At 58.9% G+C, this 115,343-nt stretch carries 90 protein-coding genes and 1 pseudogene (1 of these 91 running past the window's edge); 35 read left to right on the top strand and 56 right to left on the bottom strand.

The annotated features are described in order from the left end of the window. The 19 genes from LJ738_RS06240 to LJ738_RS06150 all read right to left on the bottom strand — a co-directional run. On the bottom strand, positions 1 to 1,040 hold the 5' portion of the coding sequence (locus LJ738_RS06240) for a DUF8818 domain-containing protein (protein ID WP_227785449.1). It extends 2,761 nt beyond the left edge of the window; 1,040 of the gene's 3,801 nt are visible here — the first part of the coding sequence; its start codon is at positions 1,038 to 1,040; the stop codon falls past the left edge of the window. Between the two features lie 79 nt (positions 1,041 to 1,119). Continuing rightward, positions 1,120 to 5,001, bottom strand: a complete 3,882-nt coding sequence (locus LJ738_RS06235) for an ATP-binding protein (RefSeq protein ID WP_227785448.1) — start codon at positions 4,999 to 5,001, stop codon at positions 1,120 to 1,122. Between the two features lie 243 nt (positions 5,002 to 5,244). Then, on the bottom strand, positions 5,245 to 5,634 hold the full coding sequence (locus LJ738_RS06230) for a DUF983 domain-containing protein (protein WP_227785447.1): 390 nt from the start codon (positions 5,632 to 5,634) through the stop codon (positions 5,245 to 5,247). After that, entirely contained in the window at positions 5,635 to 5,889 is a 255-nt protein-coding gene (locus LJ738_RS06225; protein ID WP_227785446.1) for a hypothetical protein, read from the bottom strand. It lies immediately after the preceding gene. A gap of 68 nt (positions 5,890 to 5,957) precedes the next feature. Beyond that, complete coding sequence (locus LJ738_RS06220) at positions 5,958 to 6,527, bottom strand: DUF420 domain-containing protein (RefSeq protein WP_227785445.1); 570 nt, start codon at positions 6,525 to 6,527, stop codon at positions 5,958 to 5,960. Then, entirely contained in the window at positions 6,511 to 7,185 is a 675-nt protein-coding gene (locus tag LJ738_RS06215) for a thioredoxin domain-containing protein (protein ID WP_227785444.1), read from the bottom strand. Before LJ738_RS06215 ends, LJ738_RS06220 begins: the two co-directional genes overlap by 17 nt. Positions 7,186 to 7,188: 3 nt before the next feature. Further along, positions 7,189 to 7,530 carry a cytochrome C oxidase subunit IV family protein gene (locus LJ738_RS06210; RefSeq protein WP_227785443.1) on the bottom strand — a complete coding sequence of 114 codons (342 nt, stop codon included), beginning with the start codon at positions 7,528 to 7,530 and terminating at the stop codon, positions 7,189 to 7,191. A 97-nt stretch (positions 7,531 to 7,627) separates the two neighbouring features. Continuing rightward, positions 7,628 to 8,401: a cytochrome c oxidase subunit 3 gene (locus LJ738_RS06205; protein WP_227785442.1), complete on the bottom strand. Its 774-nt coding sequence runs from the start codon at positions 8,399 to 8,401 to the stop codon at positions 7,628 to 7,630. A 22-nt stretch (positions 8,402 to 8,423) separates the two neighbouring features. Then, complete coding sequence (locus LJ738_RS06200; RefSeq protein ID WP_227785441.1) at positions 8,424 to 9,011, bottom strand: cytochrome c oxidase subunit 3; 588 nt, start codon at positions 9,009 to 9,011, stop codon at positions 8,424 to 8,426. A 93-nt stretch (positions 9,012 to 9,104) separates the two neighbouring features. After that, the gene (gene cyoE, locus LJ738_RS06195; RefSeq protein WP_227785440.1) at positions 9,105 to 9,956 is read right to left on the bottom strand and encodes a heme o synthase; all 852 of its coding nucleotides are present in this window, start codon (positions 9,954 to 9,956) and stop codon (positions 9,105 to 9,107) included. Between the two features lie 68 nt (positions 9,957 to 10,024). Further along, positions 10,025 to 11,170, bottom strand: coding sequence for a COX15/CtaA family protein (locus tag LJ738_RS06190; protein ID WP_227785439.1), 1,146 nt, complete (start codon positions 11,168 to 11,170; stop codon positions 10,025 to 10,027). A gap of 127 nt (positions 11,171 to 11,297) precedes the next feature. Continuing rightward, positions 11,298 to 13,175, bottom strand: coding sequence for a cytochrome c oxidase subunit I (locus LJ738_RS06185; protein ID WP_227785438.1), 1,878 nt, complete (start codon positions 13,173 to 13,175; stop codon positions 11,298 to 11,300). A gap of 35 nt (positions 13,176 to 13,210) precedes the next feature. Next, positions 13,211 to 14,284 carry a cytochrome c oxidase subunit II gene (locus LJ738_RS06180; RefSeq protein WP_227785437.1) on the bottom strand — a complete coding sequence of 358 codons (1,074 nt, stop codon included), beginning with the start codon at positions 14,282 to 14,284 and terminating at the stop codon, positions 13,211 to 13,213. 86 nt (positions 14,285 to 14,370) lie between these two features. Then, complete coding sequence (locus LJ738_RS06175) at positions 14,371 to 15,705, bottom strand: quinol:cytochrome C oxidoreductase (protein ID WP_227785436.1); 1,335 nt, start codon at positions 15,703 to 15,705, stop codon at positions 14,371 to 14,373. 3 nt (positions 15,706 to 15,708) lie between these two features. Next, positions 15,709 to 16,473 (bottom strand): c-type cytochrome, encoded by a 765-nt coding sequence (locus LJ738_RS06170; RefSeq protein WP_227785435.1) that lies wholly within the window; start codon positions 16,471 to 16,473, stop codon positions 15,709 to 15,711. Further along, positions 16,473 to 17,000, bottom strand: a complete 528-nt coding sequence (locus LJ738_RS06165; protein WP_227785434.1) for a DUF3341 domain-containing protein — start codon at positions 16,998 to 17,000, stop codon at positions 16,473 to 16,475. The genes LJ738_RS06170 and LJ738_RS06165 overlap by 1 nt, the downstream gene beginning before the upstream one ends. Continuing rightward, complete coding sequence (gene nrfD / locus LJ738_RS06160) at positions 16,993 to 18,447, bottom strand: NrfD/PsrC family molybdoenzyme membrane anchor subunit (RefSeq protein WP_227785433.1); 1,455 nt, start codon at positions 18,445 to 18,447, stop codon at positions 16,993 to 16,995. The genes LJ738_RS06165 and nrfD overlap by 8 nt, the downstream gene beginning before the upstream one ends. Before the next feature lie 21 nt (positions 18,448 to 18,468). Next, the gene (locus LJ738_RS06155; RefSeq protein WP_227785432.1) at positions 18,469 to 21,504 is read right to left on the bottom strand and encodes a TAT-variant-translocated molybdopterin oxidoreductase; all 3,036 of its coding nucleotides are present in this window, start codon (positions 21,502 to 21,504) and stop codon (positions 18,469 to 18,471) included. A gap of 164 nt (positions 21,505 to 21,668) precedes the next feature. Further along, positions 21,669 to 23,012, bottom strand: a complete 1,344-nt coding sequence (locus LJ738_RS06150) for a c-type cytochrome (RefSeq protein ID WP_227785431.1) — start codon at positions 23,010 to 23,012, stop codon at positions 21,669 to 21,671. Between the two features lie 521 nt (positions 23,013 to 23,533). Here LJ738_RS06150 and rpsF point away from each other — a divergent pair. The 6 genes from rpsF (at position 23,534) to priA (ending at position 32,119) form a co-directional block, all read left to right on the top strand. Beyond that, positions 23,534 to 23,911 (top strand): 30S ribosomal protein S6, encoded by a 378-nt coding sequence (gene rpsF, locus LJ738_RS06145; protein WP_227785430.1) that lies wholly within the window; start codon positions 23,534 to 23,536, stop codon positions 23,909 to 23,911. A gap of 54 nt (positions 23,912 to 23,965) precedes the next feature. Next, entirely contained in the window at positions 23,966 to 24,199 is a 234-nt protein-coding gene (gene rpsR, locus LJ738_RS06140; RefSeq protein WP_035561439.1) for a 30S ribosomal protein S18, read from the top strand. Positions 24,200 to 24,290: 91 nt separating this feature from the next. Then, on the top strand, positions 24,291 to 24,734 hold the full coding sequence (gene rplI / locus LJ738_RS06135) for a 50S ribosomal protein L9 (RefSeq protein ID WP_092677482.1): 444 nt from the start codon (positions 24,291 to 24,293) through the stop codon (positions 24,732 to 24,734). A 97-nt stretch (positions 24,735 to 24,831) separates the two neighbouring features. Continuing rightward, complete coding sequence (locus LJ738_RS06130; protein ID WP_227785429.1) at positions 24,832 to 27,339, top strand: GSCFA domain-containing protein; 2,508 nt, start codon at positions 24,832 to 24,834, stop codon at positions 27,337 to 27,339. Positions 27,340 to 27,409: 70 nt separating this feature from the next. Beyond that, complete coding sequence (locus LJ738_RS06125; RefSeq protein ID WP_227785428.1) at positions 27,410 to 29,509, top strand: thioredoxin domain-containing protein; 2,100 nt, start codon at positions 27,410 to 27,412, stop codon at positions 29,507 to 29,509. A gap of 66 nt (positions 29,510 to 29,575) precedes the next feature. Then, positions 29,576 to 32,119, top strand: a complete 2,544-nt coding sequence (gene priA, locus LJ738_RS06120; protein ID WP_227785427.1) for a replication restart helicase PriA — start codon at positions 29,576 to 29,578, stop codon at positions 32,117 to 32,119. A 77-nt stretch (positions 32,120 to 32,196) separates the two neighbouring features. On the opposite strand, the gene LJ738_RS06115 is transcribed toward priA, so the two are convergent. Next, a complete protein-coding gene (locus tag LJ738_RS06115; RefSeq protein WP_227785426.1) occupies positions 32,197 to 32,799 on the bottom strand; it encodes a hypothetical protein in 603 nt (200 codons plus the stop codon). Between the two features lie 206 nt (positions 32,800 to 33,005). Between LJ738_RS06115 and LJ738_RS06110 the strand changes: the two genes are divergently transcribed. The 3 genes from LJ738_RS06110 to LJ738_RS06100 all read left to right on the top strand — a co-directional run bounded on the left by LJ738_RS06110 (position 33,006) and on the right by LJ738_RS06100 (position 35,512). Beyond that, a complete protein-coding gene (locus LJ738_RS06110; protein WP_317206786.1) occupies positions 33,006 to 33,809 on the top strand; it encodes a class I SAM-dependent methyltransferase in 804 nt (267 codons plus the stop codon). A gap of 34 nt (positions 33,810 to 33,843) precedes the next feature. After that, positions 33,844 to 35,106, top strand: coding sequence for an S-adenosylmethionine:tRNA ribosyltransferase-isomerase (locus LJ738_RS06105; RefSeq protein WP_227785425.1), 1,263 nt, complete (start codon positions 33,844 to 33,846; stop codon positions 35,104 to 35,106). Positions 35,107 to 35,188: 82 nt separating this feature from the next. Continuing rightward, a complete protein-coding gene (locus LJ738_RS06100; protein WP_227785424.1) occupies positions 35,189 to 35,512 on the top strand; it encodes a hypothetical protein in 324 nt (107 codons plus the stop codon). Between the two features lie 64 nt (positions 35,513 to 35,576). Here LJ738_RS06100 and LJ738_RS06095 read toward each other — a convergent pair whose 3' ends face one another. Beyond that, positions 35,577 to 35,825 (bottom strand): hypothetical protein, encoded by a 249-nt coding sequence (locus LJ738_RS06095; protein WP_227785423.1) that lies wholly within the window; start codon positions 35,823 to 35,825, stop codon positions 35,577 to 35,579. A gap of 146 nt (positions 35,826 to 35,971) precedes the next feature. On the opposite strand from LJ738_RS06095, the gene LJ738_RS06090 reads away from it, so the two are divergent. After that, entirely contained in the window at positions 35,972 to 36,439 is a 468-nt protein-coding gene (locus tag LJ738_RS06090) for a hypothetical protein (protein WP_227785422.1), read from the top strand. 118 nt (positions 36,440 to 36,557) lie between these two features. Continuing rightward, a complete protein-coding gene (locus tag LJ738_RS06085) occupies positions 36,558 to 37,466 on the top strand; it encodes a prohibitin family protein (RefSeq protein WP_227785421.1) in 909 nt (302 codons plus the stop codon). 83 nt (positions 37,467 to 37,549) lie between these two features. On the opposite strand, the gene LJ738_RS06080 is transcribed toward LJ738_RS06085, so the two are convergent. Both LJ738_RS06080 and LJ738_RS06075 read right to left on the bottom strand, forming a co-directional pair. Continuing rightward, positions 37,550 to 38,911, bottom strand: a complete 1,362-nt coding sequence (locus tag LJ738_RS06080) for a RagB/SusD family nutrient uptake outer membrane protein (protein ID WP_227785420.1) — start codon at positions 38,909 to 38,911, stop codon at positions 37,550 to 37,552. 50 nt (positions 38,912 to 38,961) lie between these two features. Beyond that, positions 38,962 to 42,066: a SusC/RagA family TonB-linked outer membrane protein gene (locus LJ738_RS06075; protein ID WP_227785419.1), complete on the bottom strand. Its 3,105-nt coding sequence runs from the start codon at positions 42,064 to 42,066 to the stop codon at positions 38,962 to 38,964. A gap of 340 nt (positions 42,067 to 42,406) precedes the next feature. Between LJ738_RS06075 and LJ738_RS06070 the strand changes: the two genes are divergently transcribed. From LJ738_RS06070 to LJ738_RS06055, 4 genes are all read left to right on the top strand, one after another. After that, complete coding sequence (locus LJ738_RS06070; protein ID WP_227785418.1) at positions 42,407 to 43,573, top strand: ribonuclease D; 1,167 nt, start codon at positions 42,407 to 42,409, stop codon at positions 43,571 to 43,573. Positions 43,574 to 43,707: 134 nt separating this feature from the next. Continuing rightward, a complete protein-coding gene (gene mltG / locus LJ738_RS06065) occupies positions 43,708 to 44,745 on the top strand; it encodes an endolytic transglycosylase MltG (RefSeq protein ID WP_227785417.1) in 1,038 nt (345 codons plus the stop codon). A 209-nt stretch (positions 44,746 to 44,954) separates the two neighbouring features. After that, positions 44,955 to 46,157: an OmpP1/FadL family transporter gene (locus LJ738_RS06060; RefSeq protein WP_227785416.1), complete on the top strand. Its 1,203-nt coding sequence runs from the start codon at positions 44,955 to 44,957 to the stop codon at positions 46,155 to 46,157. A gap of 81 nt (positions 46,158 to 46,238) precedes the next feature. After that, a complete protein-coding gene (locus LJ738_RS06055) occupies positions 46,239 to 47,651 on the top strand; it encodes a hypothetical protein (protein WP_227785415.1) in 1,413 nt (470 codons plus the stop codon). A gap of 19 nt (positions 47,652 to 47,670) precedes the next feature. Here LJ738_RS06055 and LJ738_RS06050 read toward each other — a convergent pair whose 3' ends face one another. Next, on the bottom strand, positions 47,671 to 49,188 hold the full coding sequence (locus LJ738_RS06050; RefSeq protein ID WP_227785414.1) for a hypothetical protein: 1,518 nt from the start codon (positions 49,186 to 49,188) through the stop codon (positions 47,671 to 47,673). A gap of 90 nt (positions 49,189 to 49,278) precedes the next feature. Here LJ738_RS06050 and dtd point away from each other — a divergent pair, with 90 nt between their 5' ends. Both dtd and LJ738_RS06040 read left to right on the top strand, forming a co-directional pair. Continuing rightward, the gene (gene dtd, locus LJ738_RS06045; RefSeq protein ID WP_227785413.1) at positions 49,279 to 49,725 is read left to right on the top strand and encodes a D-aminoacyl-tRNA deacylase; all 447 of its coding nucleotides are present in this window, start codon (positions 49,279 to 49,281) and stop codon (positions 49,723 to 49,725) included. Between the two features lie 37 nt (positions 49,726 to 49,762). Continuing rightward, positions 49,763 to 50,104 (top strand): nucleotide pyrophosphohydrolase, encoded by a 342-nt coding sequence (locus tag LJ738_RS06040; RefSeq protein WP_227785412.1) that lies wholly within the window; start codon positions 49,763 to 49,765, stop codon positions 50,102 to 50,104. 33 nt (positions 50,105 to 50,137) lie between these two features. Here LJ738_RS06040 and LJ738_RS06035 read toward each other — a convergent pair whose 3' ends face one another. The 9 genes from LJ738_RS06035 to LJ738_RS05995 all read right to left on the bottom strand — a co-directional run bounded on the left by LJ738_RS06035 (position 50,138) and on the right by LJ738_RS05995 (position 59,420). Further along, positions 50,138 to 50,866 (bottom strand): 2-phosphosulfolactate phosphatase, encoded by a 729-nt coding sequence (locus tag LJ738_RS06035; protein ID WP_227785411.1) that lies wholly within the window; start codon positions 50,864 to 50,866, stop codon positions 50,138 to 50,140. Positions 50,867 to 50,969: 103 nt separating this feature from the next. Continuing rightward, complete coding sequence (gene gcvT / locus LJ738_RS06030; protein WP_227785410.1) at positions 50,970 to 52,070, bottom strand: glycine cleavage system aminomethyltransferase GcvT; 1,101 nt, start codon at positions 52,068 to 52,070, stop codon at positions 50,970 to 50,972. 154 nt (positions 52,071 to 52,224) lie between these two features. Then, entirely contained in the window at positions 52,225 to 53,289 is a 1,065-nt protein-coding gene (locus LJ738_RS06025) for a branched-chain amino acid aminotransferase (RefSeq protein WP_227785409.1), read from the bottom strand. 166 nt (positions 53,290 to 53,455) lie between these two features. After that, on the bottom strand, positions 53,456 to 54,004 hold the full coding sequence (locus LJ738_RS06020) for a cob(I)yrinic acid a,c-diamide adenosyltransferase (RefSeq protein ID WP_227785408.1): 549 nt from the start codon (positions 54,002 to 54,004) through the stop codon (positions 53,456 to 53,458). Positions 54,005 to 54,058: 54 nt separating this feature from the next. Further along, on the bottom strand, positions 54,059 to 54,778 hold the full coding sequence (locus LJ738_RS06015; RefSeq protein ID WP_227785407.1) for an ABC transporter ATP-binding protein: 720 nt from the start codon (positions 54,776 to 54,778) through the stop codon (positions 54,059 to 54,061). A gap of 12 nt (positions 54,779 to 54,790) precedes the next feature. Further along, positions 54,791 to 57,607, bottom strand: a complete 2,817-nt coding sequence (locus tag LJ738_RS06010; protein ID WP_227785406.1) for a tetratricopeptide repeat protein — start codon at positions 57,605 to 57,607, stop codon at positions 54,791 to 54,793. After that, entirely contained in the window at positions 57,608 to 57,895 is a 288-nt protein-coding gene (gene gatC / locus LJ738_RS06005; RefSeq protein ID WP_068192777.1) for an Asp-tRNA(Asn)/Glu-tRNA(Gln) amidotransferase subunit GatC, read from the bottom strand. Between the two features lie 27 nt (positions 57,896 to 57,922). Then, a complete protein-coding gene (locus tag LJ738_RS06000) occupies positions 57,923 to 58,747 on the bottom strand; it encodes a lysophospholipid acyltransferase family protein (protein WP_227785405.1) in 825 nt (274 codons plus the stop codon). A 106-nt stretch (positions 58,748 to 58,853) separates the two neighbouring features. Next, complete coding sequence (locus tag LJ738_RS05995; protein WP_317206785.1) at positions 58,854 to 59,420, bottom strand: NUDIX domain-containing protein; 567 nt, start codon at positions 59,418 to 59,420, stop codon at positions 58,854 to 58,856. 473 nt (positions 59,421 to 59,893) lie between these two features. On the opposite strand from LJ738_RS05995, the gene LJ738_RS05990 reads away from it, so the two are divergent. Together LJ738_RS05990 and rnhB are read left to right on the top strand one after the other, a co-directional pair. Further along, entirely contained in the window at positions 59,894 to 60,139 is a 246-nt protein-coding gene (locus LJ738_RS05990; RefSeq protein WP_227785404.1) for a hypothetical protein, read from the top strand. Positions 60,140 to 60,249: 110 nt separating this feature from the next. Then, positions 60,250 to 60,828 carry a ribonuclease HII gene (gene rnhB / locus LJ738_RS05985; RefSeq protein WP_227785403.1) on the top strand — a complete coding sequence of 193 codons (579 nt, stop codon included), beginning with the start codon at positions 60,250 to 60,252 and terminating at the stop codon, positions 60,826 to 60,828. 25 nt (positions 60,829 to 60,853) lie between these two features. Here the strand turns inward: rnhB and LJ738_RS05980 are convergent, their stop codons facing one another. The 3 genes from LJ738_RS05980 to LJ738_RS05970 are packed head-to-tail and all read right to left on the bottom strand — an operon-like array spanning position 60,854 to position 63,308. Next, a complete protein-coding gene (locus LJ738_RS05980) occupies positions 60,854 to 61,297 on the bottom strand; it encodes a response regulator (protein ID WP_227785402.1) in 444 nt (147 codons plus the stop codon). Between the two features lie 57 nt (positions 61,298 to 61,354). Then, positions 61,355 to 62,911 (bottom strand): sensor histidine kinase, encoded by a 1,557-nt coding sequence (locus tag LJ738_RS05975; RefSeq protein ID WP_227785401.1) that lies wholly within the window; start codon positions 62,909 to 62,911, stop codon positions 61,355 to 61,357. Positions 62,912 to 62,933: 22 nt separating this feature from the next. Then, complete coding sequence (locus LJ738_RS05970; protein WP_227785400.1) at positions 62,934 to 63,308, bottom strand: CZB domain-containing protein; 375 nt, start codon at positions 63,306 to 63,308, stop codon at positions 62,934 to 62,936. Between the two features lie 244 nt (positions 63,309 to 63,552). On the opposite strand from LJ738_RS05970, the gene prfB reads away from it, so the two are divergent. Then, positions 63,553 to 64,630 (top strand): peptide chain release factor 2 gene (prfB, locus tag LJ738_RS05965; protein WP_227785399.1). Its coding sequence is split into 2 segments (ribosomal slippage): positions 63,553 to 63,612 and positions 63,614 to 64,630, totalling 1,077 coding nucleotides; the frame shifts between segments, so codons are not numbered across the junction. 99 nt (positions 64,631 to 64,729) lie between these two features. Here the strand turns inward: prfB and LJ738_RS05960 are convergent. Together LJ738_RS05960 and LJ738_RS05955 are read right to left on the bottom strand one after the other, a co-directional pair. Beyond that, positions 64,730 to 66,439: a SusD/RagB family nutrient-binding outer membrane lipoprotein gene (locus LJ738_RS05960; protein WP_227785398.1), complete on the bottom strand. Its 1,710-nt coding sequence runs from the start codon at positions 66,437 to 66,439 to the stop codon at positions 64,730 to 64,732. Between the two features lie 12 nt (positions 66,440 to 66,451). Further along, positions 66,452 to 69,661, bottom strand: a complete 3,210-nt coding sequence (locus LJ738_RS05955) for a SusC/RagA family TonB-linked outer membrane protein (RefSeq protein WP_227785397.1) — start codon at positions 69,659 to 69,661, stop codon at positions 66,452 to 66,454. A gap of 1,131 nt (positions 69,662 to 70,792) precedes the next feature. On the opposite strand from LJ738_RS05955, the gene LJ738_RS05950 reads away from it, so the two are divergent. The 5 genes from LJ738_RS05950 to LJ738_RS05930 all read left to right on the top strand — a co-directional run bounded on the left by LJ738_RS05950 (position 70,793) and on the right by LJ738_RS05930 (position 81,773). Beyond that, entirely contained in the window at positions 70,793 to 74,038 is a 3,246-nt protein-coding gene (locus LJ738_RS05950) for a SusC/RagA family TonB-linked outer membrane protein (protein ID WP_227785396.1), read from the top strand. 22 nt (positions 74,039 to 74,060) lie between these two features. Beyond that, a complete protein-coding gene (locus tag LJ738_RS05945) occupies positions 74,061 to 75,863 on the top strand; it encodes a SusD/RagB family nutrient-binding outer membrane lipoprotein (RefSeq protein ID WP_227785395.1) in 1,803 nt (600 codons plus the stop codon). Positions 75,864 to 75,905: 42 nt separating this feature from the next. Further along, on the top strand, positions 75,906 to 76,550 hold the full coding sequence (locus LJ738_RS05940; protein ID WP_227785394.1) for a hypothetical protein: 645 nt from the start codon (positions 75,906 to 75,908) through the stop codon (positions 76,548 to 76,550). 552 nt (positions 76,551 to 77,102) lie between these two features. Beyond that, on the top strand, positions 77,103 to 80,336 hold the full coding sequence (locus LJ738_RS05935) for a SusC/RagA family TonB-linked outer membrane protein (protein WP_227785393.1): 3,234 nt from the start codon (positions 77,103 to 77,105) through the stop codon (positions 80,334 to 80,336). Positions 80,337 to 80,354: 18 nt separating this feature from the next. Beyond that, entirely contained in the window at positions 80,355 to 81,773 is a 1,419-nt protein-coding gene (locus tag LJ738_RS05930) for a RagB/SusD family nutrient uptake outer membrane protein (RefSeq protein WP_227785392.1), read from the top strand. A gap of 70 nt (positions 81,774 to 81,843) precedes the next feature. Here the strand turns inward: LJ738_RS05930 and hslU are convergent, their stop codons facing one another. The 3 genes from hslU to lon all read right to left on the bottom strand — a co-directional run bounded on the left by hslU (position 81,844) and on the right by lon (position 87,266). After that, a complete protein-coding gene (gene hslU / locus LJ738_RS05925) occupies positions 81,844 to 83,256 on the bottom strand; it encodes an ATP-dependent protease ATPase subunit HslU (RefSeq protein WP_227785391.1) in 1,413 nt (470 codons plus the stop codon). 120 nt (positions 83,257 to 83,376) lie between these two features. Beyond that, a complete protein-coding gene (gene porQ, locus LJ738_RS05920) occupies positions 83,377 to 84,438 on the bottom strand; it encodes a type IX secretion system protein PorQ (RefSeq protein ID WP_227785390.1) in 1,062 nt (353 codons plus the stop codon). 302 nt (positions 84,439 to 84,740) lie between these two features. Beyond that, the gene (gene lon, locus LJ738_RS05915; RefSeq protein ID WP_410779908.1) at positions 84,741 to 87,266 is read right to left on the bottom strand and encodes an endopeptidase La; all 2,526 of its coding nucleotides are present in this window, start codon (positions 87,264 to 87,266) and stop codon (positions 84,741 to 84,743) included. Positions 87,267 to 87,500: 234 nt separating this feature from the next. Between lon and LJ738_RS05910 the strand changes: the two genes are divergently transcribed. Beyond that, positions 87,501 to 89,651, top strand: coding sequence for an OmpA family protein (locus LJ738_RS05910; RefSeq protein ID WP_227785389.1), 2,151 nt, complete (start codon positions 87,501 to 87,503; stop codon positions 89,649 to 89,651). 11 nt (positions 89,652 to 89,662) lie between these two features. On the opposite strand, the gene LJ738_RS05905 is transcribed toward LJ738_RS05910, so the two are convergent. The 4 genes from LJ738_RS05905 to LJ738_RS05890 form a co-directional block, all read right to left on the bottom strand. Continuing rightward, the gene (locus LJ738_RS05905; RefSeq protein ID WP_227785388.1) at positions 89,663 to 90,775 is read right to left on the bottom strand and encodes an MBL fold metallo-hydrolase; all 1,113 of its coding nucleotides are present in this window, start codon (positions 90,773 to 90,775) and stop codon (positions 89,663 to 89,665) included. 19 nt (positions 90,776 to 90,794) lie between these two features. Beyond that, positions 90,795 to 91,244, bottom strand: a complete 450-nt coding sequence (locus LJ738_RS05900) for a 3-oxoacyl-ACP synthase (RefSeq protein WP_227785387.1) — start codon at positions 91,242 to 91,244, stop codon at positions 90,795 to 90,797. A 179-nt stretch (positions 91,245 to 91,423) separates the two neighbouring features. Next, on the bottom strand, positions 91,424 to 91,891 hold the full coding sequence (locus LJ738_RS05895; RefSeq protein WP_227785386.1) for a nucleotidyltransferase: 468 nt from the start codon (positions 91,889 to 91,891) through the stop codon (positions 91,424 to 91,426). Positions 91,892 to 92,069: 178 nt separating this feature from the next. Then, positions 92,070 to 93,566, bottom strand: a complete 1,497-nt coding sequence (locus tag LJ738_RS05890; RefSeq protein ID WP_227785385.1) for a GH3 family acyl-acid amido synthetase — start codon at positions 93,564 to 93,566, stop codon at positions 92,070 to 92,072. Positions 93,567 to 93,710: 144 nt separating this feature from the next. Between LJ738_RS05890 and LJ738_RS05885 the strand changes: the two genes are divergently transcribed. Together LJ738_RS05885 and LJ738_RS05880 are read left to right on the top strand one after the other, a co-directional pair. Then, positions 93,711 to 94,145, top strand: a complete 435-nt coding sequence (locus tag LJ738_RS05885) for an OsmC family peroxiredoxin (protein WP_227785384.1) — start codon at positions 93,711 to 93,713, stop codon at positions 94,143 to 94,145. A gap of 260 nt (positions 94,146 to 94,405) precedes the next feature. Further along, the gene (locus tag LJ738_RS05880; protein WP_227785383.1) at positions 94,406 to 94,900 is read left to right on the top strand and encodes a hypothetical protein; all 495 of its coding nucleotides are present in this window, start codon (positions 94,406 to 94,408) and stop codon (positions 94,898 to 94,900) included. Between the two features lie 12 nt (positions 94,901 to 94,912). Here LJ738_RS05880 and dnaA read toward each other — a convergent pair whose 3' ends face one another. The 4 genes from dnaA to LJ738_RS05860 all read right to left on the bottom strand — a co-directional run bounded on the left by dnaA (position 94,913) and on the right by LJ738_RS05860 (position 99,687). After that, positions 94,913 to 96,466: a chromosomal replication initiator protein DnaA gene (gene dnaA, locus LJ738_RS05875; RefSeq protein ID WP_227785382.1), complete on the bottom strand. Its 1,554-nt coding sequence runs from the start codon at positions 96,464 to 96,466 to the stop codon at positions 94,913 to 94,915. A 153-nt stretch (positions 96,467 to 96,619) separates the two neighbouring features. Continuing rightward, positions 96,620 to 97,561: a bifunctional metallophosphatase/5'-nucleotidase gene (locus tag LJ738_RS05870; protein ID WP_227785381.1), complete on the bottom strand. Its 942-nt coding sequence runs from the start codon at positions 97,559 to 97,561 to the stop codon at positions 96,620 to 96,622. Positions 97,562 to 97,591: 30 nt separating this feature from the next. Continuing rightward, entirely contained in the window at positions 97,592 to 98,353 is a 762-nt protein-coding gene (locus tag LJ738_RS05865) for a 5'-nucleotidase C-terminal domain-containing protein (RefSeq protein ID WP_227785380.1), read from the bottom strand. Between the two features lie 62 nt (positions 98,354 to 98,415). Next, on the bottom strand, positions 98,416 to 99,687 hold the full coding sequence (locus tag LJ738_RS05860; RefSeq protein ID WP_227785379.1) for an outer membrane beta-barrel protein: 1,272 nt from the start codon (positions 99,685 to 99,687) through the stop codon (positions 98,416 to 98,418). 360 nt (positions 99,688 to 100,047) lie between these two features. On the opposite strand from LJ738_RS05860, the gene LJ738_RS05855 reads away from it, so the two are divergent. From LJ738_RS05855 to LJ738_RS05830, 6 genes are all read left to right on the top strand, one after another. After that, the gene (locus tag LJ738_RS05855) at positions 100,048 to 101,829 is read left to right on the top strand and encodes a methylmalonyl-CoA mutase family protein (RefSeq protein WP_227785378.1); all 1,782 of its coding nucleotides are present in this window, start codon (positions 100,048 to 100,050) and stop codon (positions 101,827 to 101,829) included. Between the two features lie 141 nt (positions 101,830 to 101,970). Then, positions 101,971 to 104,100: a methylmalonyl-CoA mutase gene (gene scpA, locus LJ738_RS05850; RefSeq protein ID WP_227785377.1), complete on the top strand. Its 2,130-nt coding sequence runs from the start codon at positions 101,971 to 101,973 to the stop codon at positions 104,098 to 104,100. An 82-nt stretch (positions 104,101 to 104,182) separates the two neighbouring features. Continuing rightward, positions 104,183 to 105,667 (top strand): RNA/DNA-binding domain-containing protein, encoded by a 1,485-nt coding sequence (locus LJ738_RS05845; protein WP_227785376.1) that lies wholly within the window; start codon positions 104,183 to 104,185, stop codon positions 105,665 to 105,667. Between the two features lie 198 nt (positions 105,668 to 105,865). After that, the gene (locus tag LJ738_RS05840; RefSeq protein WP_227785375.1) at positions 105,866 to 106,273 is read left to right on the top strand and encodes a DUF1304 domain-containing protein; all 408 of its coding nucleotides are present in this window, start codon (positions 105,866 to 105,868) and stop codon (positions 106,271 to 106,273) included. A gap of 68 nt (positions 106,274 to 106,341) precedes the next feature. Then, entirely contained in the window at positions 106,342 to 107,133 is a 792-nt protein-coding gene (locus LJ738_RS05835) for an SDR family NAD(P)-dependent oxidoreductase (protein WP_227785374.1), read from the top strand. Between the two features lie 176 nt (positions 107,134 to 107,309). Beyond that, positions 107,310 to 107,852: a hypothetical protein gene (locus LJ738_RS05830; protein WP_227785373.1), complete on the top strand. Its 543-nt coding sequence runs from the start codon at positions 107,310 to 107,312 to the stop codon at positions 107,850 to 107,852. A gap of 205 nt (positions 107,853 to 108,057) precedes the next feature. On the opposite strand, the pseudogene LJ738_RS05825 reads toward LJ738_RS05830, so the two are convergent. Both LJ738_RS05825 and LJ738_RS05820 read right to left on the bottom strand, forming a co-directional pair. Continuing rightward, positions 108,058 to 108,579, bottom strand: a pseudogene (locus LJ738_RS05825) (ankyrin repeat domain-containing protein); the annotation flags it as partial. 72 nt (positions 108,580 to 108,651) lie between these two features. Next, the gene (locus tag LJ738_RS05820; protein WP_227785371.1) at positions 108,652 to 109,392 is read right to left on the bottom strand and encodes a J domain-containing protein; all 741 of its coding nucleotides are present in this window, start codon (positions 109,390 to 109,392) and stop codon (positions 108,652 to 108,654) included. 207 nt (positions 109,393 to 109,599) lie between these two features. Here LJ738_RS05820 and LJ738_RS05815 point away from each other — a divergent pair, with 207 nt between their 5' ends. Further along, the gene (locus LJ738_RS05815; RefSeq protein WP_227785370.1) at positions 109,600 to 110,487 is read left to right on the top strand and encodes an urease accessory protein UreD; all 888 of its coding nucleotides are present in this window, start codon (positions 109,600 to 109,602) and stop codon (positions 110,485 to 110,487) included. A 5-nt stretch (positions 110,488 to 110,492) separates the two neighbouring features. On the opposite strand, the gene ureG is transcribed toward LJ738_RS05815, so the two are convergent. From ureG to LJ738_RS05790, 5 genes are all read right to left on the bottom strand, one after another. Beyond that, complete coding sequence (gene ureG / locus LJ738_RS05810; RefSeq protein WP_227785369.1) at positions 110,493 to 111,245, bottom strand: urease accessory protein UreG; 753 nt, start codon at positions 111,243 to 111,245, stop codon at positions 110,493 to 110,495. Between the two features lie 199 nt (positions 111,246 to 111,444). Further along, a complete protein-coding gene (locus tag LJ738_RS05805) occupies positions 111,445 to 112,116 on the bottom strand; it encodes an urease accessory protein UreF (protein ID WP_227785368.1) in 672 nt (223 codons plus the stop codon). 70 nt (positions 112,117 to 112,186) lie between these two features. Then, positions 112,187 to 113,905, bottom strand: coding sequence for an urease subunit alpha (gene ureC, locus LJ738_RS05800; protein WP_227785367.1), 1,719 nt, complete (start codon positions 113,903 to 113,905; stop codon positions 112,187 to 112,189). Position 113,906: 1 nt separating this feature from the next. Further along, on the bottom strand, positions 113,907 to 114,461 hold the full coding sequence (locus LJ738_RS05795; protein ID WP_227785366.1) for a hypothetical protein: 555 nt from the start codon (positions 114,459 to 114,461) through the stop codon (positions 113,907 to 113,909). Positions 114,462 to 114,470: 9 nt separating this feature from the next. Next, positions 114,471 to 115,220, bottom strand: coding sequence for an urease subunit beta (locus LJ738_RS05790; protein ID WP_227785365.1), 750 nt, complete (start codon positions 115,218 to 115,220; stop codon positions 114,471 to 114,473). Between the last annotated feature and the right edge of the window lie 123 nt (positions 115,221 to 115,343).

Genomic DNA, 115,343 nt, shown 5'->3' with positions numbered 1-115,343 from the left:
CCCGAGCTGCTGACCGCAGCCCCCGTGGCAGGCGCCCGGTCGCCGAGCGGCAGCGGCGCACCAGCTCCACTCGGTTCCTGGCGGTTGGGGTCGGTGAGCTGGGGCTGGCTGATGGCCGGCGGGTTGAGGGTAGCCGGCGAGGGGCCGTTGAGCTGGCCACTGGGCACCTGCCCGGCCTGTCCGTTCAGATACACCGCATTGGCTACGCCCGGCGCGGCGCCCAGCCCAGCCAGCCCCACAATGGGCGGCCCAAAATTGGCCTCGGCCGCCGCGCCCTGAATGTTTTTGTAGTAGCGCAGAAAGTAGTCGGGCTTGTTGCGCAGCACCACATCGCCGGCCGTTAGGTTCCAGTTGGGGTTGGTGAGGGTGATGTAGATTTTGTCGAACTGCTGCAGCTGCTGGGTGTTGCCCTCGGGCTGAAACGGCACGTTCTGGTCCGAAATGGCCGCCGTGAGGTTGATGTTTTCGGCCAGCTTGCCTTCCAGCTGCAGGTTGAGGGCCGAGTTGACGAAGACGTTCTGGGTGTTGCCGAAGCTGATGCCGCGCGCCAGGTTGCCGGTTTTGTTGATGCCCGGCGTGCTCAGAATCTGCTCTTTCACCGAGAAATCCTCAAACCGCATGGCTTCCCGCCGAAAGCTGAGGGTGTCCATCAAGCTCAGGGGCCGGCGGAAACGGGCTGCCGAGAGCCGCAGCGGCAGCACCCGGTAGCAGACTAGCAGCGAGTCGGGTAGCGGCGCACCGCTGCTGTCGCGGGGCGCCGGCCGAATCCAGCGGTACTGGTCGCTGCGGGCATCGTAAGCCACTACCCGGCCACCAGCCACTACCGACGACGGCACCACCGTGAGCGTATCCGGAAGGGTAAAACTGGTGGTGTCGCGGCCCGGCGTGAGCGCCACGTAGCGGCAGCGGCGCGTGCTGGGCGGTGGAGCATCGCCGCCAGTAGCTGGCCGCACCTGCGCCTCGGCCCCGTAGCTCAACAATAACAGCACCGCCACGAGCAGGCCCGTAAAGGGGAAGCACAAGCGTAAACGGCGGTTCATGCAGTAAAGGTCGGGGTTGGCAGGTAACGACGGGGGCGGGTGGTTTCGTGCCGTTGCGCGGGCCGCCCGGCTAGTGGCCTTACCCGGCCAGCGGCAATTCAATATAAAACACGGTGCCCTCCCCCACTTTCGTTTCAAACCAGACGCGCCCCCCGGCGCTCTCAATCCCGCGCTTGGCCACCGCCAGCCCAATGCCCGACCCCGTTTCCTTGGTCGTGAAGTTCGGCACGAATACTTTTTCGCGAACGTCCTCGGGAATGCCCGCGCCGTTGTCGCAAATTGCCACGCGCACCGTCCCGGCCTCGGCCGCCGTGAGCGACACCCCAATGTGGGGCTCGCGGCCCTCGGGCACCGCCTGGCGGGCATTTATCAGCAGATTGTTGAAGGTGCGCACTAGCAGATTTTCATCGGCAAATACCACGTAGCGGCCGGTTCCGGCGTCCGGTGGCAGGTGCAGGTCCAGCGCGCCGTCGTTGGTATCGGGCTGGTGTAGGGCGGCGCAGCGGCGCAGCACGGCGGCCACATCGAGTCGCTCGGGGCGCATGGCGGGCAGGTTGGTAAAGGTGCTGAAGGACGTGGCAATGTCGCTCAGCACGTCAATCTGCGTGATGAGGGTTTGGGAAATGCGGCCAATCAGCTCCTCGGCGTTGGGCCGGCGCTCGGTAATGGCTTTTTGCAGAAACTGCAGGCTCAGCTTCATGGGCGTGAGCGGGTTCTTGATTTCGTGGGCTACCTGCCGGGCCATTTCGCGCCAGGCGGCTTCTTTTTCCTGGGCGGCCAGCTCTCGCTTGCTGGCTTCCAGCTTGGTGAGCATGGTGTTGTACTCGCGCACCAGCAGCCCAATTTCATCGTCGGAGCTGCGGTAGTCCAGAAACTCGTTTTGGCCGGTGAGGGTGGTTTGGGTCAGCTTTTCGGTGATGAGTTTGAGGGGCGCCGTGAGGTGGCGCGCGGCCACAAAAGCCAACCCCAAAAACAGCAGAAACATCAGTGTGAAGATGTTGAGAATAGTCGTGAACAGCTCCGTAAGCTTGGTATTCAGCTCTTTCTCGGAATCGAAAAACGGAATGCCGATGTAGCCCAGAATGGGGCCGGTGGGCAGGGCCGTATCGTCGGCCGCAGCTCCATCCAAATCACTCTGCAGCGGCGAAACCGCCCTGGCAGGCGCCGCGGGCTTGGGAGCCCGGCTCCGGCGCTGGGGGCCAATGACGTGGCCGCCTAAGTCAGCTACTACCTCCTCGCCCACCCCGGCCCGCACCGGCAGGTATAAGGCATTGAACGACAGCGAACCCGCTTTCTCGGTGAGCAGGGCCCGTGGGTGGTTCTGCTCGCGCAAGGACACCACGGCCTGCGGGTTGAGCAAGGGTCCCAGTAGGCCAGCCTCAAAAATCAAGGGCTGGCTGCTGGCTAGCAGCTCGCCGTGCACGTCATAGAGGTTGAGGTCGGTTTCGGTGAGCGCGGCCACGTTTTTGGCCAGCGCGGCCAGCGTGGGGCGGGCCGTGCTGTCCGAGAGCAGGTGGCGCTGGCGGCGCAGGCTTTCCAGAGCCAGTTGCCCACGCCGCTCGTAGGTGCGGGCCAGGTCGCGCTGGTAAGACGCAATGAGCTGGCTGGCTGTGGCGATGCTTACCACCAGCAGCGGCAACACAATGCCCACGTTCAGCAGCAGCTGGATGCGGGCACTGAAATTGAGCCGGAGCCGCATGGCCGCGCGCCCCCGCAGCAGCAGGACCAGGCTACCCACCAGCAGCCAGAAAAACGTGGAGAGCAGAAACTGGAAGGAGAAATTGGCCAGCCAGTCGCCCGGCGAATACGTGGCCGAGGTCACCACCACCGTGCGGTCCAGCGAGCCGTGCACGGCATAGTGGTGGAAGCCGTGGCGGGTCACGCCCCCTTGGTAGAGGCGCGGTTCGGCCAGCAAGCCCACGGGCAAGTGGTTGGCGTAATCGAAATCGCCCTCGCTGTACACCAGCCGCCCCCTGGTGTAGCCCGCGTAGCTCAGGTCGGTGGCCAAGCTGGGCTGAAAGAACTTTTGGTCCACCAGCAGTTCGGGCAGTACGCTGTAGGAGGTGAGCTTTTTAAGGGTGAGTTCCACCCGCACCGCGCCCAGGGCCGGGCCAAACCCGCTAACCCGTGTGCCGGGCACCATGATTTGGGCCACGTAGCGCCGTGTGCTGAAGGGGTTGCCCGAGTGCACCAGGTACACACCGCGCTGGTCGGTGGGCGTGGCAACGCGCTCCAGAGCCGCGCGTGCCTCGACAAAGCTGGGCGTGCCCGGGGGCATACCCAGCGGCTGCCCGGCCTCGTCGTAGAGAATGATGTTGCTCTCGTATTTGTCGAAATAGTCGCTCAGGTACTGGCGCGCAATGCGCTGGCGCACGGTTTCCGGCCGCCCGAACGCCGCCGTCAACGACCGCCGAACAAACGGGTCGCGGGCAATTTCCCGCATTCGCTCGCCCAGCAAGTACTCGCCCTGCAAATCATTATCAATCAGCAAATTATTAGCCAGGCGCTGCTTGTCTACCAATAGCTGGCTCTCGAAGTGTGCGTACAGCGCCAGCGCCCCGGTAGCCGAGGCCAGCGCCAGGAGCAGCACAATCAGCACCGAGGCCTGGTAGCTGCCGGTGGTGGGCTTGGCGCGCATCCCCACCGCGCGTACTAGGCAAGCAAACAGCAGCAATACCCCCACCAGCAACACCCACGGCAGCCCAAAAACCAGCCCCACGCCCAGCACGGGCACGGCCGCCAGGCCCGGCCCAAGTAGCAGTACCCGCCGGGGCACGTGCTGCAACAACGCCCCGGCCAGTTGCGTCAGCCCAAAAAAGCCCACTAGCCACGCCGCGGTATGCAGCGTTACCGAGAGGGCCAGCACCACCCAAAAGCCCGATATCTGCAGGTTACGGGTCACGTCCAGACTAAGCTGGGGGCTGCCAAACGCCGTGGTGTAATACTCAAACAGCAACACCAGCCATAAGGCGAATCCTGCGCCTACGAGAACCGCGGCTAATGCCTGCCCCTCAAGCGCACGCGGAGCGCGCACCCGCTCGATTACTCGTAGCTTAATCCACAGCACCATGCCCCCCGCGGCCACTAGCAGAGCCAGCAGCGCATCCAGCAGCAAGTCGCCCAACGACGGAGCCCACCACGACGCCGCGTACATCCGCGGGTCAAACAAGGGCAATTCAATAAATGAGTACGGAAGGCCCAAATTCAGCAAGGCGAAACGCAGCACCGCGAGCGGCAGCACCACAGCCGCGACAGCAGCCCCCAGCCGCCGGGCCCGCCACAAGCGCAGGGCCAGCAGCAGCCACCCCGCGGCGTACAGCAAGCTGCCCAGGCCCAGCAAAGCCAGCGGCACATACTGCCCCGTGAGCGGATTGGGCTGCAGCCGCTTGATGGAAAAGACATAGTGGCCGTCGGCCGCCCGGAACTGAGCGCCGTTATTAGCGGTGCTGTCGGCCACTACTTGCAGGTCGAGCCCCCGGAACAGCGCCTGCTCCCCCCCTTCCCGCAGGTAGCGGTTGCTGATGCCATAATGCCGCTCCAGCGGCAGATAAGTAAGTATCAGAAACCGACCCGCCATGCGCGGCAGCAGCAGGAAATGCCCCACCGGCGTCTCGATTAGCCGTTCGACCAGGCTGCTGACTTCGGCTTCGGGCCGCAGGGTGGCATCGGACCAGTAGCGCAGCTCGCCGTTTTCCAGCACACAGGTGGGGTAGGTGGTTTGTGCCAGCAGCTTTTGGAAGCTGTAGTTGCCTCGGGGCAGCTCTGCCGCCACCGAATCGGTCTCGCGGCGGGCCGTGAGCTCGGCCTGGAGCACCACCTGCTGCAAGCGCGCGATGTCGGTGCGCTGCACTACTCCCGGCGCCAGGGCATAGCGGCTGGCCAGGTAGCCTCCCACAAAACACAGCGCCGCCGCCAGCAGCAACAGCCAGGGCAAACGCCGCCACTCAGGAAGTTGAACCACAGATTTGCGAGGGTTGTGAGAAGAATGCAGAAAAAATTCAGCCCAACCAAAGTCTAGGGGTCATAAACCCCGGAAAGGCAGCAAAATAAAACCGAAGAAACGGCGGATTATTTCGCTTCCACAATAATTGAGCTAGCGAAGCATTACCTCCGCCTTAGCATGCCCCTACAAAATCCAAGCCCAACAAAAAATGCCACCCCGGGGCGGCATCACTTTCTTGGGCCAAGCCGCTGCCCGGGGGCTTTAGGCTTTGGCATAACGAGGGTCGAAGCTAGCCCCACCAAAAGCATAGAGCATGACCGCCCGAGCGTAGCGAAACATCAACGGCGTAAACGCCAGCACGGCAGCAGCCACGGCCACCACATACACCCACACATCCGGGTCATGGCCCAAAAAGTACAGCAGCACACCCACAATGGCCACTATAAAAGTTGAAAAGCCGTAGCTGATGTACATGGCTCCCCAATAAAACCCCACCTCCGGCTCAAATGCCTGACCGCAAACCGGGCATGCCTCCGGCATTTCATCGAACTTGGTAAGATTCAACGCCGAATGCGTAAACAACTTGCCTTGATGACAGCGCGGGCACCGCAATGCCAGCAGCGCCAGCAGTGAGGAAGGAGGCGTGGCCACTTACTTCTTGGCCGCCTTGGGGTGCGTGCGCCGGTACCAGAAATAGCCCACCGCACCCATGAGGATGTACGGCACCGACATCATGTACACGATGCCTTTGTTGAGGCCCGATACATCGTAGTCGTCACGCTCTTGCCGCGCCGATTCTACCTGCGACTTACACATCACGCACTGCGCACCAGCCGCCAATGGAGCCAGGCTCAGCAACATGCCCAGCAGCAAGGCGAAGGTCGAAGCGAAAAAGGTCTTTTTCATAATAAGAGAACACAAGGATTGAGGCAAAGTTTCCGATAAGTGGAAGGCGCTGCCGCTATGAAATAGGTTTAGGTATAATACGGCGAAATCATGAAATAAACGATGACGCCCGTCACGGATACATACAGCCAGATGGGGAAAGTCCAGCGCGCAATGGCCTTGTGCTTGGTGTATTGCCCGGTGAGGGCAAAATACAGCGTGAACAGCACCAAAGCTACCGTTACCACCGCTAGGCAGATATGCGTTAGCAGCAGGAAAAAGTAAGCGTAGCGCACAGCGCCCACGCCGCCAAAGTGCGTGCTAGCCACCTGCGAGTGGTAGGCCACGTACGACAGCAGGAACAAGCCACCCAAGGCAAAGGCAGTGCCCATCATGGCGCGGTGGCGCAGTACCTGCTTTTGGCGAATGAAATAATAGCCCGCCAGCAGGCAGATAGCCGTCAGCGAGTTCAGGACCGCATTTACCGCCGGCAGAAACTTTACCTCTGCTCCGGGAATGCGGAATAGGTCAGGGAAGGAAAACAGCACTGCAACCAAAAGCGGTACCACTACTCCCAGCGTACCGAGGATGATTTTGTAGCGCGTGTAGTCGCCAGGAGCCAGCACCGGAGGGTGCAATTGTTCAGTGGGGGTGTTCATAATCGTAAAGCTGCACGGTAACCTCCGTCAGTAATCGGTCTATTTCGCGGCCGTCGGTGCCATCGTAGATACCGCGCACCCGGCGCTGATTGTCAATCAATAACAGCCGGCCCACGGGGATGTTGGCAGTATACACGGCACCGGGCATGCGCTTGGGGTCAGCCGTGAGCCGAAACTCCTGCAGCGTGAGGCGCTTGAGCGTGTCGGGAGGGCCGGCCAGAAAAAACCACTTGCCGGCAATAGTGCCATATTGCTCCGCCAGCTTCGAGAGACTGGCCGTATTGGATGCGTCGCGGTTCAACACGAACGTAACCAGCTTCACTCGCGGCTCGTGCCGGAACTTCTCCTGCACGCGCAGCAGCTGGCGGGCCACTTGCCCACTGGCCGCGTCATCCGCAAAGAACTGGGCGATGTATAGCCCTTTGCCCAACTCCTGGCTGCTTACTACCCGGCCCGAAGAGGCTGGCAACTGAAACGGCTCAATTTGGTGGAAAACAGTATCGCGCTGCCACTTACCGCCAACCTGCGTGGAATCCACGCGGTCGGGCAAGTAAGTAGGCAGCGCGTAACGGTTTGTACCGAAGCGAAAAAGGAACAGGAAAGCCAGTACAGGCAACAGCAGCAGCAGCCCCAGCAACAAAGTTTGGCGGGGCCGCATGCGCTATTTGAACATGTTTTGCAGGACTTCGCCGATGAACGAGCCTTCTGTAATTAGGGCTACGAGCAGCCAAATCAGCAAGGCCACCGGTACGAGGATGGTCCAAATCAGGCCTTTCGTCTCGTGCTTCAAGTGCATAAATTCTCCAACAATGAAGAAAGCCTTGAAAATGGTAAGCACAATGAAAATGCTGTTGCGCAACGTGCTTGGGTGCATCAGGAACACAAACACGAACTCAACGGCCGTGATGCCAACCAGAATGCCAAAAACTCGCCAAATCCAAGCGGTGTTTGGCTTGGCAATTTCCCCGGTGTGGGTTTCTTCAGTAGTTGCGTGAGCAGCCATAATCTGTGAATAATGAAAGAGTGAATGAGTGAGATTGCAGAGAACAGGGGGCTGAGGATATTGCTATTCACTCAGCTGCCCGTTCGCCCATTCACTTTTAAACGAGGTAGAAGAACGTAAACACAAATACCCACACCAGGTCTACAAAGTGCCAGTACAAGCCGATTTTCTCAATCATCTCGTAGTGGCCACGCTTGTGGAAGGTGCCGTTGGTGGTAGCGATAAAGCACCAAATCAGGAGGCATACGCCTGAGAAAACGTGGGTGCCATGGAAACCGGTGATGAAGAAGAACAGGTCAGCAAAAAGCACCGGACCATACTGGTTTACCGACAAGTTTGCGCCGTGAAAGACCGTACCATCGGCCATGCGCGTGCCGGCCTCGGTGCCGTGAATGAAGTGGCTCCACTCCCACGCCTGGCTAAGCAGGAAGGTGCTACCAAAAAGGATGGTCCACAGCAACCACTTCTGCACATCACTCTTGTCCATGCGGTGGCCAGCCTCTACGGCCAGTACCATCGTCACGGAGCTCAGAATCAGAATCATCGTCATCAAGGCCACAAAGCCCAGGGGCACGTTGGCATGGCCCATGCCGGGGAAGGCATTGAACACGTGGTCCGGAATAGGCCACCAGCGCGAATTGAAGACAAAGTCCTTGGCCTCGCCGGTAAATACCTCGTGCTTATGGCGAATCATGCCATAGGTGGTGAGGAAAGCAGCAAAGGTGAATGCGTCAGAAAGCAGGAAGAACCACATCATCAGCTTGCCGTAGCTCGCCTTGAAAGGTTCGTTGCCGCCGTCCCAGTTGCCGGTGCGCGGGGCGTCTTGGGTAGCGGAAGCAGCGGGCGGCTGCAAAGTGGTCGGTTGGGCCATAGCGGACAGCGTAACGTCAGTTTTAGTGGTTCAAAAGTAAGAACAAATACAGGTACAGCCAAAGCCCGCCCAGGAAGTGCCAGTATAAGGTAGCATTGCCAATGGAGAGCATGGCACGCGAATGCACCTGATAATTAAGGACCCGCTTCAGCACGACGGCCAGAAAAATAAGGCCCGTCACTAGGTGAAAAGCGTGTACGCCCATCAAAACGTATACGAAAGAACCCGAAGGATTGGCATCGGCACCGCCAAAGTAGGTGTTGCCGGCCACCAAATCGCCGAAGCTGAAGTACTGTCCAACCAAGAAGGCCAGCCCCAACGCCAGGGTGATGCCCAGGCCGGTTTTCACTCGGCCAATTTCATCTTTGCGCGCCGAAAAGTAGGCCCACTGCATGCTGGCGCTGCTCAAGGCAATAATAATGGAGTTAAGCAGTAGTGAGGCCGGCAGGTCAAACTCGCGCCAGTTGCCCTCGTCGCGCCGCACAATGTAGCCGCTGGTAAAAGCTGCAAACATCATTACAATGCTAAAAATGAGCAGTACGAGCAGCACACGCTTGGGGTGCCAACCCAGCCCAACTTCTTTTTCTGATAAAGTTTCCGAAGGATTCATATTGAGAAAAACGCCCGCTCGCGCCGACGCAGATTATTGATAAAAATGGGTAATTACCCGCCGCGGCGAGCACTCATTTACAACAACGAACAGCTATATTTTGTCCAGCACTAGGGCGATTTGCACGATGGGCAAATACATAATAGAGGCAAACATGATGCGCAGCGCCGCCTTACGCGACTGCGTCCGCATGAGCTGCACCGTGAGCAGCAGGAATAACACGCCGCACACCACTGCAACCAGCGCAGAAATCCGTCCCGAGATATTGAATTCCAGCGGCAATAGGCTGAGCGGAATCAGCAGCAGCGTGTAAGTCATTATCTGGAACGCAGTCCGCATGTCCCGGTTGCCGGGAGCCGGCAGCATTTTAAAGCCCGCCCGTTTGTAGTCGTCGTCGGCGACCCAGGCAATGGCCCAGAAATGGGGAAACTGCCACATAAACTGAATACCAAACAGCACCCACGCCTCTACCCCGATATACCCAGTGGCGGCTACCCACCCAATCAAGGGAGGTAAACCACCGGGAATAGCGCCTACGGCCACACAAATGGGCGAAATCGTCTTGAGCGGTGTGTAGATGAAGCCGTACAGGATTAATGACAGCAGCGATAGGGCTGCGGTGAGCGGATTGAAGCAATACGCCAATAAGCCCAGCCCAGCAATTCCCAGCAGCACGCAGAAAACCCATGCCTCGGCCGGCGAAACGATGCCCAGAGGCAGCGGCCGTTTGGCGGTTCGCGTCATCAGCTTGTCAAGTTCCCGTTCGTGGATTTGGTTGATGATGTTGGCCGAACCCGTTACCAGCAGCCCTCCCAGCATCACGAGCAAGGCCCTACTCCAGCTCAACTCATGCGCCCCGAGCATGTACCCGATAGCGCTGGAAAACGCAACCGTGAGCGAAAGCCGGAACTTGAGCAGCTGAAAATAGGCGCGGGCCTTAACCATTAATACGGGTGATAATTTCGTCGTTTTGGGCCCAAGCAATGGAGCCATGCCCAAACGGGGCCGCAAAGTTACGCAACAACGTGCCGGGAGGCATCCGAGGGAGCAACTGTTTGCTGGGTTTTTCGCCCCCGAGCCACTGCTAATAGCGTCAAAAACTGAACGCCAAACAAAACCGTAGCCAGCGTGAGATGTACCGGCTGCACCGAAGCAGGCAGCGCATAAGACGCCAAAACGATACCGGCCAGAATTTCCAGCCCAATAATTCCCAAGGTTGCCATCACCAACTGCCGCAGGCGCAGCTGTCCCAATTGCCACAACTCATACCCAACGTAAACATTCAGGAGCAACACCAGCGCAGAAACCGTGCGGTGAGTGCTGAACACACTGCCCAACTTTTCCACCCAGCCCTCCCGGCCCAGGTACCCCGCCGCCGCCGAAACGATGTCCACCTGTTCCCGCACTTGCGTACCTAGCATAATCTGCCAGAACGTAAGCAGAAGCGCAGCCCATATACTCCGCTGCAGGCCGACGCTGGGCTTCTTCAGATAAGATTGAGCTGAATTATCTTCTACATGATTCGACGACAATTTAGCTCGGGTTTCGATGCGCGATTGGGCCCGGTCTACCGCATATAGCAGCAAAGCCACAATCACCAGCGCCAAGGCCATGTGAACGGTCACCATCACCGGCAGCAAGTTGGTAGAAACCACAAGGGAGCCCAAATAACCCTGCACGCCAGTCAGCAAAAACGAAGTAAAGGCCAACCAAAAAATGGTCCGCTCACGCCGCCAGTAGGGTAAGGCAAATACTACCGTTAGGAATACGAATACACCAATCAATGCTCCCAGCAATCGGTTCACGTACTCAATCCACGTTTTCACGGGGTTGAAGTCCGTTTCAATATATTGCGTGGGGTGGGCGAAGATGCTGCCAGCCACTTGGGCAAAACCCATTCGTTGAAGAGTTCGGGCCAGCTTCTGGTTCTTAGCTACCCGCTGCGCAGTGTATATCTCTTTGTAATTGGCAGGCAACTGGCTGGCCTCCGTAGGCGGAACCCAACTACCAAAGCACTTGGGCCAATCCGGACAGCCCATTCCGCTCCCGGTGCTGCGCACAATACCACCAACTAGAATCAGGAGGTATACGGCTATTACCGTCAAAATTCCCACAAAGCGGAAACGTCGCGCTGCAGGGCTTATTTGTAAACTATTCATTGCCATTTAAACACTCTTTTCCGCCTATTTGTCCCGGTCAGTCACTCTATTGTTCAGTTGAGTTTAACCAAACAAAAACGGGCCGCCGGTCAGGCGGCCCGTTTTCGGACGTTGTGAATCTATCAATCTACTCGGCCATGTCCTGCTCGTAGGGCAGGTTCGATGACTGCGTTTGCGAGTAAGGCACGTTCTGCGGGATGAAATCCAGCTCTGCACCAGGCTTGCTGTAGTCGTAGGGCCAGCGGTATACAGCTGGAATCTCACCAGGCCAGTTGCCGTGGCCGGGCTCGATAGGAGCCGTCCATTCCAGCGTGGTCGAGTTCCAGGGGTTCTGGGTGGCACGACGGCCGCGGAAGATGCTGTAGAAGAAGTTAAAAATGAAGATGAACTGACCTAAGAAGGCGATGATAGCTGCAATCGAGATGAACTTGTTCATATCAGCGAATTGCGAGAAAGCATCAAAACCAGTCCAAGCGTAGTAACGACGGGGGAAGCCAGCGATACCAACATAGTGCATCGGCATAAACACGAGGTATACACCCACGAACGTCAACCAGAAGTGGATGTAGCCTAACTTCTCGTCCATCATGCGACCAAACATCTTGGGGAACCAGTGGTACACGCCGGCAAACAAGCCAAAGAATGCCGAGCTCCCCATTACCAAGTGGAAGTGAGCTACCACGAAGTAGGTGTTGTGCATCTGAATGTCCAGCGTTGCGTTGCCGAGAATGATACCCGTCAAACCACCCGAGATAAACAGCGACACAAAGCCAATAGCGAACAGCATGGCCGCCGTGAAGCGGATGTTACCGCGCCAGAGCGTGGCCAGCCAGTTAAACACTTTCACGCCTGATGGAACGGCGATAATCAGCGTCAGGAACATGAAGACCGAACCAAGGAAGGGGTTCATGCCCGTTACGAACATGTGGTGAGCCCACACAACGAACGACAGCAACGAAATGCCAATCAGTGAGCCAATCATGGCGCGGTAACCGAAGATGGGCTTACGTGCATTCGTAGCCAGTACTTCCGATACCATGCCCATGGCTGGCATGATTACAATGTATACCTCGGGGTGGCCCAAGAACCAGAACAAGTGCTGGAACAATACCGGCGAACCGCCTTGGTTGCTCAACGCCTGCCCAGCAATGTAGATGTCAGAAAGGAAGAACGAGGTACCAAACGAGCGGTCAAAAATCAACAGCAAAGCTGCCGAGAACAGCACCGGGAACGACAGGATACCTAGAATAGCCGTCAGGAAGAAAGCCCAGATGGTGAGCGGCAGCTTGCTCATGCTCATGCCACGCGTACGCATGTTGATTACCGTAGTCACGTAGTTTACACCGCCCAAAAGCTGCGAAACAATGAAGAAGGCCATGCTCACCAACCAAAGGGTCATACCAGCTCCTGAGCCGGGAATTGCCTGGGGCAATGCGCTTAGTGGTGGATAAATTGTCCAACCAGCCGAAGCCGGACCAGTCTCAATAAATAGAGACGAGAACATGATAACACTCGACAGGAAGAAAAACCAGTACGAGAGCATGTTCATGAAGCCCGACGCCATGTCACGGGCACCAACCTGCAGCGGAATCAGGAAGTTGGAGAACGTGCCGCTTAGGCCAGCGGTGAGGACGAAGAACACCATGATGGTGCCGTGCATCGTCACCAGAGCCAGATAGAACTCCGGATTTAGTTTACCCGCTTGAATCCACTTGCCCAGGAAAGGCGTCAGCCACTCCATTGAGCCTTCTGGCCAGCCCAACTGCAAACGGAACAAGCTTGACAAAGTGCCACCTAAGATGGCCCAGAACATACCCGTAATCAGGAACTGCTTAGCAATCTGCTTGTGGTCTTGGCTGAACACGTATTTCCACAGCCAGTGTTGGTCATGGTGCTCGTGGTCATCGTGGTGCAGGTGGTCGCCATGCTCCGTGGCGGGCACCGGTGCGGTACCAATACCGCCTTGCGCTTGCACGCTTGGCGAAAAATTGGGTTTGGCTGCCATGTCTGACATATAGGGATACCGTTAGTGTAGAGTGATTAGTAAGAAGCAGCCAAGGGTGCAGGTGCTACTTCTTTGGCTTCGGTAGGGTCAACTGTTTGGGAAACCAGTGATTTCGGTTTCTGTTTCAAAGCCGCCAGCACTTCGGGGTTTTTCTGCGAGAAAGATTGTTGCGCAGCGTACCAGTTTTGGTAATCGTCCGGCTCATCCACAATGATGGTAGCTTTCATTGCGAAGTGGCTACCGCCACATACCTGATTGCAGGCCAACTCATAGTTGAATTTGGGGTTACCCAAACGGGCGCGCATCTCGTCGGTAGTAGTAGTAGGCGTAAACCAGAAACGAGTAGGCATGCCTGGTACCGCATACATCTGCACGCGGAACTGCGGCATATACACAGCGTGCAGTACATCGCGCGACCGAATCTTAATTAGAACGGGTACGCCCTTAGGCACGTGAATTTCATTCGTAGTGAAGTCATCCAAAGCTGACTTATCGCTCAGGTCGAAGCCAAATTCGTTCACGGCGTCAATCATGCGGTAATTCACTACGCCCAGCTTCATATCGCGGCCGGGGTAACGAACCAACCAGTTAAACTGCTTGCCCATTACTTCAACGACCACCGAATTCTTAGGAGCAGGACCAGTAATGCGAGTCCAAGCTTTCCAGCCAGCGAAAATCAGCGCTGCCATTACAATGGCAGGAATCACCGTCCAGATTACCTCAATTTTGTTGTTGTGCGCAAAGAAGTAAGCACGGCGACCTTCTTTATGCTGGTACTTATAAGAGTAAACGAAGAGCAGTGTTTGCGTGATAGCAAAGGCTACTCCGATTACCGCCATTGTAATCCAAAACATCCGCTCCATCTGGTGGCCATGCACCGAGGCAATGGGCGGGTTCATCTTGTTGAAATTTTCAACAAATGAATAGGCAAACCAAGCACCACCCACCACTAAGAATACCAACATCAAAATAGCGTTAACGCTATTGCTCATGCCAATATCCCGGGTAAAAGTGCCCGAAAAAATAGAAGTCAGAATCTGTAAGCGAAACAACAGGCCGAATACGACCAGCAGCAACACCAACACCAACAAAATAGTAAGAGCCGTCATTGAGTTTTTAGTATTAAGTACTAAGTATTGAGTATTGAGAAATAGTCTAATGATAGACTTAATACTCAATACTTCATACTAAAATCTTAGGTAGTGTGGTGGATGCTCTCGTCCAGGAAAGGATGATTAACCGGGACAAGCGAGGCAGATGCCAGACGACGCGTGAAAAGAATCAGGAAAGCGCCAAGGAAAATAGCAGCAACGCCAATCTCAATCAGGAACCCGTTTTCACCCTTCAAAGTGCCCGGCATTAACATCAAATAAAAGTCTGACCAATGCCCAATTAGGATGGCAATGCAAACGATTTTCATGATAATCATTTGGCGCTTTGCATCCCGTGTCATCAAGCCCAAGAAAGGGAACACAAAGTTGATGACGAGGTTGAAGAAGAACATTCCAGTGTAGCGACCTTCAAAGCCTCCAAGACGCTGGTTATAGTACACTGCTTCCTCGGGCAAGTTGGCGTACCATATCAGCATGAACTGTGCAAACCATACGTAGGTCCAGAAAATGCTGAAGCCGAACATCAGTTTGCCCAAGTCGTGCAAATGGTTTGATGTTAAAGCCCTCAAGTAGCCTGCTTGTTTCAAGTAAATTGCGGTTAGAGCAATGGCAGCGATGCCCGATACCCACCACGATGCAAATACATACCAGCCAAACATTGTGCTGAACCAGTGCGTGTCAACCGACATTACCCAGTCCCAAGCCGACATAGAAGATGTTACAGCGTACAGGACCAAGAACAACGCCGAAGCATTGATGCTCTTGTGAAACCAAACGGTGCCGCCCAACTGGTCTTCGGCCAGCGAAAGCTGACGCAGCTTGTAGCTGAAATAAGCCCAGATGGCGAGGTAGATGATGGTACGGATGAGGTAGAATGGCAGATTAAGGAATCCACTTTTACCAGCAATTATCGCATCATAGTTGGGGTTACCCTTATCCATGATACCCTCGTGGGTCCAGTGGAAGATGTCGTGACGCCCCAGGAGGAACACGATGAGCATAATAGCAGCACCGGGAATAACCCAGGCGCTCAATGCTTCTGAGATTCGCTTAATCAGAACCGACCAACCTGCATAGGCAACGTAGTTGATTGCCATGAACACGGTACCGATAGTCGATACGCCTAGGAAGAAAACATTGCTGTGCCACAGGCTCACCAGCAAACGCTTCAGCCAAACCGGGCTACCTTCATGATGGACAGATGCGCCGGCACCGTGGCCGGCTGAGGCACCAAGGTGACCAGCTGCTTCTCCGGCAGCTGCGTGATGCTCCTCACCCCAGCCCAAAAGCGAGGCCAGGATGCCAATGATAAGCACCACCACGCCAGCAACAATGATGGTAATAAAGGTTTTACGGGCGCCATCCGTAACAACGAGCTGTTCAGCCGTGGCGCTTTCTTGATGCGTCAGAGTTGCCATAAGTTATTTGTTGCCGGGGGTGTGGGTAACGCCCGAGCCATTGGGGGCAACAGTGCCGCCTTGGCCTGGGGTCTCAGAGGCTTTATTGGCTTGCGCCTCCCCTACCGGGCCCTGATTGGCCCGGTCAGTCATCTCAGTAGAGTCGTTAGCAGTAGAGGCAGGGCCTTTTACTACCAATTTGCTCAGAGCATCGGGGCCTTCGCCACGCTGCAGAACGCGCACGTACATGGCAATCTTCCAGCGCTCCTCCGGGTTCACGATTGAGCCGTGGGGCATCATGCGGTTGCGGCCCCATTGAATGACGTGGTAAATATGCCCGTCGTTCATGGTCTTGTAGGCACCCGCAGAGTAATTCGGAACGCCCTTGAATTTTAGGCCAACCGGTCCCTGCCCATCGCCGGCTTCGCCATGACAATGCGAGCAAATGCGGGTATAAAGCACTTTGCCCTCTTCCAGATTTGCTTTGGTGTAGGGAAAAGGGTTACGCAACGTGCGCTCAGCAATGCCGACACTATCCTTCGGGATATGGTCGTAGTAGCTGAGTTTGCCACGCGGAACGGTAGCAATCGGAGGCATACGCTCGTTGATACCGAAGGCATTCACCCGGTTAAAGTTGGTTTGCTTCAACGGCTCATAGGGAATGGATTCATACATCTCCGGGGCATATTCCACACCGGGGTCGTCGGGCCGGGAAGTGCAAGCCGTGGCTAGCCCCAGGGACAGCAGCAGCGCCGAAACGCGCAAGCTAAGGTTCAGCGAATGCGTCATTAGTTGTTGGTCATTTCTTTTTGGTTGACCTCTGAAGCGCCGTTTTCGCGCAACAGCTGGGTCAGCCGAGAAAATTGCGAGCTGGTTTCATCCAGTTCGATAGCCATGACAAACTTGTCATCGGTGGCCCGAACATCAATTACCGGTACTTTAGGACGAGGGTAAAGCCCTTGAATCGTAAAGAAGGTAATGGCCATTCCATGACAGGTGAAGAACACCGTCAATTCGAACGCAACCGGAATAAAGGCGGGCAGCGCGATGTGCGGCTTGCCACCAATAATCATCGGCCAGTCAAAGCCGAGCATGTAAATCTGCAGCCACAGCGCGAAGGCCAGGCCTGTCATGCCAAAGAAGAAAGCAGCGATAGGCAGACGCGAGCGTTCGATGCCCAAGGCATCGTCGATGCCGTGAACGGGATAAGGCGAGAACACATCGTAAATCTTCACGCCAGCGGCGCGAATGTTCTCTACGGCGTGCAGCAGCACGTCTTCGTCTTCGAAGATGCCGACGGCAAAGCGCTTAGTCATGCTTGTTGTAAGTTATGGGTGCCGAAGCCGGAGCCCCGATGGCTGGTTGAGGAGCGTGAGCGTGGGCGGCCTTCTGAGGATTGTAAGTCGGGCCGTTATCCACCGTATACTTCAGGATGGTTTTCACTTCGGCCATGTTAATCACAGGGAAGAACTTAGCGAAGAGCAAGAACAAAGTGAAAAACAAGCCCAGGGTGCCTACATACAGACCAATGTCGATGATAGAAGGCGAGAACATAGCCCAGCTCGACGGCAGGTAGTCACGGTGCAACGAGGTTACAATGATTACGAAACGCTCGAACCACATACCGATGTTAACGATGATGGAGAGGATGAACGTGAGCGGAATGCTGTAACGAACCCGACGGAACCACACCAGCTGGGGGGTGATAACGTTGCAGGTCATCATCGAGGCATAAGCCCACCAGTAAGGACCAGTTGCGCGGTTGATGAAAGCATACTGCTCAAACTCAACCTGTGAGTACCAGGCAATGAAGAACTCCGTGATGTAAGCAACACCTACGATAGAGCCGGTTACCATCATGATTTTGTTCATGAGCGCAATGTGCTCGAGCGTAATGTAATCTTCCAAGCGGAATACCACCCGGGTAATCAGCATCAGCGTGAGTACCATGGCAAAGCCCGAGAAGATAGCACCTGCCACGAAGTAGGGAGGAAAGATGGTGGTATGCCAGCCCGGTACAACCGAGGTAGCAAAGTCCATGGATACAATGGTGTGTACCGAGAGTACAAGCGGAGTCGACACGCCGGCCAGAATCAGCGAAACGGTTTCGTAGCGCGACCAAGCTTTGGCAGAACCCTTCCATCCGAAGCTCAACATGGAATAGCTAAACTTGGCGATAGTGCCTTTGGCACGGTCGCGGATAGAAGCGAAGTCGGGAATCAGACCGATGTACCAGAACACCAATGACACGGTGAAGTAGGTCGAGATGGCGAACACGTCCCAGAGCAACGGGGAGTTGAAGTTCACCCACAGCGAACCCAGCGTGTTTTGCAGCGGGAACACATAGAAAGCCAACCAAGGACGGCCCATGTGCAACACCGGGAACATGGCGGCACAGATTACGGCGAAGATGGTCATGGCCTCCGCGGCCCGGTTGATGGAAGACCGCCACTTCTGACGGAACAGCAGCAGTACGGCTGAAATCAGCGTACCGGCGTGACCGATACCTACCCACCACACGAAGTTGGTGATGTCCCAGGCCCAGTTTACGGTTTTGTTCAGGCCCCACTCCCCGATGCCGTACCACACCGTGCGGTAAACAGAATAGAAGAATACGCCCAAAAAGAACAGGGCTACACTCAGGGCGGCCATCCAACGGATGTTAGGTTTGGCTTCTACCTGATAGCAGATGTCTTGCGTTACGTCGTGTAGCGTCTTACCCCCGGTTACGAGCGGCTCGCGTACGGCTGATACGTGCTGCATAATCTTATAGGTTAGTGATTATTAAGCGTTTTCTTTAGCGAAGAACTCCGATTCCGCGTTCCGAATCTTCGTCAAGTAGGTCACGTTGGGCTGCACGTTGATGGCGTCGAGAGCGTGGAAAGCACGCTCGCCGTCTTCGCGGCGCAACAGCTGGCTGAGGCGGCTGTTCGGGTCGCGCATATCACCGAATACAATAGCTTCGGTGGGGCAAGACTGGGCACAGGCCGAAACAATCTCTCCATCTACCGGGCGGCGCTTCTGCTTCTTAGCTTCGAGCTTGCCCAACTGAATGCGCTGGATGCAGAACGAGCATTTTTCCATTACGCCGCGGGCCCGGACGGTCACGTCGGGGTTCAGCACCATACGGCCGAGGTCGGTGAACATGTGGCCGTTCACCGTCTCGAACTTCTCGTTGGAGTAGTAAGAGAACCAGTTAAAGCGACGCACTTTGTATGGGCAGTTGTTGGCGCAATAGCGGGTACCGATGCAACGGTTGTACGTCATCTGGTTGAGGCCTTCCGTGCTGTGCGTGGTAGCTAGTACTGGGCACACCGTTTCGCAGGGAGCATGGTTGCACTGCTGGCACATCATAGGCTGGAAAATTACCTGCGGGTTGTCCGAAGGGTCTTCCATGGCAGCATAAGTCCCTACTTTACCTACCGTCTCAAACTCATCCTTGTGGTGGTCTGAGCTGTAGTAGCGGTCAATGCGCATCCAGTGCATCTCGCGGCGGTTGATAACCTCCTGCTTGCCCACTACGGCCGTGTTATTCTCGGTTTGGCACCCAATCACGCACGAGCCGCAGCCGATGCAGGAGTTGAGGTCAACTGCCATGCCCCAGTGGTGGTTGTTGTAAGAGTAATCCTGCCACAGCGAAACTTTATTAGGTTTCTCCAACCCGTCAGGCGTGGCAATTTTCTCGTACTCGGTTACTTCTTTGGGGTTCTTAATGTATTGAGCCAGCGTGTTCTCCTGCACCACCGGCTTGCGGTCCATAATGGTGTGGTGGGTCTGAGTCTGGGCAATGGGAGAGGTAGCGTCGGTCTTGGTCAGGGTCACCACGTTGTTGTACATGGTACCATTGGCGTTAATCATTGCCAGGGGAGCAGCGTTAGCACCTACCTTATCTCCGGCTTTGCCAGCCAGAGTACGGCCGTAGCCCAAGGCAATGCTTACGGTGCCATTGGCCTGACCAGGCTGAATCAGCACCGGCAGTTCAATACTGTAGCCATTTGCTGACACCTTGATGACGTCGTTTTGCTTCCACTTATTCTCAACGGCCATCTTACGCGGCACAGCCACGTAGTTGCCCCAAGTGGCTTTGGAAACGGGGTCAGGCAACTCCTGTAGGAAAGGGTTGTTGGCTTCGCAACCAGCTGCGCCGATGCCTACCTTTTCATACAGAGCCAGCTCAATACCAGTCGAGCTAGCAGGGCGCTGAAGTTGGGCTGCTGCTGCATCAGGAGCTAGAGCAGCATGGAGCATAGCGGGAGCAGGTGGCAGAGCCGAGCCAGTAGCCACTCCATCATGCACTACCTTATCCCAGGCAGCGTCGGTGGGGGTCAGGGCGCGCCAGTTAGAGCGCAGGTATTTGTAGTAGGTGGTGTTGTTACCAGCCCAACGCAGCAAGCTCTCCTGGGCTTGACGAGTTTCAAACAGCGGGGTGATGGTGGGCTGAGCTAGGCTCAGGAAGCCACGCTTCGGCTCGAAGTCGTTCCAAGATTCCAACCAGTGGTTGTCCGGTGCGGCGTACTGGCAGAGAATGCCGGTTTCGTCTAGCCGGTCGTTCAGCGAAATGGTCAGCGGCACTTTTGCAATGCCTGACTTTACTTTCGCGGCCAGCGGGTGGTTATATACTGGGTTAGCGTTGTAGAAAATGACTGCCCCAACGCTGCCGTTGTTCATGTCATTCACCAAAGCCGCCATGCGGGCATCGTCGCCTTGGCGCACGTAGCTTGGAGCGGTTAGGTCTACGGTCGTACCGAGGTTCCCCAAGGCTTGGTTAATAGCCGTAACCAAAGACTGAACGGCTGGGTCATTTGAACCGGACACCACGAGGCTAGCCCCACGATTGGCCTTCAAGTCGGCCGCAGCCTGGGCCAGCTTGTCATTCTTATAGGAAGAGGCACCGCCTGCACCGGTCACGGCATTGTACAGGGCAAGAGCCACGGCGCCCATTTCGGATGGCTTCACAGCCACGCGAATGTCGGCGTTGCTACCGCTGAGCGTCATTGCCGTCTCGAACTGGTAATGACGCGACATGCTGCGCTTGTCCCGATTTATCTTGCGGGTCATCGCATAAGCACGGCTGTATTCAACTGGCGAAATCCAAGTACCGAGGAAGTCAGCTCCGAGGCTCACAATGATGTTGGCGCGGCTGAAATTGTAGCCGGGCACAATGCCGTTGTTGGCCTGCAGCAGCCCAGTTACCGATTGCGCGTCGTACATGACGTGCGTGGTGTTGGGATAGCGCGTAGCAAACTCAGCAATCGCCTTCTTGGTAGTTGGGCTGATGATAGTTGGCGAAACGATGGCAATGCGGCCGGTCGTAGCCGCCAGCTTCGTGCGAATGGCTTGGTCAACCGCTGCAACTTCCGCTTTCTGGTGCTCGTTGCCCGACTTAATGGCAAAGTGCTGCAAGCGGCCACCATCGTACAGGCTCAAAACGGCTGCCTGGGCCCGTGCCGACAAACCGCCACGGTTGATAGGAGACTCGGGATTACCCTCGAGCTTAATTGGCCGGCCTTCGCGGGTTTTCACCAATACCGCATTGTAATCGGCACCAGTAAAATAGGTCGAAGCGTAGAAGTTGGAGATGCTTGGATCAATCTCCTCGGGCTTGTTCAGGTACGGAATGGCTTTGCGAACCGGAGTTTCGCAAGAAGCCAAGGTGGCCGCAGCCACACCAAAACCCATTAGTTTGAGGAAGTCGCGGCGGGGAGCCGAGGTCGCATCGCTGCTCGCGTGGCTTTCCTTGACCGGCATGAATTCGGCAAATGCCGATTGCATGAACTCCGGGGCGCTTTCCAGTTCCTCAATTCCTTTCCAGTACTTCATTTTCGGGGACTTAGGGACTCAGGGTCTTAGTGGCTTGGGGCCGGCTAAGCCGAGAGGTACTTGATTTTTGAGCGGAATCTTTTTTTTGTAGCGATAGTAAAACAGCAGCGTTGAAGGGTCTTGGCAGAATTAAATCCCCAAGGCCCTAATGCCTAGTCTACTTATTAGTAGTGACACTTCGAGCACTCGGTGCCACCATTCGAGGACACCGTGAAAGGTGCACCGGCGTTTTTGGTGTCGTGCAGTTTCACGAGGTTGTCGTAGTACTTGTTATCCTTGGTATTGAGGGGCATCTCGCGGTGGCAGTTGATGCACCAGCCCATGGTAAGAGCCGAATACTGGTATACCACTTCCATGTTCTGGATGGGGCCGTGGCAGGTCTGGCATTGCAAGCCAGCCACCTGCGTGTGCTGCGAGTGGTTGAAGTAAGCCAAGTCGGGCAGGTTGTGAATGCGCACCCACTGAATGGGCTGCTTCCGCTCGATGGCGCGGTAGATTTTCTTGATTTCGGGCGACTCGGTCTTAATCTGCGAGTGGCAGTTCATGCAGATGTTGGCCGAAGGAATGTTAGCCGATTTGCTCTTATACACCGAAGTGTGGCAATAAGCGCAGTTAATCTGGTGCTCGCCAGCGTGCAGCTTGTGCGAGAAAGCAATGGGCTGGGTGGGCTGGTAGCCCTGGGTCAGGCCCACAGCCATTACGCTTTGTACGCCTTCATAAAGTAAAACGAGGGCAAACACGACACCTACAATACCGCGCAGCACGGGCGAGCGGTACAGCTTACCCCAATCGAAGCGCTGCTCCAGGATTTCAACATCGCGGCCGTCGAGGTCTTTGCGACCACGCAGCACATCCTTCATCAGGTTGCCGATGATAACCAGCGTCACCACCAAAACTATCAGTACTACAACCAGTACAATGAGAAGAATATCAACGTATTTGCCAGCACCAGCTTCGGCACCACCTGCTTCTTGGCCGTCGGTAGCAGCAGCATTACCGGCGGTAACACCAGCCGTGGCAACAGTTGAGGCCTTGCCTTCTTCCGAAGTAACGTAAGCAATAATGGAAGTGATTTCCTTGTCCGACAGGGCAAAGGAGGGCATTTGCTGCTTATTGAACTTGTTGAAGAGGGCTACCGCGTACTCATCGCCGCTGGCCACTACTTTGCTCGAGTTCTTCACCCAAGGAATAAGCCAGGTGATAGGACGACGCTTGCTGATACCAGCCAGGGCGGGGCCCACAACCTGCTCATTCACGGCGTGGCACTGGGCGCAGTTGCCTTTAAATAGTGCATCGCCGGCGGCAATGGCAGCGGCATCGCCACCTCCGGCAGCCGGAGCGGCAACGGTTGCGGGTGTAGCAGCAGCAGTGGCACCGGGCACCACGCCTTCTTTTTTCACATCGGCAGTGGCACTTGCTCCTTGAGCGGCAACCTGTTGGGCGCCGGCAAACGTGAGCAAGAGGGCCAGCAACAGATGAGGTAACGAACGAAGTCGAATGCTATTCATAAGAAAATAGACGGTAAAACGAAACGCTAGGGCATTTCAAGGCCACAAATGTAGGTCAGGAATCGTAGGCGGCAAAAAGTGAAATGCAATTTCTGGGCATCCTTGGCTGGGCATATCGGGCCATTTTAGCCCCTCCTGCCCTATTCCCAATTAGTTGCCCTTTTTCTCACCCATTACTAAGTTTTGCTTTCGACCTTCTACACCAAACGACCGGATTAGTTGGAGTAATCTCCTGAATCACAATTTTGATATAAGCATTTTTGTTAAGCTTCCGCATAGAATCGATGATTTAGGGACTTGAGGCAGGGTCAACCTTGCCTTCCTAACAAATGGCGAAGTAGACGAAGGCGGCAGCTCCCGTCTTTGTACTACTGCTCCTTTCTCTACCTCATCCATTATAATAAGGTTATGCCGTCGGTTATAATTAAAGGATATAACCGCGGCCCTTGGCAATCTACCCGAAAGTCAGTACCTTTGCGCCCCAATCAATTTTTTCACCCCCAAATTTTCACCCCGTCGTAATGGAAGTAAGAAATTACGAGACGGTCTTCATCGTAACTCCCGTTTTGAACGAGAGCCAGGTGCAAGAGACGGTCGAGAAGTTCACCCAGGTGCTTAAGGAAAATAGCGCCGCCATTTTGTCCACTGAAGCCTGGGGCCTGCGCAAGCTGGCGTACCCAATTCAGAAAAAGACCACAGGCTACTACTACTGCCTGTCGTACACTGGAACTGGTAATATTGTTGACGTGCTTGAGCTGGCGTTCCGCCGCGACGAGCGTGTCATCCGGTTTTTGTCCACCGTGCTCGATAAGCACGCCGTGGAATACAACAACCGTCGCCGCAACGGCGAAATGAATCTGCAAAAGGCTGCAAAAGAAACCGAAGGCGTAGCCCAATAATCCAGTAGTAACATGGCAACTCCCGCATACAACCGGAACAACGACCGGTCGGCTATGAACAAGCCGCAGGACACCCGCAAGAAATACTGCCGCTTCAAGAAAAACGGCATTAAGTACGTGGACTACAAAGACCCGAACTTCCTGCTGAAGTTCGTGAACGAGCAGGGCCGCGTGCTGCCCCGGCGCCTCACCGGCACCAGCCTGAAGTTTCAGCGCAAAGTGACCCAGGCTATTGCAAAAGCCCGCCACTTGGCTTTGATGCCCTACGTAGCTGACGCTCTGAAATAGTTAGTCATTAGTTGCTAGTTACCGTTGTCATTTGACGGGCTTTGGCCTGGGCTGACAACAAGCAACTACCAACTGACAACCCAACAATCCCATGGAAATCATCCTCAAAGACGACGTTAAGGGCCTCGGCTACAAGAACGACATCGTGACCGTGAAATCGGGCTACGGTCGCAACTTCTTGTTGCCGCAGGGTTTGGCCATGCTGGCCGACAAAACCAACAAGAAAATCACGGCAGAGAACGTGCGCCAGGCGGCTCACAAAGCCGACAAAATCAAAGGCGATGCCCAAGCCATTGCCGACCAAATCGGTGATGCATTCCTGGAAATTCGTGCCAAGGTGGGTGAAAGCGGCAAGATTTTCGGCCGTGTTACCACCCTGCAATTGGCCGAAGCGCTGAAAGCAAAAGGTGTGGACGTAGACCGCAAGCGTCTGTCGTTCGACCAGGAGCCTTCTGCTGCCGGCGACTACACTGCCACCGCTAACCTGCACAAGGAAGTGAAGCAGACGATTAATTTCCGCGTTGTAGCCGAGTAGTTCTCGCTCAACCACGATTAGAAAAGCCCTGCCTTTTGGTGGGGCTTTTTTATTACACCTTCGGGCCAAACACGGCTTTAGGGCTATTTTTGCTTTGATGTTTAGAACCGAACTCTCTATTGCCCCGGCCACGGACCAGCTACCGCGCACGGCACGCGTCTTAACCATGGGCTCCTGCTTTGCCGACAGCATCGGCTTGCGGCTGGCCGCCAACAAGGTGGAAACCCTGGTAAACCCCTTTGGCACCGTGTTTCAGCCGCTCGTGCTGGCCAAATTGCTCCGGGCTGCGGCCGGCGAAGAAGTCGATTGGCAGCAGCACGTGGTGGAAGCGCGCGGGCGCTGGCAGAGCTACGACCTGCATGGCAGCATCGGGGCCGATTCGCCCGTGGACTTGCTCCAGCAAATTCACGAGTTGGTTCGGCGCACGGGCGATTTCCTCCGCAGCGCTGATGTAGTGCTGCTCACGCTGGGCACGGCGTGGGCCTACCGCCTGCGCGAAACTGGTGAGCTAGTAAACAACTGCCACAAGCAGTCTGCCGACTTGTTTGTGCGGGAGCTGCTTACCCCGGATGAAATCATCAACGGCTTGGCCGAAACGCACGCCTACCTGCGGCGCATCAACCCCAATCTGCGCTTTGTGCTCACGGTGAGCCCGGTCCGGCACCTAAAGGACACGCTGCCGCTGAATTCGGTGAGCAAGTCGGTGCTGCGAGTGGCTACGCATATTTTGAGCGACTTGCTGCCGGGCGTGGCCTATTTCCCGGCTTACGAGCTTTTGCTGGACGATTTGCGGGACTACCGCTTTTATTCGGCCGACATGCTGCATCCCTCGGAAGTAGCTGAGGAGTATATTTGGGACAAGTTTGCCCGGACGTATTTCGACGTTGATTTTGGCCGGTTCCGCAAGGAATGGGCATCGGTACGGCAGTCGTTGGGCCACCGCCCTTTGCATGCCAGCGCGCCCGAGCACCGCCTGTTCTTGGAAAATACGCTTGCCAAATTGGAGCAACTGAGCTTGCGAAAGGTGGCCGTGACGGATGAACTGAGCGAGGTGAGAGCCAAACTGGCCGCATTGCCCATGCCTGCGCTGCCGCAAGTGGAAGAATTTGTTCAGGATGATGAGGAGCGAATTGATATTGGCGAAGGCTCCATTTCTATTGAAGTCGAAATAGCGCCTCAGGAATCAGTCGCGTTACCTAATTCTGAAACTCGCATGCCGCGCTTGTCGCCCGAAGAGTTTCGTTCGCAGCGGGCGGCACGCTCTGGCCGGCCGGAACGAGGCCGCCGCGATGGGCGAGGCAAAGAACAACCGCAGATACCCGCTGAGAATGAGCAATTCCAGGGCGCTGCGGCCTTTGCTGACGACCAGATGGATGCTCAAGCAGCCCTGGCCCCTACCCAGCTGGGTGCGGCCGAACATCTTTTGGAGCAAGCCGCTACGGCCACTCCCATGGCGGGTTCGGATGGCGCTACTGGCGCCGAAGATGGCGTGAAGAAGAAAAAACGCCGCTCAAGAGGTGGGGCTAAACGCACTGCGCGCAAAAACGCGCTTCGCCTTGCCGCCGGCGAAATCCTGCCTGGCCAGGAGCCCACTGCTCCGGCCGAAGTTGAGCTGAACGCACCATTACCGGATGCGCAGCCAGAAAGCAGCAACCTGCGGCCAGAAGGCAAAAAGTCCTCGGTCATCACCAAATCGGTCCCGGTGAAGCGTGGGGGGCGCAATAATGAATTGAGCCGCATATCGCGGGCGGAACTGTATGCTGCTCCGGCTGAAGCTCCGGCTACTACTGAAACGCCAGCAAACATCGACGCTGAAGCGCCCATCCCGACGCCGGTTGAGTTACCGATTGCAGCACCAGCGATTATTAGCGAAGCGCCTAATGCCGCGCCAGCTAAGTCGCGCAACAGCCGAAACAGAGGCCGAAAGGCGCCGATGCAAAGCGGCACAGCTGAGGATGCAACTACCGCTGCTGCCGCTTCAGCTGAGCTAAATCCGGAGTCCAGGCTGGGCAGTATTGAACAACTATCTGGTACTGCTGAGCAAATTGAGCCAACGGCAGGCAACGAGGCTGAGCGCAACAAGCACATAAGCCAGCCCAACGCCGCCCCGGAAATAGCCGCAACTCCAGTCGTCGCGCCGGATACAAACGAGGCTGCTTCCGAAACAGCCGCGGCTCAAGCGCCTCCGCGGCGCTCCAACCGCCCTAAGCGAGCGGTCAGCGGAGCCCGTGCTGAAAAGCCGGCCGTTGATACTCCGGTTGTGCCAGTTCCAGACGCGCTGGACCTGCGTACCCAGGTAGCCGCCGGCCGCATGACCGGCTCTTCGGCCTCCTTGATTGAGCAAATTGAGCCGAAGAAAAAAGCTCCTGCTGCGAAGAAACCGGCAGCACCCAAAAAGGCCGCTGCGGCTAAGGCCAGACCCGTAAAGCCAACACCTGAGCCGGTGCCCACGGCTCCCGCCGCGGCCGTACCAGCAGAAGCTCCGGTACCGGCGCCCAAACGCAAGCCAGCTGCAAAGCCGAAGGCGGCCGGGCCGAAACCTACAGCGCCCAAACCAGCCGCGCCCAAACCCCGGGCGCCTAGGAAGCCAGCAAAGCCTGCCTAACCATTTTTCAAACCAAACCCGGCCCTCGAAGCCGGGTTTGGTGTTTTAATACCTTTCCTATCTTGCTGCCATGGCCCACGCTTCACAACCCACGAACCGCCTCGCTGAGGAAACCAGCCCCTACCTGCAGCAGCACGCCCACAACCCCGTGGACTGGTATCCATGGGGCACGGAGGCGTTGAGCCGGGCCAAGGCTGAGCAAAAGCCGATTCTAGTAAGTATCGGGTATGCCGCTTGCCACTGGTGCCACGTGATGGAGCGCGAATCGTTTGAAAACCACGCCGTGGCGGCGGTGATGAACCAGCACTTCGTGTGCATCAAGGTGGATCGGGAGGAAAGGCCCGACGTGGACCAGATTTACATGGATGCCCTGCACGCCATGGGCCTGCAGGGCGGCTGGCCGCTCAACGTGTTCCTGACCGCCGATGCCAAGCCATTTTATGGCGGCACGTATTTTCCAAAGGGAAATTGGGTGAAGCTGCTGGAGAATATCGGCCAAGCCTACGCCGGCGAGCACCGCAGCGAACTGGAGCAGTCGGCCGAGCGGTTTATGGAGGTGATAGGCACCAGCGAGCTGCAGAAGTACGGCGCACAAAAGCAGGGCGCCGGCAAGCCTGCTGATAATCTTGACGCGCTGCAAGCCATTGGTGTGGCTCCGCAAACGGGGCCGGCGGGGGTTTCGGATGAGGAATTCAAGCTGCTGGACTACAACCTGGGCGTGAAGTTTGACCGTGAGCGGGGCGGCATGAACCGCGCGCCCAAGTTTCCGATGCCCAGCATTTGGCGGTTTTTGTTGCGCGCCCACGCCATCAGCGGCAGCAAGGTGTTGCTGGACCAAACGGTGCTCACCTTGCGGGAAATGGCTTGGGGCGGCATTTACGACCATGCCCACGGTGGGTTTGCGCGCTACTCGGTGGATGCGGAATGGCTGGCGCCGCATTTCGAGAAAATGCTTTATGACAACGGCCAATTGGTGAGCCTCTACAGCGAAGCCTTCCAGGTGACACAAGAGGAGCTATTCCGGGAAGTAGTGTACGATACCATCGAATTTGTGCGGCTGGAGCTGACCAATGCCGATGGGGGCTTTTATTCGTCGCTGGACGCGGACAGCGAAGGCGAAGAAGGCAAATTCTACGTGTTCACCAAGGACGAATTGCGCGAAATTATCGGCGACGAGGAGCCGCTGTTTTCCGATTACTACAACTGCACGGCGCAGGGCAACTGGGAACACGGGCGCAACATCCTGCACCGCCGCCAAAGCGACGAGGCATTTGCGGCCGCTCATGAGCTGACCACGGCCGTGGTGGCGGAGCTGGTAGCTGGCTGGAAGCAGAAAATCATGGCCGTGCGTGCCACCCGCGTGCGCCCCGGCCTCGACAACAAAATCCTCACCGGCTGGAATGCCCTCATGCTGCAGGGCCTCACCGATGCCTACCGAGCCTTTGCCGAGCCGGAGTTCCTGGTCGTGGCCGAGCGCAACGCCCGCTTCATTCAAGCCAATCTGCGGGAGGGGCCGCGCTTGTACCGGACCTGCAAAAATGGCCGCGCCAGCATCAGTGGGTTCCTGGAAGATTATGCCCTGGTCATTCAAGCCTACATCAGCCTGTACGAGGTAACCTTCACCGAAACGTGGCTGCGCGAGGCCGAGACCCTTACGGAGTATGTGCTCGAGAACTTCTTTGACCCGGCCGAAACGCAGTTTTTCTACACCGACAGCAGCGCCGAGCCGCTTATTATTCGCAAGAAAGAGCTGTTCGACAACGTGATTCCCGCGTCCAACTCGGTGATGGCGCACAACCTGCGCCGCCTGGGCCGCCACCTGGAAAACACCCGCTACACCGACCTGGCGGCCGATATGCTGGCCCAAGTGCGGCACTTGGTCGTGAAAGAGCCGCAGCACCTCACCAACTGGGCCTCGCTGTACGCGGCGCTGCTGCGGCCCGGCGCCGAGCTGGCTATCATCGGGCCCAAGGTCGAAATTTTTCGCCAAGAACTTAGCCGGCGTTTTTTGTTTGATACCGTGCTGGCCGGCACCAAGAAAAGCTCGGAGCTGCCGCTGCTTAAGCTCCTGAAACCCGCGCCGCAAGGCCGCACGGCCGTGCACATCTGCCGCAATCAGGCCTGTTTGGCGCCGCTATATAGCGTGGCCGAGGCCTTGGCTGCTTTGTAGGGCTGGGGCATGGGCCGGCGCTACCGTCGTGCTATCTTTACTATCCGCCCCTACCCTATTGCTGTTTTGAGTCTCGCTCTCGATTTTATTTCCCCTGCCGCTGCCCCCGCAGCCGACCGGGTTACGCTATTTGCCGACGTTATTCTGCCCTTGCCGCTGCCCCGGCTCTACACCTACCGGGTGCCGTTTGAGCTCAACGACAACGTGGTGATTGGGGGGCGGGTGATTGTGCAGTTTGGGGCCAAAAAGACGCTCAGCTGCATCGTGGCGGCCGTGCACGAAACCCCGCCGGCCAACTACCAGGCCAAGTACATCCTCGAATTCATCGACGATGCTCCCGTGGTGACCCAGCCCCAACTCAAGCTTTTCCGCTGGATGGCCGACTACTACATGTGCACCATCGGCGAGGTGATAAACGCGGCCCTGCCCTCAGCGCTCAAGCTCAGCTCCGAGTCGCGCATTCAGCTCCACCCGGCCTTTTCGCGGGAGGAAAACGAGTACCCGCTTACTCCACAGGAAGAGCTGATTGTGGACGCGCTGGGCAGCACCGAAGAAGGCAAGGCCCTGACCTTTACCGAAGTCGGCGACCTGCTGGGCATCACCTCCTTTCATAAGGTGATAAAGTCCCTGATGCACAAGGACGTTATCTTCCTCTTTGAGCATACCGCCGACAAGTACGCGCCCAAAGTGGTGAAGAAAGTGCGCCTAGCGCACCATTTTGTCTCGGAGGCTTCCATTGAGCAGCTGTTCAATAGCCTGTCCAGCAAGCCCAAGCAGCTCGATGTGCTGATGAAGTACCTGCAGCGGGTGCCGGTGTACCAGAACGAGCATTCTAACCAGAACGGCATCGAAAAAGCGGCGCTCACCAGCAGCCCGCACCTTTCGGCTTCGGCAGTGAACACGCTCATCAAAAACGGTGTGCTGGAGCAGTTCGACGTCATTGTGTCGCGCTTTCCGCTGGAGGATGAGCCCACGGCCCAGCTCCACTTCACCCTGACCGAGGCCCAAACCACGGCGCGGGATGAAATAATGGCCCACTTCGGCGAGAAGGAAATTACGCTCCTCCACGGCGTGACCGGCGCCGGCAAAACCGAGATTTACATCGACCTCATCCGCAAGGCGCTTGAGGGCGGCGGGCAGGTGCTGTACCTGCTGCCCGAAATTGCCCTCACGGCCCAGATTGTAGGCCGGCTACTGCGCGTGTTTGGCTCAAGATTGGGCGTGTACCACTCCAAGTTCTCCGATAACGAGCGGGTGGAAGTGTGGAACGGTGTGCTCTCCGGCCGCTTCCAGGTGGTGGTAGGCGTGCGCTCGGCGGTGTTTCTGCCGTTCGACAACCTCGCGCTCATCATTGTGGACGAGGAGCACGAGTCCTCTTACAAGCAGTACGAGCCTGCCCCGCGCTACAACGCCCGCGAAGTTGCCCTCATGATGGCCCACTTCCAGGGTGCCAAGACCTTGCTGGGCTCGGCCACGCCGGCCGTGGAGACTTACTACCAGGCCAAGCAAGGCCGCTACGGGCTGGTGTCGCTCACCAAGCGCTTTGGCGAGGCCGGCATGCCCGATATTGAGCTGGTAGATACCCGCAAGGCCCGCGAGAAAAAGACCATGCACAACCACTTCACGGCCGAGCTGCTGGGCGAAGTAGAGCGCACCCTGGGCCGGCAAGAGCAGGTGATTCTGTTCCAGAACAGGCGCGGCTATGCGCCCGTGGTGGCCTGCCAGGACTGCGGCTGGATACCCAAATGCACCAACTGCGCCGTGAGCCTGAGCTACCACAAGCACAGCCATGAGCTGCGCTGCCACTACTGCGGCTACCACGACTCCATGGTGACGCAGTGCCCCGCCTGCGGCTCCCGCGCCGTGAAAACCCAGGGCTTCGGCACCGAGAAGATTGAGGACGACCTGAAAATCATGCTGCCCCAGGCCAGCATTCAGCGCATGGACCTGGACACCACCCGCGCCAAAAACAGCTACCAGCAAATCATCGCTGACTTCGAGAAGCAGGCCACCAACGTGCTGGTGGGCACCCAGATGGTAACCAAAGGCCTCGACTTTGCCAACGTGAGCCTGGTGGGCATCATCAACGCCGACAGCATCATCCATTACCCCGACTTCCGGGCTCACGAGCGGGCCTACCAGATGTTTGTGCAGGTGAGCGGCCGGGCCGGGCGCAAGGGCAAGAAAGGCAAGGTGCTCATCCAGACCTCCGACCCCACGCAGGTGATTTTCGACAAGGTGATTCGCAACGATTACGTGGAGTTTTACAACTATGAAATCGTGCAGCGCCACGAGCACGGCTACCCGCCCTTCATGCGCGTCATTAAGATGACGGTGAAGCACGTTGAGCAGGGCCTGGGGGAGCAGGCGGCCATTTTGCTCACGCAGGAGCTGGTAGACCGCCTGGGCCGCGCCGCCGTGCTGGGGCCCGAGGCGCCGTACATCTTCCGCATTCGCAATTTCTACCTGCAGGAAATCACCATCAAGCTCGACCGTGCCCACACCGCCCTGAAATGGGCCAAAGAGCAGATTTGCGCGGCCATGGACGTAGTGAAGGACCAGAAAGAGTTCAAGCAAGCCCGCTTGGTGGCCGACGTCGACCCTATGTAAACTCCGTTTTAGCTCAACGCAAAAGCCCCGACTACACGAGTAGTCGGGGCCTTTTGCGTTGAGCTAAAATGTTGGGCCTACAAGTTGTCCAGCAGCCAGAGGACAAGGAATATCACACCTATGAGGGCAATGATGGTACCAATCAGAGGGCTAAAGATGCCGACAATCAGACCAATCAGCACCAGAATAATGCCGGTGCGGAGGTTACCGCTGATGGCGCTGGTCTTGGTAGTAGAAGCCGTGTTGTCGTGCTGGCGCATTGTGGTCGACTTCTGCATGAGCTTATCCACCTTGCGGGTCACTTTATTCAAAGCGAAACGCTGCATAGCGTTGAGCTTGGGAGCAGTGGTAGCCACGGCCTGATTGGTTTGGGCAGCTACTGCAGCAGCTGGGGCAGCGGCTACTTTCTTGGCGGCTGCTTCGGGCTTGGCAGCAGGCGCTGGGGCGGTGGCTGGTGCGGCAGCTACCGTTTCCGTAGCTACTGCTTCGGGCGTGGCGGCGGGCATTACGGCGGCGGTTGCTTCTGGCTGGGCGGGTACTGGCGTAGCGGTGCGGTTTACGCCGTGGTACGAGCCACCTTTGGGCAGCATGGCGTATTCGGCACGGCTGCAGCTACCCAGGGTCAGGGCGCAGGCAGCTACGGCAATAAGTTTGGCGAAGGGAGGAAAAGTGTTTTTCATGGGTATGAGGGTAAGAGAAAGAGGAAATGCTCGTTCTACGGTCAAAAGTACATGCAGGTGGTACTCCCCAGCTATTTTCTTATTTCAGAAATCAGGTATTGATTTTAAGCAACGAGCCGCCCCGGCAGCCGACGGAATAAACTTGGGCTGAACGCTCTGGCTCATGTAGCTGTTGACTACCCCGAATGTGCTTACTTGCGGATTGTATGAAGTTCTATTTCCCAGTCTGGCATCGGACTTTGAGTGTAGTTGGCGTAAGCAGCAGCCTTGGCTTGCTGGTATGGGGCTGCACGCAAATTCCCGCCGAAACGCGGCCCTCGCTCGCTGCTGAAAAGCGCATGCAAGCGGCTGTGCTAGCCGATACCACCGGCTACGAGGTGGCTTCCCCGCGCGACCCCAACGGCATCGGCACGTACTACATGGGCCGCCAGATAGCCCACGTAATGGGCCACGAGGGCGCCGATTGGCTGGAGCGCAGCGGCCGCCGCCAGGAAGAAGGCACCGACATCCTGATACGGGAACTGAAGCTAAAACCCACCGACGTGGTGGCCGATATTGGGGCCGGCACGGGCTTTTTCTCGTTTCAGCTAGCCAAAAAGGTACCCAAGGGCCGGGTCTTGGCCGTCGACATCCAGCCGGAAATGATAGCCTCCCTGCAGGCCAGCAAGCGCAAGCTCAACGTGCCCAACGTGCGCCCCGTGCTGGGCACCACCACCAACCCGGCCCTGCCGGCCGACAGCGTGGACCTGGTGCTCATCGTGGATGCCTACCACGAGTTTGACCACCCGCGCGAGATGGGCCGGGCTATTCGGCGCGCGCTGCGCCCGGTTACGGGCCGGCTGGCGTTGGTTGAGTACCGGGCCGAGGACGTGAACGTGCCCATCAAGCGCATCCATAAGATGAGCGTGGAGCAGGCCCGCAAGGAAATGGCCGCCGTGGGCCTCGAGTTTGTGGAAACCGTAGAGAGCCTGCCGCAGCAGCATTTGCTGTTGTTCCGTCGGGCAAATTAGGCGCCTTTAGCCGGCCTGCGCGACCTTTGTGGCCATGACCAACCCCCACCCACGCGACCTTTCCATTCACGATTTCACCTACCCGCTGCCGGCAGACCGCATTGCCGCCGAGCCCCTGGCCGACCGCGCCGCCAGCCGGCTGCTGGTCAGCCGCCACGGCCAGCTTTCTGACAAGCACTTTCGCGACCTGCCCCATGAGCTGCCAGCCGGTTCGTTGTTAATATTCAACGATACCCGCGTAGTGCGGGCACGGCTGCTGGCCCGGCGGCCCACCGGGGGACAAGTTGAGCTGTTTTGCCTCGAGCCCGTGGCCCCGCACCGCAGCTTGGAGCTAGCCCTGCAGCAAACCGGCCACTGCACTTGGCGCTGCCTAGTGGGCAACGGCCGCCGCTGGAAGGAAGGCCCCGTGACCCTGGAATTTGAAACCGCCGACGGCCAGACCGCCACGCTTTGGGCCGAGCGCCAGGCCCAGGAAGGCGGTACGGCGCTGATAGATTTTCGCTGGGAGCCCGGCAGCCTGCCCTTTGCCGAAGTGTTGCGGGCGGGCGGCCACTTGCCCCTGCCCCCCTACCTCGGCCGCACCGATACCCCGGCCGATGCCATTCGCTACCAAACGGTGTACGCGGCTGCCGAGGGCGCCGTGGCGGCTCCCACCGCCGGGCTGCACTTCACCCCCGAGCTGCTAGCCGAACTGCGCGATAAGGGCTTCGAAACCGGCCACGTGACGCTGCACATAGGGGCCGGCACATTCCAGCCGGTGAAGGCCGACCACATGGCCGACCACCCCATGCACACCGAGCCGATTTTGGTCACGGCTGCGTTGCTGCGGCAGCTGCTGGCCCACCGGCCCCGCCCGGTGTTGGCCGTGGGCACCACCAGCCTGCGCACCCTCGAAAGCCTGTACTGGCTGGGCGTGGGCTTGCTGCAGGCACCCCAGGCAGACGAAAAGGAGCTTGCCGTAACGCAATGGCAGCCCTACGATATGGCACAAGCGGCCGCCGGCACCAGCCCCGAAATGGCGCTTGAGGCACTGCTTCGCTACCTCGAGGCAACCGGCGCCGATACCCTGCAGGCCTCTACCCGGCTGCTTATTGCGCCGGGTTATCAGTTCCGCCTGGTCGATGGGCTTATTACGAATTTTCACCAGCCGGAGAGCACGCTCCTGCTATTGGTGGCCGCCTTGCTGGGGCCCGGCTGGCGCGACGTCTACGAGCACGCGTTGAGCCATGGCTACCGGTTTCTGAGCTACGGCGACAGCTCGCTGCTGCTACCTGGCACGGTAATGGAGGGCAAATAAATAGTACAATGGACCAGGGCTGAAAACATATGCTCCGGTGCTGCGTACAATCCCCGACTTTACCTTAAAAAAAGCCCTTCCTATGAAAAAGACCCTCATGTTGCTCGCCGGCTTGGCCCTTGCTACCACTGCTGCCAACGCCCAAGACGTGACTCCCGCCAACCCCAAGACCGAAGTAAAGGTGCGGGACAATGGCACTGAAAAAGTTGTAGTAAAGACCGGCAAAACCAACGTTGGTGCAGCCATCGATAATACCAAGGATGCTGCTGGCAATGTGGCCCACAAAACCGGCCACGTCCTGAAGCGCGGCGCCCAGAAAACCGGCCACGCAGTAAAGCGCGGCGCTCAAAAGACGAGCGGTGCCGTGAAGAAAACCACCAAAAAAGTAGAAGCTAAGACCGAGTAGGTTTCTCTTGAAACCTGTTTACAAAAAAGCCCCGGCAGCAATGTCGGGGCTTTTTTGTGCTCAATTACTTCCAAAACGTACTGTAAGAAGGCTGCTCCTGTAGCTCATGCCGCATGCGCTCCAGTACGCCGCGGCCGAATAAGCTGACCCCGGCATTGAGGACGACCAGGGCAGCAGTGCCGGCCGCTACCCATTTCGCGGTGGGAACCTTTTGGTCTTTGAGGTGGCCAGCCCAGGGCACCATGCTGGCGCCGGCCCCAATGGTGAGCAGGCCCAGCGGGGCAAACAGCAGCCATTTGCTTTTGTGGGTCATCGCTAAAAAATAAAGTGTGAGGGGTGATGTAATGCAAGCAGCACAAGCACGATTAATGATGTGGCTTTGCTCCCGCGCGTACCTTGCGGCTTTCTGCTTACGCACCGCACCCAGCCGTGTTACGGCATCAAAGCCAGCCTTCTCCCATGAGTCCTTACGAACAACTTCTGCACCTCGCCTTCACGGCCCCCAACGACGTGAAGTACTACCTCACCCCCACCACCCTGCGGGCCTATGACAAATTGCGCGCCGCGCCTACCGCCGAGCTCCCCTTCCGCTTCGAGCAAGTGCGGCTGGGCGTGGCCATGAGCCTGCTCAAGCTGGTATCGGAGCTGGGCGAGCACGACGAAAGCCGCCAAGTGCTGGATGTATTGCACCGCGCCCTGAGCGAAGCCCGCTCGCCCGAAGACATTGACCGCATTGTGGGCCGCGAAGCCCGCCTCTTCGACCGGCTCTACGAGAACCTGTACGTGAACGAGGAAGGCGAAGAGCTGCTCAACCTCTTCGGCCGCACCCTCGACGCCGACGCCCCCGAGCTGCTCGAAGAGGTAGCCCAAGAGGGCGTAGACCTGGCACGCACCCTCGATTTCAGCACCGATGAAGACGAAGAATAAGGCCCTGCGGCCCTAATTCGAACTACGTGCTTCTCTAAAAGTGAGGTAGGCCCGCGGGCTTACTTCACCCGGGCAACCGCTCACACTCCCATCACCTTGCTCACTCATAGCCCCACCCATGACACTTTTTGTACTCGGTTTTATTATCCTGATTCTGGGCTTGAACGCCTCCCGATTTGAGCGCCTGGAGCCTTTGCGCGGCGGCCTCATCTTTCTGGGCGGTGCTTTTCTAGTGCTCGGGTTGGCCCTGAGCACGGTGGTGCAGATTGGGGTGGGCCAAGTGGGCGTCCAAACGCTGTTTGGGCAGGTGCAGCCGCGCGTGCTGCAGCCCGGCCTTAGCGTAGTTAACCCGCTGGTCGACATAACCAGGTTCGATACCCGCACGCAGAATTACACCATGTCGGCCCAGCACGGCGAGGGCGCACAAGCCGGCGACGATGCCATCCGGGTGCTTTCGGCCGACGGCCTCGAGGTAGTTATCGACCTCACAGTGCTCTACCACGTGGTTCCGACCCAGGCGCCCCGCATCCTGGCGACCATCGGTGAGGATTACCAGGATAAAATAGTGCGGGCCATTTCGCGCACCCGCATTCGAGACAACGCCGTTTACTACGATGCTGTGGCCCTCTACTCCACCCGCCGCGAGGAATTCCAGACCCGGATTCTTAACTCCATAGAGAAAGACTTCCGTACCAGCGGCCTGCAACTCGACCAATTGCTCATTCGCAACATCCAGTTGCCGCAATCGGTGAAGGCCAGCATCGAGAGCAAAATCTCGGCCGAGCAGGACGCCCAGAAAATGCAGTTCGTGCTGCAGAAGGAAAAGCAGGAGGCCGAGCGCAAGCGCGTCGAAGCCCAGGGCATCGCTGACTACCAGCGCATTGTAAACACCGAGCTCAGCGACAAGCTGCTCCAGTACGAAACCATCAAAGCCAACCAAGCCATTGCCACCTCGCCGAATGCCAAGGTCATTATCATGGGCAATGGGCGCGGCAGTGGGCCGCAGTTGATGCTCGGCGAGAAGTAAGTACAACTTCAGCCAATAAAAAAGGGCCCTAGGTAACTAGGGCCCTTTTTTATTGGGACAAACTGGTTTTACAAATAGGCAGCCTATTTATAACCTTCGTTTTGCTCCAGGTTTGGGTTCACGTTGATTTCGCGCAAAGGAATAGGGAATATCAAGCGTGTCGAATTCCAAGGCAGAACTTCCCCCTTGGGGTCGGTTACTGACTCTTTGTTACGCTTGACATCAGCCAGGCGGAAGCCTTCGAAAGCCAGCTCTAGCTTGCGCTCCAGCAGTATTGCCGGCAAGGTCAAGGTGACTAGTGGGGCGAGGCCAGCGCGGGCACGCACGCGGTTGACGTCGGCAAGGGGCGTGGCGCCGACTACCGTGCCAGCACGGAAGTTTGCCTCGGCCCGGGTAAGCAACATTTCCGCCAAACGAATGACCTTGATGTTGCCATAAAGCTCATCAAACTTGTTGCTGTACCGCTGGCCACTGCTTACCGTAAATAGCTTGCGCCGGTCATCGGTAAGGGAGTATTGAGCTAAGTGCTTGTCTTCAACGTCAACATCACCGCGGCGGTTTGCCGAGTAAAAAGTGTTCAGCTCGTTGCTGCCACTCTGAGCCGAAATCTGAATTGCGAAGATGTCTTCCGCAGTATTAGAAGAGCCCGAGTGAAACTCACCGGCATAGCTGGGCGTGAGGGTGTAGTTGCCCGCAATGGCACGGTTGGCAGCGGCGGCAGCCAAAGGAAACTGCGCTTGCTGCAGGTACACCCGTGAAAGCATACCCGCTGCAGCGTAGGTATTGGCAAAGAAAGCTCCTGCCGCCGAGGTAGCTTTCATCTTCGTCTCGGCAGTGGTAAGGTCGGTTATTACCTGAGCATATACTTCAGCTACCGTGTTACGCTTTACCTGAGCGGTAGCATCGAGCACCTTTGTAGGAGTCAGCACCAGCGGTACCCCGGGGTTGGTACTGGGGCTGCCATCGTTCCAATCTTTGGCATAGAGCTTCACCAGCTCAAAGTACATGGCCCCACGAATGAACCGGGCTTCGCCTTCCACGCGGTCCTTCTTGGCTTGGGTATCGAGTTTATCAATGTTAGCCAACACGTTATTGGTGCGGTTGATAACGTTGTATGCATTCGTCCACATGTTCTGCACAAAGCTGTTATCCTTTAGGATGGCCTTGCGACTAATTTGAATGGGCTGGGTGTACGTGCCAACGAAAGATATTTCGCCGTTGTCGGCGAGCAAGTCCGACATCAGCTGGAAGTAGCCGCCGTAGGCTTCATCGTTTTGAAGGCCCGTGTAACAACCCACTAGGGCAGCCTCTACATCCGACGAGGTTTTGAGGGCATCATCGGCGCTTACGTTGTTGACAGGAGTTATGTCAAGCTTTTTATCACAGCTGGTCAGGGAGCCTGCAAGAAGCAAGGCTGTGGCCACCGCATATACTGTTTTTTTCATGTGAGTAGTAAATCAGATGAGGAAAAGACTACCTCTAAATAGCGCAGCTTTTAAAAGCCTACATTAACACCGAACGTAATAGTTCGGGGCTGGGGCGCTGTGTAGAAGTCGATGCCTTGGTTGATGTTGCTCTGGGTGGTAGTGCCAGCGAGGTAATCGGTGTTAACTTCCGGGTCCCAGCCCTTGTACTTGGTGATGGTAACGAGGTTGAGTGCCTGTACATACACCCGAACGGTTTGTAAATAGCCCTTCTTTACCAAAGTACCTGGCAGGTTGTATCCGAGGGTAATGGTACGCAGACGGCCATAGGAGCCATCGCGCACAAAGCGGGAAGAATTGCCAGTGCCGTTGCCACTCAGGTATTCTGCTTTAGGCACATCCGTAATGTCGCCCGGCTTGCGCCAGCGGTTCAGCTGGTCGCGGGTCTGGTTATCCGGGCCATTGTTGAAGGCAACTGAATAGAAAGGTGCGCCGGCATCATAAATTTTATTGCCAAACACCCCAATAAAGGTGGCGCTCAAGTCGATGCCTTTGTAGGTGATGGTATTAGTCAAGCCACCAGTCCAGCGAGCATTAGGGTCACCCACTGGTACCAACTGTGCTTCGTTGATATCATTGGTGGTGCTGGTGCTGTGGTCGATGGTTCCGGTACCGGTTCCATCCTCATTCGCCTTGTTGCGATAGTACAACGCATCGCCATTGGCGGGGTCAACCCCAGCGTATTCAGCACCGAAGAAGGTGCCAATAGGATAACCTTCCTGAGCCCGGCTCAGGAAGCTCCCCAGAATGGGCTGACCTTGCAAGAAGGTGATTTTGTTGTAGTTGCGAGACGCGTTTACGGTAGTGGTCCAGGTGAAGTCTCCCACGAAATTGCGGGTGGTCAGCGCGAGCTCAACCCCTTTGTTCTGCAGGGTACCCACGTTCTGGAACTGGGTGGTAAAGCCCGTGGTGCCGGGTACAGGAGCATTAAGGGCTAGGTCGGTGGTGCGCTTGAGGTACACGTCTACCTCGCCACTGATGCGGTTGTCCAGGAAGCCATATTCCAAGCCAGCGTCGGCCTGGGTCGTCGATTCCCATTTCAGGTTTGGGTTTGCAATCTGCAGCGGGCGCTGGCCCGGCACGCCCACGTAGCCCGAAGTACCCGAATACAGGCCCAGGTAAGCAAAATCGGGGAAGCCCTGGTTGCCGGTACGTCCGATGCTAACGCGGGGCTTAAGGAAGCTCAGCACCTTTTGGTTCTTGAGGAAGCTTTCTTCCGTTACTACCCAGCCCAGCGAGGCAGCTGGGAAGAAGCCATACTGCTTGTTAGGGCCAAAGCGCGACGAGCCGTCGATTCGGGCACTCAGACCGAGCAAGTACTTGCTGGCAAAATTGTAGTTGAGACGGGCAAAATACGACAATAGAGAGTTGCCGGTACCCGACGAACTGCCCGATGTGAATGTAGCTGCGTTCGAAATGGTGCGGTAGGCATCGCTGGCGAATTGCGTACCCGTTGTGCTGGTATAGTTCTGCTTGCGCTCCTCGTAGGATGTACCGAGCGTGGCCTCAAATGAGTGCTGCTCGGCCACGGTCTTATTATAAGAGAAGAAGTTGTTGGTGATGAAGCGGCCGCTTGTGGTGTGAGCGCTAAAGCCAAAACCGTTGGTAGGGCCAGAGTTGCGCGAGGTCACCCGTGCCAGATATTGGTCTTCGTCCTGGTTGAGCAGGTCAAGCCCAAGCTCGGAGCGGAACGACAGGCCTGGCAGCAGCTCAAGCTGGCCAAATACGTTGCCCAAGGCGCGGTAGCTAAATGCTGTATAGGTAGCCGCGTTATTGCGCAGGCCCAGCAGCGGGTTGTAGTAGAAAGGAAAGTTAGTGTTCGGATTGCCCGTAGCTGGGTCAAGGGCGCCGCTAGTCAGGCCCGTGCGCGGGTCGATGGCTGGCGTAATTGGAGCCAAAGCGACTGCCTGCAGCGGGGTGCTGAAGAGGTTGTCGTTGGGCAGGCGGTTGTTTTTAGTGCGCGAGAGCGAAACGTTGGCTCCGAGAATGAGCCGGTCGTTGGCTTTGTGGTCTACATTCAGGCGGGAAGCGATACGCTCCAGCTTGTTGCCCAGCAAAATGCCTTCCTGGGTATTGTATTGACCGGAGAGAAAGAACTTGGTTTTTTCGGTACCGCCGCTAACGTTCAAGTCGTACTGGCTGAAATTGCCTTTCCGGAAAACCTGGTCCTGCCAGTCCGTGTCCACATTATAGTTAGCATCTACGTCCACGCCAGCGGCGTACCCTTTAAAGCGGGCAGCATTGCTGGCGTCCGAACGGCCCGAGTTCTTCAGGGCTTCCGTAAAGAGCTCTACATACTCTTTCGAGTTCAAAAACTCACGGCGATGCGTGGCTTGGCTGGTACCAATCTGGTAGCCCAGGTTGAAGCGCGTGGCTCCCGCCTTGCCGCGCTTGGTAGTGATAAGCACCACACCATTGGAAGCACGCGAGCCGTAAATGGCCGAAGCCGCTGCGTCCTTCAAAATAGAAATGCTTTCTATATCATTAGGGTTGATATCTGCCAAGGGGTTCGTCTGGGCACTCGTAGAGGAAAAGTTATCCGTCTGAACCGGAATATTATCAATTACATAAAGCGGCTGCGTGTCGCCGCTTACCGAGGAGGTACCGCGTACCCGCACTTTAATGGCTTGCCCAAGCTTGCCGCTAGAGCTTTCAATGACAACGCCGGCAGCCTTGCCCTGAATGGCTTGCTCAAAAGTCTGCACCGGAGCATTGGCAATGTCTTTGGTCGTTAGGCTCGATACTGAGCCCGTCAGGTCTGCCTTCTGCTGCGTGCCGTAGCCCACCACCACCGCCTCGCTGAGCTCCGTAGCCGAAGCGGCTAGCGTTACGCTGATGTTGCTCTGACTGCCAACGGCAACCGTTTGCGAGGTGTAACCCACTGAGCTAATTACCAAAGAAGCGTTGGGCTGCACGGTGAGGCTAAAGGAGCCGTCGGCGCCTGAGCTGGTGCCGTTGGTGGTGCCGCGCTCGAGTATCGTGGCGCCGGGCAGGCCGCCGCCATCAGAGCTTAATACGCGGCCGCTTATGGCTTGCTGCGCCCAGGCGGGCATCGCAAACAGGCAAATCGCCAGCAGCGAGAAGAGTTTGAGATGAGTGAGTAAGTTGAACTTCATGGGAGAAAAAGATTAGTGAACAGGTTAAAAGTGAGGGCTTTTTGAATTTTTATCTGGGTTTAACAATACTGAAAATCGTTAAAATCAATGAATAGGACTGACGGTCTCTTTAGGATGCCAAAGCGAAGGTAATTACACAGGCCAGCTTTCTGGTTTTCGTCAGTTTTTTTTCGTTTTGTTTCACAACTCCGCGGTTAAATCAATGTTTTGCCATCGTTATATCAATATCTCAAGCCAAACCTCAACTACCGATTAGTCCTTAGAGCATACGCCAGTTGCCTACCTTTACCGCTGCTAACCCTTGCCAGACCTGTAGCTGGCTCCCTTGCCTTCAGTCTTAATGCCGACGATACATTACCTCACCACTGCCGACGCTATTGCCGAGGCGGCCGCTCACTTCGCCACCCTGCCACGCATTGGCATCGATTTGGAGTTTGATGACATGCGCCACCGCTACGGGCGGCACCTGGCGCTCATCCAGGTTTTCGATGGCCAGGAAGCGTACCTGATTGACCCGCTGCCGCTGCCCGACATGGCCGCCGGCCTGGAGCCCCTGTTTGCGGTGTTGCGCGAGCCGGCTGTGGCCAAGGTGTTCCACTCGTGCAAGTCGGACATTCTTTTGCTTGACGAAGTTTTTGGGGTCAACTGCCGGAACATTGTCGATACCAGTGTGCAGTTTACCCTGCTTGCCGCCGAGGACAACAACATTTCCCTGGGCCGCCTTATTCAGTCCGAACTGGGCTTTGAGGTGGACAAAGGCGAGCAGAAATCCAACTGGCTGAAGCGCCCGCTCACCGACGCCCAGATGGAGTACGCCGCCAACGACGTGCTGTATTTGTTTGAGCTCACGGACCGCCTCACCGCCCGCCTCAACGAGCTGGGCCGCAGCGAGTGGGCAATTCAGGAAAACCTGGCCCTGGAGGCCGTGCGCTACGGCCGCGACGACCCGCGCCCATGGTCGCGCAACGCCGCCAAGTACAAGATTTCGCCCTCAGAAATGCCCATTTTCCGGGAGCTCTACATGCTGCGCGACAGTGTGGCCCGACAGCTCGACCGCCCGCCGTACCACGTGCTCAGCAACGACCGCCTGGCGGAGCTGGCCCGCCAGCCCATCGAAAACGCCAATCAGTTGCGCACCGCCAACGGGCTGCACCCCGAGCTGAAACGCTCGCCCTTCGCCGAGCAGCTGCTGGCCATCGGCACCACCGATTTGGCCCCGGAAGCGCCGCTGCCGCCCGAGCAGCGCAAGTTTCCGTTCCGCCGCCGGCTCAACGGCCCCGCCGCGGCCCGCGCCGAAGCCCGCGAAACCTTGCTCAACGCCCTCAAAGCGCACCTCGCTACCGACCACGGCACCACCATGGCCAACATGGTGCTCAGCAACCGGCTGATTGCGGAAATCATCGAGCAGGGCGCCAATGCGGCCCTGCGCCCCTGGCAGCAACAGCTGCTACGCGAGTCGGCTGAGCGCCACGGCGAGGACTATGGCCAAATTGCCGAGCCGTTTTAAGTAGCTGCTGAAACCTGCGAGCGCTGCCCCATTGTTGACTGCGAATCGCGGGCGGCGGCCCCCACCGAAATAGTGCGCCAAGCCGAGCAGGAAGCCTTTGAGGCCGCCGTGGCCCAACTAGTACAAGAAGGATAATGAAGCGCCCCCTCCTACTCGTTGGCCTACTGGTACTGCTGTTGCTCGGCGCAGGCAGCTACGCGGCGTGGCGCGTCCTGTACCGGCCCAACGTGACGGTCTTTGCCGAAGGCCCGGCCTACTTGTACATCCGCACGGGCACGGGCTTTTCGGCGGTGCTCGACTCCTTGAAGAAACAGCAGCTGCTGCTGGAGCCGGCCACGTTCGAGTGGACGGCCCGGCAGCACGACTACCCCGCTCACGTGAAAGCCGGCCGCTACCGGCTCGACCCCGAACTGAGCAACCTGGACCTGGTGAAAATGCTGGCCCAGGGCCGCCAGGACACGGTGCAGTTTGAGTTGAAGCCCTTTCATTACCTCGACCACCTGCCGCCCCAGGTGAGCCGGCAGTTGGAAACCGACCCATTTAAGCTGCAGCTACTGCTGGGCAACAACGCCGACCTGCTGGCCCGGTTCCGGCTCGACACCTGCACCATCCGCACCCTATTTATCCCCGGCCGGTACCGCCTGCTGTGGAACACCAGCGCCCCCGCCTTCCTGGACACCGTGGCGGCCACCTACCGCCGCTTCTGGACCGCGGAGCGCCGCGCCCGCGCCGATTCGCTGAAGATGACGCAGGTGCAGGTGAGCGTGCTGGCTAGTATTGTGCAGCGCGAAACCGCCCAGCCCACCGACAAGCCGCTTATCGCCGCCGTGTACCTCAACCGCCTGCGCAACGGCCAGCCCCTGCAGGCCGACCCCACCCTGCTCTGGCCGCTGCACGGCCTGGGTACCCGCAAGCGCGTGCTCAACGTGGACAAAAAGGTGGACTCGCCCTACAATACCTACCGGCACAAGGGCCTGCCGCCGGGCCCCATCACCACGCCGCTGCCCAGCTCGCTGAACGCGGTACTACGCCCGGCCCACAACAAAAACCTGTTTTTCTGCGCCCGCCCCGACGGCAGCGGCTTCTCCGACTTTGCCGAAACCTATGCCCAGCACAAGCGCAACGCTCGCCGCTACCAGCACCGGCTCGACAGTCTCGGGGTGAAGCGTTAAAGCGGCCAAAGAGCCAGCTCAACTCTGTTGGTTAGACATTGGTTTAATGCAACTTAAGCCTTACTACGGTTTTAATTCCGGGTTTGCGGCTTTTCGCCGGGGTGCTACGGTTGTGCTATCTGCCGGCTGTGTACTTTTGTTTCCCAATTTTCCGCAAATCCGTCCGTATGCGTCAACGTCTCCTCTTTATACTTCCGCTTTTCTCTGGGTTGACGGCTGCGGCCGGTGGGTTTGATACCGGCCCGCAGGGCGCGCGGGTACTTGGGCTGGGCGGCGCCAGCACGGCCTACATCAACAGCATTGCCGGGCTCAGTACCAATCCCGGCCTGCTGGCCCAGTGGGGCGACTCGCTCACCCGCATCAGCCTGGGCGGCATTGGCCAGATTCGGCGCTCTTCGTTCATCGGCCAGGATACCTACCAGCGCACCGACCAGGACCTGGCCATTCAGCCCGGCGGCTACTTTTACGCCACCCGCGCCCTGAGCAAGCGCGTCAGCTTTGGCCTGGCCCTCACCACGCCCTACGGCTACCACACCAAATGGCCCAACAACTGGGAAGGCCGCTCCGTGATTCAGGAAAGCCAGCTCAGCACCTACTTCGCCCAGCCCACGGTGGGCTTCAAGCTCAACGACAACTTCAGCGCGGGCGTGGGCTTTGTGTACGCCTTCGGCAAATACAGCCAGCGCCGCGCCCTGGGCCAGTACGACGACCTGTCGGCCCAGACGCAGTTCAGCGCTACCGGCTCGGGCATGGGCCTGAACGTGGGCCTCTACGGCCGCACCGGCGACAACCTGGCCTTTGGCATCAGCTACCGCAGCGGCGTGAACCTGAAAATGAAGAACGGCACGGCCACCACCACCGGCGTGCCCGCCCGTGATGCGGCCCTGTACCCGGCCTCCACCGGCTTCAGCACCCAGTTCAACCTGCCCAGCACGCTCTCCGTGGGCATTGCCGACCGCATCACCCCCAAGCTGCTGCTCACCTTCGACTTCACCCTTAGCGGCTGGAGCACGCTCGATTCGGTTAAGCTGAACATCGACGCCAGCGGCGCAGCGCCGGCCCGCCGCATCAGCACCGCCCGGCGCTACGAAGACGCGCTGGCCTTCCGCGTGGGCGCCGAGTACCAGGTGTGTCCCAAGCTCACCGTATTGGGCGGCCTGCGCTACGACGAGAGCCCAATCCGCGACGAATACGTCAACCCCGAATTCATCGACGCCAACCGCCTCGGGGCTTCGGCCGGCCTGAGCTACCAATTGGGCTCGCGCCTGGCTCTGGAAGCCGCCTATGCCTTCGAATACGGCCAGCTGCGCACCGGCCGTGCCAACCAGATAATGGACCAGGTGGCCAACGTGAGCGGCACTTACCGCACAGCCACGCACACCGCCTCGGTTGGGGTGGCCGTGGCTTTCTAGGTGGTTTACCAGTAGCCCGCCGCTTTCCTTTTCCTGCCTGCCGGCGCCCTGGGCCGGCTCCCTTCAGCTTCAGTTAGCACAATGAATATTTTTTACCTGACTCCGTTGCGTCGCACTGGCCTGGTGGCCGTGGCTGCTTTAATGCTCAACGCCTGCGCCCCTGCCCAGGACACCCCCACGCCCACTACCAGCGTGAACGTGAGCCGCTACGTGGCCGTGGGCGACAGCTACACGGCGGGCGTCAGCGCCGGCGGCCTCACCCGCACCAGCCAGGAATATTCGTTTCCGAACCTGATTGCGCGGCAGCTGCAGGGCGCTTCGGCCAATGCCGCTTTCACCCAGCCGCTGCTGGAGGCTGGCACAGGGTCGGGCTACTTCGATTTGGTCGATTATCCGGCCTCGGGCATTCCCCGTACCCGCCGCATTGCGGGCCAAGCCGTGCGCCGCACGGTAATCAACCCCACCGCCTGCGGCGGCCCCGATACGGTGCGGCTGCTCGAGCGCAGCAAAACCGCCAGCGCGCTGCCCCAGAACCTGGGCGTGCCGGGTTTATTATTGAGCCAGATTGAAACCGCCGGCCTGGGCAATGAAACCAAGGCCACTCCCGGCGGCGCGTTCAACCCCTACTTCGAGCGCCTGCTGCCGGCCGCCGACAGCCGCACCTACCTGCAAGCCGTGACCGACGCCGCTGCTACGGCCACCTTCTTCACCTACTTCCAGGGCCTCGACGACCTCCTGCCTTACGTGCGCAGCGGCGGCGAGTGCGGGCCATTTCCCAACACCAGCCTGACCAACCTGATGAAGGCCAACGCCCGGAAAGTGCTCGACCGCCTGCGGGCCGGTGGGCAGCCGGGCATCATTGCCAAACTGCCGGCCCTCAACACGCTGCCGCTGCTGCGCCTGGGCAAAGGCCTGCAGCTCCAGGCCCGCCTGCAAGCGCTGAACAACGACAAAGCCCTGCTCTACATTGAAGACCCCATCAACCTCGGCCCGGCTCAACCCATCACCGACGATGACTACGTGCTGGCCACGGCCATCCCCCGTGTGGGCAAGCTGACGCCGGTACTGGTGGGCACCACCACCCTGATGCTGCCCTACGGCCGCGACGCCCGCAATCCCCTGCGCGACGCCGACGTGCTCGACAACTTCCAGGAGCTGCAGCGGGCCAAGTCCGTGCTCGATGCCTACAACAACGAGTTGGAAAACCTGGCCCACAACGTCTATCGCCTGCCCGAAGTGGACATAACCAACCACAGAAGTGCCCTTGACCTCGACGGCATTCTGTTCAACAACGTGGCCGATATCATTTCCGTCAACGGCGTGGTGTATTCGTCGGAGCCGGTGCGGGGCAACTTCTTCTCGCTGGATTACTACTCGCTCACGCCCCGCGGCAATGGCTTAGTGGCCAACGCCTTCATTTCGGCCATCAACAAAGCCTACCGGGCTAACATCCCGGCGGTGGACGTGAACAACCTGCCCACCGTAGCCCACTAAGGCAGGAGCTACCGTTGATTTAGTTGAGCCGATAAAGACGCAGCGGCAGCGTATCGGCCGCCGCGGCCCGCCAGGCGGCCAGCGTTTCGGCGTATTCCAGCCCCGTAAATTCGGAATGCTCCAGAAACAGCAGCGGGCGTTGTAGCTCAGGCGCAGCCCAGGCAGCTACCGGCACCTGGCGGCGCAACGAATCGAACCGGGGCACACCCGCTACGCGCCAGTAGCCATCGAGAAACACGTACTGGTAGCCTAGCGCACGCAGCCCCGCTAGCTGGCGCTCGTCGGTGATAATTACCATGGATTGGCGTTCGTTCAGATACGGCGCCAGCCCCGCGCCCACAGTACTTACCACCTTGGTCCCACCGTGTTGCTGTAGCCACGCCGCCACCTGAGGGTAGCGCGTAGGCAGGGGCGCGTACAGCTCCCGCTGAATCCGTAGCAGGTTGAGACCCACGGCGGCTAGCACCATCCCGGCCAGCGCCCAAGCCGGCAGCACGCGGCGGCCTCCCAGCACCGCCAGAGCCGCCAGCGGCAGATAAGCCAAAAGAAGCCCCCGTGGGGCTTTTATCAGCAGCGACATGCCGGCCAGCAGGCAGCCCGCCCATACCAACAGGTACGGCAGCAGCAGAGGCCGGCCCCGAAAACCGGCGCCGCGGCGCCAATCGCGCCACACCAGCCACGCTGCCAGCACCAGCCCAACGAGCAGCAGCGGTGACTCATAGCCTGCCAGGTACCGCACATAATACAGCAAATCGAGGTGCAGTGTAGTTTGCCGGCCCGCTACGTTGGCCGCCACTGGCACCACCGTGCGGATGTAAAAGCCTAACCAGCGATACCACGGCAGCCCCACCAGCACCCCCAGCGCTCCAAACAGCACGTAAGGCGCCGCCAGCACCAGCAAGGCCCGCCACCATAGCACCCGCTGCCGCCACAACCCATCGGCCTGCACCATTTCCAGCACCGCCAGAATAGGCAGCGTGAACAGAAACTTGTAGTTAACGCACAATCCCACCGCCAGCCACGCCGCCACGCGCAGCGCCATGGCTGAACTCGGCCGCTGCAGGCGCGCAAAATGGCTCCGCAACAGCCCGGCAAATACCACGAGGCTCACGGAGCTCATTGTAAAATCGCGCCCCGAAAACGTGAGCAGCAGCGACGTGCCGCCCAGCAGCACCAGGCCCGCCGTTTCAAGTCCCGTCAGCTCAGCTTTCTTGGCAACCCAGGCCGCGAAGATGCTGAGCCCAAGCAAGCCGAGCAGCGCATTTATCGTTTGAAAGACTAAAAAATCGCGCGTAATGGCCGCTACCGGCACATACAGCAGCAAAAACCCCGGACTGCCGTGATGAAACAGATGCGCGAAGTTGCCCTGCGCCAATTCCTGGATAACCTGCCAGTTACGCACCGAATCAAAATCGGGCGGACCGGCTTCGGGCAGTCGCCACAGCCGCAGCAGGGCCACGGCCAGCAGCGCCGCCAGCAGCCATAGGAGTCGGTTGGATGTTTGGTGGCCGTTATTTGTACCGGCAGGTGAATGCATGAATTAACTCGGCGCTGGTTGCCGCGAAGGTCGGCATAGCCCGCGCAACATCGGCGCGCCTGCTCATTCTAAATCCCACATTACCCTTACATGCGTCTTGTTATTCAGCGCGTCAGCGAAGCCCAGGTTACCGTCGAAGGCCAGATTACCGGCCAGATTGGCCCCGGGCTGATGGTCCTGGCCGGCTTCGCCCCTACCGATAATACGGCTTCCCTTACCTGGATGTGCCGCAAGCTGGTGCAGCTGCGCATTTTTGGCGACGAGAACGGGCAAATGAACCGCAGCGTGGTCGACACCGACGGCCAGATTTTGGTGGTGAGCCAGTTTACGCTGCTGGCCGATGCGCGCAAGGGCAACCGCCCCAGCTACATTGGCGCCGCCCCGCCCCCCATCGCCGAGCCGCTGTACCAGCAATTTGTGGCCATGGTGGCCGCCGAATTGGGCAAGCACGTGCCCACCGGCATATTCGGGGCCGATATGCAGGTGAGCCTGCTAAATGATGGCCCCGTGACCATTGTGCTGGATTCCCCGGCTTAAGTTTTTGCCATCCCGCCCGCTTTTAAATCCTGTCCCTATGACCATCGAAGAAGCCCAAAAGACCGTCGATACCTGGATAACCACTACGGGCATCCGCTACTTCAACGAGCTCACCAACATGGCCATCCTCACCGAAGAGGTGGGCGAAGTGGCCCGGCTCATCTCCCGGCAATACGGCGAGCAGTCGTTCAAGGAATCAGACAAAGGCCGTGACCTTGGCGACGAGCTGGCCGATGTCCTGTTCGTGGTCATCTGCCTAGCAAACCAAACCGGCGTCGACCTCACGGAAGCCCTAGCCCGCAACCTGGCCAAAAAGACCCAGCGCGACTCCCAGCGGCATCAGGATAATGAGAAATTAAGAGTTAAGAATGAGGAATGAGGAATTGAGCTGGTTTGCCCCAATTCTTCATTCTCAATTGACAAAAGCGTCGACCAAACGGTCGTCCTGCCACAGCGGGAGGACGTCGGCGTAGGCATCGACTCGCAGACAGAACTCAAAGTCCTGGCTGGCCTCCAGCGAATTGAGCCGGCGGACGTGGGCTGACTGCAGCAGGTATGCCGGCAAATCGGCTTTGCCCTGCTGCCAGAGGTGCAGCGCCGCCAAGGTGGCATCGGAGCTGCTCACGTCGAAATCAGCCGCCAGCCGTTCGGCAAGTGCTCCACCAAATACTGTGTCTTCAAGGCAAAACTGGCCTTTCCAACCGGCGCACACCACTAGCACGTCGCGGCCTTGCTGACGCGCAAAATCGGCCACGGCGGCCAAATTCAGGAACGCGCCAACTACCACAGCTTCTGCGGCCAGGGAGCGCCGCAGCGCGGCCGTACCATTGGTGGTGCTGATGGTGAGGGCCCGGCCCCGCACCGGCCGGCTGGCCTCCAAAAACCCAAACGGCGAGTTGCCTAGGTCAAAGCCCGCGGCGGGCAGACCGTCGCGCTCGGCGGCAGTCAGACAGCCGTGCTGCTGCCCGTAGGCCGTGCATTCTTCCAGCGACGCCACCGGGAAAACGTGGGTCACACCCTCCCCCAGGGCCGTTACAATGGTGCTCGAAGCCCGCAGAATATCCACAATTACGGCTACCCGGCCGCGCAGGTCATACAGGGGCAGCAAGTCCGGCGAAAAGCAAATATCTAGCTTGGGCACTCTTGGAGTTGTGAATGTTGAGTTATGAATGTTGAGTTTAGCGCTATGAGTTCCAGAATTATCTCACGACCAACTCAGCGCTCATAATTCAAGACTCATAATTCTATTCGGCGCCTTTGGTGAGGGGGAGCTTGCTGACGGTGGCCGGGAGGTTTTTGCCACGTATCTGCACAAAAATCTGGGTACCGGGAGCCGCAAATTCCGTTTTTACGTAGCCCATGCCGATGCCTTTGCTGAGCGAAGGCGACTGCGTACCGCTGGTAACGTCGCCGATTTTTTGCCCCTCGGCATCTACCAGCTCGTAGTGGCCGCGCGGAATGCCGGTGCCGTCCATGATGAAGGCCACGAGCTTTTTGCTGACCCCGGCTTCCTTCTGCTTTTTAAGGTTTTCGGCGTTGGTGAAGTCCTTGGTGAACTTGGTAATCCAGCCCAACCCGGCTTCCAGGGGCGAGGTGGTGTCGTCGATGTCGTTGCCGTAGAGGGCAAAACCCATTTCGAGGCGCAGCGTGTCGCGGGCGCCCAGGCCGATGGGCTTGATGCCGTACGCCTGCCCGGCAATCATGATTTTATCCCAGACGTCGGCCGCGTGCTCGTTGGGGATGTACAGCTCGAAGCCGCCGGCGCCCGTGTAGCCCGTGGCCGAGATGATGACATCGGGCGCGCCGGCAAAGGTGCCCTGCACGAAGGAGTAGTAGGGAATGCTGCTCAGGTCTACGTCCGTGAGGGTCTGCAGGGCGGCAATGGCCTTGGGGCCCTGCACGGCAAATAGGCTGGTGCGGTCGGAAATATCTTCCATTTCCACGCCCTGCGTGTTGTGCTCCCGAATCCAGTTCCAGTCTTTTTCGATGTTGGAGGCATTCACTACCAGCATGTAGTCCTCGTCGGCCAGCTTGTACACCAGCAGGTCGTCCACGATGCCGCCGTCGCGGTTGGGCAGGCAGGAATATTGGGCTTTGCCATCGGTGAGCTTGCTGGCGTCGTTGCTGGTCACGCGCTGAATCAGCTCCAGTGCATGTGGGCCCCGCACCCGGAACTCGCCCATGTGCGACACGTCGAAAATGCCCACCGCGCGGCGCACCGTGTGGTGCTCGTCGAGGTCAGAGGAGTACCGCACCGGCATGTCGTAGCCGGCAAAGGGGACCATTTTAGCACCCAGCTTGCGGTGCGTGTCATTGAGGGTAACGGTTTTCAGGGAAACGGTCATAAGAGTGACGGAGTAGCGGAGTGACTGAGTGGGAATGTACTTGGCGGTGCAAAGGTGCGGCAAAAAAGAAAAGCCGCTTCAGTGCGAAGCGGCTTTTCTCTGACTGCGGCAAAAATGAGTGAGTCGCTCAGTTATTCTACCGCTCAGTCACTCGCTACACGCGCACCATCCAGTTGTGCACGTCGGCGCCTTCGCCGGTACGAATGGCATCGAGCGCCGCGCCTACGCGCTTGGAGAAGGCCGTTGGGCCAACGACGGGCAGCTCATAATCCTGGCCTTCGTAGCCAATGGTGGCAATGGGCGCAATGGTAGCCGCCGTGCCAGCGCCGAAAGCTTCTTCCAGCTTGCCCGCCTTCAGGGCGGCAATAATCTCGTGGCTGCTCACTTTGCGCTCTTCCACGGTCAGGCCCATGTCGCGGGCCAGTTGCAGCACGCTGCGGCGCGTTACGCCGTCGAGGATGGAGGTGCTCAGGGCGGGCGTTACCACTTTGCCATCAATGACGAAAATGGCGTTCATCGTGCCCGATTCTTCCACGTATTGGTGCTCGGTGGCATCGGTCCAGATGAGCTGGTTGTAGCCTTCCTGCTGGGCCAGCTTGGTGGGGTACATGGCCGCGCCGTAGTTGCCGGCGTTTTTGGCGTAACCCGCGCCGCCGGGGGCCGCCCGCACGTACTGCTGCTCGAAGCGCACGCGCAGGGGCTTGTTGTAGTACAGCCCCACGGGGCTGGTGAAAATCATGAAACGGTACGATTCCGAGGGCCGCACGCCGATAAAGCCATCGGTGGCAAACATGAAGGGCCGGATGTAGAGCGAGCTGCCGCTGCCCGTGGGCACCCAGGCCGAATCCAGGCGAAGCAGCTCGCGCAGGCCCTGCATGAACAGCTCCTCGGGCACCGTGGGCATGCACATGCGCTCGGCCGAGGTATTGAGGCGGGCCCAGTTGTCGAGGGGGCGAAACAGGGCAACTCCCCCATCAGCCTGGTGATAAGCCTTCATGCCTTCAAAAATGGCCTGACCGTAGTGCAGGGCCGAGTTTGCGGGGCTCACCGCCATGTTGCCGTAGGGCACAATCTGGGCCTCCTGCCACTCGCCATTGTGGTAATCCATGGCAAACATGTGGTCAGAAAACACCTTGCCGAACTCCAGGTTGGTAGGGTCGAGCTCGGCCAGGCGCGAGGCCGTGGTGCGCTGCGTGCTAATGGGGAGAATGTCAATCATAACGTTTAATTTCTGGGTACTGGTGGGTGGGATTTTCCGAGTACGGAAGTTGGAGGTAGGGTGGCTGAAATTATAAAATCTAAGGAAAGTTCGGTAGGAAAGGCAGCCGCCTAGCGTCGTGTAGTCAGGTTAAAACCAGCTCAATAATGCTGCAACCCCAACGGGGCTAGAGTCGTGCCTTCCAGGTTACTTCTTCTACGCCCAGTTCGTGGGCCATGTAGCGGCTGAGGACAAACAGGTAATCGGAGAGACGGTTCAGATACACCACCACCAGGTCGGCCACAAACGAGTCTTCGCTCAGGTGGATGACCATGCGCTCGGCCCGGCGGCACACGCAGCGGGCCACGTGGGCCTGGCTCACGGCGGGGTGCCCGCCCGGCAGAATAAAGGCCCGCAGCTCGGGCAATTCGGCGTTCATGCGGTCCATTTCGTCTTCCAGTAGCGTCACATCGGCGGCGTGGAGGTCGGGCAGCTTCATCTTCGACTTCTCCGGGTCGGCGGCCAGGGCCGAACCCATGGTGAACAGCCGGTCCTGAATTTCCTTCAGTAGCGGCCGGCGAGCGGAGTTTACGTCCTGGTCGCGCACCAGCCCAATGTGCGAGTTCAGCTCGTCTACCGTGCCGTAGCATTCGATGCGCAAGCTGCTTTTCGGCACGCGGGTGCCCCCAATGAGGGAAGTCAGGCCCTGGTCGCCGGTCTTGGTATAAATTTTCATGACTTGCGGAATAAACGGCAGCTCTCCCCCACTGCAAACAGGGAAGCGGCCGGCTTAATGGTTGGCTAGGGCGTGAACGCGCACTTCCTTGTTCACCTCGTCCGACTCCAGCAGGCCGTCGCGTAGGCGCACAATGCGGTGGGCATAGCGGGCAATGTCTTCCTCGTGGGTTACCATGATAATGGTGTTGCCTTTGGCGTACAGGGCCTCAAACAGGTCCATGATTTCGTGGCTGGTTTTGGAATCGAGGGCGCCGGTGGGTTCGTCGGCCAGCAGCACGCTGGGGCTGTTGACCAGGGCACGGGCAATGGCCACGCGCTGGCGCTGGCCGCCGCTGAGCTCGTTGGGCCGGTGCAGGGCACGGTCGGCCAGGCCCACCGAGCGCAGGCTTTCCATGGCGCGCTCGTTGCGGTCGCGCTTGCCCAAGCCGGCATAGATGAGGGGCAGCGCCACGTTGTCGAGGGCGCTGGCGCGGGGCAGCAGGTTGAAGCTTTGGAAGACGAAGCCGATTTCCTTGTTGCGCACTTCGGCCAGCTGGTTGTCGCTCATGCGACTCACGTCCTGGCCGTTCAGAATGTACTGGCCGCTGGACGGCGTATCGAGGCAGCCGATGATGTTCATCAGCGTGGACTTGCCCGAGCCCGAGGGGCCCATGAAAGCCACGTACTCGCCGCGCGGAATCTGGATGGTAATCGAGCGCAAGGCATGGATTATCTCCGCACCCATGACGTAGGTTTTGGCGATGGCCGTGGTCTCAATAACGTTCGCATTCATGGCACAAGGGTCTTATTGCAGAGGTGGAGAAGCCGGCGCCTCGGGGAAAGATGCCTGCCGGGCCGCGCGAGCTGCTTGGTGGGCCGCGTAGCCAGCAGCTAAAGTAGCATATGTAGTTGGAGACAGCCGCTTGCGCAGTTGAGCCAGGGCATCGGTGGCGTATTCAGTCAGCCCGGCGTCGGCCGCTGCCAGCACGTATGCCCCCAACAGCGGCAGCGAGCCAGGGTTTTCGTTGAGGCCGGCGCGCAGCGCTTCATAAGCCGCCGCGTACTCGTGCCGGCGCGTGTAGAACGCAGCTGCCGCCATAATGGCGGGCTCATTAAAGGGCGCCTCGCGCACGACTCGCTGGTAGTTGGCCCGGGCAATGACCACGCCGTTGGGCTGTCGCTCCACCCGCTGCGCCTCGCTCAGCCAGTCGTCGCCCACCCGCCGCAGGGTCGTTGAGCTGGCCGCTAGATTTCCGGCCGTCAATTGCTGTTGGGCCTGGCGCCCCTGCTCTCGCAGTGACGAATCGGGCGAGGCCACCAACTGGGCCGCTACGGCCCGCGCCGAATCCACCTGACCACTCAGGGCCAGTGCGTAGAACCGGGCGCTGCGGGCCGTGGTCACGCCATTGGCCGCGGCGTAGCCCAGCTGGTCGGCGGCCGTAGCATATTGGCCTTGCTGCAGCTGCCACAGCCCCAGAAGCTGCTGGTAATAGCCGGCCGTGGCCGTGGTACCCGAAGCCAACGGCAGCAGCCGCTGCCGGGCAGCCCGCTCCTGCCCCACCGCATGCAGGGCCAGCGCCTGCAGAAACTCTAGCTGCTCGTAGTACGAAGCGTTGGCCTCGCGGGCTGCCAACTTAGCCAACGGCGCCACCAGGGCGCTGGTGAGCCGGGAGTTTTGCTGCCCTATGCTCGCCAGCACCCAGTGGTACAGCTGGGCAAAGCTGGCGTCGTCCAGTACCATCAGCTTAGGGTCGGGAGCTACGTGTTTCTGGTCGCGTCCGAGGGCCTCCCGAAGTTGGGCTGGCGTAGTGGCCGCACGCAGCTGCAAAAGCAAATAATTGCTGGCCAGTGCCGGCTCGTGGTCCCGCACACGCAGCTTACCGCTCACCCGCTTCGCTTCCTCCAGCAAATTCTGGCTCAACAAAAACCCCAGCTGATTGGTCTGGCTGGCGTAGCTGCCGGGCGCCAGCTGCTCGGTCTTGTCCAAATAGTAAGCGACCGAATCCGTGAGGGCCGTTTGGGTGAAAAGTTGAGCTAAATCGCCGGCCAGGGCCGCGCTGTGCGGCTGCGCTTTCAGCCCGCGCCGCAGCACTTCCAGTCCTTCAAACAGGTCGCCGGGCTCATTGAATAGCGAAGCCAGCCGCACCGATACTTTCTCGTTGGGCTCGCGGAGCAAGGCGCGACGCAAGGCGTTGATTTCGTTTTGGCGCTGCGCGCGGAAGCGGTAGAGCGCGGCCCGGCCCATCTGCGCGTGCAGGTTGGAGCGGTAGAGCACGTCGCCGCTTTCGGCATAGTAGCGTTCGGCCAGCAGGGCCAGGCCCATATCGTCGGGCTGGGCTTCGCTTTGCTGGCGCGTCAGGTCGCCGAGGTTGTTGTATTGGCCGGCCTGCACCTGGTCGGGCAGGGTCAGGTTTTGGCGCGTCTGGATGATGGCGATGCTGCCCACCGCCAGAATGTACACAGTGTAGAACGGCAGCCGCCGGGGCTCAAACACCACTCGGAACACACGCAGCCTCTGCCGGATGAGCGGCATAAAATTGATGAGCACATACACCCAAAACGCCCCGCCCAGCAGCAAAAACGCCAGGCCGGTGAAATTCCGGGCCGCTACCAGCAAGGGCGTATTGGCCGTGGCAAAGGCATACGCCAACGCCCCCGCGGCTCCCATTACCAGCATCGGGTAAAGTTGAGCTGCGCCGCGGGCATAAGGCACCCACTGAGCATAGCTGGGTGCGCGCAGGCGCAGGCCCAGCCCTGCCGTGAGCACGGCAGGCAGCAGCAGTACCAGTGGGTCCAGGGTCACCCCGGGAAAGAGCTGTAGCGCGCCATCGTTCCACACATACAGAAGCAAGGCGCCCAAATAAAGCAGACTGGCCACCAAAAACGGCCCCAGCCCAAACCGGCTGCCCGGCTGCTCGGCCTGGGTATTGAACCACAGCAGGGCGCGGATATTCTCCACGCCCACCCACAGCACCAGCAGCGCCACCAGCACCGCGCCGCCCGGCGTGGCAAAGGCGGCCAGTTGCAAGGCCGTCTCCACCGGAGGCAGTTGGCTTTGGGCAAACAGTATCAAACTCAGCCCCGCCACTATCACGCCCATTACCACATAGCGCCAGCGCAACGACAGCGACTCCGCAAACGCGTGCAGCCCAAAGGCCGCCCCGCCCACCAGGCCCAGCATCAGGTACAGGAAATACCGCTCCCCGGTGTTAAAAACGCCCAGCGACTCAGTATTGAGTGAAAGCAGCAGGAAAATAACCGGCACCATGCCCACCACAAAGGCCATGCGGCTCAGGGTGCTCACCACGGCCACCCAGCCCACGAGCCCCACGGCCAGCAGCACCAGGAAAAGGGCCGCCACCCCCGGCTGCGTGAAAGGCCCGTCCACGTTGTGGCTCAGGCTTAGGATAAAGCCGCTGGCCTGCACCGGCAGGCGCACGGGCCCGGCCGCCACTGCATCCAGCGTGAGCGGAATGGCTTGCAGGTGCGGCACCAGGCGCATGGGCAGCGCCCCAGACTCTCCCGTGAAGTAGTAAAACACGGCCAGGCCCACGGCCAGCGTAGCCAGCACGGCCAGAAAACTGGGCCGCCAGGCGGGATTCGAAAGCAGTTTCGTGGCCAACTACTCCAGCACTTTGGGCACCCGGAAGTAGTCCGAGTCCTTGCGGGGCGCGTTGCGCAGGCCATCCTGGTGGCTCACGGTGTTGCGGGCTTCGTCGTCGCGCAGCACGTTTACTTCCTGCGAAAGGTGCACCAGCGGCTCTACGCCGGTGGTGTCCAGGCCTTCGAGTTGGGCCACGAAATCGAGGATGTTGTTCAGGTCGGCCAGCATTTGCTGCTCGCGGGTTGCGTCGAATTCGAGGCGGGCCAAATGGGCCAGGCCGCGCAGGGTGCCAATGTCAGTACTCAAGGGAGTTGCAGAATAATAATTTGTAAATCAGGAATGGGCGGACTGCGGCTGTTGCGAAGACGCACTGCCGGACGGTGCCCGCCAGGTGCTCGGCCCGGGCTTTACGGCACCTTCGGGCAAAAAATCGCCCGCCAGTTGCGCCGCCACTTGCTGCTTCAGCGCCGGAATATCGGCCAGCGTGAGCCCGGCCGTGGAAATAGGCGGGTGAAACACAATTTTGAGCCGATGGTAACGCACGCGCAGGCCTTTTTCCACATCGGGCATGAACATGTGGTTCAGGGGCATGCCCACCGGCACCAGCGGCACGCCTGCCTCAATGGCCATCTGAAAGGCCCCGTCGAGCAAGGGCAACAGTTCTTTGCCGGGTTTGGGAGAAATGCGGCCTTCGGCGAAAATGGCAATGCTCTTGCCAGCGGCCAAGGTGCGGCGGGCCTCCACCATGGCGCGGCCCCGGCTTACGGCGCTAGTGCGGTCCACCGTGATGTAGACCCGGCCAAAAATGGGACCCCAGACCGGCACCCTCGCCAACGAAGCCTTGCCCATCATCTGCAGAAAGCCCGGGATGTACTTGAACAGCATCATGATGTCGATGTAGGAGCCGTGGTTGGCCACGTACACGCACGGCTGGGGATTGGGCGCCGGGCTTTCGCGCACCACCTCCACCGGCACGCCCCACATGGTAATCGAGAGCTTCGACCAAAACCGGTTCAGGGCATGCACCACCCCCTCACCGCCCGGGCGACGGCTAAAAAACCACTGCACCGGGTACGTGAGCACAAACGGCACCAGGAACCAGAACGTGGCCCAGGTGGTGTACAGTCGATGGCCGAGGTAACGAAGCAGGTGGCGCATGCCAGCAAAGTTAGGGGATGGCGGGGTTGGCATAATGAAGTACGGGCCGGCCAGTTTCCCTCCTTTCCCGGGAAGGCAGCCGGCCACTCGCGGCCACTTAGCTCAATTACGGGCGGCGTTGGGCCAAAACCTTCTCGGCCTTGAGCAGGCCCGCTACGCTGATGCCGTCGGTAATGCGGTCGTCCATCACCATGCGCACGGCTTCGGCCAGGGGCAGCTTCCAGAGGCGCAGGTCTTCGGTTTCTTCCGGCTCCACTTCGCCGTGGGTCAGGCCTTCGGCCAAATACACGAAGCCTTCTTCGTCGGTCACGGAATTGGAGGTGTGCAGCCGGGCAATGCGCGTCCATTGCGCAGCCGTGAGGCCGGTTTCTTCCTTCAGCTCGCGTTGGGCCGATTCCAGCACGTCGTGCTCCAGCAGGCCGCCACCCATTGGAATCTCCCAGCTGTACTCGTTCAGCGGGTAGCGGTACTGGCCCACCAGCCAGGTGTTGCCCTCCGCATCGACGGGAATAATGCCAATGGCTTTATTCCGCATGCTCACCACGCCGTAGATGCCGCGCCCGCCGCCGGGGTTCAGCACCTGGTCTTCGCGCACCGAAATCCAGGCGTTGTGGTACTTTACCTCCGTGCTCAGGGTTTGCCAGGGGTTGTGGGTTTCGTCGAAATCAGGCACGGCAGTAATGCGGATAGGGAAGGGAAATAAGCGAAAGGCTCCGCAAAATTACGCCCTGTAAGGCAACCGCTAACTGGCAAGAAAGGCGGGGTTTCCGGCCATCCGCGGGGTCAATTTGGCCGTTGGCCGGCTAAAGTGCGGCGTTGGCCCAAAATTCTTTGCACACCCGCCTCCAAATCTTGTATCTTTGAACCATAAGTACCCCCGCACGGGCTGGAAATGTGGAAAGGAAGGACCTCTCGTGCGGCGGCGTTCTGGTTGAACAGGTGGGGTAGACACCTCTAAACCAGACCCGCCACTTTAAGGCCATCGCACTTGTGCGGTGGCCTTTTTTGTTTCCCAAGGGTAGCTCAACCGCGCGCTACAGCGTAACCCGTTGTTTGTAAAAGCGGTGCCAATGCGCTTTCAACCCTAACCGGTGCTCCGCCGTACCATTTACTCCGGCTGCCCACATTCCAGCCGGCACCTATCCTATGGCTCAGTCCAAGTCCACTCAGAAATCCGATTCCAACGAGCACGACCCGCTCTTCAACCTCAAGCACGCCCAGGCCGAAGCCGACCTCGAGCAAAAGACCCATGGTCTGGGCCCCGTCACCAACGAATACCTGACCACCGACGAAGACAGTGAAATTGACGAAGGTCCCCGCGATAGCCAGGGCTTCCGCCGCGGCGAAAACAACGCCCCGCTAGAAGGCAGCAGCGCCGGTGACCACTCCTAAGATTTCCCGATGCATTTCCGACGCCCGGGCGGCCGCTTCTACTGCGGCCGCCCGGGCGTTTGCTTTGGACCAATGCCGCGAGCGCCGCTCAGGACTATTTTTGCGCTTCTATGTCACTTTTAGCTAGCCACAGCGGGCACGCGCTCGAAGCCGGCCTCGACGAAGCGGGGCGCGGCTGCCTGGCCGGGCCCGTGTTCGCGGCGGCCGTCATCCTGCCGCCCGACTTCAGCCCCCGCTTCCTCAACGATTCCAAACAGCTCACTGCCAAACGGCGCGAAGCCCTGCGCCCCGAAATCTGCGCCGAAGCCTTGGCTTGGGCCGTGGGCCAGGCATCGGTGGAGGAAATTGGCAGCCTCAACATTGCCCAGGCCAGCTATCTGGCCATGCACCGGGCCGTGGCCGCCCTGCCCGTGGTGCCCGAGCATTTGCTGGTCGACGGCAACCGGTTTCGGCCGCTAGTAGGCTTTTCGCATACCTGCATCATTGGGGGCGATGGCCTCTACCGCAGCATTGCCGCCGCTTCCATCCTGGCCAAGACGTTCCGCGACGAGCACATGGAGGCCCTAGCAGCCGAATACCCGGCCTATGGCTGGGCCCAGAACGCGGGCTACCCTACCCAGAGCCACCGGGCCGCTATTCTGGCACACGGGCCTACCCCACACCACCGCATGGGGTTTCGGCTGCTGTAGAAAAGTTGGGCTAAAAGGGCGGCGCCTAGTCCTTCAATTTAAGAAGGTCCAGAAACAGGCTAAAGCCGTCGACACTGGTGCCGCCTTCGCCGAAGGTATCAAAGCTCAGCGGCTTAATGATATAGCCGCTCACCGCAAGCTGCTGGGCCTTCAACCGTTCCGATTCCAGGTCCGAAGTCGTCATGATAAAGACGTTCAGCCCAACAAACTCGGGGTCGGAACGAAGGGTTTCGAGCAGCTCCAGGCCGTTCATGCGGGGCATGTTGATGTCGAGCATCACCAGGCTGGGCTTGGCAATTTTAGGCTCCGAGCCTTCGCCGCGCAGCATTCTGAGGGCATCACGCCCGTTGCGGGCCAGCACAAGGGGCACGTTGATATTCTGGCGGCGCAACTCGCGTTGCACGTTCATGACGTCCATCTGGTCGTCTTCCACGAGCAGAATGCTGGGCGTGGGATAATCGGCGGACATAGGCTTAGCAATTTTCAACCGCGGGAATATGCCCGCAAAAGCAGCTCAATGCTGCCATTAGTTAGGGAGTGGTACGGCAGAATGGGGCACGGCGGCCATGGCCGGAGCCGTGGGCTTGGCTTTGGGCGGGTGCTTGGGCCAGGTGAAAATAAACTTAGCACCTTGGCCCTCCGCCGATTTCACCCCAATACGGCCGCCTTGGCGCTCCACAATTTTTTTCACAATGGCCAGCCCCACGCCGGTGCTTTCCAGCGTATCCCGCTCGGTGAGGGTCTGGAAAATAACGAAAATACGGTCGTGGTAATCCGGGTCAATTCCGGGGCCGTCATCGGCCACTGAAAACAAGTAGAACTCGCCCGCATCGTCGCAGCCAATGTGCACGGTGCCGGACTCGGGGTGGTCGTGGTACTTGAGGGCATTGCTGATGAGGTTGGCAAATACCTGCTGCAGCTGCACGGCGTTGGTAGTAAGCGTGGGCAGGAAAAACGGCAGCTCCACTTTGAAGCCCGGAGGCGGGTTGAGCGAATCGATGACTTCGCGCAGCAGCGACCGCACAAATACCGTTTCATTGGCCTGCGCCACCCGGCCCACACGGGCCAGGTCCAGAATGCCGGTGATGAGCTTCTCCATGCGGTGCACGCGCTGGCGCATCATGCCCAAAAATTCCCGGATGTGCTCCGGCAGGGCATCCTTGCCCATGTCTTCTTCAATCCAGCGCGAGGCGCTCTCAATGCCGCGCAGCGGCGCCTTCAGGTCGTGCGACACCACGTAGGCAAACTGGTCCAGCTCCTGGTTGCGGCTTTCGAGTTGGCTGATGTTGGCCCCCACCGTGCGGGCCATCACGTTGAGCGCCGACGTAAGCTCACTCACCTCATCCTGCTCAGTGTCCACAATCTGGCTATTATAGTCCCCATCGGCCATGCGCCGGGCCAAATCCAACATGCTGCGCAGCCGCCGGGCAAATACCCGCACGATGTACACCGCCCAGAGCAGCCCCAGTATCAGCGCGGCCGCGGCCAAGCCGGCCGATAGCCACTGAGCCCGCCCAATGCTGTCGTCGAGCCGCTGGCGCAGCTGCTGGCGGATAATGGCTTCGCGGCGCTCAAAGGCTGCCAGCCGCTCCCGAATGTTGTCCATCACCTGCTTGCCGGTGAGTCCTTCGGTGAGGCGCCGGTGCGGCAATCCTTCCAGCCCACTTTGCCGAACGTTGCGGCGTCGGGCTTCGCGCTTTTCGACCACCAGCAAATGGCTGTACCCGGTCCACTGCTGAAACAGCCGCTGAGTCTGGTCAATCAGCTCAACCTGGTCGGGCGACTCAGTGACCAGGGCCCGCAATTGTGCGAACCGGCCAATGAGCTGCCGTTCGCCCTCGTAGTAGGGCGCCAGGGTCTGCTCGTTGCCGATGAGCAGGTAGCCCCGAAACCCGGTTTCCATGTCAATAATGTTGCGCAGCAACGTCGACGCATTGTTTGAAATGCGCTGGGAGGCTTCCACCTTCCGCGCGTTTTGCACTACCTGCCCCGCCAGCTGGTAGTAGAAAAGCACCACCACCGAAAAGAGCGCCAGCAATAAGACAAACCCGGCAAATAGCTTAGTAGTGAGCGTGATTTTCATGCAATTGCACTGTAACGGATAATCAGGCCTCCGTACGCAGCTTGGCCTCCATGGTTCCGAGTAGGGACACCATTTCGTCGGCAATGGCCTGCAGGGGCGTAAACCCCTCGATGGCTTCCTCTACTTGGCCGGCTTGGTGCATGTCCATCAATCGGTTGGCTTCCTGATGGATGCGCAAGTGCAGCCGGTCGAGCTGCCGCGCTTCGGGCAGCTGCGCGTAAGCACCCTTGCCCCGCAGCCGGTCTGCAATCCATATGCCCATACCGCACTGTTCCGGGTCGCGCACTGGGCCTTCGGCGCCGCCATTGCCAAAGAGAAACGAGCGCAGCTTACTCTTAAAGTGGATGTGTTTGATGCGAGCAGACTCAAAATCCTGCTTTAGCTCTTCATTCGTCATGGTCAAAACTATGCAAGCCGGGCCCAATAGCCGGGTGCGCGGGCCCTTTTTACATCAACCGTGTACGTTGGTTTCTTCCAAAAAACCGATTCTGCATGTAGCTCAACCCTAAAAACAAGGGCCGTGTAGCCGGGCGGCAGCTTCTCCGCTTTAGAATTCGGTACTTTCGTGCTCCGATAATCCCATCGGGCGCGGCCGGGCCGCCACCTGCGGCCGGAGCCGCTCCATCACTTTTCTCCCACCCATGACCCAAGACCAGATTAAGGACTTGAAGGGCCGCGCTGAGGCCCTGAGGAGGTATCTTTGACTACGATACCCGCAAAACACAAATAGCTACGGCCGAGGCGCAAACCGTGGCCCCGGGCTTCTGGGATGACTCCAAAGCCGCCGAGGCCACCCTGCGCGAAATCAAGGCCATCAAGACCTGGACCGACGAGTACGACGCCGTCCAGCAAGCCCTGGCCGACACCGAGGTGCTGTTCGACTTCTACAAAGAAGGCGATGTGACCGAGGCGGAGATGCAGGCCGACTACGACGCCACTACTAAGAAAGTGGAAGAGCTGGAGTTTAAACGCATGCTTTCTGATGAGGAAGACCAGCTCTCGGCCATCATCGACATCAACCCCGGCGCCGGCGGCACCGAAAGCCAGGATTGGGCTGAAATGCTCATGCGCATGTACATCATGTGGGCCGAAAGGCACGGCTTCGGCGTGAAGCAAATCAGCTACCAGCCCGGCGAAGGCGCGGGCATCAAGTCGGCGTCGTTGGAAATCGACGGGGATTTTGCCTACGGCTACCTCAAAAGCGAAATCGGCGTACACCGGCTGGTTCGCATGTCGCCGTTCGATAGCAGCGGCCGGCGCCACACGTCGTTCGCGTCGGTATTTGCCTACCCGGTGATTGATGACACCATCAACATCGAAATCAACCCCGCCGACATCTCCTGGGACACGTTCCGGGCCGGCGGCGCGGGCGGCCAGAACGTGAACAAAGTGGAAACGGCCGTGCGCCTCACCCACGCTCCTTCCGGCATCATCATCGCGGTGCAGATTGAGCGCAGCCAGCTCATGAACAAGGAGCACGCCCTGCGCATGCTCAAGTCGCGCCTCTACCAGATTGAGATGGACAAGCGCCACGCCGAGCGCGACAAAGTGGAGGCCACCAAGAAGCGCATCGACTTTGGCTCCCAGATTCGCAACTACGTGCTGCACCCTTACAAGCTCATCAAGGACTTGCGCACCGGCATAGAGCGTACCGACGTGCAGAACGTGCTGGACGGCGACCTCGACGAGTTCATCAAAGCCTTTTTGATGCAGAGCTAGCCGTTGAGCTAAAGCTAGCCGCTGGCTATTGATTCTACTGCAAATAAAAAGGGCTGCCCATTGGGCAGCCCTTTTTTGTTACACTCTTTTGGGTTGGAACTAGTCCAGAACGTCCCAGAAGATTTTCGTGTACTGGTCTACGCCCTTGGGCAGGTTGCCCGAGTTGGTAGCCAGTTCGGCCAGTGGGTACAGCAAGCGGGTGGGCAGCTTGTCGGCACGGGGCGAAGCAGACTGACTCGATGCTGGGATTTTGGGCAAGCCCGTACGACGGTAGTCATCCCATGCTTCGGTGCTCGCAACCGTATTCAGCGCAAAGTACTTCTGGTAAAGAATCTTTTCCTGCTTGCTTACCGTGCGGGGAGCGACGGCAGGCAGCGTGTTGGAAAGCGCGTTCGTGCGGTCCGTCATCAAAGGCACCGTGGTGGTCGGCGCATCGTAGTCTACCAAGCCATTGGCCACGTTAGCGGCAATGTAGGCAGTGTACTGTGCAATGCCGGCAGTGGAAGTGGTAGCCGAGGCCAACGTTTGAGTGGCACCCGTAGCCGGGCGGTAGAAGTACATGAACGAAGCTTTGATACCGTCCAAGAAGTCCTGCTTGGCGTTGGCATCGTTTACCAACCCGAGGTCAGCGCGTGCTTCAACTTCGGCTTTCGAGAACAAGTGCTCGGCCAGCAGCATCAACGGAGTCGGGGCGTTGGGGCCTTTCAGCAAGCCACCACCCGTGAGGAAACGCGAACCAACAACCGGGGGGTTGAAGCTAGGCGAAATCGACTCGCCGGGAACGGCACCAATCCACTCGGGAGTTGGAGGAACGGGCTGAGTTGCACTAACGGCCGGGCCACGGGCTCCGATGAGGTAAAGCTGCGAAATGCGCGGGTCGTTGTTGTAACGGTACTGGTTCAGCACGAACTGGGTTGGAATCTGGTAGTTCCGCTCCGTGGCGTTGGTACCAGCAGCCGTGAAGCCATAGCGGGTATAGAACGGGTTCTGCTGGCTCGAGCTCTGGGCATAACCAGGGTTAGCCACTACGTCGCGGTCGATAAAGCCATCTGCTTTAACCGAAGCTGAAGCGAAAAGCTTGGGCAATTCACCTTTTGCATAGGCAGCGGTAGCGCCATCAACCTGGCGGAGCAGCACACGCAGCTTGAGGCTGTTGGCAAACTGCTTCCAGCGGGTCATGTTGCCAGCAAAAACGATGTCCTCAGGTCCAACCGTACGCGTAGCGGGGTTGGCAGCAGCAGTGTTGATGTCGGCAATAGCGCCGTCCAGCTGCACGAGGAAGTCCTTATAGATATCAGCAGCCGGGTCGTACTTGGGGGTCAGGTTAGCAGAGCCCTGCAGCGCGCCGAAGTAAGGAATATCGCCGTACTCGTCTACCAGCAGCTGAAAGTTGTACACTTTCATGATGCGGGCAATGGCTGCGTGGTTGGGGTAGCCCTGCGCCTTACCATTCCGCTCAATGATGTTGTAGTCATTGAGGTTATCGTACACCTGGCCAAACAGGGAAGCGTAGTAGGAGGTGGAGTAGTTGTAGGTGAGTTCTTCACCATAACCGCTCACTACCCCGGTCTTGCCCCAGTAGTTGGCTGCCCAGCTAGCGTAGCTGTTGAAGTTCGTGCCACCGGCCACGCCAGGACCACCGGAGTAGTTGGCAGCGGTGATGGTCATCGCCTGGGCCATGATGGCATCAGGAGTAATAGCAGCTTCGGTAAGTTCGTTGGGGTTGGTGTTGATGTCCAAAGCATCCTTGCAACTAGTGGCGGCTAGTGCAAATACCGCCACAGCAAGCATCTTAAATGATATCTTCATATAGAAAGGAGATTAGAAAGTTGCGGAAAGGGTAGCACCGTAGAACTTGGTCGGAGGCGTCTGCAGGTTGGTGTTGATACCAATAGCGTTCGAATTCGAGAAGCTAAATTCTGGGTCGGTGTAGATGTTCTCTTTGGGCACCCACGTGAAGATGTTCCGGCCATAAACGTTTACAGAAACGCCTTTCACGAAAGCAACTTTGGTGAGCATCGAAGTGGGCAGAGCGTAGCTCAACGACACCTCTCTGATTTTGAAGAACTTGCCCGAAGTAACATAGTTCTCAGCTACCGTGCGGTTCCAGGTAGAGTTCTGAGCCCAGAACTCGGCACCACCACCGGTGAGGCCCGAAGTGTTGGGAACGTAGGTTACGCCATCGGGGCCCAGAATGGCCGAGTTTGGATACACGAAGTCTTTCCGGCCATACTGTACGCTGCGTGCACCGCTGCCCGTGAAGTCAAGGTCTTCGCCGATAGAGTTGTACACTACGTAGCCGGTGCGGAGTTCGCCCTGGCCAGCGAGGGTCAGGCCTTTGTAAGAAACGCTGGCGTTCATGCCGTACTTGTACTTAGGCTGGGTGTTGCCGAAGCTTTGGTTGTCAGCAGCTTTCAGAGGGAAGTAGCGAACTTCGTTGGTGTAGGGGTCCTTTGTCTGGCCCATTTTCACCAAGCCGTCGGCGGTGCGCTGGTAGTGCGAGCCCTGCAGCACTGGGAAAGGCTGGCCGGGGATAGCGTAGAGCTGGGCGTTGCCACCCGTCGAAAGAGCCAACTGGGTCAAGCCGTTGGACAGCGAAATAACCTTGTTCTCGTTGTAGTTGAAGTTACCACCAACGGTTACGGTCAGGCCACCTTCCTGACGGATAGGCGTGATGTTCAAGTCGGCTTCGATACCGTTGTTTTCCACAGTACCGGCGTTGAGCAGCAACGAGGTATAACCCGTGGTACCCGAAATGCTGGTAGGCAGGGTCTGATTAACGCTTCGCTGGTTGTAGTAGGTCACGGCACCAGCGATGCGGCGCTTCAGGAAGCTAAGCTCGAGGCCGGTTTCGATAGAGCGGGTTTCCTCTGGGAGAAGGCCCGACTGAATCAAACGGTTGCCAGCGGTGAACGAAGAGGCTGGGCCGAAGGGGTAACCAGCGCCTAGGCCGAAGACTGGCTGCAACTGGTAAGCACCGCGCTCAGCGTAAACGCCTGGGCCCTGCTGGCCGAGGAGGTTTACCTGGCTTACTTTGGTGATACCACCGCGAATCTTACCGTAGTCGAGGAAAGAAAGGTCTTTCAGCGTCGGGATGGCGTTGGTGAAGATAAGCGAAGCATCTACGCCGGGGTAGAAGAAGTTACGATTGCCGGGGTCCAGGATGGAAACACCGTCGTAACGGCCCGAGCCGTGCAGGTAGAAGAAGTCTTTGTAGCCCAAGGTCACGTCAGCGTAGTAAGCAATTACACGCGAACGGGCGCTCTTGTCGGCACCGCCTAGGTTGCCAACGCGGTTGCCCAGGTTGAACAAGTCGGGAACGGACAAGGCGGTCGAGTTAACAAAGTTGTAGCGGCTGTCGAACTGCTGGAAGTTGTTACCGAGGATGGCCTGTACCGAAATGTCGCCAAAGGTTTTGTCCATGCTCAGGAACACGTCCGAGTTGAGCAGGGTGCTGCTGCTGCTCAGGTCTTCTACGAAGCCCGGAGTGCCGGTGCCGTTCTTGTTGGTATTGCCTGCCCGTACGTAAGCATTGTATACAAACTTGTTCTGGGTAGCCAGGCTGTTCTGGTTGATGTTGGTCGTGCCCAGGCGGCCCTGAATACGCAACCAGTCAAAGATTTTGTACGACAGGTCCAGGTTGCCCAGGATGGTGTTTTGCTTGGACTTCGTACGGTTGTTATCGAGAACCCAGTAAGGGTTGAAGTAGAAGGCGTTGTAGTAACCGTTCGGGTTAGCAAACTCGTCCGACTGCCAGTTTTTGTACGAAGTGAGGGGAGCCATCACGCTCGTGTTGAACCAGTTCCAGTACACCGACTGGTCACGCGAGGCGTTCGACGTAGCATCAATTGCCTGCTGCGAATACGAAATGTTCAGGCCCACCGTGAGGCGGTTGATTTCCTGCGAAGCATTGAAGCGGAAGGTGTTGCGGTCGAACTTGTCCTTGGGGACAATGCCGTTGTTGTGCACGTTCTGGTAAGAAGCGTAGAACTTGCTCTTCTCGCCACCAGCCGAGAACGTGATGCCGTTCTGCATCTGGTAGCCGTTGTTGAAGAAGTTGCGCTTCTCGTTAGGACGGGCTTCGTAGCTCAGCATCTGGATGTGGCCATTGGCCAGCTCCTCGCCGAAAGGACGCATCGAACCGTCGAAGCGAGGACCGAACTGCTGGTTCTCAAAGCTGTTGTAAGCCGTATTCTCGTTGGAGTCAACGCTGTTGTCGGGGGTGAACTTATCGAGCGAATTGGTCCAGGAGTTAGCACCGGGGCCAAATTCGGACTGCAGCTTGGGCAGGAACGATACCGATTCGAATTGCGAAGTCTGCGACAGCGTCACTTTAGGCTCGCCACCACCTCTCTTGGTGGTCACAATCATAGCACCGTTCGAAGCCTGCGAACCGTACAGAGCGGCTGCGTTGGCACCTTTCAGTACGGAGATAGAAGCAATGTCGTCGGGGTTAAGGGCGGTCAGCACTTCGTTCGGCGAGATAACGCCGTCCACTACGATGAGGGCTTCGTTGTTGCCGAGCAGCGAGCGGCTACCACGCAGGGTAACACGCACCTGGGGGTTGATGCCAGCACCAATCGTCTGGATTTGCAAGCCCGAAACCTTACCGGCGAGGCCGTTGGTCACGTTGGTTACACGCGCCTGGTTAATTTCCTTGGTGTCGAGCGTAGCCGTGGCATAACCCACACTCTGCGACTGACGCTGGATGCCCAGAGCACCGGTTACCACTACTTCGCCGAGCTCCTTCGCGTCGGTAGCGAGGGCAACGTTGTAGGTGTTATCAGCACCAATGGGCTGCTCCACCGTGGTGTAGCCAATTGAGCTGAAAGTAAGCGTAGTAGCCGTAGCGGGTACGCTCAGGGTAAAACTACCGTCTGCATTCGTTGATGCTCCCACCGTCGTCCCTTTTACCAGGACAGTCGCTCCGGGCAGTCCCTGGCCGGAAGACCGGTCAGTTACTCGCCCGGAGAGCGAGCGGTTTTGAGCATAGACCTGCTGCAACAGGCCGGTCATCAGAAGCATGACCATACATAAGAGTTTTTTCATTTGAGTGGTTGGTTGGTGAGTGAAAAGGTGAAAAAAACAAGGGTTAAAGGTGGGAGAAAAGGCAATTATACAGGAAAATCAGCTTCCGTACTGTCTAGAAGCGGCTAAAGCAGAGGGTTATGCTGCTTTGTATGCTCCAAAGACGCATAGGAACAATTGAATTAGTAGCATTTGTAACCACCCGCCGAAACCAACACGCCCAGGACAATAGCAGCTTATTGACTTTGAAAAAGGCTGTTTGCACTACAGTTCTTTGCTCGTTTCTGCTGACTGGGTGGGTGAATTAAGACCGGCTGCCCTCTTGATTTGCTGTGGTAGCTGTTGTGCTGACTCTCTGGAGTTGACCTGCTAAGCCCGAAGTGGACCTGACGCGGTAAAAAACACAAGAGACACAACGTAACCAAGCATAATGCCCACTTCATCGGCTTAATTCTTTGGCAAGGTATTACAAGTTTTCGTTACCTGAAGGTTAACTCAATGAAAATTTAGTGAGGCAGCGCTTATCGAGGGCCAAAATCCTGGTTTTAGGGCCTGTATCGTACTTAGCTGTCGCTAGTATGAGGATGCAGTCCATGACCGACAATGCATAAAATGGCGCCAATAAATCACAACTGCTAGTCCCCGATAAGAATTGAAATGGAGGGGATTGGTACTTCCCAGCCTTACTCTCCAGAAAATATACAAATTTATTTTGTAAAAAACACAATCAATAAGCTGGAAAGCCCTTAACTTTCAATAAGGGTTGTACTTCGAAAGGCAATAGCAAGAAACAAGGTGTATTATTCGACAATCGAAGGTAGGTTTTTATTAATAAAATCAAACAATACACTATCGCAAACAACCAATAAACGGGATACAATCATTTTATAATACAATATTTTACAACACCTCATACAAGTAGCAGTAAGGCGCATTTATGCTAACTGAAATCAATTGGCATCTTAGCATTATTTCAACCATGTAGGCACAAAGTGGAGCACCCTGAGGCTCACATAAGTAAAACCCAATGCCGCCTACTTTTTTAGGCAAAAACACTACTTTCAACTTTTAGAATATAGCTTCTCGCCTTCTTCTACCCTTTCCCTTCCCTGAATCACCCTCTTTGATAATTCAATGAAGAGACTATTACTATTATCCCTGCTCTTACTGCTGACCCTGGCCGGGCGGAGCTGGGCCCAGAGCCGGCCGGTGTCGGGACGCGTACTTGATAAAAGCACCAACGAGGGCCTGCCCGGGGTGAGCGTTATCGTGAAAGGCACCACCGTGGGCACGGCGACGGACACGGAGGGACGGTACGCATTGAACGTGGCTGGGCCAGAGGCCACGCTGCAGTTCAAGTACCTGGGCTACGTCACGGTTGAGCAAGCCATTGGGAACTCCGCGACCGTGGACGTGGCCATGGCCGTGGACACTAAGCAGTTGGATGAAGTGGTGGTGACGTCCCTCGGTATTCAGCGGGAGAAGCGGGCGTTGGGCTATGCGGTATCGGAAGTAAAGGCCGAGCAGGTGGTGCAGCGCTCCGAGCCCGACATTCTGCGCACGCTAACGGGCAAGGTGCCGGGCGTGAACATCACCAGCTCAAGCGGGGTACCGGGGGCGTCGTCGCGCATCACCATCCGGGGCAATACTTCGCTGCTCGGCAACAACCAGCCGCTGTTTATCGTGGATGGCGTGCCCTACGACAACTCCCAGACTGAATCGGAAAACCAGCTGGTGCGGGGCGCCGGCTACTCCAGCCGCACGGCAGACATTGACCCCAATAACATTGCGTCCATCAACGTGCTGAAAGGCGCGGCGGCGGCGGCGCTGTATGGCTCGCGGGCGGCCGGGGGCGTCATCGTCATCACCACAAAAACTGGGGGCGGGCAGCGCGGCGCCAAAGGCGTGCAGTTGGGCTACACCACGGGCTACTCCATCGAAAAACTCGCGGGCCTGCCCGACTACCAGAATACCTATGGCACCGGCGCCAACTTCGGCAGCGGCGGCAACAACTACTCCACCAACGGCTCGTGGGGCCCGGCCTTCGGCAGCGACATCGCGCCCACTTCCCTCCCCCACCCCCAGGCCGGAAACGCCAACCTGGGCATTCCACTTGATGCCACCATTCCGTACCAGGCGTACCCGAACAATGTGAAGGACTATTTCGAGACGGGGCACTTGTTCGAAAACTCGGTGTCGCTGACCGGCACCGGCGACAACGCCACGTTCTCGACCATCCTGTCGCGGGCCGACCAGGTGGGCACCATCCCGAACTCCAAGTTTATTCGCAACAACGTGAGCGCCGGCGGCTCGGGGCACTTCAATAAGTTCAGCATCAACGGCACGGTGGGCTACACCAATACCGAACAGCAGGGCCCGCAGCTGGGGGCCAACAACGCGTTTGGCAGCGCCTCGGCGTTTGCGCGCACGCTGTTCATTCCGCGCAACCTCGACCTGCAGGGCCTGCCGTACATCGACCCGGTTACGCACCAGCAGTACTTTGGCTGGCTTTCGGGCCAGGCCGACAACCCGCGCTGGAGCACTGAGAACAACCAGTACACCTCACGGGTAGACCGCATCACGGCCAGCGCCAGCCTCAGCTACGCTTTTAAGGAATGGCTGACGTTGAGCTACACCGGGGGTATCAATACCTATACCGACAACCGCCGCACCACCGTGCGCCCCGGCTCCAACGGCTACGGCGGCGTGGGCAACGTGCTCGAAGACAACATCCAGAACACCGAGCTGGAGCAAACTGTCCTGCTCACCGTTAATAAGAACCTGACCGAAGACATCAGCCTGCGGGCGTCGGTGGGCCAAAACATTAACCAGCGCAAGCAGGACTTCCTGGCATATTCCGGCCGCGGAATCATCGTGTTCGGCATCGACAACATCGAAAACACCACCGACAAGAATACCAACGGCTACGACTTCTCCAAGCGCCGCCTCATGGGCGTGCTCGGCGATGTGACGTTGGGCTACAAGGATTGGGCCTTTCTCACGGCCACGGCCCGCAACGACTGGTCGTCGACGCTGAACAAGGGCGGGCAGCTGGGCAACAGCGGCCGCTCGTTCTTTTACCCCAGCATCAGCGGCTCGGTGGTGGTGAATGAGGCGCTTGGGCTGGAAATTCCGTGGCTCTCGTTGGCGAAGGTGCGGGCCGCCTACGCCCGGGTAGGCCGCGACGCGCCCCCGTACACGGCCGGCCCCACGCGCTTTACCATCAATCCTTCGTTTGGCAACGCCGGCCAGGGCATCGGCACGGAGTTCCCTTTTAATGGCATCACGGGCCTGGGCCTGGGCGGCGCCATCGGCAATCCGGCCCTGACCCCAGAATTCACCAACGAGTTGGAATTGGGCACCGACTTGTCGTTTTACAAGAACCGCATCACGCTGGGAGCCTCGTACTACGACCGGCGCTCGACCAATCAGATTGCGCCCGTTGATTTGCCGGTGGCCTCGGGCTTTGGCGCGCTTTTCACCAATTTCGGCGAGATTTCCAACAAAGGGTTTGAAGTGGCTTTCACCGCCATCCCGCTGCAAACCAAGGGCTTTGCGTGGAGCAGCACGTTCAACTTCACGCGCAACAAAAACAAGGTCGAAAGCCTGACGGCCGGCCTGCCTCAGCTCACGTTTGGCACCGGCTTCGCGGGCGGTATTCAGGCCATTCTCAAGCCGGGCGAAGACTACGGCGTGTTTTATGGCTCGGCCGCAGCGCGCGACGAACACGGCGACTACCTCATCAACCCGGCTACCGGGTACATGATTCAGGACCCCAACCCCAAGATTATTGGCAACCCCAACCCCCAGTTTCTGATGGGGTTCATCAACCAGTTTACCTACAAGGGCATCACGATGAACGTGCTGGTAGACTACCGCAAGGGCGGCGACCTGTACTCGACCACCCTGGCTTCGTACCTGGGCCGCGGCGTAACCAAGGACACCGAAGACCGCAACAAGCTGGTCATTATTAAAGGAGTGAAGGGCGACCCCACCACGCACCTGCCGCTGCGCAATGCCGATGGCTCCACCATTCCCAACAACACTGCCATTTCGGTCAACGACTACTACTTCAGCTCCGGCGCGGCCGGCCTGGGCGCTTTCGATGAGAAAAACGTGTACGACGCCACCACGGTGCGCCTGCGCGAGGTGTCGGTGGGCTACGACCTGCCCAAGTCCTTGCTGGCAAAAACGCCCTTTGGCGTGATGAACGTCTCGGTCTCGGGCCGCAACCTGTACTGGTACTCGCCCAACATTCCGAAGTACACCCACTTTGACCCCGAAACCAGTACGTTCGGAGCCAGCAACCAGCAGGGCTTTGAGTACACGAATGCGCCGAACACCCGTCGCTACGGTGTGAACCTGCGGGTGAATTTTTAATCAGCCTTCGCTCCTCCTCACCATGAAATTTCGCACTATTTCCACCGCACTGGCCCTCACTGGCCTGCTCATGGGAACCCCGGGGTGCAAGGACTTTTACGACGTCAACGTCGACCCCATTCACCCATCGAAAGCCGAGCTGCAGCAGCTCCTTCCCGTAACCCAAACGGCTACCTCCACTTACCTGGGCTTCAACATTGCGGGCCTGGGCCAGCCCACTTCCGCCCTCATGCAGCAGCTTTCCAACGGCCGCAGCATCGGCAATTTCCAGCAGACCGGCGACTCCTTCAGCGGCCCCTGGAACGGGCTGTACTCCGACATGCTAGCCAACAACGAGCTGCTTATCACGCAGGGCACCTCCGAGCAGCGCTGGGGCTACGTGGGCATTGCCCAACTGCAAAAGGCCTACGTCTTCAGTCAATTGGTCGACATGTTCGGCGACGTGCCGTACTCGGAAGCGCTGAAAGGCGCTCAGAACACGTCACCGCGCTTCGATAAAGACGCCGACATCTACAACGGCAATCCGGGCCTGGGCATTCAGGGCCTGTTCGCGCTGATTGACGAGGGCCTGGGCAACCTGGCCAAGCCTGGCGCGGGCGTCACAGGTACTTCGGACTTGATTTATGGCGGCGACCTCACCAAGTGGGCCCGCTTTGGCCGCACCCTCAAGCTGAAGCTGCTGGTGCAGATTCGCAAAACCCGCTCCGATGCCGCCTTTCAGCAGCAGGTGGCCGCCTTGCTGACCGGAACCGATGGCCTGCTGGAGGCAACCGATGATTTTGAGTTCAAGTACGGCTCGTCTGAGTCGCCGGCCAACCGCAACGTTGGGTATCTGGCCGACTACGTGAACGCGGGCCGCGAAAACAACATCGGCCGCTTCCTCTACCTGCTGATGAAGTACGGCGACGGCACCAACCCTAGCCCAACCTCGGCGGTGCGCCCCATCCCCAACCCCGCGCTGGGCTACGCCGACCCCCGCGTGCCGTATTACTTCTTCAACCAGCTGGCCACCCGCAGCAGCCCCGACCGCACCACCTACGACTACCAGGACCCCAACGACGGCCGCTTCGTAACTACGCGCCCTGGCAGCACGGGCCCGGCCAACGCCAGCGCCCTGTCGTCGAGCACCCGCACGCTGCCCGGCCTCTACCCTGTGGGCGGCCGCTACGACGATGGCCGGGGCGGCAATGCCAACACCACCTTTGGCCGGGGCGTGGTAGCCCAACGCCTGCTGCCTTACTTCAGCCGCAAGTTTCTGGAAGCCGAAGCCCAACTCGTCATCCTGAACAACCGAGCTGCCGCGCGCACGGCATTGCAAGCGGCCCTGCAGGCTTCCTTCGATAAGGTGAATGCCATTGCCCTGGCCGAAGGCACCTCGCCCAGCCCCACTTCTACGTCCGGCGCCCCCTACCCCACTGCCATTCCCAGCGGCTCGCGGGCTTTGGGCCCCATTCCGGCGGCTGAAATCACAACCTATATAAACGGAGCACTGGCCCGCTTCGATGGTACCGCCACCGGCCCTGCCAAGACGCCGCTGCAGGTCATCATGGAAGAGAAGTACGTGGCCAGCTTCGGCATGGGCCCCGACATCTACACTGACTGGCGCCGCACGGGCTACCCCATTCTCACAGTGCCCGACAACAACAACATTGGCGGCAACGTGGGGCTGGTGGAAGACAACGACCCCATTACCACGGGCGCGGGCTTGTTTCCACGGCGCCTGTACTACTCCCAGCAGGACATCACGGCCAATGCCAACCCCTCGGCTCCCAAGGCCCAGGTGGACCCAGCCAGCCCAACCTACCGCATTTTCTGGGACCGGTAACCGTCTAGCTCTTCCTTTTATATAGTCTCGCCTACCTATCCCATGAAAAAGCTCATCCTTGGCTTCCTGCTCGTTTCGACGCTGGGCTCCCTCAGCTCCTGCAAGGAAAGCAGCAAGATTCCAGCTCCCTCGGTTACCAGCGTGCCGCTGATTTTCCCCAAGGTCAGCGCCGACGTGGAGAAAAGCTACTTCAACACCACCCGGGCCGCCGCCAGCATCGCCAACCTGGCCCGCCTGCCCGACCCCACGCGCCCGGTATTCGAATTCAGCTTCGACATCCAGGACCAGCGCGACGTGAAAATCCAAGCCGTGGAGGTGTACAAAAGCTTTCAACGCGGTATCAACATCGGGCCGCGCGTGCTGCAGGGCACTTATAGCTCGTTTCCGGCCAAAGTTTCTATTAACAGCCAGGAGGCGCTCACGGGCCTCCAGCGCCTCTTTTTCGCAACGGGCGAAGCATTGCCCAGCCTGCGCAACCTGTTAGGCGCCACGCCCACCAGCCCCAACGAAGTACTCACCGGTGACCTCATCGTCTTCACCTTCGAATACGTGCTAGAGGATGGCTCCCGGGTGATTCTCACCCCCCTGTCCGACGTGAAGCTGACGGGCGGCGCTACTGCTAAGGTGATTTCCGGCACCCAGATTAATCCGCCCTACGCGCTCTACGCGAAATTCACTGTGCTTTAATCGACTCAGCCTAGCCAAATCAGCATCTGGAAAGCGCAGCCATAGTATTACAGGGTAGACGGCTGTATAAGATTATGCGGATATGGGGGTAAGCGTTGGGCTAACTGCTAGCCAAACAGCTCAACTTTTCGACGACAAGACGGCCACTTCTTTCCCGCTTCCACTGCTACGGATTTAGCCTCAACATTAGCATGATTGCGTGGAACACAGTCTAAAAACGCCCCCTTAGTAAGGTACAAAAAAGCCCCAATCGCTACGGTTGGGGCTTTTTTTCAATGGTTTACTGCATTCATTCACTACTTAATACCCCACTATTTCACCCCTGAAAAATAACAAGATATCCGCAGCCCCTTAGCCTAAACAGAGTAAAAAGCCTTAACTAACAACCCGTTAAAACCTTTTTGCCAGAACTCAATTAAGTATATTAATTCGTTACGAAATCTGAAATTTTTATGAAGGACTGATGTTTTTTTTGCTTTAGTTCGACATTCATAGCGTATTTTTGACAATACAAAGTTTCCCAAATTCTCACTTTACCTACATTTTTTGTTCATGAAAAAAATCTTACTCATGAGTCTGGCACTCATGTTTACTCTTCTGCACGGGGCGCTGGCGCAAACCCGCTCCGTTTCCGGCAGGGTAACTGACCAAGCCACGGGCAGTGGCCTGCCGGGCGTTACCGTACTACTGAAAGGCACCAGCAATGGTGTATCGACTAGCGCCGATGGTGCTTTTACCCTGACCGTGCCCGAGACGGGCGGAACGCTCGTGTTCAGCTCCATTGGCATGACCACGCAGGAGCGGGCCATTGGCAGCGAGTCTTCCTTCTCGGTGGCCCTTTCTACCGATACCAAGCAACTGACCGAAGTAATTGTGACCGGCTACGGTGCCCAGCAGGAGCGCCGCGACATCATCGGCTCCATTGCATCGGTAAAATCTTCCGACTACAAGGACCAGCCCATCATCGGTGTTGACCAGGCTTTGCAGGGCCGCGCCGCAGGTGTGCAGGTTATCCAGAACTCGGGCACTCCCGGGGGTGGCATTAGCGTGCGCGTGCGGGGCGCTGCCTCCATTGGCGCCAGCAACGAGCCGCTGTATGTGGTTGATGGCCTTCCCGTTTCCCCCGGCAACACGTCGCAGCTTGCCTCTGGTGGCCAGCTGACCAACGGCTTGAACGACATCAACCCCAACGACATTGAATCCATTGAAGTCCTGAAAGATGCCGCTTCGGCTGCTATCTACGGCTCGCGTGCTTCAAACGGCGTTGTGCTGATTACCACCAAACGGGGCAAGTCGGGCAAAGCCCGGGTCGACCTGGACTATTATTCCGGCGCTCAAACCGTATGGAAGAAGCCGCAGGTAATCACCGGCGAGCAGCAAACGCAGCTTTTCCTGGACGCCGCTGCCAACCGCTACCCCGCCAACGCTAACGGCAACTTCCCCGCTTTCGGCTATACATTCCGGACCAACGCCGACCTGGCTGCCTACATCTACGGCCCGGGCGACGTAGGCCCTGCCGATGCCAACGGCATTCGCAACTACGTTACTCCCGCTGGCAACCCCATCCGGCCCCTGAGCCAATTTCAGAACCCCAGCACGGCTACCAACTCCGACTTCGTGAGCAAGGTGTTGCGCACTGCGCCCATCAGCAACTACGGCGTAACATTCTCGGGTGGCAACGACGCAAGCCGTTTCCGGTTGGCGGTAAACTATTTTGACCAGCAGGGCACCATCGTTGGTTCCGGCTTCAAGCGTGGCAGCGCTCGCCTGAGCGTGGACAACAAGCTTTCGGACAAGGTGCGTATGGGTACTTCCATCGGTATTACCCAAAGCAACAACAACCGCATCAACAACGACAACAGCATTTACGGTGTGCTCACCACGGCCCGTCTGTACGCGACCGACCTGCCTATCTACAACGCCGACGGTACTTACTATAAGAACGGCTCGCTCGAGAACCCCATAGCTGCCGCCACTGAGCCCATCATCAAAAGCACCAACAACCGCTTGATTGGCTCGCAATACACCGAGTTTGAGCTCATTAAAAACCTGAAGTATCGGGCTACGTTCGGCCTCGACTACACTTACGGCCGCGATGACCGTTTCTACTCCACGCTTACCAACGCCGGTGCTTCCGTGCGCGGCGAAGCCACGTTGGCTACCCTGCAAGACCTGAACTTCAACCACATCAGCGCCTTCAACTATTCGAAGACCTTTGCCGAAGACCACACCCTGAGTGCCCTGTTGGTATTTGAATACCAGCGCGATTCATACAGCGACGCTTACTCGCAGGTGACGGGCTTCCCCAGCAACACCATCCGCGAACTGTCGGCTGGTGCCACCAAAGTAGCCGCTACGTCCAGCTCAACTGGCAACGCACTTTTCGGCACGCTGGCCAAGCTTGACTACTCGTTCAAAGGTCGTTACTTGTTGGGCGCTTCGGTACGCCGCGACCAAGGTTCCCGTTTTGGGGCTGACAACCAAGTGGGTTACTTCCCGGCTGTTTCGGCCGGCTGGCGCGTACTGGACGAGGCTTTCCTGAAAGACCAGACGGCCGTAAGCGAATTGAAATTGCGCGGTAGCTTCGGCGAAACCGGCAACCAGCCTTCGGGCAACTTCGGCTCGCGCGGCCTGATTGGTCCCGGCGCCAACTACCTTGACCAAGGCGGTTTGGCCCTTACCCAGTTGGCCAACCCCAACTTGAAATGGGAGCGCACACAGCAAACCAACGTAGGTATCGACCTGGGTTTCCTGCAGAACCGTTTCTACATCTCGGCTGATGTGTACCAGCGCAAGACCACGGACCTGCTCCTGGCCCAGCGCCTGCCCAACGACACGGGTTTCCCGAGCTACAGCGCCAACATTGGCAGCATCCAGAACAAAGGCGTGGAATTTGCCCTGACGACCATCAACTTCCGCAACGAAGGCACTGGTTTTAACTGGGAGACCAACTTTAACATCAGCTTCAACCGCAACGAGGTTACAAAGCTGTCGGACCAGGCCCTCACCGGTTCCGCACAGGGCTTCTCCAGCCGCCTCATTGTCGGCCAGCCGCTCGGTGCCTTCTACGGCTACCGCGTAGACCATATCTTCCAGAACCAGGAGGAAATCAATAAACTGGATGCTGCCGCTCGCCTCCAGGCCAACAACAACTCTGTATTTTATCAGGGTGGGTCGACGGTTACCAAGCCCGGCGACATCATGTTCAAGGACATCAGCGGCCCGAATGGCAAGCCCGACGGTCGCATCACGGCCGACGACCAGGAAATCATTGGCACGGCCCAGCCCAAGTTCTACGGCGGCATCACCAACACGGTCCGCTTCATGAACTTCGACTTCTCGGCTTTCCTGCAGTACAACGTAGGCGCCAAGGTGTTCAACGCCAGCAAACAGTACACCCAGGGCATGAGCACGACTTACAGCCAGGACGTAGAAGTGCTGAACCGCTGGACGCCCACCAACACCAGCACCGACATTCCGCGTGCAGTGTACGGCGACCCGAACCAGAACAACCGCAACTCCGACCGCTTCCTGGAAGATGGCTCGTTTGCCCGCTTCAAGAGCGTATCGCTGGGCTACACCTTGCCGTCGACACTGGCCAAGGCGGCTCACGTCCGTTCGGTTCGTGTTTATGCTTCGGCTCAAAACTTGGTGACCTTCACGAAGTACACCGGCCTCGACCCCGAAGTGAACACGTCGAATACGTCGAACACGGCTTTGAATACGGACTTCTTCACCTTCCCCCAGGCCCGCACCATCACAGGCGGCGTGACGCTCGGCTTCTAATTTCCTATACTCTAAACCATGCAACTAATACAATTTCGCCAGCTTGCCACCCGTTCGGCTTTGCTCCTCAGCCTGGGACTTGCCGTGGGGTCGTGCGACAAGGCCATAAATGTTGAACCTTCGAACAGCATTAGTTCGGACAAAGGCTTCTCCACCAAGGAAGATGCCGCGGCCGGCTTGCTCGGTGCTTACGATGCCATGCAGTCGACCAGCTACTACGGCCTAGATTTTCCCGTCCTCGCCGACTTGGTATCTCAGGAGATTCGCCACGTAGGCACTTTCGCTTCGACGTACGGTGTAATCAACGCAAACCAGGTAAACCCCGACAACGTTTCGGTGGGTACTACCTGGAACGCCATCTACCTCGCCATCAGCCGCGTCAACTACTTATTGCAGCAAAGCGAGAAGATTACGGACCCGGCCTTCCCCAAACTGACCACGCAAGGCGAAGCACGGGCCTTGCGGGCCTTGCATTACATGAACCTGCTCGGCTATTGGGGAGGAAAACCTGAAGGCTTTGGGTATACCGACGGCTTGGGTGTGCCCTTGCGCCTGAGCCCCACCACCTCTATCGGTCCCGAAACCGAAGCCGTTCCGCGCGCCTCGGAGGCCCAGGTAGCTACTGCCATTCGTGCCGACCTCGACTTTGCCATCGCCAATCTGCCCAGCGGAGCGGGCGGCAACCGCGTCACGAAGAACTCGGCTTTGGCCCTGCGTGCCCGCTTCGAGTTGTGGGAGCGCAATTACGCCGATGCTCTCAAGTTTGCGCAGCAGGTACCCGCCGTCGCTGGCTTTGCTACGGCCGCGGCCACGGGCACTACAGCGCCGGACGCTATTTGGCAGTTGTTCTTCTCGAACACCGACCAAAGCCAATATGCTTTCTACTGGTACCCGTCGCCCGGAGGGCGCAACGAGTTTGACCCCGGCTCGACGCTGGCAGCAGCGCACCCCACCGGTGACCGCCGCTTGCCGATAAACGTGGTGGCTGCTGCTACGAGTGTGACCGTTGCCGGAACGCCGTACACGTTGTCGGCTGGAACCACCCAGAAGTACTACCGCACCTCTTCCCGTGACGACCGTTTTAACATGGTTCGCTACGCGGAGGTTGTGCTTACCATTGCCGAGGCAGCCGCCCAAACCGGTGACCTTGCCACTGCCATCACCCAGCTCAACATCATTCGCACCCGTGCGGGCTTGGCGGCAACTACCATCACGCCCACTACGGCGAACGCCGCAAGTGCCCTCATCACGGACATTCTGTTGCAGCGCCGCCTGGAGCTTGCGTATGAAGGTCATTACTGGTTCGACCTGCGCCGCACCAACCGGGTGCAAACGGCACTGCCTACCTACACGCAGTCTTACCGGAACCTATTCCCGATTCCGTTGCGTGAAGTACAGGTTACGAATGGCTTAATTGCTCAGAACCCGCTTTACTAAGCGGCCCTTCAAGCAAGGCACAAAAAAGCCCCGGCCAAATGGTCGGGGCTTTTTTTATGAGTGGTGAAGGCTACAAAATGTATTGGCTCAAGTCGCGGTTCTTCACCATATCGTTGAGCCGCTCGTCTACCAAGGCGGCCGTGATGAGAATGCGCGCGTTGGGCCCAATCTTATCGGGCACGTCGTAGAGAATGTCGTTGAGCAGCCGGCTCATAACTGTGTGGAGGCGACGGGCGCCGATGTTCTCCACTTCGGCATTGACTTCAGAGGCAATTTCGGCCACGCGCTCAAGTGCAGCGTCATCGAAAGTCAGCTCAACTTCCTCGGCTTTGAGCAGGGCCTCGTATTGCTTGGTGAGGGCATTCTTGGGGTCCTTGAGAATGCGAAAAAAATCATTCTTGGTCAGGCTTTGCAGCTCCACACGAATGGGGAAACGGCCCTGTAACTCAGGAATGAGGTCCGAAGGCTTACTGACGTGGAAAGCACCGGCCGCAATAAACAGGATGTGGTCGGTATTGACGATGCCGTATTTGGTGCTCACCGCCGAGCCTTCCACGATGGGCAGCAGGTCACGCTGCACCCCCTGGCGGCTTACGTCGGGGCCACCGCCGCCACTTTTGCCACCGCTGCTGGCTACTTTATCAATCTCATCAATGAAGATGATGCCGGCGTTTTCACACTGCCGGATGGCTTCTTCCTTCACCTCGTCCATGTCGATGAGTTTGGCGGCTTCTTCGTCGAGGAGGAGCTTGCGGGCTTCGGCTACTGTCACTTTGCGCTTGCGGGTTTTCTTGGGCAGCATGTTGCCCAACATGTCCTGCAGGCCCGAGAGCGTGCCCTCGTCGATGCCGGGAGGGGCGCCCATGATGCCCACGCTGGGGCCGGATTGGGCCACTTGAATCTCAATCTTGCGGTCTTCCAGTTCCCCGTTCTTGATTTTCTGGCGGAACCGCTCGCGGGTGCGCTCGTTGAGTTCGGCATCGGACTGCGGCATGGCGTCCTCCCCTGCCCCGGTGCTGGGGAAGCCTACGCTGGACCGGGCCCCGGCGGGGCGAGGCACCGCCGGAATCAGGGCATCCAGAATCAGTTCTTCCACGGCTTCGGCGGCCTGGGCTTTCACGGCCTCCTGGCGGCGGGCCTTTACGCGGTTCACGCTTTGCTCGGCGAGGTCGCGCACCATGCTTTCTACGTCGCGGCCTACGTAGCCCACTTCGGTGAATTTACTGGCCTCCACTTTTACAAATGGTGCATCGGCGAGGTGGGCCAGGCGGCGGGCAATTTCGGTCTTGCCCACGCCCGTGGCCCCAATCATCAGGATGTTGTTGGGCACGATTTCGGCCTGCATGTCGGCCGGAGCATGGAGGCGGCGCCAGCGGTTGCGCAGGGCAATGGCCACGTGGCGTTTGGCATCATGCTGGCCGATAATGTACTTGTCGAGCTCGGCCACAATCTGAGCCGGAGTTAGGAAATCTTGATTGAGCATAGAAGGGTCAGTGGATATAAGCGGCAGAAACGTCTTAGAGCAACGTCATGCAGAGCGCCGCGAACCGCAGGTCTAGGCGCTCAGTTATAACGGACTGCACAGTTGCATAAGCTGTTTGAGTTACTCCTTTTTCTTAAACAAAGAATCGAGGTTGCGCGCCAGCGTGAAGTATTCGCTAGAGCCCGCTGCCTGCAGCGTGGCGTGCGTGTAGTCAAGCTGAAAAGTGCTGATTTTAAGCATAAATCCAAAGCTGAGGCCGGCGCTGCCGCTGGTGTTATCCAAGCGCAACTCGCGGCGCTGCAAATGGTTGTAGCCCACGCGCAGGTTAAAGTTCTGGCCCAGCACCAGCGCCGCGCTGGCGGTGAAGTGGCGGGCCAGGTTGTCGCCAAAGCTTTTGGTGGGCTTCTTCACTACGTTGTTGGCGTCGGGTTGGCCGCGCTGGTTGGGGTCGAGGTACTGAATGTCCCACTGCTGCAGGTGGTGCGCCGTGAGCGACAGACGCAACGGCATGTGCTCTGGCTTGATGGTGGCACCCAATTCAACATCTAGCGGCAGCGGGCCGCGGTCGGTGCCGGGGTAGGGCGAGAATTGGTAGCCCACGTTCTTGGCCACCAAGCCCACCGTAAAGTCCTGCGTGGGGTGCTTGAAGACGACCCCAGCATCGGCCACCCCGGCCAACGAGCGGCTGCCCGCGATGCTGGATACAGCAAGCTTGGTAGTAGCGCCGAACGTGAACTTGCCCTTGGTGTAGGAGTCCGACACACCCACGGTGTACTCGTTCACCCCAAATGTGCCCAAGCTGTTGCCCGCCGCATCGTAGCTTTCAAGCTGCCCGTAATTGAGGTAATTAACCCCGATACCGAAGCGGCCCGCCTTCTGGGTATTGAATACATAAACGGCGGTGCTTTGCTTGATGTCGGCCACATAGGCGACATAGCTCAGGGCCAGGCGTCCGTCCATTTCCGGGTTTAGCAAGGCAGGATTGGCAAAGAGCATGGTCGGGTCGTCGCTGCGAGCCGATACGTTGGTGCCACCCAAGGCCGCTTGCTGTGCTCCTGCCGGCAAATCCAGAAAGGGAAACACGGTGCGGCCCCCAATCTGCTGCGCCTGGACTGGTACCAGCCCCGTCATCCCCAGCAATAGGCAAAAACCAGCGGCCCCAAGGGCGGAAAAGTGCTTCATTGGTCTAAGATAACAGGGAACCGGAGCCTGCTTTGGCCCAAACGTAATCAGGAGTGCGAACGTACCCGCGAGCTGAATTTTCAGTTGCCGGAAGTAAAAAAGAACGCTAAGCTGAGCGGAGTCGAAGCGTCTTGCTCGCACCATCTGTCATGCAGAGCGCAGCGAAGCATTCTTCTCAGGTCAGCACGAATCGTTGAGCCGTGAGAAGATGCTTCGCTGCGCTCTGCATGACAAGTGGCGCGGACGAGATGCTTGGGCTCAGCTTCGCGGCGCGAGGCATGACGTTCGCGTTACCTAAGCAACTATTGCACCTCTACGCTAGGGCCAGTGGCGGGCACCGGCTCGTCGCGCACGGGCAACTTCTGCGGGTGCGGCACCAGCTCATCGAGCAGGGCCACGCGCAGCACGTCATCAACGCGGTCGGCGTAATGAATGGTGAGGCCTTTGAGGTAGTCTTCCTGAATTTCCTCGATGTCCTTGCGGTTTTTGGGGCAAAGAATGATGTCCTTCATGCCGGCGCGACGGGCAGCCAGTAGCTTTTCCTTAATGCCGCCCACGGGCAGCACCTTGCCGCGCAGGGTGATTTCGCCGGTCATGGCTAGGCGGGGGCGCACGCGGCGCTGCGTGTAGGCCGAGGCCATGCTGGTAAAAATGGCAATGCCGGCGCTGGGGCCGTCCTTGGGCACTGCCCCCTCGGGGAAGTGAATGTGCAGGTCGTACTGCTCAAACAGGCGGTAGTCGATGCCGATTTCATCGGCACGGCTGCGCAGGTAGGAAAGCGCCGTAATGGCCGATTCCTTCATTACGTCGCCCAGTTGCCCGGAGAGTGTAAGCTTGCCCCGACCCCGGCTCAGCAGGCTTTCTACGAAGAGAATGTCGCCGCCAACACTCGTCCAGGCCAGGCCCGTGACTACGCCAGCAGTGTCGTTGTCCTGGTACTGGTCGCGGTCGAAGATAGCCGCCCCTAGGATTTTGCGGATTTCGGCTGGCTCCATCACGGCGGGCACGGGTTCTTTGCCAGCCTTGCGGCGGGCAAGGTTACGCGTAACGGCCGCCAGCTTGCGCTCCAGGCCACGCACGCCGCTTTCCCGGGTATAGTCGTCGGCCACGCGGTGCAGAGCGGCGTCCGTGATTTTCACTTCGTTTTCGCCCAGGCCGTGCTCCTTGAGCTGCTTGGGCCATAGGTGCTTGCGCGCAATCTGCACCTTCTCCTCTTGGGTGTAGCCGGTCAGGTCGATGATTTCCATCCGGTCGCGCAGGGCGGGCTGAATGGTATCGAGCGAGTTGGCCGTGGCAATGAAGAGGACCTTGCTCAGGTCGTATTCCACCTCCAGGTAGTTGTCGGTGAAGGTGGCGTTTTGCTCGGGGTCAAGCACTTCGAGCAGGGCCGAGCTGGGGTCGCCGCGGAAGTCGCTGCTCACCTTGTCAATCTCATCGAGGATGATGACGGGGTTGGAAGCACCGGCCTTCTTAATCTGGGCTATGATGCGGCCGGGCATGGCACCCACGTAGGTTTTGCGGTGGCCGCGAATTTCGGCTTCGTCGCGCACGCCGCCCAGGCTCATGCGCACATACTTGCGGCCCATGGCCGCGGCAATGCTGCGGCCCAGGGAGGTTTTGCCCACGCCGGGAGGGCCGTACAGACACAGAATCGGCGCCTTCAGGTCCTGCTTCAGCTTGAGCACGGCGATGTATTCCAGGATGCGCTCCTTCACTTTCTCGAGGCCGAAGTGGTCGGCGTCGAGGATTTTTTTTGTTTGCTTAAGGTTGAACTTGTCTTTGGTGTATTCGCCCCAAGGCAGGTCGAGCAGAAACTCAACGTAGTTGATGCTCACCGAATAATCCGGCGCCATGGGGTTGGTGCGGGCCAGCTTGTCCATTTCCTTTTTGAAATGAAGCGCCACCGACTCGGGCCACTTTTTGGTTTCGGCGCGGGCGCGCAGGCGGTGCATGTCCTCGTCGGGGCCTTCCTGGCCCAACTCGTCCTGCAGGGTCTTGAGCTGCTGGCGCAGGAAGTACTCGCGCTGCTGGGCATCGATGCCGGTGTGCGTTTTGGAACGAATGTCCTGCTTGATTTCAAGCAGTTCGGCCTGGCTCAACAGGGCTTCGAGGAGCTGGCGGGCTTGATGCTCGGGGTCAGCTAGCTCCAGCAGTTTCTGCTTGGCGGGCAAGTCCAGCTGCACGTTCGACGACAAAAAGTGCGTGAGGAATGCCGGCGACTGAATGCCGTCGAGCATGGCCCGGGCTTCCATCGGGATTTCCGGCGTGAGCTCCAGCACCTTGGTAGCGGCTTCGCGCAGGGCCTGCAGCAAGCCGAATTCGCCCGGGATTTCGGGGTTCAGGGCTACCTCGGAGAAGTAGCTCACGCGCGCGGTGAGCAGCGGCGTGTAGGTGAGCTGCTCCTCGATGCGGAAGCGCACCTGCCCCTGCAGGATGATGGTAACCTGGCCGTCGGGCTGCTCGAGCAGCTTGAGAATGCGGGCCAGCGTGCCCACGGGGTGCAGTTCGTCGGTAGTGGGCTCGTCGGCGTCGGGGCTTTGTTGGGCTACTACGCCCAGGAGCTTATCGCTGGCGTAGGCCTTGCGCACGAGCTTGATGCTCTTTTTGCGGGTGACTGTGACGGGCAGCACCACGCCCGGAAACAGGACGGTATTGCGCACCGGCAGCAGCGGCAGCGTGGGCGGGGCGTCGTCGGCGCGCAGCAGGTGGTCGGGGTCGGCCGCCATAATTGCAATGGCTTCGGGTTGGGAATTGGAATCGCTGAACGCCTGAATAAAGGAGGTCGCGGAGGAAGATGTATCGGAGGGAATAATGGATGCCAGACGCATGGGCGGGAATAAAGCCAAAAGCAACGGCAGCGGGTGCCACAATGGCAGCCTGCCGCAGGATAAAGGGGGAAGTACAAGGTACGGCTTCCCGACGGTTTAGGTCGTCAAGGGCCGTGCCAGCGGGGCCGCCCCGCCAAAGCGGCGCAATCGGTTGCATGGCCCAGCTGATTATCAATTTATATAGTGTTAATTTGTTGGCAACTTGCTCAAATCTTTTATTTTAGTACTTTACTAATGTCTTCTTTATTGCGTTGGTGCCGTGTCCTGTTCCTGCTCGCGCTGGGAATGGCCGCCGCGCCGCGTGCCCACGCCCAGCGCCGCGCCGCCAAAGCCATCCCGCCCGCGGCGTCGCCATCGGCAGATACCACCAGCGGCGGCGCCTCGGCGGCCCCGGTTACGCGCAAGGGCGCACCGCGAGCCAAGCCAGCGGCTCTGGGACGCCCGCCCGCCATTGCGCCGGGCACGTACCGTGTGCGGAGCCTCAGCAGCCGCACCCGCCGGAAACTACACCTGCGCCCTGACGGCACGCCCGACTTCGTGAACATCAATCGCTATCCGTATTACGAGGATAAAAAGGCGCTGCGAGCCATTACCAAAGCCGAGCGGCGGCACCAGTACCGCCCGGCCCGCGTGCTCCTGGAAGAATACGTGGCCCGCTTCGGCCCCACCAACTTTGCCCGCAACACCGACCTGCTCTGGCACTTGGGCCAGCTGCTGGAGCGCGACAGCCAGATGGTGAAAGCCAAAGCGTATTACCGACTGGCCCTCAAGCACCACCGCTCCGACATCACCAAGGTGCAGCTCTACTACGACTCACTGGAGCAGAAAAACCAGGACCTGTACGTGCCCCTGAAAACGTACTACGACCTAGTAGAGTACCGCAAGAACATCAACACGTTTCACCCGCCCAAAGGCGTGTATACGAGCATGGGAGACGCCATCAACGGCAAAGCTCCCGACTACGGCCCGGCGCTGGCCAACAACGACTCGACCATCCTGTTCAGCAGCAAGCGCAAGCGCCACAGCATCACCGGCGTTATCGACGAGGACCTGTATACCTCGCACAAGGAAGGCGTGAGCTGGAGCGACGCCGAGCCCCTGCCCAAGCCTATCAACTCGCCTAACAACGAAGGCTCGGCCTGCCTGAGTAAGGACGGACGCACCATTTTCTTTGCCCGCTGCGAGTGCGCCACCTGCCACGGCAACTGCGACCTGTTTACGGCCACCAAAGGCAAAGACGGCAAGTGGAGCATGCCCAAAAGCCTGGGTACGGCCGTGAACTCGCCGGCCTGGGACTCGCAGCCCACCCTTTCCCAAAACGAGGACACACTGTATTTCGCTTCCGACCGGCTGGGCGGCTTCGGGTTGTCGGATATCTACTACACTCACAAGCTGCGCAACGGGCAGTGGAGCCAGGCCGAAAACGCCGGGCCCGTGGTGAACACGCGCGAAAGCGAAGTGAGCCCGTTTTATCATCCGCTCTACCACGTGCTGTACTTCAGCTCGCGCGGGCAGCTGCTCAATTTCGGCGATTTTGACATTTACAAGACCTACCGCGTAGCTGGCCGCTGGCAGGAGCCCAAGAACATTGGCCCGCTGGTGAACGGCAAGGGCTCCGAATACTACTTTACCATCGACGCCCAAAGTAAAAACCTCTACTACGCCCGCTCCGAAGCCGCGGAAATCAACAACCTCGACCTTTACTCCTTCCCGCTGCCCATGGAGGCCCAGCCCCTGGCTACCACCAAGGTAGAAGGCACCCTGCTCGACTCGGTATCGAGCAAGCCGCTGAAGGGCATTGTGAGCATCATCGACACCGACAACGGCATCGAAGTAGCCAGCAAGTTTATTCGGCCCGACGGCACCTTCGACTTTGAGCTGATTGAAGGCTCGCACTACGCCATGCTGATTCAGAGCACCGACTTTTTCAGCGTGGAAAAGCAGTTTGCGCTGAAGGGCGACACGGTGATGACGCTGCTCACCAACAGCATCGACTACAAGCTGCCGCTGATTTTCAAGAACATTGAGTTTCAGCCGGGCAAGTTTGCCATTCTGCCATCCATGTACGCCACGCTCGACCGCATTGCCATTTTCCTGGTCGACCATCCCACGTTCCGGCTCAATATTGGGGGCCACACCGACACCAGCGGCGACCCCGATGTGAACGAACGGCTCTCGCAGGACCGCGCCGAGGAAATTCGCCGCTACATCGAGCGCAAAGGCAAGCTCAAGCCCAACCGCATCGAAAGCTTCGGCTACGGTTCCTCGAAGCCCCTGAAGGATGAAATAACCGACGCCGACGCCAAGGTAAACCGCCGGGTGGAGTTCCGCCTGCTAAAGCCCGAAGGCGACAAGCCCGCCGACGGCGGCGGGGAGTGGAAATAGGCGGGCGGCGCCTACTCAAACTCCCACCACGCCTCACGCCGGGCGGGCTCGCCCAGGGTATACGGCTCCCCAATGCGGGGCACCGTCACGGGCAAGCCCAAGGCATCGGCGGCTGGCAGCAGGCGCTTGATGGGCTCGTTCCAGGGGTGGTAGGCCAGCATAAACTTGGCCCAATGCACAGGAAACAGCATTTTGGCCTGCAAATCGACGGCGGCCTGGGCCGTTTCTTCGGGCAGGGTATGAATGGCCTGCCAACTGGGGTTGTACTGGCCGTTTTCGAGCAGGGCGAGGTCGAAGGGCCCGTACTGCTCGCCGATGGCTTTGAAATGGCGGTTATAGCCGCTGTCGCCGCCTAAATAGAGCCGGTAGCCCGGCAGCTGCAGCACATATGCCGCCCACAACGTTCGCTGCGGCCGCAGCCCACGGCCCGACATGTGCTGCGCGGGCACGGCCGTTAGCTGCACCTGGTCGGTTAGGGTGGTGGCCTGGTGCCAATTTAGCTCCGTAATAAGATTTTTGGGCCAGCCCCAGTGCTGGAGGTGAGCGCCCACGCCCAGGGCGGTTACGACGTGCTTCACCTTGCCGCGGAGCCGCACCAGCGTCTGGTAGTCGAGGTGGTCGTAGTGGTCGTGAGTGAGCACCAGCACGTCAATCGGGGGCAGGTGGTCCACGTTGTAGCCATTGGCCCCGGCAAAGGCCTGCACCGACCGGGGAATGGGCGAGGCATTGCCGCTAAACACCGGGTCTACCAGAATATTCAGCTCCCGCAGCTTTATCAGGTACGACGAGTGACCAAACCAAATGATGGTGGGCCTCGAATAGCTGGTCGCGGTCAAATCCGTTTGCACGGAGGGCACGGCCCGCGAGGGCTTCACCGATTGGGGCTTGTTGAGAAAGTCGCGTAGCATTTTGCCCATGGGTGCGTCGCCCACGCGGAACTCCACCCCGTCGAGGTTGCGGAATTTGCCATCCCGAAAATTGGGCAGCTTCGCAAAGGCTAGCAGCTGTTCCGCCGGCGGATTTTTGCCCAGAATTTTCATAGAGTTGTCGTTGCGCAAAGGGATTGAGCCGGCCGCGCACCAGCTGCGGCCCTGCCAGACGATTTTGGGCCGTCGATATTTCATCCGCCGGAAATTGAGCTGGCTATTCCACGGCCAGCACCCGCACCGGCTTGCCGTTGAACACCACTTCCTGCCCCGCCCGCAGGCCCTTGAGTGCCACTGCCACCGGCGCCGCGCCCGACACTGCAAAATACTCCTCCCCTTCTACGGCCAGCTTGCCGGCGCTAATGCCAATGTAGAAACGCCCCAGACTGGTGGTCACCAGGGCGCCGGGGCGCACGGCGTCGCAAGCCGCATCGGGGCTGATGCGCGCCAGCTCAACTTGCAATTGCTGGGCCTGCTGCATGTGGGCAGCATTGCGGTCGCGCTCGGCGTTGGCCATTTCGCGGCCGGTTTCATACTTGTCGCCAGCGCTGCTCTTGGTTTCCGAGCTAGAGGATTCCTGGGCGGCCTGCATGGCCGTGCGCGCCGCGTCGATGCGCTCCTGGATGAAAGCCTGGCAGATGGCGTGGAGTTGGGGTTTAGATGTCATTTAACGTGAACTACAATCAATAAATTTAGCCGGTATAAATTGTAACAGGCACGTTTTTCCCAAAATAATTAGGCCTCTGTAGCCATGTGCGGAGTGACTCTGGCAGATGCTGTCCGAGGCAATAAGCCAGCATCTGAGAAGCAGAATAAGCTTGAGAATTGAGCTAAGTTATTGTTGGGCTATTTGCTCAGATTTGATAAGTCAAGTAAGCGTAAGTCTTCCTGGTCTTTGGCACGGCCGGTACTGGCCTTGTTGCGGCGCAGGTCTTGAATACTAATAACCGCAATGGGCACGCCATCCAGCACACTGGTTTCCCGATTGGGGTAGCACTCAAGAAAGCCGACTCCGTCGATGGTGGTTAGAAGGTCAATGCGAATTGGCGAAACCCCAATCTGCACAATGGTCCCAGGCTCCATAAAATCGGCTACAGTATGCCCTAAGCCTGCTACCCCGAATGCCGCTAACACGCCCACCAGTCGAGTCACATTTCCTTCTGACTGATTAACCCATACATCAATATCACCCGTATTGCGCACCACCCCGTAGCGGGCCACGGCATATGCTCCTACCACCAGATACTCAACTGCGTGAGCGTTTAATAACTCGATAAATTCTTTGAAGTCGGGGTTGAGCTGATTGGCCTTCATAATGGCTAGGCAGGTGAAACGGATAGGCCAGCTGGCGCAGAATTTCGATTGCGGCCATACGCTCTTCTGGTGCTTTGGTTAGCCAATAAGCCACATCTTGCGCATCCTGGTCGGCATGCAAAGTGGTTTTGCGAGAAACGGTTCTGTCAAGGCGGAGCATGGCTAAAGTTACGGATTTCTACCCCGCTGCGATTAGCCCATCAGCCACCTTCCGGTCGTTCCCAAGCCGAGGCACCTTGTTCTGCCCACCCAGGCGGCCCAGGCTTTTCATATACCGCTGAAACGCCCCCACCGGTAGCGACGTGAGCTGCAACGGCACCAGAATATTGCCTTTGCGCAGGTCGTCATAATACGAATTGCGGCGGCGCAACGCAGTATCTAAAGCAGCAGTGAAAGCGGCAGCATCCTGCGGCGGGCGGGCAAATTCCATTAGCCACTCGTGGCGCGAGGGCGTGGCGGGGTCGTCGCTCACGAGCGGCGCCACGGTGAATTCAATGACTTCGACTTCCGGAAATTGAGCCATGACTTCGCGCAGCGTCTGCTCCACTTCCTCCCCTATCACGTGCTCGCCGAAGGCCGAGAGAAAGTGCTTGATGCGGCCCGTGACCACCACACGGTGCGGGCGCAGGCTCACGAAGCGCACCGTGTCGCCGAGGGAGTAGCCCCACAGGCCCGCGTTGGAGGTGAGGACGACGGCGTAGTTGCGGTCCAGCTCCACATCGGCGATGGTGAGGCGGGGCGCGTTGGGTTCGAAGAACCGCTCGGCCGGGACGAATTCGAAAAATATGCCGCTGTTAAGCAACAGCAGCAGCCCCGGATTACCGGGCTCGTCTTGGAAAGCTAGGAAGCCTTCGGAAGCGGGAAACAGCTCAATGCTGTCTACGGGCCGGCCGATGCTTTCGAAGAGCTTGGCGCGGTAGGGCTCGAAGTTGACGCCGCCGTAGACGAATAGGTTGAAGTCAGGGAATATGTCCTTGATGGGCCGGCTGGTGCGGGCGGTGAGGCGGTCGAAGTACATCTGCACCCAAGGTGGGATGCCCGAAATCAGCGTCATTTGCTGGCCCAGGGTTTCGTCTACGATGCGCTCGAGCTTGGTTTCCCAGTCTTCGATGACGTTGGTGGCGTAACTGGGCAGCTGGTTGCGGCGCAGATAGGCCGGCACGTGGTGGTTGGCAATGCCCGAGAGCCGGCCGGTGCGGATGCCATGGTGCAGCTCCAGCTCCGGCGAGCCCGACAGGAATATCAACTTGCCGTCGAGAAACTGGCTGCGGCCGGTGCGGTAGATGTAGTGAAACAGGGCATCGCGGGCACCCTCGATGTGGTTGGGGATGCTGGCCCTAGTGATGGGGATGTACTTGGTGCCGGAGGTAGTGCCGCTGGTTTTGGCCAGGTACAGCGGGTGGCCGGGCCAGAGCACGTCGGCCTCGCCGGCCTGGGTGCGGTCAAACCAGGGCTTGAGGGCTTCGTAGTCGCGCACGGGCACCTGGCGGGCCAGGTCGGCGGGCGTTTGCACGCTGCCTAGGTCGTGGGCGCGCCCGAAGGCCGTGCCGGCAGCCGTGGCCGTGAGCTGGCGCAGCAGGTTGAGCTGGGTGGCCTCGGGGTGGTGCTGCCAGCGCTGGTAGCGCCGGGCAATGTACCGGGCCAGGGTCCGGCTCAGGGCAGATTTTAATCCCATCGTCAGTATAAAAACGCCATTTCAGCAGCTGCGAAGGTACGTTGGGCTGGTTTGCCGGTTCGGGGGCTGGGCAACCCGGCTAACTTGCCGCCGTTAGCACTGTTTTATATCCTCAACCATTACCCAACCAACCACCAAAGTATCATGGCAGACCACAAAGGAACCGCCGCCTGGACCGGCGACATCAAAGGCAGCGGCGTAATCACTAGCGAAAGCGGCTTGCTCAACGCCCCTTATTCTGTGGGCAGCCGCTTCGAAGGCAAGCCCGGCACCAACCCCGAGGAGCTGATTGGTGCCGCCCACGCCGGCTGCTACACCATGTACCTGGCCGGTGCGCTCACCAGGCACGGCCATCAGGTGCAAAGCATCAACACCACTTCGACCGTCACGATGAACCCCAACAACGGCAACCCCGTCATTGAGCACATCCACATCAGCACCGAAGGCCACGTAACCGGCGGCAACATCACGCTAGAGGATTTCCAGAAGCACGCCGAAGACGCCAAGGTCAACTGCCCCGTTTCCAAGCTGCTTGCCGCCGTGCCCAAGCTGACCTTGGATGCCAAGTTTGTCGGCTAATTGTTGCCTGACAATAACAAAAGGAACGTCATGCCGAGCTTGCCGAAGCAGCTCTACCGTCTGTCATGCAGAGCGCAGCGAAGCATCTTATCCCCGCTGAACAAATCGTTCAATCGTGATAAGATGCTTCCTTCGTCAGCATGACAAATGGCGCGGTAGATGCGTAGGCAAGCTCGGCATGACGTTTTGTATTTCGTTAGTAAGACGTTCTTTTCGGCCCCGATAACCGACAACCAGCAACTGGCGACTAAATTTGTCCCATGCCCACTGGTACCACTCGCATTCGCCTTCGCCCCGCCAACACTTCCCGCATCCCTTTTTGGGGCCAACTTGCCATTGGCGGCTTTTGGCTGGCCTACGTGGTGTTCTCGATGTGGGACAACAGCGGCATCAACGACTACCACTTCCTGCACTGGGTGTTTCTGGTGTTCACGTTCGTGTACATCGGCTACGTGCTGGTGCACAACGCGCCCATTTTCGGCACCCAGAGCTACCTGGAGTTTGCGCCCGGGTACCTGGTGCACAAAAACGGCCTCTTCCGCCCCAAGCAGGTATTTGCCGCCGAAAAAATCGCCACGCTCGAGCTGCGCCCCATGATGCTGCGCGTGCAGCAGAAAGACGGCGAGGTATACGCCCTGAACCTGCGCGAAGTAAAAGGCAAAATGCGCAAGCAGCGCTTCCGCGAACAGGTACGGCAGTTTGCCAACCAGCACAACGTGCAGCTGGTAGAAAGCAACCCCACGGCCACGGCCTAAGCCGGGAGCGCGCTACTTCGCGAACTTCTTCCGCAGCTCTTCTACCTGCTCGCGGAATTTCTTATCCGAATCCACCAAATCCGACACCGTCTGCACCGAGTGCATCACGGTGGTGTGGTCGCGCCCACCGAAGTGAAAACCAATGGTTTTCAGCGTGTGGGCCGTGTGGTGCTTGGCAAAGTACATGGCCACCTGCCGGGCAGTCACCACTTCCTTTTTGCGGGTTTTGTCTTTCAGCAGCTCCACCGAGATGTTGAAATACGCAGCCACAGTCTTCTGAATGAAGTCGAGGTTGACCTCGGCCTCCACTTCTTCGATGATGTGGCGCAGGGCCTGCTTCACCATTTCCAGGTCAATATCTCGCCGGCTCAGGCTGCTCTGGGCCACCAGAGACGCAATCACACCTTCCAGCTCGCGCACGTTGGTATGCACCGAGTTGGCGAGGTAGTCCACCACGTGGTCCGGCGGAATGTCGATGCCATCCTGCTCCATCTTGTTGCGGATGATGGCCACCCGCGTCTCGAAGTCGGGGCTTTGCACGTCGGCCGTCAGGCCCCACTTAAAGCGGTTTAGCAACCGGTCTTCCAGGCCCTGTAGGTCCTTGGGCGGCCGGTCGGAGGTCATCACAATCTGCTTGCCGGACTGGTGCAAGTGGTTGAAGATGTGAAAGAACATCTCCTGCGTCTTGCCCTTGTTGGCCAGAAACTGCACGTCGTCAAGAATCAGGGCATCTACTTGCAGGTAGAAGTTGGCGAAGTCCTGCACCTGCGCGCGCTGCACGCTGTCGATGAACTGGTTCGTGAACTTCTCAGCCGACACATACAGCACAAACCGCTCGGGGGCCGTGGCCTTGATGTGGTTGCCGATGGCCTGCACCAGGTGCGTTTTGCCCAGGCCCACGCCGCCGTACACCATCAGCGGGTTGAAGCTGGTGGTGCCGGGCTTGTTGGCCACCGCGAGGCCGGCCGAGCGGGCCAGGCGGTTGCAGTCGCCCTCAATGTAATTGTCGAACGTGTACGAGCCGTTGAGCTGCGACGGCACGAGGTTGCCGTCCATGGGGCGGGCCGTGTCGAAGGGGTTGCGCGGCGGGGCCATCGTATCGGCCGATTGGTTGTTGATGCCAAAGTTGCCGCGCGGCGTAGTGCGCACCGCCGCCGAATTGACGTAGCGCGCCGAGGCGGCCCGGCCGCTGCCCGCCAGGGGGTTGCCCACGTTGCTCTGCACCGGCTGGGGCGCATCGCGCGGGTCCGGCGCCGAGGTTTTGCGGGAGGGCGGCAGGTGCAGGGAGCGCGGCGGCGTCTGCTCGTTGCCCTGGTCCACCACCACGCTGTATTCGAGGCGGCCATCAGGGCCCAGCTCCTGAAAAAGTGCCCGACGAAGCTCGTCTACGTAGTGCTCCTCCAGCCAGTCGTAGAAATAGGCGCTCGGCACCTGAATGGTCAGCACGTTGCCCTTTAGCTCAACCGGCGCGATGGGCTGAAACCAAGTCTTAAAGCTCTGCTCCCCGATTTCCGCCGAGATGCTGCGCAAACAGCCAGCCCAAACCGTACGAAAATCTTTGAGCATGAGAGCAGTTAGACAACAGCCGGGTGCGGACCGGAGGCGAAAAAAGTGATAAAAGCAGCCACTTCGCAGCAGCCAGTTTTTCTTAGGGGGGGACAAAATTGTGGAAAACTCCGCACTTAAAAAAGCCCGAAGTCCCTTGTTTTTGTCGTGCTTTTAACAGGCTGCCCGAACCGGCACCACCGAGGCACTGGCTAAGCCCGCGCGTTTGGTTTTATGGGAAAATTCATAGTCCAATCTGCCCAGATTTATACCTGACCAGCCCACTTGGTTAATCAGGGTGGAGCGGCCGTCGGGGCTGGCGATGGGTTCGGGCGCATCCATAAAGGTGTGGGTGTGGCCGCCCAGTATCAGGTCAATGCCCGAAACCTGCGCCGCCAGCTTGCGGTCGTCGAGCTTGGCGCTCTCGTACTTGTAGCCCAGGTGCGACAGGCAGATGACCAGGTCGCACTTCTCGGGGCCGCGCAGCTGCGTCACCATTTCCTTGGCTTTGGCCACCGGGTCGAGGTACACGGTGCTGCCGAAATTCTTGTCGCTCACCAAACCAGTCAGCTCAATGCCCAGGCCAAACACGCCGATGCGGATGCCTTGCTTCTCAAACACCTTATAAGGGGCAAAGCGCCCAGCCAGGGGCGTTTTCGAGAAGTCGTAGTTGGCAATGAGGAACGGGAAAGTGGCATTGGGCAGCTGGCGCTGCAGGCCTTCGAGGCCGTTGTCGAAGTCGTGGTTGCCCAGCGTGCTGGCGTCGTAGTTCATCTGGCTCATGAGCTTGTATTCCAGCTCCCCGCCAAAGAAGTTGAAGTACGGCGTGCCCTGGAAGATGTCGCCCGAATCGAGCAGCAGGACGTTGGGCTCTTTGCTGCGAATGTCTTTGATAAGGGCCGCACGCCGCGCCATGCCGCCCAGCCCGGCCCACTGCCCGCCGTTGTCGGGAAAGGGCTCGATGCGCGAGTGCATGTCGTTGGTGTGCAGGATGGTGAGCTTTACCGGGGCCTTGGCATTCACGGCGGCTTCGGCCGAATTAGCCAGGCCGCTGAGCACGGTGAGGCCGGCCGTGCCGAGCAAGGATTGACGAAGAAAATCGCGGCGAGTAGTCATCGAAATAGAGGAAATAAGGGTCCTGGCTGGTTACTGTTTCACGCGGCCTTCTACCTTAGCCGTTACGGGTTGGCCGGCCTTGGTGAGGGCCCGGATGTGGTCGGCAATGGCGGTGCGGAGCAGGATGTTGGTGTGGCGGGGCGTCAGGGTTTTAAAGAACACCATGTTGTCGCCGCCCGTGGCCAGGTAGTCGGAAATGGCAATGGGCCAGGTTTTGTCCTGATTGGGGTCGAAGGGCTGGCCACCGATGCGGATGTCCTTGGGCAGGCCGTCGAAGGTGACGGCGTAGGTAGCGCCGGATACGGCCATCTTGATGTGGGCGGCGTACTCAAAAAGCTGCTGCACCACCGGGCCCGGCGCATCCAGCACCACCAGTTCGTTCTCAAACGGCATCAGCTCAAACACCGAGCCCAGGGTAATGGGTCCCGCCGCGAAGCCCGCGCGCAGGCCGCCGTTGGTCATCACGCCCAGCGGGATGGGCTGGCCCAGGGCCTGGCTGGCGCGGGCGCGCTGCAGGTCGGCCACGAAATTGGCCAGCGGCGACTCGCCGGGCATTTTAGTCAGGGCCGCCGGCGCATTGCCGATTACCTCCTGCATCTGGCTGGTCACCCGGTCGTGGTAGGGCGCAATGAGCGCGGCCACGGCCGGGTCTTCCGCCTGGGTTTTGCCCACAACTTGGCTGGTGGCGGGGGCAAAGTGAGCCGTGGGCGCATAGCCGGCCCGCTGGCAGCCAGCGGCCAAGGCCAGCGCTAAAACGGGAAACAGGGGGAAACTTAGACGACGGAAGCGCATCAGAAAACGAAAATGGATAAAACAGCGACAGTGACTGCCAGCCCAAAGAGCCAGCAATTGGGCTATTTGGTTAGGTCAAGGCTAATCAAGCCGTAAAGGTGCAAAATAGTACTAGTGGCATCGATGGCTTTGCTGAAACCATTCGCTTTTTCTGCCCGCACCAGCGCCGAAACACCACGGCCTCCAGCAACATGGGTATACAGCCCAAGCCCAACTGCAAAACCGGTTTGTACGGGGCTAAACCCTTTACCGGTAGAGCCGACATTGGTTGGCTGCGATGGCGAATACGTCCCATAGCGGTCCATTTCCTCGGCACTGGTATTTTCTTTAACCGCATAGGCCACCGTGAAGCCTGCTTCGGCCATCGGAGCCACCTTACCTCGGGGGTAGGTATAGCGTACCATTACTGGCAAACGCAGGTAAGCCAGGTCGAAACGATGCCTAAAGCGAAGTCCGGCAAAGCCGTTGGAGCTCCTGCCTTCACCCTCAATCTCATACTTCTCAGGCTCGTATAGCACAGCCGCAACAATTGAAAGCCGTTGGCCAAGCCGGCTGGTTCGGTATTGCAAAACCGGCCCAACCGCGATGCCAGTGTGCGTGCGTTCGAAGCTCTCGCCAGCCTTGAAGGGAAAGCCCGTATAAGTCATTGAATGCTGCACTCCACCGGCCATAATGCCAATGGAAACGTGTGACGTAGCCCCACTTGGTTGAGGCCGGGAAGGCCGGTAGCCTGCACATTCTGTGTTGTAGGTCGATACTACTTTAATCAAGGCACTTTCCTGGAATGCCAGGCGCGGCAGTTGCTTTTGCACCACCTGGCAGCCGGCTAGCGAAGCCGACAGAATGTTGCGGTAGGCAGTTTGGACCTGCATAACCGGTTGGTTGTCGCGCAGGGCTTGCACCATTCCGTGTGGCAGGAGGGTTAGTGGGTAATTGGGCGAAACCACATAATAATTTTCACGCTGCTCGGCATCGCGCAAGAAAAACAAGCTTGCTGGCCCGTCTACCAGCACCTCCAGAAAGAAGGACTGGGGTGCAGCCTTGTCTATAGCCACCGTCATGCTGCGGTAGTGCCGGTTTTCTGCTGTGAAACCATAGGCCCGGAGCTGGTCCGGCAGATAAGTTGTTGCCTCGGCCTGCGCAGTGGGCCGGAAGCGGCAGCGTTGCGCATTGGCGCGGCCCTCGCGGGAGTCTACTTCGCCACGCAGCGTGTCGCCGGTGAGGGGTAACACGTAACCCGGGCGGAAGTTGGTCTGGGCCCGGGCACTGGGGCTATAAATTGCCATCGAAAACAAACACAGCAGTGCGAAGGCAGCAGGTAGATTTTTGTTCATTCCAGAGAAGTAGTAGGGACAGGGATTAATTAAGAAGCCAGTAGGGCCAAAGAAGTGCAGGGCAAAGCTACGGCGCTGGTATGCGCTACCGATGCTAAGCTCAACATTTAAATAGTGGGCTGAAGCTTGCAGCGCCCCGTAAAAAGGAGCCGTGGCGTCGCCGTGCTTTCCTCCAAAACCCGCGCCCGCAGCTGGGCAACTTGAGCTACTTGCGGCAACAGCGAGTAGTTTGCCGCGCACTCTGTAGAGCTCGGCACTGGCCGCATTGGGGCACGCGCGGTATCTTTCGCCCTGTTTTGGATGGTTGCACGTATTCTTCAAGTGCCGCTGTGCTGTTAGCAGAAAAAGCCTCTAAAATTTATGTCTGATACCCCCGTGGCCACGCCCGTTTCTTTCGCTGAATTTCCGGCCGTGACAACAGCGGAGTGGCAGGCCCGCCTGACCCGCGACCTCAAAGGCCAGGACCCGGCCACCCTGCGCTGGCCCCTGCCCGATGGCTTCAGCGTGGAACCCTTCTACCACCGCGAAGCCTGGGCAGCTCTGGGGGGCCCGCCCGCTCCCCTGCCCCACCCGCAAGCGCCCTGGCTGAACGTGCCCGCCATTACGGTGCCGGCTGGTGAGGGCCGGGCCCAAATTGACCAAGCCGTGGCCGAGCTTGCCAAAGGCGCCGATGGCATCCATTTCGTGCTCACGGATGCGCCGGCATTCGCCGTGCACTACCTGGCCGAGCAACTGCCACTGGCCCACACCTACATCGGCTACACCGTGACTACTGGCCCCGATGAGCTGTTGCGCCAACTGGTAGAAGCCGCGCCTGGCACGGCGCTGCGCGGTTTCCTGCGCTTCTCGCCCGGGGCTATGCCCGAAGGCGCCGAGCTATCTGACTACCGCACGGCCCTGCGCCGCTGCGTGAGCCTGACCACGGGCATGCCTGATTTCCCCACGCTGGCTGTGAACGGCGCTTTTTTTGGCAACCGGGGCGCGACGGCCACCCAGCAAATTGCCTTCAGCCTGAACACGGCCGCCGCCTTGCTGGCCGAGTTGCCCAACGCCGAAATCAGCCCAACTCAGGTAGCGGCTTCCATGCATCTGCACGTAGCTATCGGCCCCAGCTATTTTCCTGAGATAGCCAAGCTGCGGGCGCTGCGCCGGCTCTGGGCCACGCTGCTGCACGCCTATGGCCTGCCAGCTACGTTGAACCAACGCCTGCGCATTCACGCCCACACCGCCACCTGGACGCAAACCACCCTCGACCCGCACACCAACCTGCTGCGCCACACCACCGAGGCCATGAGCGCCGTGCTGGGCGGCGCCGATACGTTGTCGGTGGCTCCCTTCGACAGTCTTTTTGCCGAGCCTAATGACTTTTCGGGCCGCTTGGCGCGCAACCTGTCGGTGCTGCTGCGCGAAGAGTCGGGCCTGGGCCGGGTGCAGGACCCCGCCGCGGGTTCCTACTTCATCGAAACCCTGACCGACCAGCTTGCTCGCGAGGCCTGGGTGCTGTTTCAGCGCATGGAGGCGGCCGGTGGGCTGCCGCAGGTGCGGGGCCAGATGCTGGAAGAAATCAAAGAAGTGGCCACCGAAACGTTCCGGCGCATTGCGAGCGGGCAGCAGGTGGTGGTGGGCACCAACCGCTTCCAGCAGCGCGGGGAGCGGTTCAGCTTCCACCCAAAGAAGCTGCTGCGCTCGGCGGCCTTCGATGTGACGCGCGCCACCTACCCCACCGAGGTGCTGCGCCTGGCCACGGCCCTGCACTTTGAGCGCCGGGAAAAGAAGAGCAAGCGCGCGGCCGTGGTACTGCTGGGCACCAATACCAACCAGATTATTCTGGAGTCGTTTCTGAATATGCTGCAGCCCCACGAGCGGCCCGAGATTGCGGCCAGCCACCCGCCGGGCACCCTGTCGCTGCTGTACTCATCGCCCGAAGAAGCCACGCTGATGTACGCCACGCCCGAGCAATTCCAGCGTTTTGCCCGCTTCATCTACCAGATTCCGACCGAGAAGCAGGTGTTCATTCCGCCCACGCTGCTCAGCTCCGACATGCCCACGCTGCAGGAAGCCGTGCGGGTGTTTGGCTTCCAGGAAATGAAGGTGCAGGGCTACACCACAGAGCAAGTGCTCGACCGCCTGCAGGGCCGCTAGGCAAGGTCTTGGTGCGAAACTATTGAACGTCATGCTGAGCGAAGCCGAAGCATCTCGCGTGCTCAAGTAATCAACTCAACGAAGCGGGCGAGATGCTTCGACTTCGCTCTGCATGACGGCCTTATTATTCATTGAATCAAAATGAAACCCGATTTCTCCACTATTCCCTACGACGCGGCTCCCGCTCCCAGCGCTGCGCCGGTTGCGGCTGAAACTGCTGCCACGCTCACGCCCGAGGGCATTGCGGTGAAGCCCGTGTACACCCCGGCCGACGTGGCCGGGCTCGACCACCTGGGTTTTGGGGCGGGCCAGGCGCCGTATCTGCGCGGGCCCTACGCCAGCATGTACGTGCAGAATCCGTGGACCATTCGGCAGTACGCGGGCTTCTCCACGGCCGAGGCCAGCAATGCCTTCTACCGCCGCAACCTGGCCGGTGGGCAAAAGGGCCTGAGCGTGGCGTTTGACCTGGCCACACACCGGGGCTACGATTCCGACCACCCGCGGGTGCAGGGCGACGTGGGCAAGGCCGGCGTGGCCATCGACTCGGTGGAGGACATGAAAATCCTCTTCGACCAGATTCCGCTTGGCGAGATGTCGGTGTCGATGACCATGAACGGGGCGGTACTGCCGGTGCTGGCCTTCTACATTGTGGCCGCCGAGGAGCAGGGTGTGACGCCCGACAAGCTGGCCGGCACCATTCAGAACGACATTCTGAAGGAGTTTATGGTGCGCAACACCTACATCTACCCGCCGGCGCCGAGCATGCGCATCATCGCCGATATTTTCAGCTACACGGCGGCGAACATGCCTAAGTTCAACTCCATCAGCATCTCGGGCTACCACATGCAGGAAGCCGGCGCTACTGCCGACCTTGAGCTGGCCTACACCCTGGCCGACGGCCTGGAATACGTGCGTGCCGGCCTCGCGGCGGGCATGAAGATTGACGAGTTTGCCCCGCGCCTGTCCTTTTTCTGGGCCATTGGCATGCCGCACTTCATGGAGATTGCCAAGCTGCGGGCCGGCCGCCTGCTCTGGGCCAAGCTCATGAAGCAGTTCAATCCCACCAACCCCAAAAGCCTGGCCCTGCGCACGCACTGCCAGACCTCGGGCTACTCGCTCACCGAGCAGGACCCGTACAACAACGTGGCCCGCACCGCCATCGAGGCGCTGGCCGCTGTGCTCGGTGGCACCCAGAGCCTGCACACCAACGCCCTCGACGAGGCCATTGCCCTGCCCACCGACTTCTCGGCGCGCATTGCCCGCAACACGCAGCTCTACCTGCAGCACGAAACTGATATCACCAAAGTAGTAGACCCCTGGGGCGGCTCCTACTACGTGGAAACCCTTACCCACGAGCTGGCTGACAAAGCCTGGGCCCTCATCCAGGAAGTGGAGGAGCTGGGCGGCATGGCCAAGGCCATCGAAACCGGCCTGCCCAAGCTGCGCATCGAGGAAGCCGCGGCTCGCAAGCAGGCCCGCATCGACTCGGGCAAGGAAATCATCGTGGGCGTGAACAAGTACAAGACCACCGAGAAAACGGAGGTGGAGGTGCTCGACATCGACAACGACGCCGTGCGCACCAGCCAGATTGAGCGGCTCAACCAGATACGGGCCACCCGCGACACGGCCGCCGTGCAAGCTGCCCTGGCCGCCCTCACCGACGCCGCCCAGACAGGCGGCAATAACCTGCTGGCGCTGGCCGTGGATGCCGCCCGAGTGCGCGCCACGCTGGGCGAAATCTCCGACGCCCTGGAAGTGGCCTACGGCCGCCACCAGGCCACTACCCGCACCGTGACAGGCGTTTACAGCAGCGAAATGGACTACGACCAGGAATTTGCCAAGGCCCGCGCCGCCGCCGAATCTTTTGCTGCCCGCGAAGGCCGCCGCCCCCGCATGCTGGTAGCCAAAATGGGCCAGGACGGCCACGACCGCGGCGCCAAAATCATCGCCACCAGCTTCGCCGACGTGGGCTTCGACGTGGACATTGCGCCCCTCTTCCAAACTCCCGCCGAAGTAGCCCGCCAGGCCGCCGACAACGACGTGCACGTGGTGGGCGTGAGCAGCCTCGCCGCCGGCCACAAAACCCTGCTCCCACAGCTGCTCACGGAACTCAAGCAGCTCGGCCGCGAAGATATTCTGGTCATCGCCGGCGGCGTGATTCCAGCTCAGGATTATCCGTTTCTGTATGCGGCCGGCGTGGCCGGCGTGTACGGCCCGGGAACGGTGATTGCAACGGCAGCGCAGGAGATTTTGGGGAAGCTGGGAGAATAGTCCGGGATGTAAACTACTTTGCTAACTCTTTGACAACAAACGGCCGGAGCACCCGGTCGTTTTGTTTATCACGCATTCTGCCATGGGATTACCCGTCAATATCAAGGAACTACTGACCGGCCACACGGTGGAATGGGAACGGTTAGAATTCAAGGCTGGATGGAACCCTGAGGATGTGTTGCACTCTATCTGTGCCTTCGCTAACGATATCAACAATTGGGGCGGAGGCTATGTTATCGTGGGCATAAAGGAGCAAGATGGTCGCCCAGTATTGCCCCCGCAAGGATTGCCAGCCAATCAGCTCGATAAGATTCAGAAAGAACTGCTGCAACTCTGCTATCTGATTACCCCGCATTATTTCCCGGTTGCCGAACCGGTAGAATATCAAGGCCAATGGTTGCTTATCATTTGGATTCCGGGTGGTCAGACTCGGCCTTATAAAGCGCCGCTATCGATAGGCAAGGATTCCAAAAGCCAGAAAGTGTATTGGGTGCGGCACTTTGCCAACACGGTGCAGGTGCGCACTGAAGCTGATGAACAGCGCTTACTTGAGCTAGCTGCCAAAGTTCCTTTCGACGACCGCATCAACCACCAAGCTAATATAAGCGACTTAAGCCCGGCACTTATACGGGACTTCTTGCGCGAAATCAAAAGCAATCTAGCCGCAGAAGCCGAAACAATGCCTTTTGTTACACTCTGCGAGCAGATGCGTTTGGTAAGTGGCCCGCCCGAGTACCTGAAACCGTTAAACATCGCGCTTCTCATGTTCAACGAGCAACCAGAACGGTTCTTTCGAGGAGCTGTCATCGAGGTAATTATTTATCACGACGAGATAGGCGACCAGTTCACGGAAAAACGCTTCACTGGGCCACTACATCGACAGCTACGGCAGGTACTGGAATACCTGCGCAATCAAGTATTACAGGAAGAAGTGCAGAAAGTCTCGGGCCAGGCAGAAGCACGGCGTTTCTTCAACTACCCTTATGATGCGGTAGAAGAGGCACTGGCCAATGCGGTGTACCACCGCAGCTACGAGAGTCAGCAAACCATTGAGGTAAACGTGCGTCCCACGCAGTTGGAAATTCTCAGTTATCCGGGCGCCCTACCGCCCGTCACGCCGCAAATGCTCACCCAGGCTCGTATCGTTTCGCGGGATTATCGCAACCGCCGCGTCGGTGACTTCCTGCGCGAGTTGCACCTGACGGAGGGCCGTGCCACAGGCCTGCCCAAAATTCGCCGAGCCATGCAGGTGAATGGCTCCCGGCCACCTGTATTTGAGATGGACGAAGCGCATTCTTATTTTCTCACAATTTTACCTGTGCATCCAGATTTTGTAATGCGTCCGTTAACCATTCGAGAGCAACAAATTTTGCGCTACTGCCAGCAGCCCCGGACACGCAAAGAGATTCTAAGCCATATCGGGCTCGGGGCTTCACCCGCTAACTCAACCAGGTATTTGGCACCGCTAGTGGAATTAGGGTATTTAGCCTTTACTATTCCTGATGCCCCCAAAAGTGTCAAACAGGCTTACATTTTAACCGATAAGGGCAGTCATGCACTAGCTTAACCCAGCACATATACACTGCCTAAAATGACAATGTGTGTTGCCCCCTGATGCGAAACAAAGCCATACAAAGCGGTACAAAGGCTGTAATGCGTGATAATGCGTGATAATGCGCACAAGCAAGGTGCTTCCACCCCACTACCCAATATTGAGCTGAGATAGCTGTAAGTTGGCTGGGCAAACCTCAACCCACCGGCCGCTATGAACCCACATCTTCTCAGCCAAGCCCTTCTCGGCCTGGTGGCGCTCATTCATCTCTACATTCTGTGGCTGGAGATGTTTGCCTGGACCACCCGCGGGCCGAAGACGTTTCGGTCGTTGCGGCCGGAGCTGTTTGTGCCCACCAAGGTGCTGGCGGCCAACCAGGGGCTGTACAACGGCTTTCTGGCGGCGGGCCTAGTCTGGTCGCTGCTCATCACCGACCCCGGCTGGCATTTCAACGTGGCGTGTTTCTTCCTGGGCTGCGTGGCGGTGGCCGGCATTTACGGGGCCCTCACGGCGGGGCCGCGCATCCTGCTGGTGCAAACCGTCCCGGCGCTGCTGGCTCTGGCGGCGCTGCAAATGGCGCTAGCCCCGGGAGCAGGCCCGGGTTTGCCGTATAAGTTGTAGCCCCGGCATACAAATCCGGACTTGGCACGTTTAGGCTTTTACGTTTCAGGCCTAGCCGTTCAATTACCATGGATTTACAACTCACCGATAAAGTCGCTCTCGTCACCGGCTCCACGGCCGGAATTGGGCTGGCCATTGCCCGCCGCCTGGCCGCCGAGGGTGCCGAAGTCATCATCACGGGCCGCACGGAAGCTCGCATTCAGGAGGCCCGGGCCGCTATTCTGGCCGAAACGCCGGAGGCCGTGGTGCGGGGCGTGGCCGTCGATTTCGGTAAGGCCGACGAAGTAACCCAGCTGCTGCACCACGTGCCCACCGTAGACATTCTGGTGAACAACATCGGCATTTTCGAACCCAAGCCGTTTGCCGAGATTTCGGATGAGGACTGGATGCGTTTTTTTGAGGTGAACGTGCTGAGCGGCGTGCGCCTATCCCGCCACTATTTCCCCATAATGCTGGCCAGCAACTGGGGCCGCGTCCTGTTTATCTCCAGCGAATCGGCGCTCCAGATTCCGCAGGAGATGATTCACTACGGCACCACCAAAACAGCTCAACTCGGCGTGGCCCGCGGCATGGCTGAGCTCACCAAAGGCACCGGCGTGACGGTGAACGCTGTGCTGCCCGGTCCCACCGCCTCCGAAGGCGTCGACGAATTCATCAAAAAACTAGCCGCCGAAGGCAAAACCAAGGCCGAAGCCGAACACGACTTCTTCCAACACGCGCGGCCGTCGTCGCTACTCCAGCGCTTCATCACCACCGACGAAGTGGCCAGCATGGTGGTGTTCTTGTGCAGCCCCCTGGCCGCCGCCACCAACGGCGCTTCCGTGCGCGTAGACGGCGGCGTGGTGCGCAGCATCGGCTAATGCCCGATTAGCCCAGGCCGCTTGCTGGCAGGCGCGCGGCAAAGGAGCCGCTTATAAAAAGCTACGCAGGCAGGCAACCCGAACCGGGGAGTAAGCATCTGGCGTTATGGCACTGGCCTTTTCGTACGGGCGGGTGCCACAACGCTTTTTTTCTGCACGCTTCTCACCTTACTGCAATGCTCAAAGCTTTCCTCCCCCTCCTGGCCAGCGCCCTGCTCCTGGGCGGCGCGGCCCACGCCCAGGCCCCGGCCGCCGAAGTGCAGGCCCTCACCAAACGGCTCAACCAGCTCATGCACTTTCCCAAGTCCGAGGACGACGGCGAAGCCACAGTGACCTTGGCCGATTGCGGCGTGAAGCAAACCATGCGCAAATACCGCAGCCCCGACGACCACAACTCGGGCAACATCTCGGTCAACAGCAGCAAAAAAGGCAGCAGCTGGGCCATCAAGACCGACGACAAGGTGCAGCTTGAGCTCAACCTGAGCCTGGAGTGGGCCGAAGTGGGCTCCGTGTCCTACGTCCCCAAAAAGCGCGACAAAGACGGCAGCCGCTACTACGACATCGTGGTGAAGCGCCACGCCCGGGCCGATGGCAAAGCCGCCTCGGGCATCGCCGATACCATTTCCCTCTCGCTGTTCACACAGGATGAGCAAGAAGTGGCTTCGCTCGTGAAAAAGCTCGATACCGTACGCCGCCAGTGCAGCAGCCAGAAAGGCTAGGGCAGCTTGGGAGTCCAAGTGTAGGCCGCTGCTTGTAGCGCGGACTTTGTAGTCCGCGTTCCCCCGCTTATTGAACCGGCACTAATGGCGCTTGGACGCGGACTACAAAGTCCGCGCTACGGTATAATGCCCCTAAAGCTGCTTTAATGATAATGGTGCGCTTCGCCCACATTGGCGAAGCGCACCATTACCGACATTCTTCGGCTCAAGCCAGTTGCTTGAGTGCCTCCTCGTTGCCTTGCTGCAGGGCCAGGCCGCGGGCGGTGAGGCCCCGGGCGTCGGGAATGGTTTGGTCGGCGCCGGCTTCCACCAAGAGTTTCACCAGGTTGTTGCGGCCAAACAGCGTGGCAAACATGAGGGCAGTGCCGCCGTTGCCATTTTGCAGGTTGAGGTTGGCGCCGTGCTCGATGAGCAGGCGCGCAATTTCGGGGTAGCCCTTAAAGCTGACGCCCATCAGGGCGGTGTTGCCGCTCACGTCCTGCACGTTGGGGTCGGCACCGGCGCCGAGCAGGAATTTGGTGGCGTCGAGGTGCTCATCGTACGCAGCCAGAATGAGGGCCGAGAAGCCTTTGCCGTTGGTCCCGTTCACGTCGAGGCCGCTGGCCAGCAGCTCCTGCAGGGTGGCCACGTCGCCGCGGCGGGCAGCGTCAAACAGCAAATCTTCGGGGCGGGCAGAAGTAAAGTCCATGTTTTGGTAGTCAGAAATGGGGCTTGGCAGGAAATATTCGGTAAACGAAAGTGAGCTGTTGGCGGCCGGATTCTGGGCCGACGGCTCCCTTTCACTGGCCTAATGGGGTGCCTACAGGAGCACAATCAGCGCCAGCAGCGTTAACAACCCGCTCACCACGGCAGTGTTTACCACGGTTTCGGGCGAGCGGCCGGGCCACACGCCCACGGCCGCCACCACGCCCAGCAGCAGCGGCAGCAGGGCAAAGGTGCCGTAAATATTGCCATTGTAGGGCTGAAACGGCGCTGGGCCATCGGGAGAGTCGGGGGAGCTCACGCGCTGCACCACGCCCAGCAAGGGCGTTTTCCAGACGGTAATGCGCTGGTTTTCGCGCACGCGGTGGCCTATGGAGCTGGGCAGCCGGAACGAGGTATGCTCGGTGTGCACGCGGTAGGCCAGCTGTGGGTCGGAGAGCGACGACGACACGGCCACCGGAAAGCGGCTGCGCACGGTTTCGTTGGGGTATTCGCGCAGCGGCAAGGCCCAATCCAAGCCCAGCAGCAGGCAGCACGCCAGCAGCGCCGCGTTGAGGCTGCGGGCCATGCGGGCGTAGCGCGCCAGCTGCTCATCGTTGCGGGGCCGGCGGGGTGGCGCGGGCACGTCGGGCTCCTGGGCCAGGAGCAGGTCGTAGGCAATGCGCCGGCGCGGGTTGGCCAGGATGTCGTAGCCGGCTTCCACCTCGGCCAAGCGCGACTGCATCACGCGGTCGGCCGCCAGGCGCTTCAAACGGGCGCGCTGCCGCACGTAGGCCAGCTCAATCTGCACAGCCGTGGCCGTGGGGCCAATTCCCAAAACGCGGTAGTAGTTCTGCATGACCTGGGCGCGGGCGAAACCCTAAAATACAGAGAGCCCGCGCGAATCCAAAACGATGCATGGCCCGCGGCTATTGCCCTCAGCTGGCAGCACTTGCCAACGGACGCGCCCGCCAGCCCAACTGTTTTAGGCCCGGCCACTGGTGGTTACCAGGCGCCAGCGCCGTAATTAGCGGAGCCGTGCTGGCTGCTGGCAACCCCCACCCGTATGAGAATCGACGCCCCTGTTTTGGCCCGCCCTGGCACCTCCATGGAATGGAGCACGCTGGAAGTAGCCCGGGTGCGCAACCAGTCGCGCCTCATCACCTGCAAAAGCCTGCAGCCGCTGAAGGTGTTCAACCCCAACTCCCCCACCGCCGCCTGCCACGTGGTGCTCTCGAGCTACGGCGGCGGCATGGTGGCCGGCGATGCCATTCGGCTGCGCATCAGCGGGCAGGCGCACACGCAGCTGGTGGTGAGCACGCAGGCCAGCACCAAGATATTCCGGTCGATAGACGGCGCGGTGGCCGAGCAGCACACCACCGGCCGGCTGGCCGAAGGTGCCCTGGCCGTGGTCTTCCCCGACCCCGTGGTGCTGCAGGCCGAGAGCCGCTACCGGCAGCTCCAGGAGTGGCACCTGCAGCCCGATTCCCTGCTGCTGGTGGTCGACTGGTTTCATTCCGGCCGCATGGACCAGGGCGAGCGTTTTGCCTTCACGTCGCTGCACTCCGAGCTGCGCGTAAGAGTAGCCGGCCAGCTGGTGCTGCTCGACCGGTTTGCATTCAGCCCAACCGAGCACATTGCCACCTCCCCCGGCAATTTTGCCGACTACCAGACCTTCTTTTCCGTGTTTCTGGTGGGCAGCCCCACCGATGCGCGGTTTCGCCTGCTGGCAGCCCGGCTCGAGCTGCAAAAGATGCCCGGCAGCACCGGCCCGCATTTCACCATCACCAGCCAGGAGTGCCTGGTTTCGGTGGCCCGGGCCCGCGAAAACGTGTACGTGCTGCGTGCCGCCGCCCGCAGCCGCGCCGCCCTGCAGCCGCTATGCGACCAACTGCTTGAGGCACTGGCCGACGATGCGTTACTGGGCTACAATCCCCTGCAGCGGAAATATTGAGCTGACTAGCGGCGGTCTTCCCGCACGGCGGCCAGCGCCCGCTCCTTAGCCGCTTTGATGTGGGCAATAATCTCATCGAGGCCGTGGCCATCGGTAGCTCGCGCGAAGAGAAAAGGGCCATCGCCGCGCATCTTGCGGGAGTCGCGCTCCATCACGCCCAGGTCGGCTTTTATCAGGTCTTTGAGGTCAATTTTATTGATAATGAGCAGGTCGGACTGCGTAATGCCGGGGCCGCCCTTGCGCGGGATTTTGTCGCCGCCCGACACATCGATGACGTAGATGGAATAGTCCACCAGCTCGCGGCTGAAGTGCGCGGCCAGGTTGTCGCCGCCGCTTTCCACAAACAGGTAATCGAGGCCATAATTGAAGCGCTGCATCAGCCCTTCCAGCGCATCCATATTCAGGGAAATATCCTCGCGTATGGCGGCGTGTGGGCACCCGCCGGTTTCTACGCCCACAATCCGGTCTTCGCTAAGCGCACTATTGCGAATGAGAAACTCTGCGTCTTCCCGGGTGAAAATATCATTGGTCACCACGCCCAGCTCAAACTCATGGCGCAGCCGCTCGCACAGCGCCTTGAGCAAGGCCGTTTTGCCCGTGCCCACCGGCCCGCCGATGCCCACCGTGAAGGCCCGCTTACGGAAGTTGCGGTAGCTGGGCAGCCGCCGGGTTTCGCGCTCATTAAAGTCGCCGGGCGACTCGTAGGCTTCGTGCGTGTGGCCGTGGAGGAGAAGAGCAAGTTTTTCGACAAAAGCCATATGGGGAAGGGTTAATTGTTGACCGTCATGAAGTGCTGAGCTAAAGCTGCTCGCCCGCACCGTCTGTCATGCAGAGCGCAGCGAAGCATCTTATCAGGTCAGCACGACTCGTTCAACGGGGATAAGATGCTTCGCTGCGCTCTGCATGACAGTCGAAGCAGTAGAGATGCTTCGACTTCGCTCAGCATGACGGTATATTTTAATTTTGGAATAGTTTGGAATAAATATCCTCATGCAGTACCTGCGCTGCATCAAGCAAAAACGCAGAGCGGGTAGCCTCCCAATATTCCTTACCCGCCTGCGCCGCCAGAATATGCTCAAACACCGCATAGAAATCGTGCTGTAACTGATGCCCCTCCAGCGGCCCCAGAAACCCGAGGCGAATGGCGGCACTGAGCTGGTCGCGCAGCAGCATGTGCAGGTACATGGCCTGTAACTCTTCTAAAGCAAACCCGGCCCGCTGCAACGCCAGCGTAAAAACGAGTGTGAAATGCGGTGAAATATTATGAGCAACGAACCACTGGGTGATGGTTTCTAATTGAGCCTCCGGGTAGAATGTAGCTAGTAGTTTTAGCCAGTTGCGGCCTTGCACAGCGCTAGCCTTGTACATGGTAGGCACGAGCAATTGCGAGTCGTATTCCTCAGCTACGATTTGAAACTCGGGGCTCGTTTCGGTGAGCTGAAAGGTGGAATGGATGAATGGTAATTCGGAACTGCCGGCTTGCTGCAAATAGGAATACAGGTAATTACGCAGAGCAAAGGGTGAGTTGATAAGTCCGAAGGTGATGCTGCTTTCCAGGCCGTAGGAATAGGCGAATGAGCCGGTGGGAATGGCCGAATCGACGAGGTGCAGGAGGCGGGCGAATTGCATAGAATGTAGCGCGGACTTTTAGTCCGCGAGTGGATTTGTTGACTCACGGACTAAAAGTCCGCGCTACATCCTAGAACAAATTATACAGCTGCGCCAACGGCAGCACTTCCGCCGGCTCGCACGTCAGATGCACGCCGTCCACCATCACGCGGTACGTTTCCGGGTCAACGGAAATATTGGGCAAATAGTCGTTCAACGCCATGTCCTTCTTGCCGATGTTGCGGCAGTTTTTTACGGCAACCACTTGCTTCGTGAGGCCATAATTATCCTGCACGTGGGCTACTGATGCGCCCGATACAAACACCATCGAACTCTTCCCAATGGCCCCGCCCAGCGCCCCAAACATGGGGCGCGAGAACGACGGTTGCGGCGTGGGAATGGAGGCGTTGGCATCGCCCATCTGGGATTGGGCGATGATGCCGCCTTTGAGTATCATTTCGGGGCGGGCACCGAAAAAGGCAGGTTTCCAGAGCACCAAATCGGCCAGCTTGCCGATTTCGACGGAGCCGACTTCGTGCGAAATGCCGTGGGCGCGGGCGGGGTTGATGGTGTACTTAGCCACGTAGCGGCGCACCCGGAAGTTGTCGGCCTGGCCGGTGGCGGCGTCTTCGGGCAGGGGGCCGCGCTGCTGCTTCATTTTGTGGGCCGTTTGCCAGGTGCGGGTGATGACCTCGCCCACCCGGCCCATGGCCTGCGAGTCGGACGAGATGATGCTGAGCGCGCCCAGGTCGTGCAGGATGTCCTCGGCGGCAATGGTTTCACCCCGGATGCGGCTTTCGGCGAAGGCGACGTCTTCGGGAATGTTGCGGTCGAGGTGGTGGCAGACCATGAGCATGTCGAGGTGCTCGTCGATGGTATTCACCGTGAAAGGCCGCGTGGGGTTGGTGCTCGACGGGATGACGTTCGGCTCGCCGCAGATTTTAATGATGTCGGGCGCGTGGCCGCCCCCTGCCCCTTCGGTGTGGTAGGAATGGATGGTGCGCCCCTTAAACGCCGCCGTGCTGGTTTCCACAAAGCCGCTCTCGTTCAGCGTATCGGTGTGGATGCAAACCTGCACGTCGTACTCCTCGGCGATGCTCAGGCACATGTCGATGGCCGCTGGCGTGGTGCCCCAGTCCTCGTGCAGCTTGAAGCCCAGCGCTCCGGCCTCGACCTGCTCGCGCAGGCCCTCGGGCCGGGAGGAGTTGCCCTTGCCCAGAAACCCGAAGTTGAGCGGGTAGGCCTCGGTGGCCTTCAGCATGGTTTCGAGGTAGAACGCGCCGGGCGTGCAGGTGGTGGCGTTGGTGCCGGCCGCCGGCCCGGTGCCGCCCCCAATCATCGTCGTCACGCCCGAAGCCAGCGCCTCGGGAATCTGCTGGGGGCTGATGAAATGGATGTGGCAGTCGATGCCGCCGGCGGTGAGCAGCTGGCCTTCGCCGGCAATGACTTCGGTGGTGACACCCACCACCATGCCGGGCGTCACGCCGGGCATAATGTGCGGGTTGCCGGCCTTGCCGATGCCCACGATGCGCCCGCCCTTGATGCCGATGTCGGCCTTGAAAATGCCGGTGTAATCGACCACCAGCGCGTTGGTGATGACCAAATCCAGCGCGTCGGCCGGCCCGATTCCGGCGGCCTGGCCCATGCCGTCGCGCAGCACCTTGCCGCCGCCGAACTTGCATTCCTCGCCGTACACGCAGTAGTCGCGTTCAACTTCAATCAGCAGGCCGGTATCGCCGAGGCGCACCCGGTCGCCGGTGGTGGGGCCGTACATGTCGGCATACGCGCGACGGGAGATGGGGAGGGACATATTAGGCTATTGAAACGGTCGGCGTGGAACTATAGAAGGTGTTTATTCTATCCAGAAGCGGCTCAAGTGGCTTGTTTCCATTCATCACATTATAAAATTGATTATTAACGGATTTCATAAAAACTTTTTCGTCTAAAATCTTCGCTAAATAGGGAAAGCCATTTCTTGTTTCAACGCTTTCGAGCATCTTGGCGAAAAACTCTGATTCAGGCCCAACCTTAATCTGGCTTCTGGTTACAGGAATCATTTTAATGTTGAAATTTAAAGCTGGCGCAAGCACCTTCTCAATAAATGCAATGCTGTTTTTCCGGTTATTATAGAACAGCAGACAACTGCCATTCATCTTCTTCAAATAGGCTTCATACCGCTTTTTGAAGCGTTTCTCATCAAATAAAACTTTGATGTAAAACAGTCCTACTAGCAGTGGGAAAAGCAGAATGATGATGAGTATAGTTTTTAGAAAGTCCATCACGCCATCAAAACCTGCTACAGCAACTATTGCCACGCAGAGAATAATTATCGCAGCTAATTTGATCTTGCTTGATAAGGATTTCATTTAGGTTAATTACGAGTCACTAGTTCCTAGTTTTCCCAGCGCCTGCTGCTTCTTTCCAGCATCATCCAGCTTCCCATCAATGAGCCCATTGCCGCCGTACACGATGCGCTCGCCGGCCAGGGCCACCAGGCGCACGCGCTTGCGCTCGCCGGGCTCGAAGCGCACCGCCGTGCCGGCCGGGATGTTGAGGCGAAAACCGTAGGCGGCGGCGCGGTTGAAGTGCAGCGCCGCGTTGGTTTCGAAGAAAGGATAGTGCGAGCCGACCTGCACGGGCCGGTCGCCCATGTTCACGACATCCACGTCCACCGTGGCGCGGCTTTCGTTGAGGATGATGTCTTCGGGGTGCAGCTGGTATTCGCCGGGCTCGGGGTGGCTGGCGGGGGCGGGCGCGGCGCCGGGGGCCGGGGCTTTGCTCAGGCCGGAGCCGTAGAGGGCCAGGGCGGCATCGCCGGTTTCGCGGCAGATGGGGTGGTGCACGGTCACGAGCTTGGTGCCATCGGGGAAGGTGCCTTCGATTTGGACTTCGTGGAGCATGTCGGCCACGCCGGGCAGCACGTCGGCCAGGCCCAGCAGCTGCTTGCCCTTGTCCATGAGCACGGCCACCCGCTCGCCGTCGCGGATGAACTCCAGCAACTGCGTGGCGATGAGGGCCAGGGCTTCGGGGTAGTTCAGGAGCAGGCCGCGGGCGTAGCGTTTCTGCGCCACGAAACCGGCTTGGTGGAGAACGAGCTTGTCGAGGTCTTTGGGGGAGAGGTGCATAAGTAGAGGGCAGTAGGGAACGTCATGCAGAGCGGAGCATATTCCGGCTTCGCTGCGCTCTGCATGACAAGAGGCGCGGACATGTGGCTACACGGCGCTCAGTATAACGGGCTTTACGCTCAC

The organism is Hymenobacter plasmatis, from assembly GCF_020711255.1.
Classification (GTDB): domain Bacteria; phylum Bacteroidota; class Bacteroidia; order Cytophagales; family Hymenobacteraceae; genus Hymenobacter.
The sequence above is the reverse complement of the archived record's forward strand: the minus strand, read 5'-3'. Positions and strand labels throughout refer to the sequence as shown.

Bases quoted from the DNA above. Each gene is read 5' to 3' on its own strand.
- rplI (WP_092677482.1), top strand. From the start codon at position 24,291: ATGGAAATCATCCTCAAAGACGACGTTAAGGGCCTCGGCTACAAGAAC.
- LJ738_RS05830 (WP_227785373.1), top strand. From the start codon at position 107,310: ATGCTCAAAGCTTTCCTCCCCCTCCTGGCCAGCGCCCTGCTCCTGGGC.
- LJ738_RS06220 (WP_227785445.1), bottom strand. From the start codon at position 6,527: ATGAACACCCCCACTGAACAATTGCACCCTCCGGTGCTGGCTCCTGGC.
- LJ738_RS05855 (WP_227785378.1), top strand. From the start codon at position 100,048: ATGTCTGATACCCCCGTGGCCACGCCCGTTTCTTTCGCTGAATTTCCG.
- nrfD (WP_227785433.1), bottom strand. From the start codon at position 18,447: ATGCAGCACGTATCAGCCGTACGCGAGCCGCTCGTAACCGGGGGTAAG.
- LJ738_RS06225 (WP_227785446.1), bottom strand. From the start codon at position 5,889: ATGAAAAAGACCTTTTTCGCTTCGACCTTCGCCTTGCTGCTGGGCATG.
- LJ738_RS06095 (WP_227785423.1), bottom strand. From the start codon at position 35,825: ATGACCCACAAAAGCAAATGGCTGCTGTTTGCCCCGCTGGGCCTGCTC.
- LJ738_RS06100 (WP_227785424.1), top strand. From the start codon at position 35,189: ATGAAAAAGACCCTCATGTTGCTCGCCGGCTTGGCCCTTGCTACCACT.
- LJ738_RS05945 (WP_227785395.1), top strand. From the start codon at position 74,061: ATGAAATTTCGCACTATTTCCACCGCACTGGCCCTCACTGGCCTGCTC.
- LJ738_RS06165 (WP_227785434.1), bottom strand. From the start codon at position 17,000: ATGACTAAGCGCTTTGCCGTCGGCATCTTCGAAGACGAAGACGTGCTG.
- LJ738_RS06170 (WP_227785435.1), bottom strand. From the start codon at position 16,473: ATGACGCATTCGCTGAACCTTAGCTTGCGCGTTTCGGCGCTGCTGCTG.
- LJ738_RS05895 (WP_227785386.1), bottom strand. From the start codon at position 91,891: ATGAAGGCCAATCAGCTCAACCCCGACTTCAAAGAATTTATCGAGTTA.
- LJ738_RS05835 (WP_227785374.1), top strand. From the start codon at position 106,342: ATGGATTTACAACTCACCGATAAAGTCGCTCTCGTCACCGGCTCCACG.
- LJ738_RS05955 (WP_227785397.1), bottom strand. From the start codon at position 69,661: ATGGTCATGCTTCTGATGACCGGCCTGTTGCAGCAGGTCTATGCTCAA.
- LJ738_RS06215 (WP_227785444.1), bottom strand. From the start codon at position 7,185: ATGCGGCCCCGCCAAACTTTGTTGCTGGGGCTGCTGCTGCTGTTGCCT.
- LJ738_RS05820 (WP_227785371.1), bottom strand. From the start codon at position 109,392: ATGCAGAACTACTACCGCGTTTTGGGAATTGGCCCCACGGCCACGGCT.
- gcvT (WP_227785410.1), bottom strand. From the start codon at position 52,070: ATGACCGTTTCCCTGAAAACCGTTACCCTCAATGACACGCACCGCAAG.
- LJ738_RS05935 (WP_227785393.1), top strand. From the start codon at position 77,103: ATGAAAAAAATCTTACTCATGAGTCTGGCACTCATGTTTACTCTTCTG.
- LJ738_RS06050 (WP_227785414.1), bottom strand. From the start codon at position 49,188: ATGCATTCACCTGCCGGTACAAATAACGGCCACCAAACATCCAACCGA.
- LJ738_RS06055 (WP_227785415.1), top strand. From the start codon at position 46,239: ATGAATATTTTTTACCTGACTCCGTTGCGTCGCACTGGCCTGGTGGCC.
- LJ738_RS06155 (WP_227785432.1), bottom strand. From the start codon at position 21,504: ATGAAGTACTGGAAAGGAATTGAGGAACTGGAAAGCGCCCCGGAGTTC.
- LJ738_RS06000 (WP_227785405.1), bottom strand. From the start codon at position 58,747: ATGCGCCACCTGCTTCGTTACCTCGGCCATCGACTGTACACCACCTGG.
- porQ (WP_227785390.1), bottom strand. From the start codon at position 84,438: ATGAAGCACTTTTCCGCCCTTGGGGCCGCTGGTTTTTGCCTATTGCTG.
- LJ738_RS06180 (WP_227785437.1), bottom strand. From the start codon at position 14,284: ATGACGGCTCTTACTATTTTGTTGGTGTTGGTGTTGCTGCTGGTCGTA.
- LJ738_RS06070 (WP_227785418.1), top strand. From the start codon at position 42,407: ATGCCGACGATACATTACCTCACCACTGCCGACGCTATTGCCGAGGCG.
- LJ738_RS06130 (WP_227785429.1), top strand. From the start codon at position 24,832: ATGTTTAGAACCGAACTCTCTATTGCCCCGGCCACGGACCAGCTACCG.
- LJ738_RS05860 (WP_227785379.1), bottom strand. From the start codon at position 99,687: ATGAACAAAAATCTACCTGCTGCCTTCGCACTGCTGTGTTTGTTTTCG.
- LJ738_RS06115 (WP_227785426.1), bottom strand. From the start codon at position 32,799: ATGAAAAACACTTTTCCTCCCTTCGCCAAACTTATTGCCGTAGCTGCC.
- LJ738_RS05905 (WP_227785388.1), bottom strand. From the start codon at position 90,775: ATGAAATATCGACGGCCCAAAATCGTCTGGCAGGGCCGCAGCTGGTGC.
- LJ738_RS06020 (WP_227785408.1), bottom strand. From the start codon at position 54,004: ATGAAAATTTATACCAAGACCGGCGACCAGGGCCTGACTTCCCTCATT.
- LJ738_RS05865 (WP_227785380.1), bottom strand. From the start codon at position 98,353: ATGCGCTTCCGTCGTCTAAGTTTCCCCCTGTTTCCCGTTTTAGCGCTG.
- LJ738_RS06185 (WP_227785438.1), bottom strand. From the start codon at position 13,175: ATGGCAGCCAAACCCAATTTTTCGCCAAGCGTGCAAGCGCAAGGCGGT.
- dnaA (WP_227785382.1), bottom strand. From the start codon at position 96,466: ATGCTCAAAGATTTTCGTACGGTTTGGGCTGGCTGTTTGCGCAGCATC.
- LJ738_RS06205 (WP_227785442.1), bottom strand. From the start codon at position 8,401: ATGGCCCAACCGACCACTTTGCAGCCGCCCGCTGCTTCCGCTACCCAA.
- LJ738_RS05900 (WP_227785387.1), bottom strand. From the start codon at position 91,244: ATGACATCTAAACCCCAACTCCACGCCATCTGCCAGGCTTTCATCCAG.
- rnhB (WP_227785403.1), top strand. From the start codon at position 60,250: ATGTCACTTTTAGCTAGCCACAGCGGGCACGCGCTCGAAGCCGGCCTC.
- LJ738_RS05980 (WP_227785402.1), bottom strand. From the start codon at position 61,297: ATGTCCGCCGATTATCCCACGCCCAGCATTCTGCTCGTGGAAGACGAC.
- LJ738_RS06200 (WP_227785441.1), bottom strand. From the start codon at position 9,011: ATGAATCCTTCGGAAACTTTATCAGAAAAAGAAGTTGGGCTGGGTTGG.
- LJ738_RS06210 (WP_227785443.1), bottom strand. From the start codon at position 7,530: ATGGCTGCTCACGCAACTACTGAAGAAACCCACACCGGGGAAATTGCC.
- LJ738_RS05845 (WP_227785376.1), top strand. From the start codon at position 104,183: ATGGGATTACCCGTCAATATCAAGGAACTACTGACCGGCCACACGGTG.
- LJ738_RS05805 (WP_227785368.1), bottom strand. From the start codon at position 112,116: ATGCAATTCGCCCGCCTCCTGCACCTCGTCGATTCGGCCATTCCCACC.
- LJ738_RS06110 (WP_317206786.1), top strand. From the start codon at position 33,006: ATGAAGTTCTATTTCCCAGTCTGGCATCGGACTTTGAGTGTAGTTGGC.
- LJ738_RS06150 (WP_227785431.1), bottom strand. From the start codon at position 23,012: ATGAATAGCATTCGACTTCGTTCGTTACCTCATCTGTTGCTGGCCCTC.
- LJ738_RS06085 (WP_227785421.1), top strand. From the start codon at position 36,558: ATGACACTTTTTGTACTCGGTTTTATTATCCTGATTCTGGGCTTGAAC.
- LJ738_RS05930 (WP_227785392.1), top strand. From the start codon at position 80,355: ATGCAACTAATACAATTTCGCCAGCTTGCCACCCGTTCGGCTTTGCTC.
- LJ738_RS05815 (WP_227785370.1), top strand. From the start codon at position 109,600: ATGAGAATCGACGCCCCTGTTTTGGCCCGCCCTGGCACCTCCATGGAA.
- LJ738_RS05970 (WP_227785400.1), bottom strand. From the start codon at position 63,308: ATGACGAATGAAGAGCTAAAGCAGGATTTTGAGTCTGCTCGCATCAAA.
- LJ738_RS05840 (WP_227785375.1), top strand. From the start codon at position 105,866: ATGAACCCACATCTTCTCAGCCAAGCCCTTCTCGGCCTGGTGGCGCTC.
- LJ738_RS06040 (WP_227785412.1), top strand. From the start codon at position 49,763: ATGACCATCGAAGAAGCCCAAAAGACCGTCGATACCTGGATAACCACT.
- LJ738_RS06090 (WP_227785422.1), top strand. From the start codon at position 35,972: ATGAGTCCTTACGAACAACTTCTGCACCTCGCCTTCACGGCCCCCAAC.
- scpA (WP_227785377.1), top strand. From the start codon at position 101,971: ATGAAACCCGATTTCTCCACTATTCCCTACGACGCGGCTCCCGCTCCC.
- LJ738_RS06080 (WP_227785420.1), bottom strand. From the start codon at position 38,911: ATGAAAAAAACAGTATATGCGGTGGCCACAGCCTTGCTTCTTGCAGGC.
- LJ738_RS05880 (WP_227785383.1), top strand. From the start codon at position 94,406: ATGCCCACTGGTACCACTCGCATTCGCCTTCGCCCCGCCAACACTTCC.
- mltG (WP_227785417.1), top strand. From the start codon at position 43,708: ATGAAGCGCCCCCTCCTACTCGTTGGCCTACTGGTACTGCTGTTGCTC.
- LJ738_RS06190 (WP_227785439.1), bottom strand. From the start codon at position 11,170: ATGAATAGTTTACAAATAAGCCCTGCAGCGCGACGTTTCCGCTTTGTG.
- LJ738_RS06025 (WP_227785409.1), bottom strand. From the start codon at position 53,289: ATGATTGACATTCTCCCCATTAGCACGCAGCGCACCACGGCCTCGCGC.
- LJ738_RS05975 (WP_227785401.1), bottom strand. From the start codon at position 62,911: ATGAAAATCACGCTCACTACTAAGCTATTTGCCGGGTTTGTCTTATTG.
- LJ738_RS05890 (WP_227785385.1), bottom strand. From the start codon at position 93,566: ATGGGATTAAAATCTGCCCTGAGCCGGACCCTGGCCCGGTACATTGCC.
- LJ738_RS05910 (WP_227785389.1), top strand. From the start codon at position 87,501: ATGTCTTCTTTATTGCGTTGGTGCCGTGTCCTGTTCCTGCTCGCGCTG.
- rpsF (WP_227785430.1), top strand. From the start codon at position 23,534: ATGGAAGTAAGAAATTACGAGACGGTCTTCATCGTAACTCCCGTTTTG.
- ureG (WP_227785369.1), bottom strand. From the start codon at position 111,245: ATGGCTTTTGTCGAAAAACTTGCTCTTCTCCTCCACGGCCACACGCAC.
- LJ738_RS06015 (WP_227785407.1), bottom strand. From the start codon at position 54,778: ATGAATGCGAACGTTATTGAGACCACGGCCATCGCCAAAACCTACGTC.
- LJ738_RS06105 (WP_227785425.1), top strand. From the start codon at position 33,844: ATGACCAACCCCCACCCACGCGACCTTTCCATTCACGATTTCACCTAC.
- LJ738_RS06125 (WP_227785428.1), top strand. From the start codon at position 27,410: ATGGCCCACGCTTCACAACCCACGAACCGCCTCGCTGAGGAAACCAGC.
- LJ738_RS05795 (WP_227785366.1), bottom strand. From the start codon at position 114,461: ATGAAATCCTTATCAAGCAAGATCAAATTAGCTGCGATAATTATTCTC.
- LJ738_RS05870 (WP_227785381.1), bottom strand. From the start codon at position 97,561: ATGACTACTCGCCGCGATTTTCTTCGTCAATCCTTGCTCGGCACGGCC.
- rpsR (WP_035561439.1), top strand. From the start codon at position 23,966: ATGAACAAGCCGCAGGACACCCGCAAGAAATACTGCCGCTTCAAGAAA.
- cyoE (WP_227785440.1), bottom strand. From the start codon at position 9,956: ATGGTTAAGGCCCGCGCCTATTTTCAGCTGCTCAAGTTCCGGCTTTCG.
- LJ738_RS05960 (WP_227785398.1), bottom strand. From the start codon at position 66,439: ATGAAGATATCATTTAAGATGCTTGCTGTGGCGGTATTTGCACTAGCC.
- dtd (WP_227785413.1), top strand. From the start codon at position 49,279: ATGCGTCTTGTTATTCAGCGCGTCAGCGAAGCCCAGGTTACCGTCGAA.
- hslU (WP_227785391.1), bottom strand. From the start codon at position 83,256: ATGCTCAATCAAGATTTCCTAACTCCGGCTCAGATTGTGGCCGAGCTC.
- LJ738_RS05790 (WP_227785365.1), bottom strand. From the start codon at position 115,220: ATGCACCTCTCCCCCAAAGACCTCGACAAGCTCGTTCTCCACCAAGCC.
- lon (WP_410779908.1), bottom strand. From the start codon at position 87,266: ATGCGTCTGGCATCCATTATTCCCTCCGATACATCTTCCTCCGCGACC.
- LJ738_RS06175 (WP_227785436.1), bottom strand. From the start codon at position 15,705: ATGGCAACTCTGACGCATCAAGAAAGCGCCACGGCTGAACAGCTCGTT.
- LJ738_RS05885 (WP_227785384.1), top strand. From the start codon at position 93,711: ATGGCAGACCACAAAGGAACCGCCGCCTGGACCGGCGACATCAAAGGC.
- LJ738_RS05990 (WP_227785404.1), top strand. From the start codon at position 59,894: ATGGCTCAGTCCAAGTCCACTCAGAAATCCGATTCCAACGAGCACGAC.
- ureC (WP_227785367.1), bottom strand. From the start codon at position 113,905: ATGTCCCTCCCCATCTCCCGTCGCGCGTATGCCGACATGTACGGCCCC.
- LJ738_RS05950 (WP_227785396.1), top strand. From the start codon at position 70,793: ATGAAGAGACTATTACTATTATCCCTGCTCTTACTGCTGACCCTGGCC.
- LJ738_RS06075 (WP_227785419.1), bottom strand. From the start codon at position 42,066: ATGAAGTTCAACTTACTCACTCATCTCAAACTCTTCTCGCTGCTGGCG.
- LJ738_RS05940 (WP_227785394.1), top strand. From the start codon at position 75,906: ATGAAAAAGCTCATCCTTGGCTTCCTGCTCGTTTCGACGCTGGGCTCC.